The 110,080-nt window shown below is 56.5% G+C and carries 116 protein-coding genes, 2 tRNA genes and 2 pseudogenes (1 of these 120 only partly in view); 59 read left to right on the top strand and 61 right to left on the bottom strand.

The window, feature by feature from the left end; genetic code table 11:
• Positions 1–114: 114 nt before the first annotated feature.
• From RHM56_RS25990 to RHM56_RS18740, 4 genes and pseudogenes are all read left to right on the top strand, one after another.
• Positions 115–930, top strand: a pseudogene (locus RHM56_RS25990) (PAS domain-containing protein); the annotation flags it as partial.
• 108 nt (positions 931–1,038) lie between these two features.
• The gene (locus RHM56_RS25985) at positions 1,039–1,470 is read left to right on the top strand and encodes a methyl-accepting chemotaxis protein (protein ID WP_372242204.1); all 432 of its coding nucleotides are present in this window, start codon (positions 1,039–1,041) and stop codon (positions 1,468–1,470) included.
• Between the two features lie 99 nt (positions 1,471–1,569).
• A complete protein-coding gene (locus RHM56_RS18745; protein ID WP_322234867.1) occupies positions 1,570–2,454 on the top strand; it encodes a Dyp-type peroxidase in 885 nt (294 codons plus the stop codon).
• A 96-nt stretch (positions 2,455–2,550) separates the two neighbouring features.
• The gene (locus RHM56_RS18740) at positions 2,551–3,159 is read left to right on the top strand and encodes a nucleotidyltransferase domain-containing protein (protein WP_322234865.1); all 609 of its coding nucleotides are present in this window, start codon (positions 2,551–2,553) and stop codon (positions 3,157–3,159) included.
• Between the two features lie 180 nt (positions 3,160–3,339).
• Here the strand turns inward: RHM56_RS18740 and RHM56_RS18735 are convergent.
• A tRNA-Met gene (locus RHM56_RS18735) sits at positions 3,340–3,416 on the bottom strand.
• A gap of 170 nt (positions 3,417–3,586) precedes the next feature.
• Between RHM56_RS18735 and RHM56_RS18730 the strand changes: the two genes are divergently transcribed.
• Positions 3,587–4,804, top strand: a complete 1,218-nt coding sequence (locus RHM56_RS18730; protein ID WP_322234863.1) for an MFS transporter — start codon at positions 3,587–3,589, stop codon at positions 4,802–4,804.
• Between the two features lie 85 nt (positions 4,805–4,889).
• Here the strand turns inward: RHM56_RS18730 and RHM56_RS18725 are convergent, their stop codons facing one another.
• From RHM56_RS18725 to RHM56_RS18685, 9 genes are all read right to left on the bottom strand, one after another.
• The gene (locus RHM56_RS18725; protein ID WP_322234861.1) at positions 4,890–5,939 is read right to left on the bottom strand and encodes an FUSC family protein; all 1,050 of its coding nucleotides are present in this window, start codon (positions 5,937–5,939) and stop codon (positions 4,890–4,892) included.
• 169 nt (positions 5,940–6,108) lie between these two features.
• Complete coding sequence (gene ychF / locus RHM56_RS18720; protein WP_322234859.1) at positions 6,109–7,209, bottom strand: redox-regulated ATPase YchF; 1,101 nt, start codon at positions 7,207–7,209, stop codon at positions 6,109–6,111.
• 23 nt (positions 7,210–7,232) lie between these two features.
• On the bottom strand, positions 7,233–7,817 hold the full coding sequence (gene pth / locus RHM56_RS18715) for an aminoacyl-tRNA hydrolase (RefSeq protein WP_003439790.1): 585 nt from the start codon (positions 7,815–7,817) through the stop codon (positions 7,233–7,235).
• A 165-nt stretch (positions 7,818–7,982) separates the two neighbouring features.
• On the bottom strand, positions 7,983–8,567 hold the full coding sequence (locus tag RHM56_RS18710; RefSeq protein WP_322234857.1) for a 50S ribosomal protein L25/general stress protein Ctc: 585 nt from the start codon (positions 8,565–8,567) through the stop codon (positions 7,983–7,985).
• Positions 8,568–8,706: 139 nt separating this feature from the next.
• Complete coding sequence (locus RHM56_RS18705) at positions 8,707–9,648, bottom strand: ribose-phosphate pyrophosphokinase (RefSeq protein ID WP_003208392.1); 942 nt, start codon at positions 9,646–9,648, stop codon at positions 8,707–8,709.
• 45 nt (positions 9,649–9,693) lie between these two features.
• Positions 9,694–9,768 (bottom strand) — tRNA-Gln (locus tag RHM56_RS18700).
• A 10-nt stretch (positions 9,769–9,778) separates the two neighbouring features.
• A complete protein-coding gene (gene ispE, locus RHM56_RS18695; RefSeq protein ID WP_322234855.1) occupies positions 9,779–10,654 on the bottom strand; it encodes a 4-(cytidine 5'-diphospho)-2-C-methyl-D-erythritol kinase in 876 nt (291 codons plus the stop codon).
• Positions 10,655–10,656: 2 nt separating this feature from the next.
• Positions 10,657–11,283 carry a lipoprotein insertase outer membrane protein LolB gene (gene lolB, locus RHM56_RS18690; protein ID WP_322234852.1) on the bottom strand — a complete coding sequence of 209 codons (627 nt, stop codon included), beginning with the start codon at positions 11,281–11,283 and terminating at the stop codon, positions 10,657–10,659.
• 3 nt (positions 11,284–11,286) lie between these two features.
• Positions 11,287–13,011 (bottom strand): tetratricopeptide repeat protein, encoded by a 1,725-nt coding sequence (locus tag RHM56_RS18685; RefSeq protein ID WP_322234851.1) that lies wholly within the window; start codon positions 13,009–13,011, stop codon positions 11,287–11,289.
• A 213-nt stretch (positions 13,012–13,224) separates the two neighbouring features.
• Here RHM56_RS18685 and hemA point away from each other — a divergent pair, with 213 nt between their 5' ends.
• The 6 genes from hemA (at position 13,225) to RHM56_RS18655 (ending at position 18,590) form a co-directional block, all read left to right on the top strand.
• The gene (gene hemA / locus RHM56_RS18680) at positions 13,225–14,511 is read left to right on the top strand and encodes a glutamyl-tRNA reductase (RefSeq protein WP_322234849.1); all 1,287 of its coding nucleotides are present in this window, start codon (positions 13,225–13,227) and stop codon (positions 14,509–14,511) included.
• On the top strand, positions 14,511–15,593 hold the full coding sequence (prfA, locus tag RHM56_RS18675) for a peptide chain release factor 1 (RefSeq protein WP_322234848.1): 1,083 nt from the start codon (positions 14,511–14,513) through the stop codon (positions 15,591–15,593). The genes hemA and prfA overlap by 1 nt, the downstream gene beginning before the upstream one ends.
• The gene (gene prmC, locus RHM56_RS18670; RefSeq protein ID WP_322234845.1) at positions 15,594–16,424 is read left to right on the top strand and encodes a peptide chain release factor N(5)-glutamine methyltransferase; all 831 of its coding nucleotides are present in this window, start codon (positions 15,594–15,596) and stop codon (positions 16,422–16,424) included.
• On the top strand, positions 16,418–17,173 hold the full coding sequence (locus RHM56_RS18665) for a molybdopterin-synthase adenylyltransferase MoeB (protein WP_322234843.1): 756 nt from the start codon (positions 16,418–16,420) through the stop codon (positions 17,171–17,173). The genes prmC and RHM56_RS18665 overlap by 7 nt, the downstream gene beginning before the upstream one ends.
• Entirely contained in the window at positions 17,166–17,957 is a 792-nt protein-coding gene (murI, locus tag RHM56_RS18660; protein WP_322234841.1) for a glutamate racemase, read from the top strand. The genes RHM56_RS18665 and murI overlap by 8 nt, the downstream gene beginning before the upstream one ends.
• Before the next feature lie 114 nt (positions 17,958–18,071).
• A complete protein-coding gene (locus RHM56_RS18655) occupies positions 18,072–18,590 on the top strand; it encodes an acyloxyacyl hydrolase (RefSeq protein ID WP_322234839.1) in 519 nt (172 codons plus the stop codon).
• 47 nt (positions 18,591–18,637) lie between these two features.
• On the opposite strand, the gene RHM56_RS18650 is transcribed toward RHM56_RS18655, so the two are convergent.
• From RHM56_RS18650 to RHM56_RS18600, 11 genes are all read right to left on the bottom strand, one after another.
• Positions 18,638–18,943: a YkgJ family cysteine cluster protein gene (locus tag RHM56_RS18650; protein ID WP_019408880.1), complete on the bottom strand. Its 306-nt coding sequence runs from the start codon at positions 18,941–18,943 to the stop codon at positions 18,638–18,640.
• Positions 18,944–19,063: 120 nt separating this feature from the next.
• Positions 19,064–19,555, bottom strand: a complete 492-nt coding sequence (locus RHM56_RS18645; protein ID WP_322234835.1) for a DUF2878 domain-containing protein — start codon at positions 19,553–19,555, stop codon at positions 19,064–19,066.
• Positions 19,548–20,819, bottom strand: coding sequence for a cyclopropane-fatty-acyl-phospholipid synthase family protein (locus tag RHM56_RS18640; protein ID WP_322234833.1), 1,272 nt, complete (start codon positions 20,817–20,819; stop codon positions 19,548–19,550). Before RHM56_RS18640 ends, RHM56_RS18645 begins: the two co-directional genes overlap by 8 nt.
• The gene (locus RHM56_RS18635) at positions 20,806–21,606 is read right to left on the bottom strand and encodes a DUF1365 domain-containing protein (protein WP_322234831.1); all 801 of its coding nucleotides are present in this window, start codon (positions 21,604–21,606) and stop codon (positions 20,806–20,808) included. Before RHM56_RS18635 ends, RHM56_RS18640 begins: the two co-directional genes overlap by 14 nt.
• Positions 21,603–22,850 carry an NAD(P)/FAD-dependent oxidoreductase gene (locus tag RHM56_RS18630; RefSeq protein WP_322234829.1) on the bottom strand — a complete coding sequence of 416 codons (1,248 nt, stop codon included), beginning with the start codon at positions 22,848–22,850 and terminating at the stop codon, positions 21,603–21,605. Before RHM56_RS18630 ends, RHM56_RS18635 begins: the two co-directional genes overlap by 4 nt.
• The gene (locus RHM56_RS18625; protein ID WP_322234827.1) at positions 22,847–23,617 is read right to left on the bottom strand and encodes an SDR family NAD(P)-dependent oxidoreductase; all 771 of its coding nucleotides are present in this window, start codon (positions 23,615–23,617) and stop codon (positions 22,847–22,849) included. Before RHM56_RS18625 ends, RHM56_RS18630 begins: the two co-directional genes overlap by 4 nt.
• On the bottom strand, positions 23,610–25,055 hold the full coding sequence (gene phrB / locus RHM56_RS18620; protein WP_322234825.1) for a deoxyribodipyrimidine photo-lyase: 1,446 nt from the start codon (positions 25,053–25,055) through the stop codon (positions 23,610–23,612). The genes RHM56_RS18625 and phrB overlap by 8 nt, the downstream gene beginning before the upstream one ends.
• 19 nt (positions 25,056–25,074) lie before the next feature.
• Positions 25,075–26,010 (bottom strand): MerR family transcriptional regulator, encoded by a 936-nt coding sequence (locus RHM56_RS18615; protein WP_322234823.1) that lies wholly within the window; start codon positions 26,008–26,010, stop codon positions 25,075–25,077.
• A 2-nt stretch (positions 26,011–26,012) separates the two neighbouring features.
• On the bottom strand, positions 26,013–26,981 hold the full coding sequence (locus RHM56_RS18610; protein WP_322234821.1) for a DUF523 and DUF1722 domain-containing protein: 969 nt from the start codon (positions 26,979–26,981) through the stop codon (positions 26,013–26,015).
• 155 nt (positions 26,982–27,136) lie between these two features.
• Positions 27,137–27,352 carry a TIGR02450 family Trp-rich protein gene (locus RHM56_RS18605; protein ID WP_322234819.1) on the bottom strand — a complete coding sequence of 72 codons (216 nt, stop codon included), beginning with the start codon at positions 27,350–27,352 and terminating at the stop codon, positions 27,137–27,139.
• Positions 27,349–28,335, bottom strand: a complete 987-nt coding sequence (locus tag RHM56_RS18600) for an NAD(P)/FAD-dependent oxidoreductase (RefSeq protein WP_322234816.1) — start codon at positions 28,333–28,335, stop codon at positions 27,349–27,351. Before RHM56_RS18600 ends, RHM56_RS18605 begins: the two co-directional genes overlap by 4 nt.
• A 192-nt stretch (positions 28,336–28,527) precedes the next feature.
• Between RHM56_RS18600 and RHM56_RS18595 the strand changes: the two genes are divergently transcribed.
• Entirely contained in the window at positions 28,528–29,430 is a 903-nt protein-coding gene (locus tag RHM56_RS18595; protein ID WP_322234814.1) for a TIGR01777 family oxidoreductase, read from the top strand.
• Positions 29,431–29,443: 13 nt separating this feature from the next.
• Positions 29,444–30,469 (top strand): ferrochelatase, encoded by a 1,026-nt coding sequence (hemH, locus tag RHM56_RS18590; protein ID WP_322234812.1) that lies wholly within the window; start codon positions 29,444–29,446, stop codon positions 30,467–30,469.
• Positions 30,470–30,564: 95 nt separating this feature from the next.
• On the opposite strand, the gene RHM56_RS18585 is transcribed toward hemH, so the two are convergent.
• Both RHM56_RS18585 and upp read right to left on the bottom strand, forming a co-directional pair.
• Positions 30,565–31,839: a uracil-xanthine permease family protein gene (locus tag RHM56_RS18585; RefSeq protein ID WP_322234810.1), complete on the bottom strand. Its 1,275-nt coding sequence runs from the start codon at positions 31,837–31,839 to the stop codon at positions 30,565–30,567.
• A 1-nt stretch (position 31,840) separates the two neighbouring features.
• Positions 31,841–32,479, bottom strand: a complete 639-nt coding sequence (gene upp / locus RHM56_RS18580; RefSeq protein ID WP_322234808.1) for a uracil phosphoribosyltransferase — start codon at positions 32,477–32,479, stop codon at positions 31,841–31,843.
• Positions 32,480–32,643: 164 nt separating this feature from the next.
• On the opposite strand from upp, the gene RHM56_RS18575 reads away from it, so the two are divergent.
• Together RHM56_RS18575 and RHM56_RS18570 are read left to right on the top strand one after the other, a co-directional pair.
• A complete protein-coding gene (locus RHM56_RS18575) occupies positions 32,644–33,201 on the top strand; it encodes a hypoxanthine-guanine phosphoribosyltransferase (RefSeq protein ID WP_322234806.1) in 558 nt (185 codons plus the stop codon).
• An 89-nt stretch (positions 33,202–33,290) separates the two neighbouring features.
• Entirely contained in the window at positions 33,291–34,232 is a 942-nt protein-coding gene (locus tag RHM56_RS18570) for an AEC family transporter (RefSeq protein ID WP_322234804.1), read from the top strand.
• Here RHM56_RS18570 and RHM56_RS18565 read toward each other — a convergent pair.
• The 6 genes from RHM56_RS18565 to gatC form a co-directional block, all read right to left on the bottom strand.
• Positions 34,229–34,600: a carboxymuconolactone decarboxylase family protein gene (locus RHM56_RS18565; protein ID WP_322234802.1), complete on the bottom strand. Its 372-nt coding sequence runs from the start codon at positions 34,598–34,600 to the stop codon at positions 34,229–34,231. The genes RHM56_RS18570 and RHM56_RS18565 overlap by 4 nt on opposite strands.
• An 11-nt stretch (positions 34,601–34,611) precedes the next feature.
• Complete coding sequence (locus tag RHM56_RS18560) at positions 34,612–35,652, bottom strand: calcium/sodium antiporter (protein ID WP_322241809.1); 1,041 nt, start codon at positions 35,650–35,652, stop codon at positions 34,612–34,614.
• A 51-nt stretch (positions 35,653–35,703) separates the two neighbouring features.
• Positions 35,704–36,075, bottom strand: coding sequence for a septal ring lytic transglycosylase RlpA family protein (locus RHM56_RS18555; protein ID WP_322234800.1), 372 nt, complete (start codon positions 36,073–36,075; stop codon positions 35,704–35,706).
• A gap of 111 nt (positions 36,076–36,186) precedes the next feature.
• The gene (gene gatB / locus RHM56_RS18550; protein ID WP_322234798.1) at positions 36,187–37,632 is read right to left on the bottom strand and encodes an Asp-tRNA(Asn)/Glu-tRNA(Gln) amidotransferase subunit GatB; all 1,446 of its coding nucleotides are present in this window, start codon (positions 37,630–37,632) and stop codon (positions 36,187–36,189) included.
• A gap of 10 nt (positions 37,633–37,642) precedes the next feature.
• Positions 37,643–39,094 (bottom strand): Asp-tRNA(Asn)/Glu-tRNA(Gln) amidotransferase subunit GatA, encoded by a 1,452-nt coding sequence (gatA, locus tag RHM56_RS18545; protein WP_322234797.1) that lies wholly within the window; start codon positions 39,092–39,094, stop codon positions 37,643–37,645.
• A gap of 16 nt (positions 39,095–39,110) precedes the next feature.
• Positions 39,111–39,398 carry an Asp-tRNA(Asn)/Glu-tRNA(Gln) amidotransferase subunit GatC gene (gene gatC, locus RHM56_RS18540; protein ID WP_019408858.1) on the bottom strand — a complete coding sequence of 96 codons (288 nt, stop codon included), beginning with the start codon at positions 39,396–39,398 and terminating at the stop codon, positions 39,111–39,113.
• Between the two features lie 210 nt (positions 39,399–39,608).
• Here gatC and mreB point away from each other — a divergent pair, with 210 nt between their 5' ends.
• The 8 genes from mreB (at position 39,609) to tldD (ending at position 50,801) form a co-directional block, all read left to right on the top strand.
• Positions 39,609–40,646, top strand: a complete 1,038-nt coding sequence (mreB, locus tag RHM56_RS18535) for a rod shape-determining protein MreB (protein ID WP_019408857.1) — start codon at positions 39,609–39,611, stop codon at positions 40,644–40,646.
• Positions 40,647–40,819: 173 nt separating this feature from the next.
• Positions 40,820–41,860 (top strand): rod shape-determining protein MreC, encoded by a 1,041-nt coding sequence (gene mreC / locus RHM56_RS18530; protein ID WP_416194863.1) that lies wholly within the window; start codon positions 40,820–40,822, stop codon positions 41,858–41,860.
• Positions 41,860–42,348, top strand: a complete 489-nt coding sequence (gene mreD, locus RHM56_RS18525) for a rod shape-determining protein MreD (protein WP_019408855.1) — start codon at positions 41,860–41,862, stop codon at positions 42,346–42,348. The genes mreC and mreD overlap by 1 nt, the downstream gene beginning before the upstream one ends.
• Positions 42,349–42,400: 52 nt before the next feature.
• Positions 42,401–43,006, top strand: coding sequence for a Maf family protein (locus RHM56_RS18520; RefSeq protein ID WP_322234793.1), 606 nt, complete (start codon positions 42,401–42,403; stop codon positions 43,004–43,006).
• Positions 43,007–43,063: 57 nt separating this feature from the next.
• Positions 43,064–44,521: a ribonuclease G gene (gene rng, locus RHM56_RS18515; RefSeq protein WP_322234791.1), complete on the top strand. Its 1,458-nt coding sequence runs from the start codon at positions 43,064–43,066 to the stop codon at positions 44,519–44,521.
• A gap of 78 nt (positions 44,522–44,599) precedes the next feature.
• The gene (locus RHM56_RS18510) at positions 44,600–48,412 is read left to right on the top strand and encodes a YhdP family protein (protein ID WP_322234790.1); all 3,813 of its coding nucleotides are present in this window, start codon (positions 44,600–44,602) and stop codon (positions 48,410–48,412) included.
• A 36-nt stretch (positions 48,413–48,448) separates the two neighbouring features.
• On the top strand, positions 48,449–49,297 hold the full coding sequence (locus RHM56_RS18505; RefSeq protein ID WP_322234788.1) for a carbon-nitrogen hydrolase family protein: 849 nt from the start codon (positions 48,449–48,451) through the stop codon (positions 49,295–49,297).
• 61 nt (positions 49,298–49,358) lie between these two features.
• Positions 49,359–50,801: a metalloprotease TldD gene (gene tldD / locus RHM56_RS18500; RefSeq protein WP_322234786.1), complete on the top strand. Its 1,443-nt coding sequence runs from the start codon at positions 49,359–49,361 to the stop codon at positions 50,799–50,801.
• Positions 50,802–50,845: 44 nt separating this feature from the next.
• On the opposite strand, the gene yjgA is transcribed toward tldD, so the two are convergent.
• A complete protein-coding gene (gene yjgA / locus RHM56_RS18495) occupies positions 50,846–51,367 on the bottom strand; it encodes a ribosome biogenesis factor YjgA (protein WP_019408849.1) in 522 nt (173 codons plus the stop codon).
• A 107-nt stretch (positions 51,368–51,474) separates the two neighbouring features.
• Between yjgA and pmbA the strand changes: the two genes are divergently transcribed.
• The 6 genes from pmbA (at position 51,475) to RHM56_RS18465 (ending at position 56,842) form a co-directional block, all read left to right on the top strand.
• Entirely contained in the window at positions 51,475–52,821 is a 1,347-nt protein-coding gene (pmbA, locus tag RHM56_RS18490; RefSeq protein ID WP_322234784.1) for a metalloprotease PmbA, read from the top strand.
• A gap of 239 nt (positions 52,822–53,060) precedes the next feature.
• Positions 53,061–53,456: a FagA protein gene (locus tag RHM56_RS18485; protein WP_322234782.1), complete on the top strand. Its 396-nt coding sequence runs from the start codon at positions 53,061–53,063 to the stop codon at positions 53,454–53,456.
• Positions 53,449–54,825: a class II fumarate hydratase gene (locus RHM56_RS18480; protein ID WP_322234780.1), complete on the top strand. Its 1,377-nt coding sequence runs from the start codon at positions 53,449–53,451 to the stop codon at positions 54,823–54,825. The genes RHM56_RS18485 and RHM56_RS18480 overlap by 8 nt, the downstream gene beginning before the upstream one ends.
• A 33-nt stretch (positions 54,826–54,858) precedes the next feature.
• A complete protein-coding gene (locus RHM56_RS18475; RefSeq protein WP_322234778.1) occupies positions 54,859–55,308 on the top strand; it encodes a hypothetical protein in 450 nt (149 codons plus the stop codon).
• Position 55,309: 1 nt separating this feature from the next.
• On the top strand, positions 55,310–55,921 hold the full coding sequence (locus RHM56_RS18470; protein ID WP_322234776.1) for a superoxide dismutase: 612 nt from the start codon (positions 55,310–55,312) through the stop codon (positions 55,919–55,921).
• A gap of 27 nt (positions 55,922–55,948) precedes the next feature.
• Entirely contained in the window at positions 55,949–56,842 is an 894-nt protein-coding gene (locus tag RHM56_RS18465) for a ZIP family metal transporter (RefSeq protein WP_322234774.1), read from the top strand.
• 109 nt (positions 56,843–56,951) lie between these two features.
• Here RHM56_RS18465 and RHM56_RS18460 read toward each other — a convergent pair whose 3' ends face one another.
• The 10 genes from RHM56_RS18460 to RHM56_RS18415 form a co-directional block, all read right to left on the bottom strand.
• A complete protein-coding gene (locus tag RHM56_RS18460; protein ID WP_322234772.1) occupies positions 56,952–57,224 on the bottom strand; it encodes an HPr family phosphocarrier protein in 273 nt (90 codons plus the stop codon).
• A 16-nt stretch (positions 57,225–57,240) separates the two neighbouring features.
• Positions 57,241–58,098, bottom strand: coding sequence for an RNase adapter RapZ (rapZ, locus tag RHM56_RS18455; RefSeq protein ID WP_322234770.1), 858 nt, complete (start codon positions 58,096–58,098; stop codon positions 57,241–57,243).
• Between the two features lie 2 nt (positions 58,099–58,100).
• Entirely contained in the window at positions 58,101–58,565 is a 465-nt protein-coding gene (ptsN, locus tag RHM56_RS18450) for a PTS IIA-like nitrogen regulatory protein PtsN (RefSeq protein WP_322234767.1), read from the bottom strand.
• Between the two features lie 12 nt (positions 58,566–58,577).
• Positions 58,578–58,886 (bottom strand): ribosome hibernation-promoting factor, HPF/YfiA family, encoded by a 309-nt coding sequence (gene hpf / locus RHM56_RS18445; RefSeq protein ID WP_322234765.1) that lies wholly within the window; start codon positions 58,884–58,886, stop codon positions 58,578–58,580.
• Positions 58,887–58,962: 76 nt separating this feature from the next.
• Positions 58,963–60,456, bottom strand: coding sequence for an RNA polymerase factor sigma-54 (locus RHM56_RS18440; protein WP_322234763.1), 1,494 nt, complete (start codon positions 60,454–60,456; stop codon positions 58,963–58,965).
• A 224-nt stretch (positions 60,457–60,680) separates the two neighbouring features.
• Positions 60,681–61,406: an LPS export ABC transporter ATP-binding protein gene (gene lptB / locus RHM56_RS18435; RefSeq protein ID WP_322234761.1), complete on the bottom strand. Its 726-nt coding sequence runs from the start codon at positions 61,404–61,406 to the stop codon at positions 60,681–60,683.
• The gene (gene lptA / locus RHM56_RS18430; protein ID WP_322234759.1) at positions 61,406–61,951 is read right to left on the bottom strand and encodes a lipopolysaccharide transport periplasmic protein LptA; all 546 of its coding nucleotides are present in this window, start codon (positions 61,949–61,951) and stop codon (positions 61,406–61,408) included. Before lptA ends, lptB begins: the two co-directional genes overlap by 1 nt.
• The gene (gene lptC / locus RHM56_RS18425) at positions 61,938–62,510 is read right to left on the bottom strand and encodes an LPS export ABC transporter periplasmic protein LptC (protein ID WP_322234756.1); all 573 of its coding nucleotides are present in this window, start codon (positions 62,508–62,510) and stop codon (positions 61,938–61,940) included. The genes lptA and lptC overlap by 14 nt, the downstream gene beginning before the upstream one ends.
• Positions 62,511–62,518: 8 nt before the next feature.
• Positions 62,519–63,043 carry an HAD family hydrolase gene (locus RHM56_RS18420; protein ID WP_322234754.1) on the bottom strand — a complete coding sequence of 175 codons (525 nt, stop codon included), beginning with the start codon at positions 63,041–63,043 and terminating at the stop codon, positions 62,519–62,521.
• Entirely contained in the window at positions 63,043–64,017 is a 975-nt protein-coding gene (locus RHM56_RS18415) for a KpsF/GutQ family sugar-phosphate isomerase (protein WP_322234752.1), read from the bottom strand. Before RHM56_RS18415 ends, RHM56_RS18420 begins: the two co-directional genes overlap by 1 nt.
• 293 nt (positions 64,018–64,310) lie before the next feature.
• On the opposite strand from RHM56_RS18415, the gene RHM56_RS18410 reads away from it, so the two are divergent.
• The 10 genes from RHM56_RS18410 to hisC all read left to right on the top strand — a co-directional run bounded on the left by RHM56_RS18410 (position 64,311) and on the right by hisC (position 72,363).
• Positions 64,311–65,120, top strand: coding sequence for an ATP-binding cassette domain-containing protein (locus RHM56_RS18410; protein WP_019408832.1), 810 nt, complete (start codon positions 64,311–64,313; stop codon positions 65,118–65,120).
• Positions 65,120–65,917: a lipid asymmetry maintenance ABC transporter permease subunit MlaE gene (gene mlaE, locus RHM56_RS18405; RefSeq protein WP_019408831.1), complete on the top strand. Its 798-nt coding sequence runs from the start codon at positions 65,120–65,122 to the stop codon at positions 65,915–65,917. The genes RHM56_RS18410 and mlaE overlap by 1 nt, the downstream gene beginning before the upstream one ends.
• On the top strand, positions 65,917–66,384 hold the full coding sequence (gene mlaD / locus RHM56_RS18400; RefSeq protein WP_019408830.1) for an outer membrane lipid asymmetry maintenance protein MlaD: 468 nt from the start codon (positions 65,917–65,919) through the stop codon (positions 66,382–66,384). The genes mlaE and mlaD overlap by 1 nt, the downstream gene beginning before the upstream one ends.
• Positions 66,385–66,395: 11 nt before the next feature.
• On the top strand, positions 66,396–67,046 hold the full coding sequence (locus RHM56_RS18395) for an ABC transporter substrate-binding protein (protein ID WP_322234747.1): 651 nt from the start codon (positions 66,396–66,398) through the stop codon (positions 67,044–67,046).
• The gene (locus RHM56_RS18390) at positions 67,043–67,348 is read left to right on the top strand and encodes an STAS domain-containing protein (RefSeq protein WP_019408828.1); all 306 of its coding nucleotides are present in this window, start codon (positions 67,043–67,045) and stop codon (positions 67,346–67,348) included. The genes RHM56_RS18395 and RHM56_RS18390 overlap by 4 nt, the downstream gene beginning before the upstream one ends.
• Before the next feature lie 114 nt (positions 67,349–67,462).
• Positions 67,463–67,702, top strand: coding sequence for a BolA family protein (locus RHM56_RS18385; protein WP_019408827.1), 240 nt, complete (start codon positions 67,463–67,465; stop codon positions 67,700–67,702).
• A 31-nt stretch (positions 67,703–67,733) separates the two neighbouring features.
• Positions 67,734–68,999: a UDP-N-acetylglucosamine 1-carboxyvinyltransferase gene (murA, locus tag RHM56_RS18380; protein WP_322234745.1), complete on the top strand. Its 1,266-nt coding sequence runs from the start codon at positions 67,734–67,736 to the stop codon at positions 68,997–68,999.
• A 182-nt stretch (positions 69,000–69,181) separates the two neighbouring features.
• Positions 69,182–69,817, top strand: coding sequence for an ATP phosphoribosyltransferase (gene hisG / locus RHM56_RS18375; RefSeq protein WP_322234742.1), 636 nt, complete (start codon positions 69,182–69,184; stop codon positions 69,815–69,817).
• A gap of 162 nt (positions 69,818–69,979) precedes the next feature.
• Complete coding sequence (gene hisD / locus RHM56_RS18370; RefSeq protein ID WP_322234740.1) at positions 69,980–71,308, top strand: histidinol dehydrogenase; 1,329 nt, start codon at positions 69,980–69,982, stop codon at positions 71,306–71,308.
• Positions 71,309–71,310: 2 nt separating this feature from the next.
• Positions 71,311–72,363: a histidinol-phosphate transaminase gene (gene hisC / locus RHM56_RS18365; protein WP_322234738.1), complete on the top strand. Its 1,053-nt coding sequence runs from the start codon at positions 71,311–71,313 to the stop codon at positions 72,361–72,363.
• 86 nt (positions 72,364–72,449) lie between these two features.
• Here the strand turns inward: hisC and algW are convergent, their stop codons facing one another.
• A complete protein-coding gene (algW, locus tag RHM56_RS18360; RefSeq protein ID WP_322234736.1) occupies positions 72,450–73,607 on the bottom strand; it encodes a Do family serine endopeptidase AlgW in 1,158 nt (385 codons plus the stop codon).
• A 102-nt stretch (positions 73,608–73,709) separates the two neighbouring features.
• Between algW and RHM56_RS18355 the strand changes: the two genes are divergently transcribed.
• From RHM56_RS18355 to cysN, 3 genes are all read left to right on the top strand, one after another.
• Complete coding sequence (locus RHM56_RS18355) at positions 73,710–74,468, top strand: Nif3-like dinuclear metal center hexameric protein (protein WP_322234734.1); 759 nt, start codon at positions 73,710–73,712, stop codon at positions 74,466–74,468.
• A 229-nt stretch (positions 74,469–74,697) separates the two neighbouring features.
• Positions 74,698–75,615, top strand: coding sequence for a sulfate adenylyltransferase subunit CysD (cysD, locus tag RHM56_RS18350; protein WP_019408820.1), 918 nt, complete (start codon positions 74,698–74,700; stop codon positions 75,613–75,615).
• Positions 75,616–75,624: 9 nt separating this feature from the next.
• The gene (gene cysN / locus RHM56_RS18345; RefSeq protein WP_322234732.1) at positions 75,625–77,523 is read left to right on the top strand and encodes a sulfate adenylyltransferase subunit CysN; all 1,899 of its coding nucleotides are present in this window, start codon (positions 75,625–75,627) and stop codon (positions 77,521–77,523) included.
• Between the two features lie 148 nt (positions 77,524–77,671).
• Here cysN and RHM56_RS18340 read toward each other — a convergent pair whose 3' ends face one another.
• From RHM56_RS18340 to RHM56_RS18330, 3 genes are read right to left on the bottom strand one after another with little or no spacing between them, the layout of a single operon-like run.
• Positions 77,672–78,574, bottom strand: a complete 903-nt coding sequence (locus tag RHM56_RS18340; RefSeq protein ID WP_322234730.1) for an acyltransferase — start codon at positions 78,572–78,574, stop codon at positions 77,672–77,674.
• Positions 78,575–80,674: a phosphate acetyltransferase gene (gene pta / locus RHM56_RS18335; protein WP_322234728.1), complete on the bottom strand. Its 2,100-nt coding sequence runs from the start codon at positions 80,672–80,674 to the stop codon at positions 78,575–78,577.
• 60 nt (positions 80,675–80,734) lie between these two features.
• On the bottom strand, positions 80,735–81,073 hold the full coding sequence (locus RHM56_RS18330; RefSeq protein WP_322234726.1) for a DUF3565 domain-containing protein: 339 nt from the start codon (positions 81,071–81,073) through the stop codon (positions 80,735–80,737).
• On the opposite strand from RHM56_RS18330, the gene RHM56_RS18325 reads away from it, so the two are divergent.
• Complete coding sequence (locus RHM56_RS18325) at positions 81,042–81,527, top strand: peptidylprolyl isomerase (protein WP_322234724.1); 486 nt, start codon at positions 81,042–81,044, stop codon at positions 81,525–81,527. The two genes, RHM56_RS18330 and RHM56_RS18325, sit on opposite strands and share 32 nt — an antisense overlap.
• Positions 81,528–81,660: 133 nt before the next feature.
• Positions 81,661–82,143 carry a glutathione peroxidase gene (locus RHM56_RS18320; protein WP_322234722.1) on the top strand — a complete coding sequence of 161 codons (483 nt, stop codon included), beginning with the start codon at positions 81,661–81,663 and terminating at the stop codon, positions 82,141–82,143.
• 168 nt (positions 82,144–82,311) lie between these two features.
• On the opposite strand, the gene RHM56_RS18315 is transcribed toward RHM56_RS18320, so the two are convergent.
• The 3 genes from RHM56_RS18315 to cysZ all read right to left on the bottom strand — a co-directional run bounded on the left by RHM56_RS18315 (position 82,312) and on the right by cysZ (position 84,889).
• Positions 82,312–83,493 carry a glycosyltransferase family 1 protein gene (locus RHM56_RS18315; protein WP_322234720.1) on the bottom strand — a complete coding sequence of 394 codons (1,182 nt, stop codon included), beginning with the start codon at positions 83,491–83,493 and terminating at the stop codon, positions 82,312–82,314.
• Between the two features lie 142 nt (positions 83,494–83,635).
• Positions 83,636–83,968: a hypothetical protein gene (locus RHM56_RS18310; RefSeq protein ID WP_322234718.1), complete on the bottom strand. Its 333-nt coding sequence runs from the start codon at positions 83,966–83,968 to the stop codon at positions 83,636–83,638.
• Between the two features lie 165 nt (positions 83,969–84,133).
• Positions 84,134–84,889, bottom strand: coding sequence for a sulfate transporter CysZ (gene cysZ / locus RHM56_RS18305; protein WP_322234716.1), 756 nt, complete (start codon positions 84,887–84,889; stop codon positions 84,134–84,136).
• Between the two features lie 311 nt (positions 84,890–85,200).
• Here cysZ and trxB point away from each other — a divergent pair, with 311 nt between their 5' ends.
• Positions 85,201–86,166: a thioredoxin-disulfide reductase gene (gene trxB / locus RHM56_RS18300; protein ID WP_322234714.1), complete on the top strand. Its 966-nt coding sequence runs from the start codon at positions 85,201–85,203 to the stop codon at positions 86,164–86,166.
• A 132-nt stretch (positions 86,167–86,298) separates the two neighbouring features.
• On the opposite strand, the gene RHM56_RS18295 is transcribed toward trxB, so the two are convergent.
• The 6 genes from RHM56_RS18295 to RHM56_RS18270 all read right to left on the bottom strand — a co-directional run bounded on the left by RHM56_RS18295 (position 86,299) and on the right by RHM56_RS18270 (position 89,288).
• Entirely contained in the window at positions 86,299–86,640 is a 342-nt protein-coding gene (locus RHM56_RS18295) for a HopJ type III effector protein (RefSeq protein ID WP_322234712.1), read from the bottom strand.
• Positions 86,633–86,929 carry a DUF1244 domain-containing protein gene (locus tag RHM56_RS18290; RefSeq protein ID WP_322234710.1) on the bottom strand — a complete coding sequence of 99 codons (297 nt, stop codon included), beginning with the start codon at positions 86,927–86,929 and terminating at the stop codon, positions 86,633–86,635. Before RHM56_RS18290 ends, RHM56_RS18295 begins: the two co-directional genes overlap by 8 nt.
• 30 nt (positions 86,930–86,959) lie before the next feature.
• On the bottom strand, positions 86,960–87,331 hold the full coding sequence (gene folX / locus RHM56_RS18285) for a dihydroneopterin triphosphate 2'-epimerase (RefSeq protein WP_322234708.1): 372 nt from the start codon (positions 87,329–87,331) through the stop codon (positions 86,960–86,962).
• On the bottom strand, positions 87,331–87,894 hold the full coding sequence (gene folE / locus RHM56_RS18280) for a GTP cyclohydrolase I FolE (RefSeq protein WP_322234706.1): 564 nt from the start codon (positions 87,892–87,894) through the stop codon (positions 87,331–87,333). Before folE ends, folX begins: the two co-directional genes overlap by 1 nt.
• A 23-nt stretch (positions 87,895–87,917) precedes the next feature.
• A complete protein-coding gene (gene folM, locus RHM56_RS18275) occupies positions 87,918–88,628 on the bottom strand; it encodes a dihydromonapterin reductase (protein WP_322234704.1) in 711 nt (236 codons plus the stop codon).
• Positions 88,629–88,721: 93 nt separating this feature from the next.
• The gene (locus RHM56_RS18270) at positions 88,722–89,288 is read right to left on the bottom strand and encodes an antibiotic biosynthesis monooxygenase (protein ID WP_322234702.1); all 567 of its coding nucleotides are present in this window, start codon (positions 89,286–89,288) and stop codon (positions 88,722–88,724) included.
• Positions 89,289–89,565: 277 nt separating this feature from the next.
• On the opposite strand from RHM56_RS18270, the gene RHM56_RS18265 reads away from it, so the two are divergent.
• Positions 89,566–90,513, top strand: coding sequence for a MerR family transcriptional regulator (locus RHM56_RS18265; RefSeq protein ID WP_322234700.1), 948 nt, complete (start codon positions 89,566–89,568; stop codon positions 90,511–90,513).
• A 5-nt stretch (positions 90,514–90,518) separates the two neighbouring features.
• Here the strand turns inward: RHM56_RS18265 and RHM56_RS18260 are convergent, their stop codons facing one another.
• On the bottom strand, positions 90,519–91,124 hold the full coding sequence (locus RHM56_RS18260; RefSeq protein ID WP_322234698.1) for a hypothetical protein: 606 nt from the start codon (positions 91,122–91,124) through the stop codon (positions 90,519–90,521).
• Positions 91,125–91,174: 50 nt separating this feature from the next.
• Positions 91,175–91,648, bottom strand: coding sequence for a PAS domain-containing protein (locus RHM56_RS18255; protein ID WP_322234696.1), 474 nt, complete (start codon positions 91,646–91,648; stop codon positions 91,175–91,177).
• A 134-nt stretch (positions 91,649–91,782) separates the two neighbouring features.
• Here RHM56_RS18255 and RHM56_RS18250 point away from each other — a divergent pair, with 134 nt between their 5' ends.
• On the top strand, positions 91,783–92,238 hold the full coding sequence (locus RHM56_RS18250; protein WP_322234694.1) for a flavodoxin: 456 nt from the start codon (positions 91,783–91,785) through the stop codon (positions 92,236–92,238).
• Here the strand turns inward: RHM56_RS18250 and RHM56_RS18245 are convergent.
• Positions 92,219–93,115, bottom strand: a complete 897-nt coding sequence (locus tag RHM56_RS18245) for a LysR family transcriptional regulator (RefSeq protein ID WP_322234692.1) — start codon at positions 93,113–93,115, stop codon at positions 92,219–92,221. The genes RHM56_RS18250 and RHM56_RS18245 overlap by 20 nt on opposite strands.
• Positions 93,116–93,214: 99 nt before the next feature.
• On the opposite strand from RHM56_RS18245, the gene RHM56_RS18240 reads away from it, so the two are divergent.
• The 3 genes from RHM56_RS18240 to RHM56_RS18230 all read left to right on the top strand — a co-directional run bounded on the left by RHM56_RS18240 (position 93,215) and on the right by RHM56_RS18230 (position 95,074).
• Positions 93,215–93,601 carry a CidA/LrgA family protein gene (locus tag RHM56_RS18240; protein ID WP_322234690.1) on the top strand — a complete coding sequence of 129 codons (387 nt, stop codon included), beginning with the start codon at positions 93,215–93,217 and terminating at the stop codon, positions 93,599–93,601.
• Positions 93,591–94,277: an LrgB family protein gene (locus tag RHM56_RS18235; RefSeq protein ID WP_322234688.1), complete on the top strand. Its 687-nt coding sequence runs from the start codon at positions 93,591–93,593 to the stop codon at positions 94,275–94,277. The genes RHM56_RS18240 and RHM56_RS18235 overlap by 11 nt, the downstream gene beginning before the upstream one ends.
• A gap of 434 nt (positions 94,278–94,711) precedes the next feature.
• Complete coding sequence (locus RHM56_RS18230; RefSeq protein ID WP_322234686.1) at positions 94,712–95,074, top strand: hypothetical protein; 363 nt, start codon at positions 94,712–94,714, stop codon at positions 95,072–95,074.
• A gap of 12 nt (positions 95,075–95,086) precedes the next feature.
• On the opposite strand, the gene RHM56_RS18225 is transcribed toward RHM56_RS18230, so the two are convergent.
• Complete coding sequence (locus tag RHM56_RS18225) at positions 95,087–95,881, bottom strand: IclR family transcriptional regulator (protein WP_322234684.1); 795 nt, start codon at positions 95,879–95,881, stop codon at positions 95,087–95,089.
• 162 nt (positions 95,882–96,043) lie between these two features.
• Here RHM56_RS18225 and hmgA point away from each other — a divergent pair, with 162 nt between their 5' ends.
• The 4 genes from hmgA to RHM56_RS18205 all read left to right on the top strand — a co-directional run bounded on the left by hmgA (position 96,044) and on the right by RHM56_RS18205 (position 100,696).
• Complete coding sequence (hmgA, locus tag RHM56_RS18220) at positions 96,044–97,348, top strand: homogentisate 1,2-dioxygenase (protein WP_322234682.1); 1,305 nt, start codon at positions 96,044–96,046, stop codon at positions 97,346–97,348.
• Positions 97,349–97,351: 3 nt separating this feature from the next.
• Positions 97,352–98,656 (top strand): fumarylacetoacetase, encoded by a 1,305-nt coding sequence (gene fahA / locus RHM56_RS18215; RefSeq protein ID WP_322234680.1) that lies wholly within the window; start codon positions 97,352–97,354, stop codon positions 98,654–98,656.
• A gap of 12 nt (positions 98,657–98,668) precedes the next feature.
• The gene (gene maiA / locus RHM56_RS18210) at positions 98,669–99,298 is read left to right on the top strand and encodes a maleylacetoacetate isomerase (protein ID WP_322234678.1); all 630 of its coding nucleotides are present in this window, start codon (positions 98,669–98,671) and stop codon (positions 99,296–99,298) included.
• A 372-nt stretch (positions 99,299–99,670) separates the two neighbouring features.
• Complete coding sequence (locus RHM56_RS18205; RefSeq protein WP_322234676.1) at positions 99,671–100,696, top strand: Leu/Phe/Val dehydrogenase; 1,026 nt, start codon at positions 99,671–99,673, stop codon at positions 100,694–100,696.
• 189 nt (positions 100,697–100,885) lie between these two features.
• Here RHM56_RS18205 and RHM56_RS18200 read toward each other — a convergent pair whose 3' ends face one another.
• The 3 genes from RHM56_RS18200 to RHM56_RS18190 form a co-directional block, all read right to left on the bottom strand.
• A complete protein-coding gene (locus tag RHM56_RS18200; protein ID WP_322234674.1) occupies positions 100,886–101,275 on the bottom strand; it encodes a MerR family transcriptional regulator in 390 nt (129 codons plus the stop codon).
• Between the two features lie 37 nt (positions 101,276–101,312).
• Entirely contained in the window at positions 101,313–101,888 is a 576-nt protein-coding gene (locus RHM56_RS18195) for an NAD(P)H-dependent oxidoreductase (protein WP_322234672.1), read from the bottom strand.
• A gap of 77 nt (positions 101,889–101,965) precedes the next feature.
• Entirely contained in the window at positions 101,966–102,172 is a 207-nt protein-coding gene (locus tag RHM56_RS18190) for a YebG family protein (RefSeq protein ID WP_198822258.1), read from the bottom strand.
• A 542-nt stretch (positions 102,173–102,714) separates the two neighbouring features.
• Between RHM56_RS18190 and RHM56_RS18185 the strand changes: the two genes are divergently transcribed.
• The 5 genes and pseudogenes from RHM56_RS18185 to RHM56_RS18165 all read left to right on the top strand — a co-directional run bounded on the left by RHM56_RS18185 (position 102,715) and on the right by RHM56_RS18165 (position 109,654).
• Complete coding sequence (locus RHM56_RS18185) at positions 102,715–103,842, top strand: tyrosine-type recombinase/integrase (protein WP_153326392.1); 1,128 nt, start codon at positions 102,715–102,717, stop codon at positions 103,840–103,842.
• Entirely contained in the window at positions 103,829–105,292 is a 1,464-nt protein-coding gene (locus RHM56_RS18180; protein ID WP_017734296.1) for a tyrosine-type recombinase/integrase, read from the top strand. Before RHM56_RS18185 ends, RHM56_RS18180 begins: the two co-directional genes overlap by 14 nt.
• A gap of 1 nt (position 105,293) precedes the next feature.
• A complete protein-coding gene (locus tag RHM56_RS18175; RefSeq protein ID WP_143513909.1) occupies positions 105,294–107,423 on the top strand; it encodes a hypothetical protein in 2,130 nt (709 codons plus the stop codon).
• Positions 107,424–107,438: 15 nt separating this feature from the next.
• Positions 107,439–107,882: a hypothetical protein gene (locus RHM56_RS18170; RefSeq protein WP_153326396.1), complete on the top strand. Its 444-nt coding sequence runs from the start codon at positions 107,439–107,441 to the stop codon at positions 107,880–107,882.
• A 1,440-nt stretch (positions 107,883–109,322) separates the two neighbouring features.
• A pseudogene (locus tag RHM56_RS18165) lies at positions 109,323–109,654 on the top strand (hypothetical protein).
• 327 nt (positions 109,655–109,981) lie between these two features.
• Here RHM56_RS18165 and RHM56_RS18160 read toward each other — a convergent pair.
• On the bottom strand, positions 109,982–110,080 hold the end of the coding sequence (locus RHM56_RS18160) for an AbrB/MazE/SpoVT family DNA-binding domain-containing protein (protein WP_322234669.1). Its footprint extends 339 nt past the window's final position; the window shows 99 of its 438 coding nt (coding positions 340–438); its start codon lies off the right edge, out of view; its stop codon occupies positions 109,982–109,984.

Genomic DNA, 110,080 nt, shown 5'->3' with positions numbered 1-110,080 from the left:
GTAAATCAATCTGCTGAGTTTTCCGATGGTTTATGCGCTACAGGCTCATACCCCGCGTTTTTTTCAGCACATGACCGCTCGTCAGGAAGCCTTTAGAAACGCAGGCGAAAGCCGATGCCTCTATCACGCGCTTCCTATCCCTTGGTATCCCCCATGTTTAACAAACGCTTGAAACAGGAGCTGTCAGCTCTTCGCGAAGAACTGTCCTCAATTCAGCAAATCAAAGACAGCCTGGAGAGCGAAATGCTCTGCATGAGCCTGGACCCGGATGGGCGGGGCGAGTCGGTTAATGGCAACTTCACTCACGACATGAACTACTCGGGCAGCCAGCTCCTGGGGCGGCATATTGATGAGTTGGTGCCGGCTCACTTAAAGCATGACGAGCATCATCTGCGGTTTAAAAATGCCATGAACCGTGGTGAGCATTACAGCGGCACCGTGCGTTTGCTCCGGGGTAATGGGCAGGAAGCCTGGCTGCGCTCAATCATGCAGCCGGTGCGCAACTCCAGCGGTCAGATTTTGCGCATCTCGATTTTTTCCAGCGACCTGACTCGCACCATCGAAGCCTCGCGTGACCACGAAAACCTGATGGACGCGCTGATGCGTTCAACCGCCGTTATCGAGTTCAATCTCAAGGGTGAAGTGCTCACGGCCAACGACCGTTTCCTGCGGGGCATGGGGTACTCGCTGGCGCAGATTCAGGGGCGGCATCACCGTATGTTCTGTACCTCGCAAGAGCAGAGCAGCGCTGAATATGAAGTCTTCTGGAAGCGCTTGAACGCGGGTGAGTTTGTCGCCGATCGTTTTAAGCGCATTGACAGCCAGGGGCGTGAAGTCTGGCTTGAGGCTTCCTACAACCCGGTGCGCGACGCCAATGACAACCTTTATAAAGTGGTGAAATTCGCCACCGTCATCACCGACCAAGTGCAGCAGGAACAAGCCGTGTCCGAGGCGGCGGGGATTGCCTACAGCACCTCGTTGCACACCGACAACAGCGCTCAACGCGGGACTATCGTTGTGACACAAGCGGTCGATGTGATGCGTGAGCTGGCCAAGCACATGCAGCAAGCGGGCGATGGCATCGAAGCACTGAACGATCAGTCACAGGTCATTGGCAGCATCGTCAAAACCATCAGCGCGATTGCCGAGCAAACCAACTTGCTGGCGCTTAACGCCGCGATTGAAGCCGCTCGCGCGGGTGAGCAAGGGCGTGGCTTTGCCGTGGTGGCCGATGAAGTGCGCCAACTGGCTTCGCGCACCAGCAAGGCCACCGAAGAAATCATCTCTGTGGTGCGTAAGAACCAAGACATGGCAAGCCATGCCGTGGCATTGATTGCCGATGGCAAACGGCAAGCCGAAGAGGGCCTGTCTCTGGCCGCGGAAGCCGGCACGGTGATTGTCGAAATTCAGGATGGCGCGAAAAAGGTGGTAGATGTCGTAGGGCGATTTGCTAATCAGCTATCAGCCTAAGACTTGATCTGCGTAGGGCATGGACCAACAAAAATAACCTTTGGTGTCCGAAAAGTCGCTGGCGAGGCGTAAACTCTGGGCTTTCCTGAAGGAGTTTCTATGAGTCTTTACCAGCCTGGCATCCTCGCCAAACCCGTGCCGCCGCAGGCGCGCTATATGTTTTTCGCCCTCAAGTCTGTAGAGGCACTGCCGACTGCACTCGACACGCTGTCGCAGTGGGTAGACGGCAAAAGCGTTGTAGCAGGCTTGGGTTCACCGCTGGTACTGGCCTTGGGTGCAAAAGTGCAGGGCTTGCGCGTGTTCCCGGCACTCAACGCGGTGGTTGAAAACCCATCGACCCAGCACGCCCTGTGGCTGTGGTTGCTGGGTGATGATCGCGGCGAGTTGCTGCACCGCAGCCAGGCCATCGAAGTGGCGCTGGCGCCAGCCTTCAACCTGCTGCAAGTCACCGAAGGCTTTCGCTACAGCACCGATCGTGACCTGACCGGCTATGAAGACGGCACTGAAAACCCGGTGGATGAAGCGGCGATCAACGCCGCAGTCGTTGCTAGCGCCGGGCCCGGCCTGGACGGCGGCGTGTTTGTCGCTGTGCAGCAGTGGCAGCACGACCTGAACGGCTTTGCAGCCCGCCCGCAATCCGAACAGGACAACATGATTGGCCGTCGCAAAAGCGACAACGAAGAACTCGACGACGCGCCGGAATCGGCCCACGTCAAACGCACCGCTCAAGAAAGCTTCTCGCCTGAGGCCTTCACCGTGCGTCGCTCTATGCCTTGGACTGAAAACGGCAAATCGGGGCTGATGTTTGTTTCTTTCAGCCGCGCTCTGAGTGCATTTGAAGTTCAACTGCGTCGCATGAGCGGCATGGAAGACGGCATCGTTGATGCGCTCTACAGCTTTAGTCGCCCGTTGAACGGTGGCTACTACTGGTGCCCACCGCTTAAAGACGGCCGTCTGGATTTGAGCGTTCTGCGCCCGGCATAACGCCAAGCCAAGAGCCCTGGAGCAAAACCCCTTTTTTGCTCCAGTTCACACTGCCAGTGGTTTCAGGAAATGCTCAGACCGACTGGAGATCAGATTATGCCGGACAGGGCTGTCGCGCCGGATCAAGAACTATGGCGTCCATGGACGCCCGCTGAGTTGGCTGCTCGCCTGAAGACCGTCTCGCTTCCATGGTGCGTTGTCGGCGGCTGGGCGCTTGATCTATGGCTCGGTGAAAAGACCAGGGAACATGACGATATAGAGTTCACGATGTTGCGAGATGATTTCCCGGAATTTCGGCACGCGTTTAGCGATCTCGACATGTACACCGTGAGGGATGGAGTGCTCACCTTTCTCCCCGCGGGTCATGTCCCAGGAATGGACATCCAGCAGGTGTGGTGTTTCGATCCAGTTGCTCAAGCTTGGCGGGTGGACATGATGATTGAATCTGGAAGTCCCGAAGAATGGGTTTACAAACGGGATGTGTCTATCCGCTTTCCCCGTACAGAAATGTTGTGTTTGAGCCGTGAAGGCATTCCATATTTAAGGCCTGCGGCGATCCTCTTGTTCAAATCCCTGCGCGTGCGGCCCAAAGATGAAGAAGACTTTCATAAGACCTTGCCGACACTGCCCGATGTGGAAGTGGCGTGGCTGAGACAGCATTTGCTGAAGCTTCATCCGGGGCATCACTGGATAAACCTTTTGTGACCGCTATAGATCAACACTGCCTCAATATGAAGCGTTAGACGTGAGGGCTAATGTTTCTCAATGGTGGGCAGATGCTGTAAGTGGAGCGGCAGGGGAAAATCATCAGGCACAAAAAAGCCCGCACTAGGCGGGCTTTCTCGTTGGTTTCATTTCACCTTGCGATGTTGTGAAACCGGTGTTTGGTGGCTACACAGGGACTTGAACCCCGGACCCCAGCATTATGAATGCTATGCTCTAACCAACTGAGCTATGTAGCCAATGGCGCGCATTATTCCCTCGTATGGGGGATGTGTCAAGCAAATATCTGAAACTTTTCTCTGTTCTATCAAACGCTTAAGGTTTTTCGGCCTTCGGATGGCAATAACTTGTAAAAAAGTGGCACATTGGCGGACCTGCACGTGCATTCATCGGTTGTCCGGAAACCCTTATGGCTCTTAGCAACGCTCAAATAAAAACAACGTCTGACACCCAACTCCCTCAATCTAGCCCACTCGTTATGCGCATTATCGGCGCTGTGGCGCTGGCGCATTTGATCAATGATTTGATCCAGGCGGTACTGCCGTCGATCTATCCGATGCTCAAGGCCAACTATGACCTGACTTTTACGCAGATCGGCCTGATCACCCTCACGTTTCAACTCACCGCCTCTCTGTTGCAGCCGTGGGTTGGCTATTACACGGACCGTCACCCCAATCCGTTGTTATTGCCCGCGGGCATGGTGTGTACGCTGATCGGGATTTTGATGCTGTCCCAGGTGGGCAGTTTTCCTTTGATCCTGCTGGCGGCCGCGCTGGTTGGTGTCGGCTCGTCGACCTTTCACCCCGAAGCGTCCCGGGTGGCGAGGCTGGCGTCGGGCGGGCGTTATGGTTTGGCGCAGTCGACCTTTCAGGTGGGCGGTAATGCAGGTTCGGCGTTTGGACCTTTGTTGGCAGCAGCCATCATCATTCCTTTTGGTCAGGGCAATGTCGCCTGGTTCGGTTTGTTTGCGCTGTTTGCGGTCGGGCTGCTGTACGTCATCAGCCGCTGGTATCGCAACCACCTGAACCTGTTCAAGCTCAAAGCAGGGCAGAAGGCAACTCATGGCTTGTCCAAGCAGCGTGTCATCAGTGCATTGGTGGTGCTCGGCTTGCTGGTGTTTTCCAAGTATTTCTACATGGCCAGTCTGACCAGCTACTACACGTTCTTCCTGATTGAAAAGTTCGACGTGTCGATTGCCAGTTCGCAGATGTACTTGTTCCTGTTTTTGGGCGCGGTGGCAGCGGGCACGTTCTTTGGCGGCCCGATTGGCGACCGCATCGGCCGTAAAGCGGTGATCTGGTTCTCGATTCTGGGGGTGGCGCCGTTTACCTTGCTGCTGCCTTATGCCGACTTGTTCTGGACCAGCGTGCTCAGCGTAGTCATTGGTTTCATCCTGGCGTCGGCATTCTCGGCGATTGTGGTGTACGCCCAAGAGTTGGTGCCGGGCAATGTGGGGATGATTGCCGGTATCTTCTTTGGCCTGATGTTCGGTTTTGGCGGCATTGGCGCGGCGTTACTGGGGCACCTGGCTGACATCCATGGCATCGAGTACGTGTACACCCTGTGTTCATATCTGCCGCTTTTTGGCGTGTTGGCGATCTTTTTGCCGCGAACTAAAAAGGCCTGATCGCTCCGGTGTACGCAAAGCTCGTAGCAGTTGACGAGCTTTGCGAGGCTACGTTCGGCTGCGAAGCAGTCGTAATCCGGGCGCATTATTTCCCATCGCTTTGCGCGCTGGCACTAAAACTCTGCAGCGCGCTTTCGACGGTGCTCAAATGCTGTAGGCAGATTTGCCAAGGCGCCGACACGGCATCGGCCAATTGATTATCGGAAACGGGGATCAATACCGGCTTCTCGCCGTCGCTGGCAATCGCTGCGCAGCCGGAGGCAACGTTTGCCAGCCGCTCATGCAGCGAGGCGGGCGGAGGCCCCTGTTCTTTGCGCAATGCATCCGCAAAGGCCTCAGAGAAGAGCAGGGCGCTGGCGTACAAGCGCACGGCATGCCGTTCGTAACGACTGGCAATGTCTTTGACCTCCCGAGACACAAATCTGCCGCGCAGGGTCCAGCGCGCGGTATTGCGTGCGCTGCTGATACCGTTTTCCAAGGTAATAAGGCTGTCATGAGCGCGGGAAAAAATCAGCACGGCATTTTGCGCGTCTTTTGAGTTGTTCTCTTCGAGCGCCTTGAGGCTTTTACCGAATCCTTTGGCGAGCTTCTCCAGCAAATCCTTGGCGGAGTCATCAATGATGCCGACCGGGTTTGGGGTCAGCAGAATCTGACTGAACATCAAGCCGACCCCGGCGCCCATCACCACATCCAGCATGCGCACCACGCCTGCGTTCTCGGGGCCGACCGCCAACATCAAGATGGCCGATACGCCTGCCTGAATCGGTACTACCGGGCCCAGGCCATACAGGGCAGCAATTGCAATGGCTGAGAACGTGGCAAAACTGATGCGCAGCAACGGGTAGCCGTCGGGCAGCCAGAGCGCCGCTTCACCGATGATGATCCCGGTGGCGACACCGACCATCAACCCTACCGCTTGCTTGCCATGACTGGGCAGGCCGGGCGCAAGGCAGACGACGGCACTGATGGCGGCAAATACCGGGTGCACGTGACCAAAGAAATGCTTGGCCAGAATCCACGCCAGGGCGGCGGCGATGGCTGAGGCCAGGGCGTCGCGCCAGGCCGACGACCAGCGAAAGGTTATGCGTTCGATCAATGGGGCGGTAAAGCGATTGAAGAACACCTTGGCGAGCATTGAGACTCCCGTCATTCAGTCTGAAGTTATGCGACTAACCATAGACCGTTTGCTCGACAGAGTGTTCGTATTCAACGGGTGCGCCTCTCTAGTCGCACCTGAATTGGCTTTATAAAACTTAGACCAAAAAAAACCGCGCCTGAGCGCGGTTTTCTGTACGTGTGGTGTTTTACACGTTGAAGCGGAAGTGCAGGACGTCGCCGTCTTTAACGATGTAGTCCTTGCCTTCCAGACGCCATTTTCCGGCTTCTTTCGCGCCAGCTTCACCCTTGTACTGGATGAAGTCGTCGTAGGCGATAACTTCGGCACGGATAAAGCCTTTTTCGAAGTCGGTGTGGATCACGCCAGCTGCTTGCGGGGCGGTCGCGCCTACTTTTACGGTCCAGGCGCGTACTTCTTGAACGCCGGCGGTGAAGTAGGTTTGCAGGTTGAGCATTTCGTAACCGGCACGGATCACACGGTTCAGGCCAGGCTCTTCAAGGCCCAGGGCTTCAAGGAACATGTCCTTTTCTTCGCCGTCGTCGAGTTCGGCAATCTCGGCTTCGATCTTGTTGCAGACCGGAACCACGATGGCGCCTTCTTCTTCGGCAATGGCCAGCACCACGTCGAGCAACGGGTTGTTCTCAAAACCGTCTTCAGCCACGTTGGCGATGTACATCACCGGCTTGGTGGTCAGAAGGTGGAAGCCCTTGATGATTTGTTTCTCATCGGCGTCCATGTTCTTGATCAGACTGCGTGCTGGCTTGCCCAAGGTGAAGTGAGCAATCAGTTGCTCCAGCAGGGCTTTCTGAGCGACGGCTTCTTTGTCACCGCCTTTGGCGTTGCGCGCGACTTTCTGCAGTTGCTTTTCGCAGCTGTCGAGGTCGGCAAAGATCAGCTCAAGGTCGATGATTTCGATGTCGCGCTTAGGGTCAACGCTGTTGGAAACGTGAATCACGTTTTCGTCTTCAAAGCAGCGGACCACGTGAGCGATGGCATCGGTCTCGCGGATGTTGGCCAGGAACTTGTTGCCCAGGCCTTCACCTTTCGACGCGCCAGCTACCAGGCCCGCGATGTCAACGAATTCCATCGTGGTTGGCAGGATGCGCTGAGGGTTAACGATGGCCGCCAGTGCTGCCAGACGCGGATCCGGCATCGGCACGATACCGGTGTTCGGCTCGATCGTGCAGAAGGGGAAGTTCTCAGCCGCAATACCGGATTTGGTCAGGGCGTTGAACAGGGTGGACTTGCCGACGTTAGGCAGGCCGACGATGCCGCAGTTAAATCCCATGGTGTTTTCCCCGAGGAGTAGAGTCAGGCCTTCTGGCTGTGCAGGTTTTTCATCGCACGGTTCCATTCCCCGGCGAGGATATCCGGCAGCACGCCGAGGGCAAAATCGATGCTGGCGTCCAGTTTTTCCTGCTCGGCGCGTGGCGCACGACCCAGGACAAAGTTGGACACCATGCTCGCGACGCCTGGGTGGCCAATGCCGAGCCGCAGACGGTAGAAATTATTGTTGTTTCCCAGTTGCGCAATGATGTCACGCAAGCCGTTATGACCCCCATGGCCGCCGCCCAGCTTGAGCTTGGCAACACCCGGTGGGAGATCGAGTTCGTCGTGGGCCACCAATATGGATTCCGGCGCAATGCGGTAGAAACCGGCAAGCGCCGCAACGGCCTGGCCGCTTCGGTTCATATAGGTGGTGGGAATCAACAGACGAACATCCTGACCTTGATGGCTGAAACGCCCGGTCAGGCCAAAATATTTGCGATCAGCAACGAGATTGACGCCGTTTGCCGATGCGAGACGCTCAACAAAAAGGGCCCCTGCGTTATGCCGGGTCTGTTCGTATTCGGTGCCTGGATTTCCCAGGCCAACGATCAGTTTTATGGCGGTCACGACAAGGGCCCTTCTGTGGAGTTGTGGATAACATCGCCGCTGACAGTAGCGGCGAAAACGAACAAAAAAGCGGGTTTACGTGAGTAAACTTCGCGATCTTGTCCGCTTTACTCGCTGCGTGTTAGCTCGCGATGTTTCTCAGAACTCCGAAAGCAGAGTAATGAATTACTCGGCTTCTGGTGCTACACGCGGAGCGTGAACGTTGGCTACTGCCAAGTCGTTACCGTGTGCCAGAGCTACGAACTCAACGCCTTTAGGAGCGGTGATGTCCGACAGGTGAATGATCGCGCCGACTTCAGCGTTAGCCAGGTCAACTTCGATGAATTCAGGCAGGTCTTTTGGCAGGCAGGAAACTTCGATTTCCGCGATAACGTGCGAGATCTCGCCGCCTTTCTTGATCGGAGCAGCTTCACCAACAAAGTGAACTGGAACGATTGCAGTCAGCTTTTGACCAGCAACAACGCGCACGAAGTCAGCGTGCATCACGTGGCCTTTAGCCGGGTGACGCTGCAGAGCTTTGATGATTACGTTTTGCTTAACGCCGCCAACGGTCAGTTCGATAACGTGGCTGTAAGCAGCTTCGTTTTCGAGCAGTTTGGCAACTTCTTTAGCCAGCATGCTGATGGATTCAGGGGCTTTGTCGCCACCGTAAACTACAGCTGGAACCAGGCTTGCGAGACGACGCAGGCGGCGGCTCGCACCTTTCCCCAGGTCGGAACGCACTTCAGCATTCAGAGTAAAATCGTTCATGTTGTATCTCCAAAATATCCACATCCGCCCTAGCGTTTGCGACCAGCGCTATGGACGGTATGGGCAAAAAAGCCCCGCCCCAACAGAATGCTGGGGCGAGGCGCTTTTCGTCAGCAGATGTCTGAGAAGGGCAGGGCCCTTAACGGAACATCGCGCTGATCGATTCTTCGTTGCTGATGCGGCGAACCGCTTCAGCCACAACCGGTGCGATATCCAGTTGACGGATACGCGAACAGGCTTGTGCGGCTGCGGACAGCGGAATGGTGTTAGTCACCACCAGCTCGTCCAGCATGGAATTTTCGATATTCTCGATTGCCCGACCCGACAGCACAGGGTGTGTGCAGTAGGCGAACACTTTGGCAGCACCATGCTCTTTCAAGGCTTTAGCCGCGTGGCACAGAGTGCCGGCGGTATCGACCATGTCATCAACCAAAATACAGGTACGCCCTTCGACATCACCAATGATATGCATCACTTCCGAGTGATTGGCTTTCTCACGGCGTTTGTCGATGATCCCCAGATCCACGCCCAAGGATTTGGCAACAGCACGTGCACGCACGACGCCGCCGATATCCGGGGACACAATCATAAGGTTCTCAAAGCGCTGATCTTCGATGTCATCCACCAAAACTGGGGAGCCATAGATGTTATCTACAGGAATATCGAAGAAGCCCTGAATCTGGTCAGCATGCAAATCAACCGTGAGAACACGATCGATGCCGACTACGGTAAGCATGTCAGCAACAACTTTTGCGCTGATAGCCACACGTGCGGAACGCGGACGGCGATCCTGACGGGCATAACCAAAGTAAGGAATAACAGCAGTAATACGAGTCGCTGAGGAGCGGCGGAAGGCATCAGCCATCACGACGAGTTCCATCAGGTTATCGTTGGTCGGAGCACAAGTCGGCTGAATGATGAAAACGTCTTTACCGCGGACATTTTCATTAATCTCAGCGGTAATCTCGCCGTCGGAAAACTTACCGACAGAAATGTCACCGAGTGGGATATGCAGCTGACGTACGACACGCCGAGCCAGATCGGGGTTAGCGTTCCCCGTAAAGACCATCATCTTGGACACGCGCAGTACCTGAAGGCTGAGGGTAACCTGGATGAGTATAAGAAATGGCAGGGGCGGCTGGATTCGAACCAACGCATGGCAGGATCAAAACCTGCTGCCTTACCGCTTGGCGACGCCCCTGTATCTGTTGCTACGAGTACCGTGTACCCGTTTCCTGTGACAGATTCTGTAGCGTGCGATGCAATATCGAAACATTGCTTCCTTTGGCTACAAACCCTGTAAGGGTGTCTGTCAGAAGGTGCAGCACTTTATCAGCACTTGCTTCGTTTGGGAAGGCCCCAAATATACAACTTCCAGTTCCAGTTAATTTTGCTTCGGTATATTTACCTAGCAAATTCAAAGCTTTACGTACATCTGGGTAAAGCTCCGTTACCACTGCTTCGCAGTCGTTTCGGCTGTTTCCCTTGGGAACGGGGCGCACTTTAATGGGCAAAGAGTCACGTGTCAACAAAGGATGTGAAAAAATTTCTGCTGTGCTTACAGAGACTTGCGGCACAAGTACCACGTACCAGGGTTCTTCCGGGTCAACGGGGGTAAGAATCTCGCCAATACCTTCAGCGAAAGCGGCGTGTCCACGAACGAAAACCGGAACGTCAGCGCCGAGGCTCAGGCCCAGTGCGGCCAGTTGGTCTTCATTCCAGTTCAGCTGCCAAAGGTGGTTGAGCCCCAGCAAGGTGGTGGCCGCATTTGAACTGCCGCCGCCGATGCCGCCGCCCATGGGCAATATCTTATTGATCCAGATGTCGATGCCAAGCCGGCAACGGGATTGCTGTTGCAATTTTTTCGCGGCTTTCACGATCAGGTTGTCGTCATGCGCCACGCCGGGGAACTCGGTGTGCAGACAAATAACCCCGTCATCACGCACGGCGAAGCGCATTTCATCGCCGTAATCGAGAAATTGAAACAGGGTTTGCAGTTCGTGATAGCCGTCTTCGCGACGACCCAGAATGTGCAGCATCAAATTCAGTTTTGCCGGAGAGGGCAAAACCAGTGCCTCTTTTTGCATCTTTATTGTCCCAACTGACGTGGCTGCCAATCCTTCACGACCAGCGTGACGTCCAGATCTGTGCCATGCAGTTTGACCCGCTCAGGCAGCCAGAAGCCGTTTTGTTCAACGTAGCTCAAATATTCGATTTGCCAGCCATCTTGTTCCAGGCTCGCCAGGCGGCTATCGGCGTTCAAGGTCACACGGCTTTTGCTGTCAGGTGCGGGCAGACCGCGCACCCACCAGACCAAATGCGACACCGGCAAACTCCAGCCTAATTGCTCGCCCAGCAGTTCTTCCGGGGTTGCGGCTTCGTAGCGACCTTGGCTGGCCACTTCCAGGCTGACATTTCCCGGGCGGCCGGTCAGGCGGGCGGCGCCTCGACCCAGCGGCCCGGAAAGGCGAATGTCGTAATAGTCCTGGCGCTGTAGCCAGAACAGCGTCGCGCTGCCGGAATCTTTAGGGGCGCGAATGCCAACCTTGCCGTTGATTTGCCAGCCGTCGAGTTGGCTCAATTGCTGTTTGTGTTGCGACCACAAGGCAGGGCTGCCGTGGCCTTCAACCGATTCGCGAGCGCCGAAGCCCGCGCAACCGGCGAGCAAGGCGATCAGGCTAAAGGCGATCAGGTGGCGTAAATGACGAAGAAGCATAATTTAAAGAGTCTCGGATCCGGTCAGGCGCAGGACTGTTTTGCGCAGAATAGGGCTGTCAGGATTGTCTTTCAGAAACGTTGCCCAAATTTGTTTGGCTTCACGCTGTTTGCCATTGGCCCACAACACTTCACCCAAATGCGCCGCCACTTCCTGGTCGGGGAAGCGCTCCAGCGCCTGGCGCAGCAAGCGTTCGGCTTCATCCAGATTGCCAAGGCGGAAATTCACCCAGCCCAGGCTGTCGAGCACGGCCGGATCATCCGGGTTCAAGTCGTAGGCTTGCTGGATCAACGCTTTGGCTTCGGCGTAGCGGGTGGTGCGATCCGATAGCGTATAGCCCAGCGCATTCAAGGCCATGGCATTGTCAGGTTCGCGCTGGATGATGGTGCGTAAATCGCGCTCCATCTGTTGCAGGTCGTTTCGCTTTTCGGCCAGCATGGCGCGTGAGTACAGCAGGTTCAGGTCGTCGGGGTATTGCTTGACGGCTTGTTGCAGGACGTTCCAGGCGCGATCTGTCTGATTATTCGCAGACAGGGTTTCGGCTTCAATCAGATACAGCTGAATCGCATAGTCCGGTTGGGCATCGCGGGCCGCCGCCAGTTTTTGCGACGCTTCTGCGCCACGGCCATGGCTGATCAAGATGTCGGCCTGGCGCAATTGCGCGGGCAGGTAGTCGTTGCCGGGACCTACCAAGGCGTATTCGATAAGCGCGCCCTGAGGGTCATTGCGTTCTTCAGCGATGCGGCCCAAGTTCACATGCGCCGAGTCGACGTGGCTGTCCCGGTCGATCAGCTCTTGCAGATAGCCTTCTGCCTCGTCCCACTGTTTGCCTTCAAGGCACACCAGCGCCAAGGAGAAACGCAGTTCATCGTCTTCCGGGTATTGCTGAACCAGGCTGGCGAACTGGATTTTGGCTTCGGGTATGCGGTTTTGCTCGACCAGCGTACGGGCGTAGGTGAGCCCCAGTCGCTTGTCGTCTGGGTATTGGCGAATGGTTTTTTGCAGCAGCGGCAGCGCCTCGTCACCGCGATTGAGGCTTTGCAGCAAACGGGCGCGCAGCAGAATCGGGGCTAATTCACCGTCGTGCGGTGGATTTTTTTCCAGCAGCTTCAAGGCCCCGGCAGCGTCACCGTCCTGTTGCATCAGCAAGGCTTTGCCGAAGATCAGTTGGTCATTGTCCGGGTGCTTGACCAGCAAGCGATCAAAACTGTTTTGCAGGCCTGCACGCGTGTCAGCATCGGTTTCGAGGGCCGACAAGGCTAAAAAGTCGAAGTGCGTATCGCCCTTGGCTTGCAGGACTTTTTCCATGTAGACCATGGAATCGTCATAGCGGCCATTGCGTGCCAACTGAATGGCCGCAGCGCGCTGCGCCTCAAGGTCATCAGGTGCGTTTCGTGCCCAGATCAGCGACGTATCAAGGGCTGCCTGATCGGCGCCCAGGTACTCGGCAATACGAAAAGCGCGCTCGGCAACACCCGGATCTTGTGTATTGATGGCCTGAGTCACGTAGTTATCGAGCGCGATATCCAGGCGATTGCGCTGGCCGGCCAACTCTGCGCTCAGCAAGCTGAACAGCGTTTCTTCGCTGAACGAGCTATAGACCGTGGGCTTTTGCGGGACTGAGGCCGTGTCTTCGGCCACAGATGAATCATCCGGGGACGTGGGAGCCAAGGCTTGGCAGCCACTCAGGAGGACGAGAGCAAGGAGCAACGCGGAGGATCTATTCATATAAGAGAAGGGCGACTTACCTGCGGTCTGGGCATCATGACACATGCGATGACGCAAACCCTAGCGGCTGCGACTATCGTTATAAGGGTCTGATGGTACGAGAGAAGAGGAGTTCAACAGACGTTAACTATAGAGACAATAGTCAGCAATGGTTGTTCTCGATCTGACGAAGTAGGACAATTGCCGGCTTCTCGTCATCATCAGCGATCTTGAATGGCCTTCCTCGCACTCGGTATTAACCACAAGACTGCTTCAGTAGACGTCCGCGAGCGCGTGGCTTTTACTCCAGAGCAGTTGGTTGAAGCCTTGCAGCAGCTCTGCCGCCTCACCGACAGTCGCGAAGCTGCGATCCTCTCCACCTGCAATCGCAGCGAGCTTTACCTCGAACAGGACCAGCTCAGCGCTGATACTGTGCTGCAATGGCTGGCCCAATTTCACAATCTGAGCATCGAAGAGCTGCGTGCGTGCGCTTACATCCATGAGGATGATGCGGCCGTTCGTCACATGATGCGCGTGGCATCCGGTCTCGATTCGCTGGTGTTGGGCGAGCCGCAAATTCTCGGCCAGATGAAATCTGCCTACGCCGTTGCACGTGAGGCTGGTACCGTCGGGCCGCTGTTGGGGCGTCTGTTTCAAGCGACTTTCAATTCGGCCAAGCAAGTGCGCACCGACACCGCCATTGGTGAAAACCCGGTGTCCGTCGCGTTTGCTGCCGTGAGCCTGGCCAAACAGATTTTCAGCGACTTGCAGCGCAGCCAGGCATTGCTGATCGGGGCGGGCGAGACCATCACCCTGGTCGCCCGTCACCTGCATGATCTGGGGGTAAAACGCATCGTGGTGGCTAACCGTACCTTGGAGCGGGCCAGCACGCTGGCCGAACAGTTCGGCGCCCACGCCGTGCTGCTGTCTGATATTCCTCAAGAGTTGGTGCACAGCGACATCGTGATCAGTTCCACGGCCAGCCAATTGCCGATCCTGGGCAAAGGCGCGGTTGAAAGCGCCTTGAAGTTGCGCAAGCACAAACCTATTTTCATGGTCGATATTGCTGTTCCCCGCGATATCGAACCTGAAGTTGGCGAGTTGGACGACGTTTACCTCTATACCGTCGATGACCTGCACGAAGTGGTGGCCGAAAATCTCAAGAGTCGCCAGGGCGCAGCCCAAGCGGCTGAAGAGTTGGTCAGCATTGGCGCCGAAGACTTTATGGTGCGTTTGCGTGAATTGGCGGCCGTTGATGTGCTCAAGGCCTACCGCCAGCAAAGCGAACGCCTGCGCGACGAAGAACTGCAAAAGGCCCAACGGTTGCTCGCCAATGGCAGCAACCCGGAAGATGTGCTGATACAACTGGCGCGTGGCCTGACGAATAAATTGCTTCACGCACCCAGCGTGCAGCTGAAAAAGCTTTCCGCCGAAGGCCGCCTTGATGCGCTGGCCATGGCCCAAGAACTTTTTGCCCTCGGTGAGGGCTCATCGGATAGCTCTGCGGATAAAAAACTGTAATGAAAGCGTCACTGCTTAATAAGCTGGACATCCTCCAGGATCGTTTTGAAGAACTGACCGCCTTGCTTGGCGATGGCGAAGTTATTTCGGACCAAACCAAATTCCGCGCCTATTCCAAGGAATACGCAGAAGTTGAGCCCATTGTTGCCGTCTACGGGCAGTGGCTCAAAGTGCAATCCGACCTTGAAGGCGCCCAGGCGCTGCTCAAGGACAACGACCCTGACATGCGCGAAATGGCCGTTGAAGAGGTTCGCGAGGGCAAAGAACAGCTGAGTGAGCTGGAAAAAGACCTGCAACGCATGCTACTGCCTAAAGACCCGAATGACGGGCGCAACGTCTTCCTCGAAATTCGCGCAGGCACCGGCGGCGATGAAGCGGCTATTTTTGCGGGCGATCTGTTTCGCATGTACTCCCGTTACGCCGAGCGTCGTGGCTGGCGGGTAGAAATTCTGTCTGAAAGCATCGGCGAGCATGGCGGTTATAAAGAAGTCATCGCCCGTGTCGAAGGTGAGAATGTTTACGGCAAGCTGAAGTTCGAGTCGGGTGTACACCGCGTACAGCGAGTGCCTGCGACAGAATCCCAAGGCCGTATCCACACCTCGGCGTGTACCGTTGCCGTATTGCCAGAGCCGGACGAGCAGGAAGCGATCGAGATCAACCCGGCCGATTTGCGTGTCGACACCTACCGTTCTTCGGGGGCGGGCGGTCAGCACGTCAACAAAACCGACTCTGCGATTCGTATCACTCACTTGCCTTCGGGCATTGTGGTGGAGTGCCAGGAAGAGCGTTCCCAGCATAAAAATCGGGCGCGGGCGATGTCCTGGCTTTCAGCTAAATTGAATGACCAGCAAACCAGTGCCGCGGCCAATGCCATTGCCAGCGAGCGCAAATCGCTGGTGGGTTCGGGGGATCGCTCCGAGCGCATCCGCACTTACAATTTTGCGCAAGGCCGGGTAACCGACCATCGTGTGAACTTGACCTTGTACTCGCTGGATGACGTATTGGCAGGCGGTGTTGATGCCGTTATTGAGCCGTTGTTAGCCGAATTTCAGGCTGATCAACTGACAGCCCTGGGTGAATAAATGACCATTATTGCCAGTTTGTTACGTGCCGCTGAACTGCCTGATTCGCCAACGGCCCGTCTGGACGCTGAGCTGTTATTGGCAGCTGCCTTGGGAAAATCTCGCAGCTACCTGCACACCTGGCCCGAGAAAATTGTCAGCAGCGAGGCGGCGTTAACCTTCGCCGAATTTCTGCTGCGACGCCGTGCGGGTGAGCCCGTGGCCTACATTTTGGGCCAGCAAGGCTTCTGGAAACTGGACCTGGAAGTGGCGCCGCACACGCTGATTCCACGCCCTGACACCGAACTGCTGGTTGAAACGGCGCTGGACTTGCTGCCCGAAACCCCGGCCCGCGTGCTGGACCTGGGCACCGGCAGCGGGGCGATTGCCTTGGCACTGGCCAGTGAACGTGCTGCCTGGCACGTCACGGCGGTTGATCGAATCCTCGAAGCCGTGGCGCTTGCCGAGCGCAATCGCCAGCGTCTGCAACTTGAAAACGTCACCGTGCTCACCAGTCATTGGTTCAGCGCGCTGGCCGATCAACGCTTTGATCTGATCATCAGCAACCCGCCGTACATTGCCACGGGCGACGTGCACCTGGCCGAGGGCGACGTGCGCTTCGAGCCAGAAAGCGCCCTGGTGGCTGGAGCCGATGGCCTCGACGACATCCGCGACATTATCGCCGCTGCCCCGCAGCACCTGAATGCGGGAGGCTGGTTGATGCTTGAGCACGGCTACGATCAGGCCACCGCCGTTCGCGCCTTGTTGCAAGGTGCAGGGTTTGAGCACGTTGAAAGCCGCAAAGACCTGGGCACCCACGAGCGCATCACGTTGGGCCGCCTGCCGTGCTGACCGATCAGGAGCTGTTGCGCTATAGCCGACAGATTTTGTTGCAACAAGTCGACATCGATGGCCAGCTCACGCTGAAAAACAGCCGTGCACTGATCGTCGGTCTGGGCGGACTGGGCTCGCCCGTTGCGCTCTACCTGGCGGCGGCGGGTGTTGGTGAATTGCATCTGGCCGATTTCGACAGCGTCGACGTGACCAACCTGCAGCGCCAGATCATCCATGACACCGCTAATGTCGGCGAGAGCAAAGTGGACTCGGCCTCACGCCGCCTGCGCCTGCTCAACCCCGAAATAAACGTCATCGTGCACCGTTCGGCGCTGGATGCAGACTCGCTGGACGAGGCCGTCTCAGCCGTGGACGTGGTGCTTGATTGCTGCGACAACTTTGCCACCCGAGAAGCGGTCAACCGCGCCTGTGTCAGCGCCCGCAAGCCCTTGGTCAGCGGGGCCGCGATTCGCCTTGAAGGGCAGTTGTCGGTATTTGACCCTCGCCAGCCCGCCAGCCCCTGTTACCACTGTTTATACGGGCACGGCAGCGACGATGAATTGACCTGTAGCGAAGCCGGGGTAATAGGCCCGCTGGTTGGGTTGGTCGGCAGCCTGCAAGCCCTCGAGGCGCTTAAAGTGCTGGCCGGTTTTGGTGAACCTCTCGTCGGGCGTCTGTTATTGATTGATGCCTTGAGTACGCGGTTTCGCGAGTTGCGGGTCAAGCGCGACCCGGCTTGCAGCGTATGCGGTACGGCCCATGAGTGACGCGCCGATTGGTGTGTTCGACTCCGGCATCGGCGGCCTGTCGGTGCTGCATGAAATCAGCCAGTTGTTGCCCAATGAATCGCTGCTGTACGTGGCGGATTGCGGGCATATCCCCTATGGCGAGAAAAGCCCGGAATTCATTCGTCAGCGCTGTGCGGTCATCGCTGATTTTTTCCAGCGCCAAGGGGCCAAGGCGTTGGTGCTGGCGTGTAACACCGCGACAGTGGCGGGCGTGGCGGATTTGCGTCAGCGTTACCCGGACTGGCCCATGGTCGGGATGGAGCCCGCAGTCAAACCTGCGGCAGCGGCCACCCGCAGCGGCGTGGTGGGCGTGCTCGCCACCACCGGCACCTTGCAAAGCGCTAAATTCGCCGCCTTGCTTGATCGCTTTGCCAGCACGGTAAATGTCATCACCCAGCCATGCCCAGGCTTGGTGGAACTGATCGAGACCGGCGACCTGCACAGCGAAGACTTGCGTACGCTGCTGCGCGGTTATGTCGAGCCGCTGCTGGCAGCAGGTTGCGACACCATCATCCTCGGATGCACGCATTACCCTTTTCTCAAGCCTCTGCTCAGTCAGATGCTCCCGCCTTCGATCATTCTGATCGACACTGGCGCCGCCGTGGCCCGTCAACTTCAGCGTTTGCTGGATGAACGCGGGTTACTGGCGACAGGTCCTGCGCGTGAAACGCAGCTGTGGACCAGTGCTTCGCCGGACAATCTAAGAAATATCCTACCTGTGCTGTGGAATAAATCTGGTGTTGTGCGAAGCTTCGGTTTGTAAAGAAGCGTTAAAAACGCTCCAGATTTTTGAACGTTCAGAGGGTCGAAAGCTTCATGAACTCGGCCTGATGAGGCACATAACAATCGAGATCGGCTACGGGAATAGGATTTTCTTATGAAGCGTCTTTTGGGCTTGGTGGCACTGGCAACGGCTGCGTTGGGGCATAGCTACACCGCGCAAGCAGCCGGGCTTGAGTTTGGGGTGGGGCACACCAGCGAATCGACAATGACGTATCGTCTGGGCTTGAATGCCAATTGGGACAAAAGCTGGCTGCAAAGCGATGTGGGTCGTTTGACCGGTTACTGGAGCGGGGCTTACACCTACTGGGAAGGTGACAAGTCCTCTTCAAGCAGCAGCCTGTCGTTCTCGCCGGTCTTTGTGTACGAGTTTGCCGGGCAAACCGTTAAACCGTATGTGGAGGCCGGGATTGGCGTTGCGCTGTTTTCCCACACCGAAGTGGAAGGCAATAAACTGGGCACGGCCTTTCAGTTTGAAGACCGCTTGGGTGTTGGTCTGCGCTTTGCGGGTGGGCATGAAGTCGGCATTCGTGCGACTCACTATTCCAATGCTGGTTTGTCCAGCACCAATGACGGCGTAGAAAGCTACTCACTGCATTACACACTGGCGTTGTAAGCCCGCCGCCAAACCCTGTAGCGAGCGTGCTCCTGCAGGGTCGGTTCTTACCGATACGCCGTCGAAATGCCCTGGCGTTCATTCAGGCATTCAACGTCACCCATCTCGAACTCCCGGCAAATCAGCGGGCGCTTCTCATAGATGGTGCACATCATGGTGTTGCGGTCCAGGGCCGCGCACCAGCCATCGTCCAGCCGCAGCATGACCTCGCCGCCCCAATCATCGTTGTCGATAAAACGCTCGGGTACACCGGTGTCGGTGATCAGCATCACTTCCAATTGGCAGCAGCACGCCGCGCACGTCGAACAGGTGACGGCGGGTTCGGTAATTTCAGTCAGGGGGATGTTGGTCATAGGCGCGCAGTGTAAGGCAGAGTGTTGATCAGGTGTAAACGTGCTGACAAAGAGCCCTAACGTCCACCCGTAGGAGCGAGCTTGCATCGCGATCTTTTGATCTTTTGATCTTTTGATCTTTTAATGCTTTTTACCCGTCAACCATTGCAGCGTAGGGAACAACCCCGCCCACACGATGCTCAGCCCGACCAAGGTCGGCCACAGCCCTAACGGAAACTGCACCGCCCCCAAGCGTTGCCCGGCGTAATACGACAATGGCCCGCTGATTGCGCCCAATATGGCAGCTCGCCACAGAGGGTACGCCGTCCACGCCAGGCAATGCCTCAAGGTGATTGCAAAGACAGCCCACAGCACGACCAGCCACAGCGGAATCAACACACCGGGTTGCTCGAATTCAAACACCCCAGCATTGAGCAGCAAGCTGTCGAGCACCGTGCCGAGCAGGCAGACGCAAATGACCACGTGAACCTCGGCCCAGGAGCGACTTATCCACAGCAGATGAATCAGTAACGCTGCGCCGGCCAATAACAACCACGGGCTGTTGCCGCCCAGTACGCAAGCAAACCAGCCGAGTTGAAACAACCCGGCATTGGCCAACTGCTTTTTAAGCATTGAAGCGCCCAAGCAATGGCGGGTTCTGGGCAGCCGGTTTGGCCAGCAGCAATTGCGCGGTGCCGATGCTGCGCTCCAGAAAGCCACCTTCGCAGTAACACAGGTAAAACTCCCACAAGCGCAGAAAGTATTCGTCGTAGCCCATTTCGGTCAAGCGGCCGTGGGCGCGGCGAAAGTTCTCGTGCCACACGCGCAGGGTCTTGGCGTAATGCAGGCCAAAGTCCTCCATGTGCATCAGGTTCATGTCGGTGTCGCGGCCCACGATTTCGAGCATTTTTTGCACGCTGGGCAGGGCGCCGCCGGGGAAGATATAGCGCTGGATAAAGTCCACGCTGTTTTTGGCTTGCTCGTAGCGCTGGTCGCGAATGGTGATGGCTTGCAGCAGCATCAGCCCGTTGCTTTTAAGCAAATGCGAGCACTGTTTGAAATAGCTGGGCAAAAAGTGATGGCCCACGGCTTCGATCATCTCTATCGAGACCAGCTTGTCGTATTGCCCGCTCAGGTCGCGGTAATCCTCCAGCAGCAAAGTGACTTGCGCCTGTAAGCCCAGCGCTTGAACGCGGGCTTGGGTGTAGTCGAATTGTTCTTTGGATAACGTGGTCGTGGTCACTTTGCAGCCGTAATGCTGCGCGGCAAAGATCGCCATGCTGCCCCAGCCGGTGCCGATTTCGAGTAAATGATCTTCGGGCTTGAGGTCGAGCTTCTGACAGATACGTTGCAGCTTATTCAATTGCGCTTGTTCAAGGGTGTCGTCGGCGCTGAGGAACTGCGCGGCGGAATACATCATGGTCGGGTCGAGAAACTGCTCGAACATCTCATTGCCGAGGTCGTAATGCGCGGCAATGTTTTTTTGCGAGCCTTTGCGGGTATTGCGATTAACCCAGTGCAGACCGCGAATGAGCGGGCGGCCCAGGCTGGCAAGCCCGCCTTCTATTGCATCCAGCACTTGCATATTGCTCACCAGCACGCGGATCACTTTGGTCAGATCGGGTGAACTCCAGTAGCCGTGAATGAACGCCTCGCCCGCGCCAATCGAGCCATTGCTGGCGATCATTCCCCACACGCTGGGGTCGTTGATCTGTACTTCACCGATCAGCGTGGCGTGGCGGTCGCCGAACTGATGGCGCTCGTCGTTTTCGACCAGCACCAACAAGCCGTTCTTTAATTGATTGAGTTGGCGCATGACCCCGCGCCGCAGCCACATGCTGGTCAGGTTGTACGTGCTCAGGCGTGAGGTTTTGCTCACCAGGCTAGGGCTTTTCATGGCGTTTATCCTTAGGTTGCAGGGCGGCAATGCGAAAGGCGCCGTCGGCGGCCTGGTGGGAAAAAATCGGTGTGCGTTTGAGAAACAGGCGCAAGGCTTGCCAGTAAATAGCCAGGCAGGTCTTGGCGGTCATCCATGGAAACTGGCGCAAGTAGCGATGCAACCCCGCTCGGTCCAGCGTGCGGCGTTGCAGATTGAGGGTCGCGTCGAACATTTTCAGCTCGCCTTGCCAATCCGCCATGTGCACCCCGAGCCGGTCATCCGGCGGGCTGAAGCTCATGCGGTATTCCAGGTCGCGAGGCAAAAACGGCGACACATGGAATGCCTTGGCCACGGCCACGTGCTGATGGCCATCGCCCTCGGCCGGGAGCACGTAGTGATAGCGCTCGCGCCACGGGGTGTTGGTCACTTCGCACAAGATGGCTGCCAGTTGGCCATTAGCCTCGTAGCAATAAAAGAAACTCACCGGGTTAAATGACAGCCCCCAACTGCGGGCTTGGGTCAGCAAGCAGATAGCGCCCTGGGGCGTGTGCCCGAGGGCCGCTGCAACCTGCTGGCGTACTGCATCGATCAGGCGCAGACCCGTTTGCGTGTAAGTTTTAAGGTAATCGGTTTCGCGAAACGAGAACGGTGCAAAGCGGCTTTTACCGGCCAGCGGTGACAGCCCGAGTACAGCGTCTTGCTCGTCCAGGTCGAGGTAGAGCAAGCCAATGGTGTACCGGAACGCGTGAGTGGTCGGCGCAAAGCGACGATGGGCGATCCAGCCGCTGTACAGGGCGCTGTTCATAGCTGTTGACCGAAGGCTTTGGCCACACGCAGCGCGCTGACCACCCCGTCTTCATGAAAACCATTGGCCCAGTAGGCGCCGCAAAAATAGCTGTGTTGCGCGCCGTGCAGTTCTTGCCAGCGGGCTTGAGCTGCAACCGCCTCTAGACTGTATTGCGGGTGTGCATAGGTGTAACTGGCCAGCACTTTGCGTGGGTCAATGTTGGCCGTTTGGTTAAGGCTGACGCAGAACGTGGTCTCGCTCTGAATCCCTTGCAGGATGTTCATGTCGTAAGTAACGGCAGCCCGCTGGTGTCCTGCATCGCCCAAGCGGTAATTCCAACTGGCCCACGCCAATGTTCGATCGGGCAACAGGCGTGTATCGGTGTGCAATACCACGTCGTTTTCAGCGTAGGGCAGGGCGCCGAGGATGTGCTGTTCGGCGGCTGACGGGTTAGCCAGCAGCTGCAAGGCCTGATCGCTGTGGCAGGCAAAAATAACTTTGTCGAAATGTTCACTGCCAGCGGCACTGCGCACCAACGCGCCATGGTGATTGCGTTCTACCGAGGTGACTGGGCAGTTGAGGCGGATTTTGTCGGCAAAGCCTGCACTCAAGGGCTGTACATAAGCACTTGAACCGCCCTCGATCACACGCCATTGCGGGCGGTTACTGACACTCAGCAGGCCGTGGTTCTTAAAGAAGCGCACAAAGAATTGCAGTGGGAAGTCCAGCATGTCGGCCAGAGACATGGACCAGATTGCCGCGCCCATGGGCACGATGTAGTGCTCGATAAACCGGGTGCCATAGCCGCGCTGCTGGAGGTAGTCGCCCAGCCGGGTGTCGCTGGCAATACGCTGCTCTTGCAGGTCGCGAATGGCTTCGCGGTTGAAACGCAGAATATCGCGCAACATGCCCCAGAATCTGGGCGACAACAGGTTGCTGCGCTGGGCAAACAAACTATTGAGGGTGTTGCCGTTGTATTCGAGGTTGTGGCTGGCGTCGCGCACGGAAAAGCTCATTTCGGTGGCTTTTGAGCGCACGCCCAGTTGTGTCATCAACTGGATGAAGTTGGGGTAGGTCCAGTCGTTGAACACGATAAAGCCGGTATCAATCGCATAGCGCTGACCTTTAACGGTGACATTCACGGTATGGGTGTGACCGCCCACCCAATCACTGGCCTCGAACACGTGGATGTCATGTTCTTTGTGCAGTAAATAGCCACACGTCAGGCCTGAAATGCCGCTGCCAATGATCGCGATTTTCATGCTGAAGTCTCGCCAGACGTGCGTGCCAGGCGTTTGCCAATCGCCACTTGCAGGCGTTTTGGAAGGCTCGCCAAGCCTTTGAGAATGACGATAAACGCAGTGGGGAAGCTGATCTCCAGCGGGCGTTTTTCCAACCGTTGGCAAATGTGCAACGCCGCTTTAGGCGCTGACCAGCGCATCGGCATCGGGAAGTCATTTTTTTCGGTCAGCGGGGTATCAACGAAGCCAGGGCTGACCAGCGTGACGTCGATGCCTTCGTGGGCCAGGTCGATGCGTAGCGATTCGAGCAAATAGCGCAACCCGGCTTTTGACGCGCCATACGCTTGCGCCCGTGGCAGCGGCCAATACGTGACCGAGCTGACGACGCCGACCAGATGCGGTGATCTGCCAGCACGCAGCAATGGCAGCGCACTTTCGATGCAATAACTGCTGCCCAGTAAATTGGTGCTCACCACCCGCTCGATCACTCGGGCGTCAAACTGACGAACGTCGACGTATTCACAGCTCCCGGCATTCAGGATGACGGTGTCCAGCGCGCCCCAGGTTTGCGCGATGGTCATGCCTATTTCACGCACTTGCAGGTGATCGGTCATGTCGCCGGGAACCAGCAGAACCTTGCCGGGAAAGCGCTCGGAGAGTTCGGTCAGTGGCCCCAGCGTGCGGGCGCTCAAGGCTAAAAGGGCGCCGCGTTGCAGCAGCTCTTTGGCCATGTGTGCGCCAATTCCGCTGCTGGCGCCGGTCAACCAGATGCGCCGGCCTTCAATCATGCCGCACCTCAAGCATCTGTCGCGAGGGCAGATTTTTGAAGGCGCTGAGTGCACGTTCGCGGCTTTTTTTCAAATCAACCATTGGCGCCGGATAATCGGCTACACCAAACAGGCCGCCAGCAGACGCAGGGTTATGCACCTCTTTTTTATTGAGTGCCGCGAGTTCAGGTAACCAGTGTTTGATGAAGCAGCCTTCTGGGTCGAAGCGTTCTGACTGACTCAACGGGTTAAAAATTCTGAAATACGGCACGGAGTCTGTGCCGGTCGAGGCGCTCCACTGCCAGCCCCCGTTGTTGGCCGCGAGGTCGCCATCGATCAAATGACGCATGAAAAAGCGTTCGCCTTCGCGCCAGTCGATGAGCAGGTTTTTGGTCAGAAACATTGCGACGACCATCCGCAGACGGTTGTGCATCCAGCCGGTTGCCAGCAGTTGGCGAATGGCCGCGTCGATGATCGGCACACCGGTTTTGCCTTGCTCCCAGGCCGCCAGTTCTTGGGGCGCATTGCGCCAAGGCACAAACTCGGTTTCTGGTTTGAATGCGCGGTGCCGCGAGACACGCGGGTAGCCCACCAGGATGTGTTTATAAAACTCGCGCCAGATCAGTTCACTGATCCAGGTGAACACGCCGGGGCTGCCGCTTTCGAACTCGCCATTATTGCTGCGCAGTGCCGCGTGCAAGCATTGTCGTGGCGAGATGACACCCGCTGCCAGATAGGCTGAAAGCTGGCTGGTGCCGGGTTTGGCGGGTAAGTCGCGCTCGTCCTGGTAGTAGTGGATTTGCTCACTGGCAAAACGCATCAATCGCTTTTGGGCGACATTCTCTCCGGCAGGCCACAGGTCGCGCAGGGTTTGGTCGGGTGTTGTAAACCCGGGTATGGACTCCGGCAGGCAATCGCGTGCAATCAGCAGTGCAGCTTGCGCCTTGGGCGCAGCGACGATCGTCGGCAAGGCCATGTACAAGCGGTTGTAACAGATTTTGCGGAACTGACTGAAGACCTGAAAGTACGACCCGGATTGGGTCAGGATGCTGCCTGGCGCAAACAGCAACTGGTCCAGATAGCTGTGAAAACCAATGCCCTGGGCTTGCAGTGCAACGGTGACCGCCTGATCGCGGCGGGTTTCATGGATACCGTATTCCTGATTGACGTGAACGTCTTGAACGCCAAGGTGCTGGCACACCTCAAGCAGCACGGCAGGTGCCTGCTCCCAGGTCGCCGCGGTGCGCACCAGCAGTGGGATTTTCAGCTGCATCAGGCTGTCGCTCAAGGTTCGCAGGTTGCGTAGCCAGAAATCGACTTTGCACGGCGCATCATCGTGCGCCAGCCATTGCTCGGGGGTGATGAGGTACACGGCCACCGTCGGGCCGCGTTCTGCTGCGGCGCTCAGGGCTGTGTTGTCATGTTGGCGCAAATCGCTGCGTAGCCAGATGAGTTGCATATCAGTTCCTTGGTGCGCGCTAGAAAAGGCGGAGTTGGCTAAGGCGTTGATGGGCTTCTATGGGGTCGTGTGCCAGAGACAATCCTGCGATTTCAGTGGTAGATACGGCTAACTCATCGTGATGGATGCATACCGTTGGTCCGGCAATCAGCAGCGGGCAAGTCATCGCGTTCAGCAGTTTTGGCAGTTGCAGCAGGTTCAGCGGTTTACTGGAATACAGCACTACGGCACGCGCCTTGAGGCGCTCGACGGCGATGGCCAGTTCGCCGCTGGGCACCGGCGCATCAAACACTTCGACCGGGCAATGGCTGTTGCTGACCAGCAGGGCGGTGAGCCACAGGTGTGGCTCGAAGGGCCGATCTGACTGGTTGATCAGCAGCACAGGCGCACCTTTGAGTGAGCGATTGTTGTGGTAAATGCGTGCGCCCAGTTTGCTGCGCAGCCAGGATTCAAAGAACACCCGCTCCAACTGCGCGCCGAATTGGCCGTGCCAGTGTTGCTCAAGCTCGTTTAACAGCGGCATCAACAGGTGCTCGCACAGGGTCTGGGCGGGGTACAGCGACATCACCTGATTGAAGTTGTCGTCGAGCCTGCGTTCCGACAGCTCACTGATCGCCAGCGTCAGAGCCTCGCGCCAGGCTTGCCAATCATTGTCCGCGGGCTCGCGGTAGGCGGGTGGGCTGTCAAGCAGCGGTTTGATCTGGCTGACCGAAACCCCGCGATTGAGCCACGTCAGAATGCGGCGGATACGCAGCACATGTTCGGTTGAAAACAAGCGATGACCCTTGGCCGTGCGGTGGGGCACGATCAGGCCATAACGGCGTTCCCAGGCACGCAAGGTGACGGCATTGACACCGGTCATGCGGGCCACCTCACGTATCGGGATCCAACCTTCGGCTAACGCTTTACTGTAGTCCGCATCGGGAGTATTGGACATGATCAAGTCATCATTCATGGTCAGATTGCGTTTCGCAGGCTGAGATTTTCTGGGTGCGGCTGTAGGTAAACCTGGCGCGAGATGTAGGAATCCGGGTGCTGACGGAAATGGTGTTTCAGTAAGGTCAGCGGCACCACCAACGGCACGATGCCGTGCAGGTACTGCGCAATCAGCTGCTGCATTTCCTGCTTGTCATCCGGGCTGATGGACTGTTTGAGGTAACCGCTGAGGTGTTGCAGCACGTTGGTGTGGGTGCGGCGTGTGGCGCATTTTTTCAGCGCTTGCATCAGCTCACTGAAATACTGCGGGGCGATGTCTCGGGGATCGTTTTTGCCGAGGCTGCCCAACAAATTGCCGAGTGCTTTGTATTGCGCCGGGTGATGAGCCATCAGCAAATATTTGTATCGGGCGTGGTATTCGGTGAGTGCGCGGCGCGTGATGCCGTGTTTGAGCACGTCTTGCCAGGCGCTGTAGGCGTACACCCGGGTCAGGAAGTTTTCGCGCAACACGGGGTCATTCAGGCGGCCGTCTTCTTCTACGGGCAAGTCTGGATGGGCTGCGCAAAACGCTTGTGCATAAATGCCGCGCCCGCTCAGTTCGGCCGGACGGCCTTGGTCCTGATAGACCTTGACCCGATCTAGCCCGCAAGACGGTGACTTTTGCATAAAGATGTAGCCGCAAATATCGCGGTGTGCGGCGGCCATCTCGACGCCGTAATCGTGCAACGGCCGGGTGACGTTCTGCGCACTGTCGACACTCCCGACAGCCTGCGGCTGTGCAGGGTCGCCAATCAGTCGAATCGGCTGGCGCGGAATACCCAGGCCGATGGCAACCTCGGGGCATAGAGGGACAAATTCAAAGTGTTCACTGAGAGCCTGGCTGCACAACCGCGATTCTTTATGGCCGCCATTGAAGCGAACTTCAGCGCCGAGCAAGCAGGCGCTGATGGCAATTTTTGGTTTGTGCTGTGTTGAGACGGAGCTGGCCATGTGACTACCTCAAGGAATAACTTGTACATCTGTAGCTCGATGTACAACTTGAGTTCATCATAGGCTTGGCGTTGTACAAGTCAAATTTCTTGTACAACTATTTGAAGGTCCTGGGGGGAGTCGCTCTCGCAGGTGTTGAGTTGTTCAATGGGCGGCTATACCCAACCCATCTTCCATTCATCTACCGCTTGCAAGCTCTGCCACGCCAAGCGCTGGTTGCGTTGTGTGAGCACGGCTTGTAGCTCGATCTCGAGCACGGTGCCTTCTTCGTCACAGAATAATTGGGTTACCAGAAAGTGCTTTTCGCGATGCTGGGGCTGTGCTGCCGTCCATTTCGACAGCAGCAATTTGCGCGGGTTGATGCGATTCAAGACAAATGCTCGATCAGTCTTCGGGCGGCCTCTTGACCGCTGAGCCAAGCGCCTTCGACCCGACCTGACAGGCACCAGTCGCCACAGGCATACAGGCCCAGTTCAGAGTCTGCCAATGCACCCAATTGATGGGCTGAAGAGGGGCGGGCGTAGAGCCAGCGGTGGGCCAGGGTGAACGTTGGGGCAGGCATGGCGCAGTGCACCAACTCGGCAAAGGCGCCGTGCAACTGCTCGATGACCGCCTCTTTGGGCAGGTCGAGGTTTTGCTTGCTCCAGGCGCTGGTTGCGTGCAACACCCAGGTATCCGGGGTTTTATCGCGGCCGGGTTTGCTGCGGTTGCGGGCTATCCAGTCCAGCGGGCTGCCTTGTACAAAGCAGCCTTCCATGGGCGTGTCGAGCGGTGATTCGAATGCCAGGGCGACAGCCCAGGTCGGGTCCATTTTTACCCCGGTCACGGTGCTTGCCAGCTTGGGTGCGCTGGCGAGCAGTGCCGTTGCCTGGGGCGCTGGCGTGGCAACGATCACGTGGCTAAAAGGGCCATGGGTGCATTCGTCTGAGTCGAGCAAGTGCCAGTGTTTTTCGCCGTGGATCAAATCGGTGATCCGGCACGAGAAGTTCACCGTCAGACGCCCCAGCATCCCGCGAGTAATTGCGCTCATTCGCGGCGTGCCGACCCAGCGGGTTTGTTCGTCGGGCGAGGGCGTGAATTGGCCGTTCTTGTGGTTGTACAAATGCGGCGACCATTCTGCCGCCCAGCCGCTGTCTTGCCATTGCTTGACTTCATCGACAAATCGACGGTCGCGTGCAGTGAAGTACTGTGCGCCCAGATCCAGCGAGCCGACCTCGCTGCGTTTGCTCGACATGCGCCCGCCGCTGCCTCGACTTTTATCGAACAGGTGAACTGCGTAGCCGGCTTTATGCAGTGCGTTGGCGGCTGATAGTCCGGCAATACCGGCCCCGATGATCGCAATAGGTACAGTCATTTTTGGTCTCGTTCCCTGTTTGCACAGACTACGTCTTCTGTAATACCTGTACAAATCTAATTTTTAGTATAGGTTTTAGTGCGCCTGCCGAGTCAGACTGACCTATTCTTTATAAGGCCAATGGCCCATTAATGGGGCTTCTTTTAAAAATAGACCAGTGCTCTGTATAAAACTCCTCGCGAGGTTCAACTCATGCACATATTGCTGACCGGCGGTACAGGCTTGATAGGCCGCCAACTGTGTCGTCACTGGCTGGAGCAAGGTCATCGCTTGAGCGTGTGGAGCCGTCATCCTGAACGTGTGAAGGCGTTGTGTGGTGCGAATGTAAGAGGTATCGCGCACCTGGTAGAGCTGAGTCACGAGCCGGTGGATGTGGTGATTAACCTGGCCGGTGAGCCGATTGCCGGTGGCCGCTGGACGCGCAAGCGCAAGGCGTTGTTATGGAGCAGTCGAGTCACGCTGACGGAAACCCTTTTGGTCTGGCTCGAAAGCCTTGAACAAAAGCCTTCGGTGCTGATTTCGGGGTCGGCAGTGGGCTGGTATGGCGACGGCGGCGAGCGTGAATTGAGCGAAGAGTCGCCGCCCGTTAACGAAGATTTTGCCAGCCACTTGTGCATTGCCTGGGAAGAAACGGCCCAGCGCGCTCAGGCCATGGGAATCCGTGTGGCGCTGGTGCGCACGGGGCTGGTGCTGGCGGCTGAGGGCGGCTTTTTGTCGCGCCTGTTGCTGCCTTTCAAGTTGGGGCTCGGAGGCCCGGTGGGTAATGGCCGGCAATGGATGCCATGGATTCATATCAACGACCAAATTGCCTTGATTGATTTTCTTGTGCATCAGAATGCGGCATCGGGTCCTTATAATGCCTGCGCGCCGCACCCGGTACGCAACGCTGAGTTCGCCAAAATCCTGGGTCGCGTGTTGCATCGTCCCGCTTTTATGCCAGCCCCGGCTTTGGCCTTGCGCGTGGGGCTGGGTGAGATGTCAGCGTTATTGTTGGGCGGCCAGCGGGCAATACCCGCCCGATTACTGGCGGCCGGTTTCACTTTTCAGTTCACCGATTTGCGTGCGGCTCTAGACGATCTGTCCGCCCGCCTCTGAAATAGGATGTTGCATGACTGACCACGCGTTGTTGCTGGTTAACCTGGGCTCGCCCGCGTCTACTTCGGTAGCGGATGTACGCAGCTACTTGAACCAGTTTTTGATGGACCCGTACGTCATCGACCTGCCGTGGCCGGTTCGTCGATTATTGGTGTCGTTGATCCTGATCAAGCGCCCCGAACAGTCGGCGCATGCCTATGCCTCCATCTGGTGGGACGAGGGCTCGCCGCTGGTGGTGTTGAGCCGCCGGTTGCAGCAGGCCATGACCCAAGAGTGGAGCAAAGGCCCGGTCGAGCTGGCGATGCGCTATGGCGAGCCATCTATTGAAACGGTGCTCACGCGTCTGGCGTCTCAAGGCATTCGCAACGTCACGCTGGCGCCGTTGTACCCGCAATTTGCCGACAGCACCGTGACCACGGTGATCGAAGAAGCCAAGCGGGTGGTCAAGGCTAAAAAGCTGTCGATGCAGTTCTCGATTGTGCAGCCGTTTTACGATCAGCCTGAATACCTTGAGGCGTTGGTCGCGAGTGCCAAACCGCACCTGGAGCAGGATTACGACCACCTGCTGCTGAGCTTTCACGGCTTGCCGGAGCGGCACTTGCATAAGCTGGATCCGACCGGTAATCACTGTTTCAAAAATGCAGACTGCTGCCAGAACGCATCGCCAGAGGTATTGGCGAAGTGCTATCGGGCGCAATGTTTGCGCACCGCCGAGGCGTTTGCCGAGCGCATGGGTTTGCCTGAGGGCACGTGGTCGGTCGCGTTTCAATCGCGTCTGGGCCGGGCTAAATGGATCGAGCCTTACACTGAGGCGCGTCTGGATGCGTTGGCTAAAGAGGGTGTGAAGAAAATTCTGGTGATGTGCCCGGCGTTTGTGGCCGATTGCATCGAGACCCTTGAAGAAATCGGTGATCGCGGACGCGAACAGTTTATTGAGGCGGGGGGCGAGGAGTTGGTGCTGGTGCCGTGTCTCAATGACAACCCGGAGTGGGCGGCGGCGTTGAACACCTTGTGTGAAAGAGCACCGTTGGCGCTGTAAAAGCTGCAAAGACTGTAGGAGCGAGCTTATCTCACGATCTTTTAAACGATCAAAAGATCGCGAGGCAAGCTCGCTCCTACAGAGGTCAAGCCGATTTAAAGAATCGGCTCATCACCTTTCTTCTTTTTCCAGCTGTCATTGCCCGGCAGTATCAGGTTGAGTGCGATCGCCACGATGGCGCACAACGCGATGCCTTTGAGACCGAAGTCTTCTGGCCCCATCCCTGTGCCGATCAGCACGCCGCCAATCCCGAAGACCAGCGTTACCGAGACAATCACCAGGTTGCGCGCTTCACTCAGGTCGACCTGATGGCGGATCAGGGTGTTCATCCCGACCGCTGCAATCGAACCGAACAACAGGCACAAGATCCCGCCCATCACCGGCACTGGAATGCTTTGCAGCAGTGCGCCGAACTTGCCGATAAATGCCAGGCTGATGGCGAAGATCGCTGCCCAGGTCATGATTTTCGGGTTGTAGTTCTTGGTCAGCATGACGGCGCCCGTCACTTCGGCGTAGGTGGTGTTGGGCGGGCCGCCCAGTAAGCCAGCCGCCGTGGTCGCAATGCCGTCACCGAACAGGGTGCGGTGCAAGCCAGGCTTTTTCAGGTAGTCGCGACCGGTCACGCTGCCCACGGCAATCACGCCGCCAATGTGTTCAATGGCCGGGGCCAGGGCCACGGGGACGATAAACAGAATCGCCTGCCAGTTGAACTCGGGGGCGGTGAAGTGCGGCAGTGCAAACCACGGCGCTGCGGCGATTTTGGCCGTGTCGACTACGCCGAAATAAAACGCCATCGAAAAACCGACCAGTACGCCAGCAATGATCGGCACCAGGCGGAAGATGCCTTTGCCGAACACGGCCACGATCAAGGTGGTCAGCAAGGCTGGCATCGAGATCATCATGGCGGTTTGGTAGTGGATCAGCTCGGTGCCATCTTCAGCGCGGCCCATGGCCATGTGCGCGGCAATGGGGGCCATCGCCAGACCGATGGAAATAATCACCGGCCCAATCACCACAGGTGGCAACAGCCGATCAATAAAACCGGTGCCTTTAAGCTTTACCGCGAAACCCAGAAAGGTGTACACGAAACCGGCCGCCATCACGCCGCCCATGGTCGCGGCCAGGCCGAATTGCCCTTTGGCGAGAATGATCGGGGTAATGAAAGCGAAACTCGAAGCCAGAAAGACCGGCACCTGGCGCCGGGTCACGATCTGGAACAGCAGAGTCCCGAGACCCGCCGTGAACAGTGCAACGTTAGGGTCGAGGCCAGTAATCAAAGGCATCAACACCAACGCGCCGAAGGCCACGAAGAGCATCTGCGCGCCAGAGACGATCTGGCGCCAGAGCGGGTCGTTGAACTCGTCCTGCATGTTATACGTCCTTTTGCTTGGTGCCGAAGATCTTGTCGCCAGCGTCGCCCAGGCCCGGAATGATGTAGCCGTGTTCGTTCAGGCGTTCATCAATAGAGGCGGTGTAGATGGTCACGTCAGGGTGAGCCGCTTCAACCGCAGCGATACCTTCAGGAGCGGCAACCAGCACCATGGCGCGGATGTCTTTGCAGCCGGCTTTTTTCAGCAGGTCAATGGTCGCAACCATCGAGGAACCGGTGGCCAGCATCGGGTCGATAATCATCGCCAGACGTTCGTTGATTTCTGGAACCAACTTTTCAAGGTAGGTATGGGCCTGCAAGGTTTCTTCGTTGCGGGCAATACCGACGGCGCTGACTTTGGCGCCGGGGATCAGGCTGAGCACGCCCTCAAGCATGCCAATACCGGCGCGCAGGATCGGCACGACAGTGATTTTTTTACCGGCGATCTTTTCAACCTGAACAGTGCCGCACCAGCCCTGAATGTCGTAAGTTTCGAGTTGCAGGTCTTTGGTGGCTTCATAGGTCAGCAGTGCGCCAACTTCCTGAGCAAGCTCTCGGAAGTTCTTCGTGCTAATGTCTGCGCGACGCATAAGGCCGAGTTTGTGACGGATCAGTGGATGACGGATCTCGCGAATAGGCATGTAAAAAGCTCCGGGGGGCAGGCAAAAAAAGCGGCCTAGATTAATCTAATCCGGGGTGATGTCCTACAGACATTAGTGCACGTTAGTCCATAAATGCTTGATCTGAGCCATGCGGATGCGTACCTTTGCCCGCTTTTCTTGTGCAACCCCCCCTGGAGAGCGTCATGTCTGCTGATCTCGAGCATATCCGTCAAGTCATGCGAGAGGCTGACTGCCTGTACACCGAAGCCGAAGTCGAGGCAGCCATTGCCCGCATTGGCGCGCAGATAACGGCCGAAATGGCCGAGACCAATCCAGTGGTATTTTGTGTGATGAACGGCGGCCTGATTTTTGCCGGCAAGCTGCTCACTCACCTCAAATTCCCGCTTGAGTCGTCTTACCTGCACGCGACCCGCTACCGCAATCAAACCAGCGGCGGCGACCTGTTCTGGAAAGCCAAGCCAGAAGTGTCCTTTATGGACCGTCACGTGCTGATCATCGATGACATCCTTGATGAAGGTCACACCCTGAGCGCGATCGTTGATTTCTGCCAGCACGCGGGCGCCCGTCAGGTGCACACGGCGGTGCTGATCGACAAAGACCACGACCGCAAGGCAAGCCCGGACTTGAAAGCCGATTACGCTGGCCTGCCGTGCATTGACCGCTATATTTTCGGCTACGGTATGGATTACAAAGGTTACTGGCGTAATGCTGCTGGCATTTATGCCGTTAAAGGGATGTAAGCAAGGCAGCTGAGGCTTTCTTGCGGGGAAGCTTCACACCTTAAGGCACATGGATTAGCCACTTAACGACCTCACACGAGCGTGCTGACATGCTGGCTATCTTCTTTCAGACACTCTCGATTACTGCCCCCGTGTTTGCCATGTTGTTCATGGGCATCGTGCTCAAGCGCGTGGGGTGGATCAACGATAACTTTATCCACACAGCGTCGGCACTGGTGTTCAACGTCACCATGCCGGCGTTGTTGTTTCTGGGCATTGTGCACGCCGATCTCAGGGCCGCCATGCAGCCCAAGGTGCTGGGTTATTTCACGGCAGCGACGCTGGTCAGCTTTGCGCTGGCGTGGGGCTGGGCGATCTGGCGCTGCCCGCGCGAAGACCGCGGCATTTACACCCAAGGCGCTTTTCGCGGCAATAACGGGGTCGTGGGCTTGGCATTGGCGGCCAGCATGTACGGCGACTACGGCATTTCGCTGGGCGCGGTACTCGCGGGGCTGGTGATTTTGCTGTTCAACACGCTGTCGACCATCGTGCTGGCGGTGTACAGCCCGGTGATCAAATCCGACCCGTGGAGCATCTGCAAAAGCGTGGTCAAAAACCCGCTGATCATCAGCGTGCTGGCGGCGGTCCCGTTTGCAGTGTTCAAAATTGGTCTGCCCGGTTGGTTGCAGGCGTCGGGCGAGTACCTGGCGTCAATGACCCTACCGCTGGCGCTGATTTGCATTGGTGGCACGCTGTCGCTGGTCAGCTTGCGCAAAAGCGGCAAACTGGCGCTGAGCGCGAGCCTGGTCAAAATGATCAGCCTGCCGTTTCTGGCCACACTGGGCGCCTGGCTTTGCGGCTTTCGCGGGCCGGAACTGGGCACTTTGTTTCTCTATTTCGCCAGCCCGACCGCCGCCGCAAGCTATGTCATGGCACGGGCTGCCAATGGCAATCATGAGCTGGCCGCCTCGATTATCGTGATCACTACCTTGATGGCGGCGATCACGACCAATATCGGGATCTTTGTGTTGCAGTGGGGCGGCTGGATTTAGGCCGGGTAAGTGTCGATCACTTCCTGCGCTGCCCGAAAGGCATCAATCGCGGCCGGTACTCCGGCATAGACCGCGCAATGCAGCAGCGCTTCGCGTATTTCCTCGACTGTGCAGCCGTTGTTCAGGGCGCCGCGTACATGGCCTTTTAACTCTTGCGGGCACTTGAGCGCGGTGAGGGTGGCGAGGGTGATCAGGCTGCGGGTTTTCAGCGATAACCCTTCACGGTTCCACACACCGCCCCAGGCGTGCTCGTTGACGAAGTCTTGCAGCGGTTGAGTGAACGCGGTGGCGTTGCCCAGTGCGCGGTCGACAAATGCGTCGCCCATGACCTGACGGCGCATTTCAATGCCGGTTTTCTTAGTGTCCATCGCAAAACTCCTCAGTGTTGTCGACGCCACGCGCGCAGGGTGCTGAACAGCAGAAACACCAGCAGCGCCGGCAAGATGTAAAACAGCATCAGGTGTTCGAGCTTGCTGGCCAGCGGCATGCCGGTGGTGAACGACACCACGTGCAGTGCATACGCCAGGTACAGGCCGAGAAACAGCAGGCCTTCGGCGCGTGTGACGCGGTAGCCGGTGTAGAACACGGGCAGGCACAACACGGCAACGCCCAGCATGACGGGCAAGTCGAAATCCAGGGCGTTGGGCGAAACCGACAGCGGTTCGGGAGCCAATAAGGCAGTAATGCCGAGTACACCGAGCAAATTGAAGACGTTGCTGCCAATCACGTTGCCGACAGCGATTTCGCGCTGGCCGCGAAAGGCCGCAATCAGCGACGTGGCCAGTTCTGGCAAGGAAGTGCTGACAGCAATGATGGTCAGGCCGATGATGCGCTCGGACAGGCCCAGTTCGGTGGCCACTTCGACGGCGGCGCCCAGCAGCAGATGCCCGGCAACGCCCAGCAACACCAAGGCGATGAGCATCAACAGTACGTTGTGTAGCCATGAAGTGCGTGGCAGGTCGTGACTGACATGGTGATGGCCGCTGTGACGCGACTGGCGCAGCAGCAGGCCCAGATAGATCAGCAGGCCGCCGAGCAAGATGGCGCCCGCGAGGCGGTTGAATGGGGTGGTCAATGCCAGGCCGTACACCAGTGCGCTGGCGATGATCATCAACGGGATGTCCAGGCGCACCAGTTGGCGAGACACGCGCAACGGAATAATCAGGGCCGAGAGCCCGAGCGTGACCAGAATGTTGAAGATGTTGCTGCCGATCACGCTGCCGACGGCAATGTCCGGCGTGTCATTGAAGGCGGCTTGCAGGCTGACGGTCATCTGCGGTGCGCTGCTGCCGAGCGCGACCACGGTCAAGCCGACCAGCAAAGGACGAACCTTTAGATTGGCGGCCATGCGCACGGCGCAAAGCACCAGTAATTCGGCGCCGGCAATCAGCATGACGAGGCCGCAGAGTAATTGCAGCAGGTTCCACGGTGATAAAGCGCTCAAGCCCAAAATGGTGACTCACTCAGTCGGTTAATCACTCAAGCCCTGAATCCGGACTTTGGCGGTGCCGTTGCTCAGCATACCCAACTGCTGGGCGGCCTGGCGTGAAAGATCGATCAGGCGACCACGGGTATGCGGGCCGCGATCATTGATACGCACCACTACCGATTTGTCGTTGCTGAGGTTGATGACCCGCACGCGCGTGCCGAATGGAAGGTTGCGATGGGCGGCGGTGAGAGCGTTTTGATCGAAAGGTTCGCCGCTGGCCGTACGTTTGCCGTGATGCCGAGCGCCGTAATAAGAGGCAACGCCGGTTTCGTCATAGCCGCGAGGGTCTATGTCATGGCTGGCGCAGCCGACGAGCAAGCTGAGCAGGGCGCAGGCGCCGAGTAGCTGCTTCATGGGGGGATTCCTTTGTGTGCCCACTCATGCCTGTAGGAGCGAGCTTGTCTCGCGATCTTTTGATCTTTAAAAGATCGCGAGACAAGCTCGCTCCTACAGTGAGTGTGCGATTTAGCCTTCGAGTTTGCTTTTCAGCAGTTCGTTGACTTGTTGCGGGTTGGCTTTGCCTTTGGAGGCTTTCATCGCCTGACCCACGAAGAAGCCAAACATTTTGCCGCGCTTGGCTTCATCAGCCGCGCGGTATTGTTCGACTTGCTCGGCGTTGGCTGCCAACACGTCATCCAGCACCTTTTCAATGGCGCCGCTGTCGGTCACTTGCTTGAGGCCTTGCTTGTCGATGACTTCATCGGCAGTGCCTTCGCCATTGGCCATGGCTTCAAACACGACCTTGGCGATTTTGCCGGAGATGGTGTTGTCCTTGATGCGCAGCAGCATGCCGCCCAGCAATTGGGCGCTGACCGGCGACTGGTCGATGTCCAGGCCTTGTTTGTTGAGCAGGCTGCCCAACTCAACCATGACCCAGTTGGCCGCCAGTTTGGCGTCGCCGCTGATGCTCACGACGTGCTCGAAGTAGTCTGCCTGTTCGCGGCTCGAAGCCAGCACGCTGGCGTCGTAGGCGGACAAACCGAACTGCGACTGGAAGCGCTCGCGTTTTTGCGGTGGCAGTTCCGGTAGGGTGGCACGCACGTCTTCGATGAACGAGTCTTCGATGACCACTGGCAGCAGGTCCGGATCAGGGAAGTAACGGTAGTCGTTGGCTTCCTCTTTGCTGCGCATGGCGCGGGTTTCGTCTTTGTTCGGGTCATACAGGCGGGTTTGCTGAATGACCTTGCCGCCGTCTTCGATCAGCTCGATCTGGCGCTGTACTTCGCTGTTGATCGCCTTCTCGATGAAGCGGAACGAGTTGACGTTCTTGATCTCGCAGCGGGTACCGAACTCGGCCTGGCCGACCGGGCGTACCGACACGTTGCAGTCGCAACGCAGCGAGCCTTCAGCCATGTTGCCGTCGCAGATGCCCAGGTAACGCACCAGCGCGTGCATGGCCTTAACGTAGGCAACCGCCTCTTTGGCGCTGCGCATGTCAGGCTCGGAAACGATTTCAAGCAGCGGCGTGCCCGCACGGTTCAAGTCGATGCCGGTGGAACCGCTGAAGTCTTCGTGCAGGCTTTTGCCCGCATCTTCTTCCAGGTGCGCACGGGTAATGCCGACGCGCTTGACGGTGCCGTCTTCCAGGGTGATGTCCAAATGGCCTTTGCCGACGATCGGCAACTCCATCTGGCTGATCTGGTAGCCCTTTGGCAGGTCCGGGTAGAAGTAGTTTTTGCGCGCAAACACGTTGTGCTGGCCGATTTCGGCGTCAACCGACAGGCCGAACATGACGGCCATGCGCACGGCTTCCTGGTTCAGGACCGGCAGAACGCCCGGCATGCCGAGATCAACCAGGCTGGCCTGGGTGTTCGGCTCCGCGCCGAACGTGGTGGCGCTGCCGGAGAAAATCTTCGATTGGGTGGCGAGCTGGGAGTGAATTTCCAGCCCGATCACAACTTCCCATTGCATATGTTTCTCCTCAGAAGCCAGCGGGTGCGCGGGTGTGCCAGTCAGTGTTCAGTTGGTACTGATGCGCGACATTGAGCAAGCGACCTTCCTGGAAGTAAGGCGCAAGCAACTGCACGCCGACGGGCAGGCCATCGACAAAACCGGCTGGCATCGACAGGCCCGGCAGGCCTGCGAGGTTGGCGGTAATGGTGTACACGTCTTCCAGATAGGCAGAAACCGGGTCGCTGTTTTTCGCGCCGATTTTCCAGGCCGGGTTAGGCGTGGTTGGGCCGAGGATGACGTCGACTTCGTTGAAGGCTGCCATGAAGTCGTTTTTGATCAGGCGACGGATTTTTTGCGCTTGCAGGTAGTAAGCGTCGTAGTAACCCGCCGAGAGGGCGTAGGCACCGACCAGAATCCGGCGTTGTACTTCCGGGCCAAAGCCTTCGGCGCGCGAGCGCTTGTACAGGTCGGTCAGGTCTTTCGGGTCTTCACAGCGATGGCCGAAGCGCACGCCGTCAAAACGCGACAGGTTGGAGGACGCCTCGGCTGGCGCGATCACGTAGTACGCAGGAATCGCGTGCTGCATGTTCGGCAGGCTGATGGTCTTGATCACGGCACCGAGCTTTTCGAGTTCTTTGATGCTGTTGTGCACCAGCTCGGCAATCCGCGGGTCGAGGCCTTCACTGAAGAACTCGCTCGGTACGCCGATACGCAGGCCCTTGAGCGAACCATTGAGGTCGGCGCTGAAGTTCGGGACCGGTTCGTCGATGCTGGTGGAGTCTTGAGGGTCGAAGCCTGCCATGCCTTGTAACAAAATGGCGCAGTCTTCAGCCGTGCGTGCCAACGGACCGCCCTGATCAAGGCTGGAGGCGTAAGCGATCATGCCCCAGCGCGAAACACGACCGTACGTCGGTTTCAGACCGGTCAGGTTGGTCAGCGCGGCCGGTTGGCGAATCGAGCCGCCGGTATCGGTGCCGGTGGCTGCCGGTAACAGACGAGCGGCAACGGCTGCGGCCGATCCGCCCGACGAACCGCCTGGTACGTGCTCAAGGTTCCACGGGTTTTTGACCGCGCCGTAGTAGCTCGATTCGTTGGCCGAGCCCATCGCGAACTCGTCCATGTTGGTCTTGCCCAGGCTGACAGCGCCTGCAGCAGCCAGCTTGGCCACCACGGTGGCGTCGTACGGTGCCTTGAAGTTGTCGAGCATCTTCGAGCCACAACTGGTGCGCACGCCTTGGGTGCAGAACAGGTCTTTGTGCGCGATCGGCGCGCCCAGCAATGCGCCGGTTTCACCGTTGGCGCGACGTGCGTCAGCGGCCTTGGCCTGCGCTAGCGCAAGGTCTTCGGTGAGGGTAATGAAGCTATTGAGCTGAGGATCGAGCTGCGCGATACGCGCCAGCAAGGTCTTGGTCAGCTCTTCGGAAGAAAACTTTTTATCGGCGAGTCCGCGGGCGATCTCGGCCAGAGTCAATTGATGCATGCAGGCTCTTTCCCTTTTACTCGATGACTTTCGGAACCAGATAGAGGCCGTTTTCGACCGCTGGTGCGATGGACTGGTAAGCCTCGCGATGATTGCTTTCAGTCACGACGTCTGCGCGCAGGCGCTGGCTGGCTTCCAGTGGGTGGGCCAGAGGCTCGATGCCATTGGTGTCGACAGCCTGCATCTGATCAATCAGCCCCAGAATGCTATTAAGGGCTTCGGTGGTGCGTGGGATATCGGCATCATTGAGACCCAGACGGGCCAAATGTGCGATTTTTTCCACGTCGGAGCGTTCAAGCGCCATGGGATTCTCCAGTGGAAAACAGGACGGATGCTATCCGTGTGTTAGATTGTCGGAACACTACCGCATTTCTACGGTCATATGGCCGCGATTGTGGGGGTTGGTGCACGGAAAAGCGGTCAATTTAACATATTGGCGCCTTGCCCAAAATCCCTGTCGTTGTTAGAGTTTGCCGCACTTTTTTACCCACGCGTTGCCTAGGGTCCCTTTCCCATGTTCAAGAAACTGCGTGGCATGTTTTCCAGCGATCTTTCCATCGACCTGGGCACTGCCAACACCCTTATTTACGTGCGTGAGCGCGGTATTGTCCTGAATGAGCCATCAGTTGTGGCTATTCGGACGCACGGTAACCAGAAAAGTGTCGTTGCCGTCGGCACAGAGGCCAAGCGCATGCTCGGCCGTACACCGGGCAACATTGCTGCCATTCGTCCGATGAAGGATGGCGTGATTGCCGACTTCAGTGTTTGCGAAAAGATGTTGCAGTACTTCATCAACAAAGTGCACGAAAACAGCTTTCTGCAGCCAAGCCCTCGGGTTTTGATTTGCGTACCGTGCAAATCGACTCAGGTAGAGCGTCGCGCCATTCGTGAATCGGCGCTCGGCGCCGGTGCCCGTGAAGTGTTCCTGATTGAAGAACCCATGGCTGCGGCCATCGGTGCAGGCCTGCCGGTTGAAGAAGCACGCGGCTCGATGGTTGTCGATATCGGTGGTGGTACCACTGAAATCGCGCTGATCTCCCTGAACGGTGTGGTTTACGCTGAATCCGTACGGGTTGGCGGCGACCGTTTCGACGAAGCGATCATCACCTATGTGCGCCGTAACTACGGCAGCCTGATCGGTGAATCGACCGCTGAGCGCATCAAGCAGGAAATCGGCACCGCCTACCCGGGTGGTGAAGTACGTGAAGTCGACGTACGTGGCCGTAACCTGGCTGAAGGCGTTCCACGTGCTTTCACCCTGAACTCCAATGAAGTGCTTGAGGCTCTGCAAGAGTCGCTGGCAACCATCGTTCAGGCCGTGAAAAGCGCACTGGAGCAGTCTCCACCAGAGCTGGCTTCGGACATCGCAGAGCGCGGACTGGTACTGACCGGTGGTGGCGCCTTGTTGCGTGACCTCGACAAGTTGCTGTCTCAGGAAACTGGCCTGCCGGTGATTGTTGCCGAAGACCCGCTGACCTGCGTTGCTCGTGGTGGTGGCCGTGCGCTGGAAATGATGGATAAACACACGATGGACCTGCTTTCCAGCGAATAAGATCGTTGGTGCAGTCCTATGGTTATCACCCGAAGGTAGCACTTTGCAGTGCTGCCTTTTGGCGTTTATCTTCTGTCAATCTTCATCCAGGCCGCTTTGACGCCGTATGAATACATTGAACACTTGCCCCGGAGGAGCGGCCTATTAAACCGCTCTTCTCCAAAGGCCCCTCATTGGGCGTGCGCTTTCTAGTGCTGGTCGTGCTATCGGTCGCGCTGATGGTGGTCGATGCCCGCTTTACGTTGCTCAAGCCAGTACGCAGTCAAATGTCGCTGGTGCTGATGCAGACTTATTGGATTACCGATTTGCCGCAACGCCTGTTTCAGGGGGTTGCCAGCCAATTCGGCAGTCGCACTGAGCTGGTGGCTGAAAACGAGAAACTCAAAACTGAAAACCTTCTGCTTCAAGGCCGCATGCAAAAGCTGGCTGCCTTGACCGAGCAGAACGTTCGCCTGCGCGAGTTGCTGAACTCCTCCGCGTTGGTCAACGAAAAGGTCGAAGTGGCCGAGTTGATCGGTATGGACCCCAATCCCTTTACCCACCGCATCATCATCAACAAGGGTGAGCGCGACGGTGTCGTGCTGGGTCAGCCGGTGCTCGATGCACGCGGTTTGATGGGCCAGGTGGTTGAGCTGATGCCGTACACCTCGCGTGTACTGTTGCTCACCGACACCACCCACAGCATCCCGGTGCAGGTGAATCGCAACGGTCTGCGCGCGATTGCCAGCGGCACCGGTAACCCTGAGCGCCTCGAACTGCGTCACGTGGCTGACACGGCCGACATCAAAGAGGGCGACCTGCTGGTCAGCTCTGGTTTGGGCCAGCGATTCCCGGCCGGTTACCCGGTCGCGACCGTGAAAGAAGTCATTCATGACTCTGGCCAGCCATTCGCCATCGTGCGTGCCGTTCCGACCGCCGCTTTGAATCGCAGCCGTTATTTGCTGCTGGTGTTCAGCGACAGCCGAACCCCGGAAGAGCGCGCCAATGACGCGGCTCAAGCCCAAGAAGCTGAGCAAAAGGGCGAAGCGCCACCGATTGTTCCCGCGACCGTGCCTAAACCTGTCACGCCAGTGCCTGCATCGGCAACTCCGGCTGCCGCCCCAACTGCGGCGCCTGCCCCGGTGGCGGCTGAGCAAAAGGTTGTGAAAAAACCAGCTCCTGCCGCAGCCAAGCCGCCAGCCGCTGCGCCGGCCACTACTCAGGAGAGGCAATAATGGCGGGTAATCATTCGCGCAATGGCTGGATTGTCTGGCTGACATTTGCCATCGGTCTGTTGCTCAGCGTTTCTCCGTTGCCGCAGTTCATGGAAGTCCTGCGTCCATTGTGGCTGGCGTTGTTGCTGGCGTTCTGGGCGTTGGCCTTGCCGCACAAGGTGGGCATGGTCACCGCATGGTGCCTGGGCCTGACAGAAGACGTGTTGTATGGCACTTTGCTAGGGCAGAACGCCTTGATTCTGGCCCTCATCACCTTTTTGGTGTTGTCGCTTCAGCAGCGTCTGCGTACGTTCCCGATGTGGCAGCAAAGCCTGGTCATTCTGGTGATTTTTGGTCTGGCTCAATTGGCTCAGCTCTGGCTCAGCGCCTTGACCGGTAATCGTCAGCCGACTCTGGCGCTGGTATTGCCTGCGTTGGTCAGTGCGTTGCTATGGCCGTGGGTCAGTTATGGACTGCGTGGGTTGCGCCGACGTTTCAAAATCAATTAATGCAATCGCGAGCCATTTCCTGGTTTGTGCACCTCGACAGGGAGATGTCTTGATGACTCCGCTTTTTCTGGCCTCTGGCTCACCGCGTCGACGCGAGTTACTGACTCAAATCGGCGTGTCGTTCAGCGTGGTCAGTGCCTCGATTGACGAAACCCCTCTCCCTGACGAACCCCCTGCGGCCTATGTCGAGCGCCTGGCGCGAGAAAAGGCTCGGGCGGGGCGTGAGCACTTGCTGACATCGACCCCTGACGCTGCCTGTTGCGTCTTGGGCGCCGACACGGCCGTGGTGCTGGACGAACAGATTCTTGGTAAACCGGTCGACGAGGCGGATGCCTTGGCTATGCTCATGGCGTTATCTGGCCGGGAGCATGAAGTATTGACGGCCATTGCCATTATTGAGGCCGAGCGCTGCGAAACCCGAGTGGTGTGCAGCCGGGTCAGTTTTAGAAGCATCAGCCAGCAAGAAGCCGCCCTCTATTGGGCCAGCGGAGAACCGCAGGATAAAGCCGGTGGATACGCCATTCAGGGGTTGGCCGCGGTGTTTGTGGCCAGCCTCAATGGCAGTTATTCCGGTGTTGTGGGGTTGCCCGTCTGCGAAACCGCAGAACTGCTCGGGCAATTTGGCATACCTTGCTGGCAAAACCTTTCCGTGCGCTGAACACCGCGCCCTACGTGACTTGGCACTAATGTGATGACGCCTGAACGAGACCCAGCCATGAGTGAAGAGATCCTGATCAACATCACGCCGATGGAATCGCGCGTGGCGGTGGTAGAGAACGGTGTTCTGCAAGAGGTGCATGTCGAGCGTACCCAGCGCCGTGGCATTGTTGGCAACATTTACAAAGGCAAGGTGGTCAGGGTTTTACCCGGCATGCAGGCCGCCTTTGTCGATATCGGGCTGGACCGTGCAGCCTTTATCCACGCCTCCGAAATTTCCCTGCGTGAAGGCCAGGCCGTTGAGAGCATCAGCGCACTGGTGCACGAAGGCCAAAGTCTGGTGGTGCAAGTCACCAAAGACCCGATTGCCTCAAAAGGTGCGCGTCTGACGACTCAACTGTCGATTCCTTCGCGTTATCTGGTGTACATGCCGCGTACGGCGCATGTCGGTATTTCGCTGAAAATCGAAGATGAAGCCGAACGAGAGCGCCTGAAGCAGGTGGTCAGTGATTGCGTGGCGCAAGAAGGCATCAAGGAAGCGGGCGGTTTTATCCTGCGCACAGCAGCCGAAGGGGCTGGTGCGGATGAAATCCTCATGGACATTCGCTACCTGCGCCGCCTGTGGGATCAGATCGGTTTGCAGATCAAAACCGCTGGCGCCCCGAGTGTGATTTACGAAGATCTGGGCCTGGCGCTGCGCACCTTGCGCGATCTGGTCAGCCCTAAGATCGAGAAAATTCGTATCGATTCGCGTGAAACCTTCCAGAAGACTACTCAGTTTGTGGCTGAGCTGATGCCGGAAATCGCCGACCGCCTTGAGCATTACCCTGGTGAGCGGCCTATTTTTGACCTGTACGGCGTTGAAAGCGAAATCCAGAAAGCGCTGGACCGCAAGGTCCCGCTCAAGTCGGGCGGCTATCTGGTGGTCGATCCGGCAGAAGCCATGACCACCATCGACGTCAATACCGGCGCGTTTGTCGGCCATCGCAACCTCGAAGAAACCATCTTCAAGACCAACCTCGAAGCGGCCACCGCCATTGCCCGGCAACTGCGCCTGCGCAATCTGGGCGGCATCATCATCATCGATTTCATCGACATGGAAGATGAAGAGCACCAGCGTCAGGTGCTGCGGACCCTCGAAAAACAGCTCGAACGCGATCATGCCAAGACCAACATCATCGGGATAACCGAGTTGGGCCTGGTGCAGATGACCCGCAAACGTACCCGTGAAAGCCTGGAGCAGGTGCTGTGCGAACCCTGCGTGTGTTGCCAGGGCCGTGGCAAATTGAAGACCCCTGAAACCATTTGCTACGAAATCTTCCGGGAAATTCTCCGTGAGGCCCGCGCCTATCAAGCTGTTGGCTATCGTGTATTGGCCAGCCAGAGAGTGGTTGATCGCTTGCTGGACGAAGAATCAGGCAACGTTGCAGAACTGGAAGGGTTTATTGGCCGTACGATTCGTTTTCAGGTCGAAACCATGTACTCGCAGGAACAATACGACGTGGTACTGCTCTGAAGTATTTGAAGTCGCATTTGTACGACCGGGAGCTGGGTTTATCAGCCCCTTTGACCATCACTAAAGGGGCCACCTGACATGGAGCGTCTACCACGCTTTTTTGCCGCGCTGACCCGCTGGGGATTCGGTCTATGTGCCATGGTGCTGGTACTTATGGCGCTGTACGTCAGCTTGGGCCGCGAACTGACGCCGCTGATTGCTGAGTACCGCGTAGACGTCCAGAGCAAAGCCCGTGAGGCCTTGGGCATGCCGTTGACCATCGGCAGCCTCGAAGGCAGCTGGAAAGGCATGGCCCCCGTGCTGCTGGCGCATGACGTGATGGTTGGCGAGGGCAACAGCGCCCTGCGTCTGGATGAAGTGCAGGTGGTGCCTGATGTCTGGGCCAGCCTGCTGAACCGCGATATTCGTCTTGCTCATGTGCAACTGGATGGCCTGAATCTGAGCGTGCGTCAGGGTCAGGACGGTCACTGGGCGCTTGAAGGCTTGCCTGTACAGGACGACCAACCGCTGGACCCCGAACAACTGCTCAATCAATTGCAGCGAGTGGCGCGGGTTTCCGTGCTCGACAGTCAAGTCACCCTCGAACCTTACAAGCAAGCGCCGCTGACCCTGACGTATGTCGGGATGACGCTGGACGTCGGCGCGTCTGATCAACGCCTCGACGCACGCTTGACCTTGCCCGATGGGCAGCCCGTTGCGATCAGCCTCAAGACCCAGGTAAACGCCAGCCGCTGGCGCGAGGGTGCGGCCCAGGCCTATGTCAGCCTGCCGCAAAGTGATTGGGCGAAATGGCTGCCGGCCAGCCTGATGCAGCCGTGGAAAGTGTCTGAGCTCAAAGCCGGTGGCGAATTCTGGTTTAACTGGGGCGAGGGCACTGTGCAAAGCGCGGTTGCGCGCTTGAATGCACCCAAGCTGAGCGGTGCCTACGCAGATCGCAAACCCGAAACTATTGAAAACCTCGCCCTGCATGCCTGGGTGCAGCGAGGCAAGCAGGGTTTCAATGTGGTGCTCGACTCCTTGGCGATGAGCCTCGGTGATAAACGCTGGGAAACCCGGATGCAGTTGCAGCAGTTCGCCGCAACGGACGACGAGCAGGAACGCTGGCACTTGCAGGCCGATCATCTGGACCTGACGCCGATCACGCCTTTGATGGACTCGCTGGCGCCGTTGCCGGACGCGGTGGCCAAGGTGATTGATCAACTGAATGTCACCGGCACCTTGCGCAATGTGCTGGCGGACTATCGGCCCAATGCCACAGACGATCAAAAAATCAGCTTTGCCGCTAACTTGCAGCAAGTTGGCTTCAATGCCACCCACGGTGCTCCGGCTGCGCGTAACGTCAGCGGTTTGATCAGCGGTGACTTGGGCAAGGGCGAGCTGCGACTCGACAGCAAAGACTTTTCACTGCACCTGGACCCGATCTTCGCCAAGCCCTGGCAGTACCTGCAAGCCAACGCCTTGCTCAAATGGACGCTGGACAAGAACAGCTTCACCCTGATTGCGCCTTACATCAAAGTGCTGGGTGAAGAGGGCAAGATTGCTGCTGACTTCCTGATCCGTATCCATATGGACCATTCAGCAGAAGACTACATGGACCTGCGCGTCGGTCTGACCGATGGCGATGGCCGATTCACCCCCAAATACTTGCCCGAGGTCTTGAGCCCGGCGCTCGCCGAATGGCTGAGCACGGCGATTATCAAGGGCGCTGTTGAAGAAGGCTTTTTCCAGTATCAGGGCTCGCTCGACCACGATGCAGTCGCCGCAGCGCGCAATATCAGCCTGTTCTTCAAGGTTCACGGCGCCGAGCTGGCTTTTCAGCCGGGCTGGCCGCATGTGCGCAATGTGTCCGGTGACGTCTTTATCGAAGACAGCGGCGTTCGGATCATGGCCAGCAAAGGCCAGTTGCTCGACACCCAGGTGCGCAATGTCGCGGTCAATATTCCCCACGTACCGACCGGCAAGGTCAGCCATCTGTTTTTGGATGGGGATTTCGACGGCGGGTTGGGTGATGGCCTGAAAATTCTGCAGGAAGCGCCGATTGGTACTGAGTCGACGTTTGCCGGATGGCAAGGCGAAGGTTCACTGAAAGGTCGGGTTGACCTCGACATCCCGCTGGAAAAAAGCGTTGAGCCGAAAATCCTGGTGGACTTCGCCACAGATAAAGCCCGCCTGAAAATCAGTGACCCTGAGCTTGAGTTGACCCAGCTCAAGGGTGATTTCCGCTTTGACAGCGCCAAGGGCTTGAGCGGCAAAGGGATCAGCGCGCGCGCCTTCGGTCAGCCGATCACGGCGCAGATTTTTGCAGACGGCAAGCCGGGCAAAATCAGTACCCGAGTGGTGGCGAGCGGCCAGGTTGGGGTTAAAAAGCTGACCGACTGGCTAAAATTCAACCAGCCGATCCCGGTCTCAGGCAACCTGCCTTATCAGTTGCAACTCACCTTGGACGGCGCAGACAGCCAGTTGCGGGTCAGTTCCAGCCTAAAGGGTGCGGTCATTGACTTGCCCGCCCCGTTTGGCCTCGCGACCAATGAAAGCCGCAATACGGTGTTTCGCATGACCTTACAGGGGGCTGAGCGCCGTTACTGGTTTGATTACGGTGATCTGGCCAACCTGACCTTTGCCGCGCCTGGCGGCAAGTTTGAAGAGGGGCGTGGCGAGTTGTTTCTGGGCGATGGCGACCCTGTGCTGCCGACGACCAAAGGTCTGCGTATTCGCGGCGTACTGTCTGAACTGGATGTTGCCCCGTGGCAGGCGCTGGTCGAACGCTATGCGGGAAAAGACCCGGGCGGCAGCGCCAAACAACTGCTCAGCAGTGCTGATTTCAAAGTGGGCAAACTCATCGCCTTCGGCACTCAGCTCGACCAGGTGCAACTGAAGATGACGCGCAGTGCGGCATCTTGGGGGCTACAGATCGACAGCAAGCAGGCCACGGGCGCCGTCACGCTGCCAGATGCGAAGAGCGCGCCGATAAGAGTGACGATGCAGACCATTCGCCTGCCTGCGCCTGACCCCAAAGCGGTCGCGGATGTGAACGCCCCGGACCCTCTGGCGTCGGTCGACCCGCGTAAAATCCCGGCGCTGGACATCATCATTCGTCAGCTTTATCAGGGCGCTGATTTGTTGGGCGCCTGGTCGTTGAACATTCGGCCGACCACTCGCGGGATCAATCTGAACAACCTGAGCCTGGGGCTCAAGGGCTTATTGCTGGAAGGCTCGGGCGGTTGGGAGGGCACCGCGGGTAACAGCAGCAGTTGGTACAAAGGCCGTCTGGGCGGTGGCAACCTGGCTAACGTGCTGAAGGGATGGGGCTTTGCGCCAAGCGTGACCAGTGAGGACTTCCATGTGGACGTCGATGGCAAATGGCCGGGCTCACCGGCCTGGATCGGCCTCAACCGGTTCACCGGCACGCTGGATGCGACGCTGAATAAAGGTCAGTTTGTCGAGGTGGATGGCAGCACCCAAGTCGTGCGTATTTTTGGTTTGCTGAACTTCAACGCCATCGGCCGGCGCCTGCGTCTGGACTTCTCGGATCTGTTTGGCAAAGGCTTGAGCTACGACCGGGTCAAGGGGTTCCTGAATGCCAGCAATGGTGTGTACCGCACCACCACGCCGATCCTCATGACGGGCCCGTCGACTAACCTTGAACTCAATGGCACGTTGAACATGGTCACCGACCAGGTCAACGCCAAGTTGCTGGTGACGCTGCCGGTGACCAACAACCTGCCCTTGGCCGCGCTGTTGGTGGGCGGGCCCGCGGCAGGTGGGGCCATGTTCTTGCTCAACAAGCTGATCGGTGACCAGGTGTCGCGCTTTGCCAGCGTGCAATACAGCATTCAAGGCCCGTGGAACGAGCCGAAAATCACCTTCGACAAGCCATTCGAGAAAAACTAGGAGTAGCATGACGTCAGATATTTCCAGGAGTGCGTCATGTCTTTAGCGGTGATTCAAATGGTCAGCCAGAGCGATGTGCTGGCCAATCTGGCTCAGGCCCGGCGCCTGCTGGCAGAGGCCGCTGAACGTGGCGCGCAGCTCGCCGTTTTGCCTGAAAATTTTGCCGCCATGGGGCGACGCGATATTGCCGATATTGGTCGGGCTGAGGCATTGGGCGAAGGCCCGATTCTGCCATGGTTGAAACAGGCCGCCCGTGACCTCAAGTTATGGATAGTGGCGGGTACATTGCCGCTGCCGCCTGAGGGTCAACCGGACGCCAAGGTTAATGCCTGTTCATTATTGATCAACGCTGACGGCGAGCAGGCCGCGCGTTACGACAAGCTGCACCTGTTCGATGTGGATGTGTCTGACAGCCGTGGCCGCTACCGCGAATCCGATGACTATGCACCCGGGTCGCGTGTGGTGGTGGCCGATACGCCGGTTGGCAAGTTGGGCCTGAGCGTTTGCTATGACCTGCGTTTCCCTGAGCTGTACAGCGAATTGCGGGCAGCCGGGGCTGAGTTGATTACTGCACCTTCGGCTTTTACCGCCGTTACCGGGGCTGCGCACTGGGACATTCTGATTCGGGCGCGGGCCATCGAAACCCAGTGCTATGTACTGGCGGCCGCGCAGGGCGGCGTTCATCCTGGTCCGCGCGAAACATACGGGCATGCCGCCATTGTCGATCCATGGGGCCGTGTGGTGGCAGAGCAGGCGCAGGGCGAGGGCGTAGTGCTGGCTGAGCGAGACAGTGTTGAACAAGCGGCCATCAGGGCACGCATGCCGGTGGTGAATCATCGGCGATTTTTTTCGCAGGGCGCACAGCGACCTGCAACGCAGGACTAATTTTCAGGCCCGTGGGTTCAGCACTCAAAGATGCTGAGGCAGGGGTCAAGACGGAGTAACTATGAGCGAGTTGTTGACCTCAGTCAGCGAACACCTGTTGGCACCGGGCGGTGTCACCATCGAAAGTCTGCAAAGCGTGCTGGGAGACCTGGCTGGGCCTGGGATTGATGCGGCAGATTTGTATTTCCAAGGCCAGATTTCAGAGTCCTGGGCACTGGAAGACGGCATCGTCAAAGAAGGCAGCTTTAACCTCGATCAGGGCGTTGGCGTGCGCGCCCAGTCGGGCGAGAAAACCGGTTTTGCCTACAGCAACGCCATCACGCTAGAAGCCTTGGGTCTGGCGGCGCGAGCGGCCCGCTCCATCTCTCGCGCCGGGCAAAACGGCACCGTGCAAGCCTTTACCACGCAAGACGTGGCTCAGTTATATGCCCCGGACAACCCGCTGGAAGTCATTAGCCGTGCCGAGAAGGTCGAGCTGCTCAAGCGCGTCGATGCGGCCACGCGGGCCCTTGATCCGCGTATTCAGCAAGTGACTGTAAGCATGGCCGGGGTTTGGGAGCGCATTCTGGTGGCCTCCACCGACGGCGGCCTGGCAGCCGATGTGCGCCCGCTGGTGCGTTTCAACGTGAGTGTGATCGTTGAGCAAAATGGCCGTCGCGAGCGCGGCGGGCATGGCGGCGGCGGGCGTACCGACTACCGCTACTTTCTGACCGACGACCGCGCCATGGGCTACGCCCGTGAGGCGTTGCGCCAGGCGCTGGTCAACCTTGAGGCCGTGCCGGCACCTGCGGGCACCATGCCAGTGGTTTTGGGCTCGGGCTGGTCCGGCGTATTGCTGCACGAAGCGGTCGGGCATGGTCTGGAAGGCGACTTCAACCGCAAAGGCAGTTCAGCCTACAGCGGTCGCATGGGCGAAATGGTTGCGTCCAAGCTATGTACCATCGTCGATGACGGCACGTTGGCCGGCCGTCGTGGCTCGTTGAGCGTCGATGACGAAGGCACCCCGACCGAATGCACCACGTTGATTGAAAACGGCGTGCTCAAGGGCTACATGCAAGACAAGCTCAACGCGCGCCTGATGGGCGTTGCGCGTACCGGCAATGGCCGCCGCGAATCGTACGCACACCTGCCGATGCCACGCATGACCAACACTTACATGCTGGGCGGCGAAAGCGATCCGGCCGAAATCATTGCCTCGGTGAAGAAAGGCATCTATTGCGCGAATCTGGGCGGTGGTCAGGTCGACATCACCAGCGGTAAGTTTGTGTTCTCCACCAGCGAGGCTTACTTGATCGAAGACGGCAAAATCACTCGCCCAGTCAAAGGTGCGACCCTGATTGGCAACGGGCCGGAAGCGATGAGCAAAGTGTCGATGGTCGGTAACGATCTGTCGCTGGACAGCGGCGTGGGCACGTGTGGCAAGGATGGGCAGTCGGTGCCGGTCGGCGTTGGGCAGCCAACCTTGAAGATTGACGCGATTACAGTAGGCGGTACGGGCGGTTGATGGGCAGTGGGCGGGTTGCAGGGCAACCCGTCCACGTACGAGAGTTAACGCAGACCGCGTTGTGTCTCGTCCAACCCACGAATGTACTTGAACAATTTGCGGCTTGAGGCCGGTGCCTTGTTATGAGCCAGTTCGTGTTTGGCCTGACGGATGATCGAGCGCATTTGCTGGCGATCAGCCTCAGGAAACTCGGCAACAAACTTTTCCAGTACAGCGTCGTCGCCTTCGATCAGGCGATCACGCCAGCGTTCGAGGTTGTGGAAACGTTCGTTGTATTGGCGAGAAGAGGCATCGACTTGATCGATCAACGCAAGAATTTCGTCAAGCGGTTGATCGCGCATCAGTTTGCCGATGAACATCATATGGCGCTTGCGCGCAATGTGAGCCGTGTGTTTTGGAGCATCTGCCAGAGCCTTCCGCATTGCGTCAGTCAAAGGCATTTTGTTCAGCAAATCAGGCTTGAGAGTCGTGAGACGCTCGCCCAGATCAACCAGAGCATGCAGCTCTTTTTTGACCTGTGTTTTGCTTTTTTCGCCGTCGAAGGCGTCGTCGTAAGAATCAACCATGGTGGCAGTCCGCAAAGAAACGCCGCCATGATAACCAGTCGGGGGCCGCTTGTCCGGCCCGGTCGCTCGGCGGCCCTACCGAAAACAGAATTTGAGTGGAGAAAACCATGAGTGCAGTACAAAGCGTCGGCCCGCAGGCCTTGCCGGCACTGCAACAGCAGGTCGAGCAAATCATCGCCGAAGCCAAGCGCCAGGGTGCCAGCGCCTGCGAAGTCGCCGTGTCGCTGGAGCAGGGCCTGTCGACCTCTGTACGTCAGCGCGAAGTCGAAACCGTTGAGTTCAATCGTGACCAGGGTTTTGGCATCACGCTGTACGTTGGCCAGCGCAAAGGCTCGGCCAGCACTTCGGCCACCGGCCCTGATGCCATTCGCGAAACGGTAGCCGCCGCCTTGGCGATTGCCAAACACACCTCGGAAGACGAAAGCTCGGGCCTGGCTGATGCGAGCCTGATGGCGCGCGATCTCAAAGATTTTGATGTGTTCCACACGTGGGACATCACCCCGGAACAGGCCATCGAAAAAGCGCTGGCGTGTGAAGCCGCCGCTTTTGACGCTGACAGCCGGATCAAAAACGCGGATGGCACCACGCTGAGCACCCATCAAGGTTGCCGCGTGTACGGCAACAGCAACGGTTTTATCGGCGGTTCGGCGTCGACCCGTCACAGCCTGAGCTGCGTGATGATCGCTGAAGGCGACGGCCAAATGCAGCGCGACTATTGGTATGACGTTAACTGCCAGGGCGAACTGCTGATGGACGCGGCCAGCATCGGCCAGCGCGCTGCTGAGCGTGCGGCTCGCCGTCTGGGCTCGCGCCCGGTGCCCACCTGCGAAGTCCCGGTATTGTTTTCGGCGGAACTGGCGGGTGGTTTGTTCGGTAGCTTTCTGGGCGCAATTTCGGGCGGCAATCTGTACCGCAAGTCGTCCTTCCTGCTGGATGCCATGGGCCAGCAAATCTTCCCCGAGTGGCTGACCCTAGATGAACGCCCGCACCTGATGCGCGCCATGGGCAGTTCTTCATTCGACAACGATGGCCTGGCCACCTACGCCAAACCGTTCATCAAAGACGGCGAACTGGTGTCCTACATCCTCAGCACTTACTCGGGCCGCAAATTGGGTCTGCCGAGCACCGCCAACGCGGGCGGCGTGCACAACCTGTTCGTGACCCATGGCGATGAAGACCAGGCCGCATTGATCCGTCGCATGGGCCGAGGCTTGTTCGTGACCGAGTTGATGGGCAGCGGCCTGAACATGGTGACGGGCGATTATTCCCGTGGCGCGGCAGGTTTCTGGGTCGAAAATGGCGAGATCCAGTTCCCGGTTCAAGAAGTCACCATCGCGGGCAACATGCGCGACATGTTCAAACAGATCGTTGCCGTGGGTAATGACCTGGAGCTGCGCAGCAACATCCGCACCGGCTCGGTGCTGATCGAACGCATGATGGTGGCGGGCAGCTAAACCTGCTCCGCGTTATCCCGGGTGTATCACCTTTGCGGGTGATACGCCTTTTTTGTATGTGCGTTTTCTGACTCCAAATGGCGGTCCTGCGGCCCGCATCGCAGCCTCGTCCCTCGTCAACGACTACAACAACATGCCGTGTAGAGCGAGCTTGCCTACGGGAGGTGGGGTTACAGCGGACTTGTTTTGATAATCGATATCGCTTAATAATGAATCTCATTATCGAGCGAGCCTAGGTCATGAGTTCAGCCTTGCATGAAGGCCCCTATCTGGAAAGCTGGCGCTGGATGAGCCGTCAGATCCGTTGCGGGCTTGCGCCAGACGAGCCGCGTCTGATTGAGCATTACCTTGCCGAAGGCCGCTATCTTGCTGGCTGCACGGCGACATCCCCGTGGATGATTGCCGTCACCTCGTTCCGCCTATTGTTGGATACAGCATCCGATACGGCCTTGCCCTGGCACTGGCGCACCCTGTGCCTGGACCATGCGTGGCGCCCGCTGCGCGATATGGAAAATCAAGCCCTGTGCAACTGCCGCCTCAAGCGCTGGCAGAGCTGTGCCTGGCAATTGGCAACCAGCGAACTCGAACCTTCAATTTCTTTAACAGAACTGCTGCAAGGATTTCCTGATGAGTAATACGCGTATCGAACGTGACAGCATGGGTGAATTGCACGTACCTGAGGCGGCGCTGTATGGCGCACAAACTCAACGTGCGGTGGATAACTTCCCGATCAGTCATCAACGTATGCCTGCGCAATTCATTCGCGCACTGATTCTGGCCAAGGCTGCTGCCGCCAAGGCCAACGTTGAACTCAAGCAAATCAGCGAAGCGCAGGGCAATGCCATTGTCGAGGCCACGCAGATCCTGCTGGCGGGCGATTTTATGGAGCACTTCCCGGTGGATATTTTCCAGACCGGTTCGGGCACCAGCTCCAACATGAACGCCAACGAAGTGATCGCCACCCTGGCGACGCGAGTGCTGGGTGAAGTGGTCAACCCTAACGATCACGTCAACTGCGGGCAAAGCAGCAACGACATCATTCCCACCACCATCCATGTCAGCGCCGCCTTGGGTCTGCACGAGGAACTGCTGCCAGCGCTCACGCATCTGGTACAGGTGATCGAGCACAAGGCCGAGCAGGTTCACGTCTACGTTAAAACCGGGCGTACGCACTTGATGGACGCCATGCCAGTGCGCATGAGCCAAGTGCTCAATGGCTGGGCGCAGCAGCTCAAGGCCAATATCGAACACCTGCACAACCTGCAACCGGCGCTGCAATCGCTGGCCCAGGGCGGCACTGCGGTAGGCACGGGCATCAACGCGCATCCACAGTTTGCCGGGCTGTTCAATCAACAGCTCAGCGCGCTGACCCATGTCACATTCACGCCCGGCAAAGACCTGTTTGCCTTGATCGGCTCGCAGGACACGGCGGTTTCTGTGTCGGGTCAACTCAAAGCGACGGCTGTGTCTTTGATGAAAATCGCCAACGACTTGCGCTGGATGAACTCCGGCCCGCTTGCAGGCCTGGGTGAGATTGAACTGCAAGCCTTGCAGCCGGGTTCTTCGATCATGCCGGGCAAGGTCAATCCGGTGATCCCGGAAGCCACGGCGATGGTTGCCGCTCAGGTGATCGGCAATGACACGGTGATCACCATCGCTGGTCAGTCGGGCAACTTTGAGTTGAACGTGATGCTGCCGGTCATTGCACAAAACCTGCTGAGCAGCATTGAACTGCTGGCCAACGCCAGCCGCTTGCTGGCCGACAAGGCCATTGCCAGCTTCAAGGTCAACGAAGCCAAGCTCAAGGAAGCGCTGTCGCGTAATCCCATTCTGGTGACGGCCCTGAACCCGATCATCGGCTATCAGAAAGCCGCCGAGATCGCCAAGACCGCTTACCAACAGGGGCGTCCGGTGATTGACGTCGCCCTTGAATACATCGACCTGCCGCGCAGTCAGCTTGAGGTCTTGCTCGACCCCGAGAAGCTGACGGCTGGCGGCGTTTAACTGATCGACCTAAACACTGCTTTGGAGGTTCACATGGAGCACTGGAAACGCACGATCGAAAGAGCCAATCGCTGTTTCGCTGAGGGCGAGCTGGTCGATGCCCGAGAACACTACTTGCAGGCGCTGGCGCTCGCGCAAGTGTTGTTCGAGCGCTGGAGTGATGCCGACGAAGCAGTGGCGGCCTGTGTCATTTCGCATCACAACCTGGCGGATCTGCACTTGCGCCTTAACCAGCCGGAGGAGAGCGTTGAGTACCTCTGTGCGATTCACCAGCGTTTACTGCAAACCATGCAGAACGCACGCCTGACGCCGGCACTGCGTGAAGCCGCATTGCGTCAGAGCAGCAAAACCTATGTCGAACTTTTGAACTTTATCAGCGAGCACGGCGAATACCCGCGCTCCAACTTATTGCTCAAAAGCACTGTGGCTCAATCCAGCCACGAGTTCTCAACGGTCAGCGGCCATCACTCAGGAGCACATTGATATGACTTACACCTTGCCTGCCTTGCCTTATGCCTACGACGCGCTTGAGCCGCATATCGATGCGCAGACCATGGAAATTCACTACACCAAGCACCATCAGACCTACATCAATAACCTCAATGCAGCAGTCGATGGAACCGAGTGGGCGCAATGGCCGGTCGAGAAACTGGTCGCCAGCGTTCATCAACTGCCTGAGAAACTGCGTGCAGCCGTGATCAACCAGGGCGGCGGGCATGCTAACCATTCGCTGTTTTGGGAAGTCATGAGCCCCACAGGGGGTGGTCAGCCTGACGGTGCATTGGCCAAGGCGATTGATGAGCAACTGGGTGGTCTGGACACCTTCAAGGAAAACTTCACCAAGGCCGCCTTGACCCGTTTTGGCAGTGGCTGGGCTTGGCTCAGTGTGACGCCGGACAAAGAACTGGTTGTTGAGAGCAGTGGTAACCAGGACAGCCCGCTGATGAGCGGCAATACCCCGATTTTGGGATTGGACGTATGGGAGCACGCCTACTACTTGCGTTATCAGAATCGCCGCCCGGAATACATTAATGCGTTTTACAACGTGATTAATTGGCCGGAAGTGGCACAGCGTTACCAAGCTGCGATTGCCTAAGCCTACCGAGAAGGATTCAGGCAGATTATGGGCTCGCAAATTTTAGCGGTCGGTGGCGTGCGAATGTTTCGCTATGCGTTGGGCACGCTCTTGCTGTTGGCGGGCACCGCCCTGCTAGTGGCTAAGGGCCTGGTCTGGCTGGATCTTGAGCCGAGGCTGTTGCGGGCATTGCAAGGCGGTGCGCTGTGCGCGCTGGGTACCGCTTTGGGTGCTGTGCCGGTGTTGGTTATTCGCAAAATGCCAATAGCGGTCAGCGACAGCTTGTTGGGTTTTGGGGCCGGGGTCATGTTGGCGGCTACGGCTTTCTCGCTGATTGTGCCGGGTATTGCAGCGGCTCAAAACCTCGGCCTGTCCCCTTGGGCTTCAAGTGGTCTAGTCAGTGCGGGCATTCTGCTGGGCGCTTTGTGTCTGTTTCTGGTGGATCGAAAGGTCTCTGGAGCTGGGCCGGAAATGTTTGTCAGCCGCCCTGGTGAGCCGGTGATTGCGCCGCGCATCTGGCTGTTTGTGATTGCCATTGTGGCGCACAACATCCCGGAAGGGATGGCGGTCGGGGTCTCGGCCGGTGGCGGCATGCCAGACGCCGATAGCCTGGCGATGGGCATTGCGTTGCAGGATGTGCCCGAAGGGCTGGTGATCGCGTTGGTGCTGGCGGGTGCTGGCATGTCGCGGGTCAAGGCGTTCTTGATTGGCGCTGCATCAGGCTTGGTCGAACCGGTATTTGCGTTGCTCTGTGCCTGGTTGGTCAATTTGGCAGAAGTGCTATTGCCGTTGGGGCTGGCATTGGCGGCAGGGGCGATGTTGCTGGTGGTGACCCAAGAAGTCATCCCCGAGTCGCGGCGCAACGGTCACGAAAAGCTGGCTAGCCTGGGTTTGTGTATCGGCTTCTGCCTGATGATGGTGATGGACACCGCACTGGGCTAACGCCCGCCTTGATGCCCTAAAAACCAGTAGGAGCGAGCTTGCCTCGCGATCTTTTGATCTTAAAAGATCGCGAGGCAAGCTCGCTCCTACCGTTACGCCGGGCTGCTCTTCACTCACCCTCATCGAAGTAGTTGTTGATGAGCTTGACCAGTGCATCCAGTGCTTCCTGTTCTTGCTCGCCTTCAGTCTTCAAATGGATTTTAGTGCCCTTGCCAGCGGCGAGCATCATCATGGCCATGATGCTCTTGCCGTCGACCATAGATTCGGGTGTACGGCCAGCCCTTATCTGACAAGGGAACTGCCCGGCGACGCCGACGAATTTTGCTGATGCCCGAGCGTGCAAACCCAGTTTGTTGATGATTTCGATTTCCAGAGCAGGCATCGCGGGGTTGATCCTTTCAAGTAAGGTCGCGGTGGCGAACCTGGACGTTCTTCAGAGTTTCTTGCAGGCATTTACCGAGGCGTTCGGTCAGGTACACCGAACGGTGATGACCGCCCGTGCAGCCAATGCCGATGGTGACGTATGCGCGGTTGCTGGCAGCAAAGCGGGGTAGCCATTTAAGCAGATAGCTGGAGATGTCCTGGAACATCTCTTCGACATCCGGCTGTGCGGCCAGATAATCGGCGACCGGTTGATCCAGCCCGGATTGCTCACGCAACTCAGGCTTCCAATACGGATTGGGCAGGCAGCGCACATCAAACACCAGATCGGCATCCACCGGCATGCCGCGCTTGAAACCAAACGACTCAACCAGAAAGGCAGTGCCTGGCTCAGGCTTGTTCAGCAGGCGCAACTTAATGGTGTCGCGCAACTGATACAGGTTCAGGTTGGTGGTGTTGATGGTCAGGTCGGCCAGGTCAGCAATCGGCCCGAGCAACTGTGTTTCGTCGCGTATGGCTTCAGCCAGCGAGCGACTTGCACTGCTCAGCGGGTGACGCCGACGGGTTTCCGAGAAGCGCTTGAGCAGGGTTTCTTCGTCTGCATCCAGGAACAGGACATCGCACTGGATATGGCGATTTCGCACTTCTTCAAGCAATTGCGGAAAGCGTGACAAATGACTGGGCAGGTTACGTGCGTCAATAGAAACAGCCACCAGCGGTTGCGCCAATTCTGTATGAATAAGCGCACGTTCTGCCAGTTCAGGCAGTAACCCGGCAGGCAGGTTGTCGATGCAGTAAAAACCGTTGTCTTCAAGGACGGCGAGGGCGGTGCTTTTACCGGAGCCGGAGCGTCCGCTGACAATGACTAAGCGCATGATTAATGACCGTTCTGTACGTCCAGAACAACCTGATACAACAATTCGTTGCTAGGTGCTTCGCGCAGTCTGTCGCGCACTTCTTTACGATCGAGCATGCTGGCAATCTGCCGGAGCAGTTCCAGGTGTGCGTCGGTTGCCGCTTCTGGCACCAGCAAAACGAAGAGCAGGTCGACCGGCGCGCCATCGATGGCGTCGAAATCTATGGGAGCATCCAGGTGCAGCAAGGCGCTAACAGGCGACTTGCAGCCCTTGAGGCGGCAATGGGGGATGGCGATGCCGTTACCAAAACCGGTGGAACCCAGTTTTTCACGGGCGATCAACGCTTCAAAAACATCTTGCTGTTCCAGATCAGGCACTCCGCGGCTGATCAGGTTGGCAATTTGCTCGAGCGCTTTCTTTTTACTGCCGCCCGGCGCGTTCACCAGGGAACGGCCGGGGGTCAGGATATTTTCAAGTTGAATCATGGGTAGGGAGTATTAACGACCCGTTGCGCCCTGAAGCAGGCTTTGGGTCTTTTCCTTATGCTTTTTCAGTTGGCGATCAAGCTTGTCGTAGAGGTTATCGATGGCTGTATACATGTTTTCATGAACAGCATTACCGACAACCTCTCCACCGTGGATATTGAGAGTAGCCTCGATTTTATGTTGAAGTTTTTCAACAGTAAGAATCACCTGCACGTTGGTGATTTTGTCGAAGTGGCGCTCCAGTCGTGCGAATTTGTCATTGATCGAGTCGCGCAGCGCTTGGGTGACGTCCAGATGTTGTCCACTGATGTTGACTTGCATACAGTTTCTCCTTCTGTTGCCATTGCATAAAGTGACAGGCTGAGCAGCCTGCCACTGAAACGCTGTGGCCCGTGGCTTACATCAAACGCTTGCGCTCGCTCGAAGGCGCGATCCCGAGGGATTCGCGGTACTTGGCGACGGTGCGACGGGCCACCTGAATACCTTGTGCCTCCAGTAAACCAGCGATCTTGCTGTCACTCAACGGCTTTTTCTGATTTTCAGCTGCGACCAGTTTTTTGATGATGGCGCGGATCGCTGTGGACGAGCATTCACCGCCTTCAGAGGTGCTGACGTGGCTCGAAAAAAAGTACTTCAATTCATAAATACCGCGCGGGGTATGCATGAATTTTTGGGTGGTGACCCGTGAAATGGTCGATTCGTGCATGCCGACTGCTTCTGCGATGTCATGCAGCACCAGCGGCTTCATGGCCTCGTCGCCATATTCCAGAAAACCACGCTGATGCTCGACGATTTGGGTCGCCACTTTCATCAGTGTTTCATTGCGGCTCTGCAGGCTTTTGATGAACCAGCGTGCTTCTTGCAACTGGTTGCGCATGAACGTGTTGTCGGCGCTGGTGTCAGCGCGGCGCACGAAACCTGCGTATTGCGGGTTGACCCGCAGGCGCGGCACGGACTCCTGGTTCAACTCCACCAGCCAGCGCTCGTTGTCCTTGCGCACGATGACGTCAGGAACGACGTACTCGGCTTCGCTCGACTCGATTTGTGAGCCAGGGCGCGGGTTCAGGCTTTGTACCAGCTCGATGACCTGGCGCAGCTCGTCTTCCTTGAGCTTCATGCGGCGCATCAACTGGCTGTAGTCGCGGGCGCCCAGCAGGTCGATGTAATCGGTCACCAAGCGTTTGGCTTCGTTCAGCCAAGGTGTTTTCGCGGGCAGTTGGCGCAATTGCAGCAGCAGGCACTCGCCCAGATTACGCGCACCAATACCGGCCGGTTCGAATTGCTGAATGCGGTGCAGAACGGCTTCGATCTCGTCGAGTTCGATGTCCAGTTCTGGATCAAAGGCTTCGAGGATCTCTTCGAGGGTTTCGTCGAGGTAGCCCTGATTGTTGATGCAGTCGATGAGTGTTACGCCGATCAGTCGATCGGTGTCAGACATCGGCGCAAGGTTCAATTGCCACAGCAGATGGCTTTGCAGGCTTTCACCAGCAGAGGTGCGGGTCGTGAAGTCCCACTCGTCGTCATCGTTGCTTGGCAGGCTGCTGGCGCTGGTCTGGTAGATGTCTTCCCAGGCAGTGTCTACAGGTAGCTCGTTAGGGATGCGCTCGTTCCACTCGCCTTCTTCCAGGTTATCCACGGTCGGCGCGGATTCTTGGTAAGAGGGTTCCGGAGTGTCGTTGCTGGGTTTTTGCTCAATGTTGTCGGCCATGGGATCGGCATTATCGAAGTCGTCGCCATCTTCCTGGCGTTCGAGCATCGGATTGGATTCCAGGGCCTCCTGGATTTCCTGTTGCAGGTCCAGGGTCGACAATTGGAGCAGACGGATGGCTTGTTGCAGCTGAGGTGTCATTGTCAGCTGCTGGCCCATTCTCAGGACTAGCGATGGTTTCATGGCAGGGGCTTAACACCTTATTCGCCGGCGCACATGGCGCCATCCACTACAAGGGCGCGTGAGCGCCAAACATAAGCAAATTATATGCCTGTAACCGGTGCGTTTGCCTAGGGGGCATTTTTAATAAGTTTGTGCTAAGGCCGATAACGGCGTGAGAGCGGTCCCTGAAAGACATGGCAATGCATGCGATTGCTCAATGCTTCAGGGCCCGCCCCCGCGTGGGTTTAGAGGCGGAACTCGTGACCCAGGTACACTTCGCGCACCAAATCGTTGGCAAGAATCGCTTCAGCATCGCCTTCAGCGATCAGTTGGCCGTCGTTGACGATATAAGCCGTTTCGCAAATATCGAGGGTTTCACGGACGTTGTGATCGGTGATCAACACGCCAATGCCCTTGGCTTTGAGGTGGTGAATAATTTGCTTGATGTCGCCCACGGAGATCGGGTCAACACCTGCAAACGGCTCATCGAGCAGGATGAACTTGGGGTTGGTCGCCAGTGCGCGGGCAATTTCTACCCGGCGGCGCTCACCACCGGACAAGCTCATGCCGAGGTTGTCACGGATGTGGTTGATATGAAATTCCTGCAGCAGGCTTTCCAGTTCTTTGCGACGACCGGCCTTGTCGAGTTCCTGGCGTGTTTCGAGAATCGCCATGATGTTATCGGCCACTGACAGCTTGCGAAAAATCGAGGCTTCTTGTGGCAGGTAGCCGATGCCGGCGCGTGCGCGGCCATGCATAGGCTGGTGGCTGACGTCCAGATCGTCGATCAGTACGCGACCTTGATCAGCCTGAACCAGGCCGACGATCATGTAGAAACAGGTCGTTTTACCTGCGCCGTTTGGGCCGAGCAAGCCAACGATTTGCCCGCTGTCGATTGACAGGCTCACGTCACGTACCACTTGGCGGCTCTTGTAGCTTTTAGCCAAATGCTGGGCTTTCAGAGTTGCCATTACTGGGCCTTCTGCTGGTCGGTTTTCTTCTTCGGCTGAATCACCATGTCAATGCGTGGACGAGGCGCGGTGACATTGGTGCCATTGGCACGGCCAGCATTGGCAACTTGTTTCACGGTGTCGTAGACGATCTTCTCGCCTTCGGTCGTGTTGCCGTCATTGATGACTTTGGCCTTGTCGATCAGCACGATGCGGTTTTGCGGCGCATGATATTGAATCGTCACGGCATACGCCTGAACCGGTTTCGGGTCAGTCGCTTTTTGCAGTTGTTCGAAATAAGCCAGATTACCTACCGATGTCACCACGTCGATTTCGCCCGCTGCATTGCGGGTAATGGTGACGGTGTTACCGGTAATTTTCATGGACCCTTGGGTGATGATCACATCGCCCTTGTAAGTCGCGACGCCTTGCTTGTCATCCAGTTGGGCTTCGTCGGCCTGGATACGGATAGGCTGCTTGTTGTCATTCGGCAGAGCCCAGGCGCTCGCGCTTCCCAGTGCTGCGCTCAGACTGAGCAATAAAGGGAGGGTTTTAACGAGACTCATACTGTCCTCTTACGTTGGACAGCAGGTCCATCCTGCCGTCTTTCAAATATGCTTTCATTCCCTTGCCAGTCGTCACACCACCAGCGCCGTCGATTCTAACGTCTCGGTCGGTCTGCGCATATTGCTTCTGCGGGAATACAGTCATGCGGGTACTGGTAATAATCGTAGTGCGATTTTTTTCGTCTGTACGGGCAACGCGCACAGAATCGATCAGTTCGACCTGGCTGCCGTCCGGATTGACTTCGCCGCGCTCGCTCTGCACGTGCCAAGGGTAGGGCGTGCCGCGATACATTTGCAGGTCAGGCTTGGTCAACAATGTGACTTCAGAAGCCTTCAAATGTTCGACCTTGTCTGATGTCATTTCATATTGCAGCTTGCCGTCCGGCAAATACTGCAGGCTATGCGCATTGGTTGCGTAATAGTCGATAGCGGTTTCGTCGACGGCCGCTGTCGGCTGGTCGAGAAAACGCTCAGGGCTGATATTCCAGTAGCCTACTGCCGCGAAAAGCGCGGCAATGACTGTGAATAACAGAATGTTACGAATTTTTTTACTCAGCATGGAAAGCTCTATAAGTAGGCGGCGTGGGCTGCATCCAGGCAGCCTTGGGCGCGCAGGATGAGCTCGCAAAACTCGCGGGCAGCACCTTCTCCGCCGCGTGCCTGGGTGACGCCATGGGCGTGCTCGCGAACAAAGCTGGCAGCATTGGCAACCGCCATGCCCAGGCCGACCCGGCGAATAACCGGCAAGTCGGGCAGGTCATCGCCCAAATAGGCGACCTGTTCATAGCTTAGGCCGAGTTGGCCGAGAAGCTCGTCCAAAACCACCAATTTATCTTCACGGCCCTGATAAAGGTGCGGGATACCCAGGTTTTGCGCGCGGCGCTCGACCACCGGGGTCTTGCGACCGCTGATGATTGCCGTTTGCACGCCAGCAGCCATCAGCATCTTGATGCCTTGGCCGTCGAGGGTGTTAAAGGTCTTGAATTCGCTGCCGTCTTCGAGGAAGTACAGGCGGCCGTCGGTCAGAACGCCGTCGACGTCGAAGATCGCGAGTTTGATGCCTTTGCCGCGTTTAAGCAGTTCGCTGGTCATTACATTACTCCTGCGCGCAGCAAGTCGTGCATGTTCAAGGCGCCGACCGGACGGTCTTCCTTGTCGACAACCACCAGCGCGCTGATTTTGTGGTCTTCCATGATTTTCAAGGCTTCGGCCGCAAGCATTTCGGCCCGAGCCGTTTTGCCATGCGGTGTCATGACTGAATCAATGGTTGCATTGCGGATGTCAATTTCGCGGTCCAGGGTGCGGCGCAAGTCGCCGTCAGTAAAGATCCCGGCCAGTCGACCGTCTTCTTCGACGATGACCGTCATGCCCAGACTTTTGTGGGTCATTTCCATCAAGGCTTCTTTAAGCGAGGTGCCGCGCACCACTTTCGGCAGTTCATCGCCCGAATGCATGACGTTCTCGACCTTCAGCAGCAGGCGGCGGCCCAGGGCGCCACCTGGGTGCGAGAAGGCAAAGTCTTCAGCGGTAAAGCCGCGAGCGTCCAGCAGCGCCACGGCCAAGGCATCGCCCATGACCAGAGCGGCGGTGGTAGAGGAGGTCGGTGCCAGGTTCAGCGGGCAGGCCTCGTGGTCGACATGAACATTGAGGTTCACTTCGGCGGCTTTTGCCAGTGTCGAGTTCGGGTTGCCGGTGACGCTGATCAGTTTAATACCCAGGCGTTTGATCAGTGGCAGCAGGGTGACGATTTCAGTCGTTGTCCCAGAATTGGACAGGGCGAGGATGATGTCATCGCGAGTGATCATGCCCATGTCACCATGGCTGGCTTCAGCGGGATGAACAAAAAAGGCCGTGGTGCCGGTGCTGGCCAGGGTGGCGGCAATCTTGTTGCCTACATGCCCCGATTTGCCCATGCCGACCACGACTACTCGGCCCTTGCTTGCCAGAATCATCTCGCAAGCGCGTACGAAATCAGCGTCGATATGGGCCAGCAAACCTTCTACGGCTTCCAGTTCGAGGCGGATGGTGCGTTGGGCAGATTGAATCAAGTCGCTGGATTGGCTCATGTTTAAGGTCGGGTAGCCTGAGAAAAGGCAGCGATTATAGCGGTTATGCGCAATTCCCTCACGTTTGATCGTCGTGCTTTGTTGCTTCAGGTAACAAGGTACTGTTGGACTTGTGGATAAATCGACTTTATTTAACGGTCCGTAACCTGAGAGGGCACTCCTTCGGCCTTGGGCGGTCCGTATTAGCAGTGGTATAGTTCGCCGCCAGTTCGGCCCGCCCAGGGAACGCGTGCTTCCTAATCAGAAGCTTGGTGTCCAGGTGAGAGGCAGAAGCTGTATCGCAAGGAGTTTAGATGAGCGCCGATAACGCCTACGCGGTCGAGCTGAAGGGGGTTTCCTTCAAGCGCGGTACGCGCAGCATCTTCAATAATGTCGATATTCGAATTCCGCGTGGCAAAGTCACGGGAATCATGGGCCCGTCCGGCTGCGGCAAGACAACCCTTTTACGCTTGATGGGAATGCAACTGCGTCCCAGCAACGGCGAAGTGTGGGTCAACGGTCAGAATCTGCCGACGTTGTCGCGCAGTGATCTGTTCGATGCTCGCAAGCACATGGGTGTGTTATTTCAGAGCGGAGCCCTGTTCACCGACCTGGACGTGTTCGAAAACGTAGCGTTCCCGCTGCGCGTTCACACTCAACTGCCCGAAGAGATGATTCGCGACATCGTTCTGCTCAAATTGCAGGCGGTGGGGCTGCGTGGGGCAATCAACCTGATGCCCGATGAGCTGTCGGGGGGCATGAAGCGTCGTGTGGCGTTGGCGCGGGCGATTGCCATGGACCCGCAAATCCTGATGTATGACGAGCCCTTTGTAGGGCAAGATCCCATTGCCATGGGGGTGCTGGTGCGGCTGATCCGCCTGCTCAACGACGCGTTGGGCATCACCAGCATCGTGGTTTCCCACGACTTGGCTGAAACAGCGAGTATTTCCGACTATTTATATGTCGTCGGTGATGGTCAGGTGTTGGGGCAGGGCACGCCAGAAGAGCTGATGAATGCCGATAATCCGCGCATACGTCAGTTCATGAACGGCGATCCGGATGGCCCGGTTCCGTTCCATTTTCCGGCGTCAGACTACCGAACCGATCTTCTGGGGAAGCGTTGATGCCCAAAAAATCAATTATTGATCGTGTCGGATTGTTCGGCCGAGCCGGGATCGACATGGTCTCGGTGCTGGGGCGTTCGACGATCTTCCTGTTTCACGCATTGCTGGGGCGTGGCGGCATTGGCGGTGGCTTTGGGCTGCTGCTCAAGCAACTGCATTCTGTCGGTGTCATGTCGCTGGTGATTATCGTCGTGTCAGGGGTGTTCATCGGCATGGTGCTGGCGCTGCAAGGCTTCAGTATCTTGTCCAGCTATGGCTCCGAACAGGCCGTCGGACAAATGGTTGCTCTGACCCTGCTGCGGGAACTGGGGCCGGTTGTGACCGCTCTATTGTTCGCGGGGCGCGCCGGGTCTGCATTGACCGCTGAAATCGGCAACATGAAATCCACCGAACAATTGTCCAGCCTGGAAATGATTGGCGTCGATCCGCTCAAGTACATCATTGCGCCGCGTTTGTGGGCCGGATTCATTTCCCTGCCGCTGCTGGCGATGATTTTCAGTGTGGTCGGCATCTGGGGCGGTTCGTGGGTGGCGGTAGACTGGCTGGGCGTCTACGACGGTTCTTACTGGGCCAATATGCAAAACAGCGTGACCTTCAGTGGTGACGTGATTAACGGGATCATCAAAAGCATCGTGTTTGCCTTTGTAGTGACCTGGATTGCTGTGTTTCAAGGTTATGACTGCGAGCCCACATCAGAGGGGATCAGCCGTGCCACTACCAAGACCGTGGTGTATGCCTCTCTGGCAGTCCTCGGGCTGGACTTTATTTTGACCGCCTTGATGTTTGGAGATTTCTGATGCAAAACCGCACCATGGAAATCGGTGTCGGCCTGTTCCTGCTGGCTGGCATCCTGGCTTTACTGTTACTTGCCCTGCGAGTCAGTGGACTGTCGCCGACGGCCAGTACAGACACCTACAAGCTATATGCCTACTTTGACAACATTGCCGGTCTGACCGTGCGCGCCAAAGTCACAATGGCGGGCGTGACCATTGGCAAGGTCACTGCGATTGATCTGGACCGTGACAACTTCACGGCCCGTGTCACCCTGCAACTGGAAAAGAAAGTGGATAACCTGCCGACCGACTCGACAGCGTCTATTCTCACCGCTGGCCTGTTGGGCGAGAAGTACATCGGTATTAGCGTGGGCGGTGAAGACGCTGTACTCAAGGATGGCGGAACCATTCACGACACTCAGTCGTCGCTGGTCCTTGAAGACCTGATCGGAAAATTCCTGATGAATACCGTTAGCAAAGAAGCCAAATAAGGAGCTTTTAGATGATTTCTCTCTTGCGCCGTGGCCTGCTGATCATGTTGGCGGCAGCGATGCCCCTGATGGCGAGTGCTGCACCGGGGCAGTCTCCCCATGACATCGTTCAAACCACGACCACTCAATTGCTGGCTGACCTGTCCGCCAACAAAGAAAAGTACAAGGCCAATCCAAGCGAATTTTATGACGCTCTGAACAACATTGTCGGGCCGGTAGTCGATGTTGACGGTGTTTCCAAAAGCATCATGACTGTGAAATATTCGCGCAACGCCACGCCTGCGCAGATGCAGCGTTTTCAAGAGAACTTCAAGCGCAGCCTGATCCAGTTCTATGGCAATGCCCTGCTTGAGTTCAAGAACGAAGGCATCAGTGTCGGGGACGCCAGACAGCAATCGGACGGTGGCAACGTTTCTGTTCCCATGACAGTCAAAGGTGCCAACGGCGCGGTTTACCCTGTTTCCTACACCCTTGCCCAAGTGAATGGCGAGTGGAAGGTGCGTAACGTCATCATCAATGGCATCAACATTGGCAAACTGTTCCGTGATCAGTTCGCCGACGCCATGCAGCGCAACGGCAATAACCTCGATAAGACCATCGATGGCTGGGCAGGGGAAGTTGCCAAGGCCAAGGAAAAAACCGACGAGAAATTGAGCCAATGACTGACGCCGCCGTAACCCTGGCTGGCGAAAGCGAGTTGCGCCTCAGCGGCGTGCTCGACTATCAGACTGGCCCTCGCTTGCGCAAGGAAGGCCAGGCCCTGATCAAAAAGGCCTTGGCCAAAGCCCTGGTGGTGGATTGCTCGGCGGTCACCAAATCCAGCAGCGTCGGTTTGTCATTGTTGCTGTGTTACATCCGTGACGCACAAGCCCTGAACAAGCCAATGAGCATTACCGGTTTGCCCGACGACATGCGCGAAATCGCTCAGGTCTCGGGTCTGACCGAGTTGCTGGCACATCATTAATAGCCATTTATAGAAAAGCCCCCCGTCAGAGTCCTGTTATGCGGGGTTCGCAGGCGCGGGGCTTTTTTGTATGATGGCCGACCAGCGCGCGTTAGGCGCCGATTGAGGTTGAGCATGCAGGCCGTAGAAGTGAAGAGCTTTCTTGAGGGAAAGCTGCCTGGAACCCAGGTAGAAGTTGAGGGCGAAGGCTGCAACTTTCAGCTGAACGTGATTAGTGACGAACTGGTGGCTCTGAGCCCGGTCAAGCGTCAACAAAGCATCTATGCCCATTTGAACCCGTGGATTGCTGATGGCAGCATCCATGCGGTCACTATGAAATTCTTCAGCAGCGCGGCCTGGGCCGAGCGCGCCTGAGCCCCCTGAGCCAATAGGCGTCGAGATTGTTATGGATAAATTGATTATTACCGGCGGTGCCCGTCTTGATGGCGAAATCCGTATTTCCGGTGCAAAGAACTCTGCTCTGCCGATTCTGGCTGCGACCTTGCTGTGTAATGGCCCGGTAACGGTAGCCAACCTGCCGCATTTGCATGACATCACCACCATGATCGAGCTGTTCGGTCGTATGGGCATTGAGCCGGTGATTGATGAAAAACTCAGCGTCGAAATCAACCCGAACACCATCAAAACCCTGGTAGCCCCGTACGAACTGGTTAAAACCATGCGTGCGTCGATCCTGGTGCTGGGCCCGATGGTTGCTCGCTTCGGTTACGCTGAAGTCGCGTTGCCAGGTGGGTGCGCCATTGGTTCGCGTCCGGTCGACCTGCACATCCGTGGCCTTGAAGCCATGGGCGCAGTGATTGACGTTGAAGGCGGTTACATCAAGGCCAAGGCGCCAGAAGGCGGCTTGCACGGTGCGAATTTCTTCTTCGACACTGTCAGCGTAACCGGCACTGAAAACATCATGATGGCCGCAGCACTGGCCAATGGCCGCAGCGTGTTGCAGAACTCTGCACGCGAGCCTGAAGTCGTCGACTTGGCCAACTTCCTGAACGCCATGGGCGCCAAGGTGAGCGGCGCGGGCACTGACACCATCACCATTGATGGCGTAAAAGAGCTGCATTCCGCCACTTACCGCGTGATGCCGGACCGTATCGAAACCGGTACGTATCTGGTTGCTGCCGCCGTGACCGGTGGCCGCGTTAAGGTCAAGGATACGGATCCGACCATCCTTGAAGCCGTCCTTGAAAAACTCAAGGAAGCGGGCGCCGAAGTCACCACGGGTGAAGACTGGATCGAGCTGAACATGCACGGCAAGCGCCCTAAAGCGGTGAACGTGCGTACAGCTCCGTATCCGGCGTTCCCGACGGACATGCAAGCTCAGTTCATCTCGCTCAACGCCATTGCTGAAGGCACGGGCGCGGTCATCGAGACCATCTTCGAAAACCGCTTCATGCACGTGTACGAACTGCACCGCATGGGCGCCAAGATCCAGGTCGAAGGCAACACGGCCATCGTCACCGGTACCGAAACGCTGAAAGGCGCGCCCGTCATGGCCACCGACCTGCGTGCGTCGGCCAGCCTGGTGATCTCGGCACTGGTTGCTGAAGGCGACACCCTGATCGACCGCATCTACCACATCGACCGTGGTTACGAGTGCATCGAAGAGAAACTGCAAATGCTGGGTGCCAAAATCCGCCGCGTTCCGGGCTAGTTTTTGGTGTTTGGCCTCATGGGCACATGGATCGTGTCCAGCCGCCAGGTGACGTAAGCGCTCGCAAGCGTTACCTTACCTGGCCTCGAATCGTTCAAGTCGAGCCTGACTATCAGGCTCGATGCATGTCCGGCGCCGATTGCGTCCGGGCATAAGTACCCTGATAAGGACTTACGTTTCCCATGTTGACCATTGCACTGTCCAAGGGCCGTATCCTTGACGACACCCTGCCGCTTCTGGCTGAAGCGGGCATTGTGCCGAGCGAGAATCCGGACAAAAGCCGCAAGCTGATCATCCCGACCTCACAACCCGACGTACGTCTGCTGATCGTACGCGCCACCGACGTGCCGACTTACGTTGAGCATGGCGCGGCAGACCTCGGTGTTGCGGGTAAAGACGTGCTCATGGAATACGGCGGCCAGGGCCTTTACGAGCCTCTGGATCTTCAGATTGCCCAGTGCAAGCTGATGACTGCCGGTGCCATCGGTGCCGTTGAACCCAAAGGCCGCCTGCGTGTTGCCACCAAGTTCGTCAATATCGCCAAGCGTTACTACGCCGAGCAAGGCCGTCAGGTCGACATCATCAAGCTGTACGGCTCGATGGAGCTGGCTCCGTTGATTGGTCTGGCCGACAAGATCATCGACGTGGTCGATACGGGCAACACCTTGCGTGCCAACGGCCTGGAACCTCAGGACTTCATTGCCGCCGTCAGCTCCCGCCTGGTGGTTAATAAAGCGTCGATGAAAATGCAGCACGCCCGCATTCAAGCCCTGATCGATACCCTGCGCAAAGCAGTGGAATCTCGACACCGCGGCTGACACACCTGCGCGATAAGGGGTTGATCCCTGACGTCGCGCCCATCCATCCGTGTAATCGCCAGAAATCTCAGGTACCCACGCGGATGGCTTGGTAGTCTTGTGGTGCCTGAGATCCGCAACCTCATCAATTCCAAGCAATCGCCCATTACCGAGGCCCTCGCTATGACCGCTCCCACCGCAATTCGCCGACTCAACGCTGCTGATCCGGACTTCGCGCAGCATCTGGATCATTTGCTGAGCTGGGAAAGTGTGTCTGACGACTCGGTTAACCAGCGTGTGCTCGACATCATCAAGGCGGTGCGCGAGCGCGGCGATGCGGCACTGGTTGAGTTCACCCAGCGCTTTGACGGGCTGAGCGTTAACTCGATGGCAGATCTGATCCTGCCACGCGAGCGATTGGAGCTGGCCTTGACCCGTATCACCGCGCCGCAGCGTGAAGCGCTGGAAAAAGCCGCCCAACGGGTACGCAGCTACCACGAAAAACAGAAGCAGGACTCCTGGAGCTACACCGAAGCTGACGGCACTGTGCTGGGCCAAAAGGTCACGCCGCTGGACCGCGCCGGTTTGTACGTGCCAGGCGGCAAAGCGTCTTACCCGTCTTCGGTTCTCATGAACGCGATTCCGGCCAAAGTGGCAGGCGTTACCGAAGTGGTCATGGTCGTGCCCACCCCGCGTGGCGAGATCAACGAGTTGGTGCTGGCTGCGGCCTGTATCGCGGGTGTTGACCGGGTGTTCACCATCGGCGGAGCACAAGCCGTCGCCGCGTTGGCCTACGGCACCGAAAGCGTGCCGAAAGTCGACAAAGTGGTAGGCCCCGGCAACATCTATGTGGCAACCGCCAAGCGTCACGTATTTGGCCAAGTGGGGATCGACATGATCGCCGGGCCTTCGGAAATCCTCGTGGTGTGCGATGGCCAGACCGATCCGGACTGGATCGCCATGGACCTGTTCTCCCAGGCCGAGCACGACGAAGACGCGCAAGCCATTCTGGTCAGCCCGGACGCCGAGTTCCTCGACAAAGTCGCCGCCAGCATCGCCAAGTTGCTGCCGACCATGGAGCGTGCTGACATCATCAACACCTCGATCAATGGTCGCGGTGCGTTGATTCTGGTCAATGACATGCAGCAAGCCATCGACGTGGCCAACCGCATTGCCCCGGAACACTTGGAGCTGTCGGTCGCCGACCCTCAAGCCTGGTTGCCGCAGATTCGCCACGCCGGTGCGATCTTCATGGGGCGTCATACATCCGAAGCCTTGGGCGATTACTGCGCAGGCCCTAACCACGTATTGCCGACGTCCGGCACCGCGCGTTTCTCCTCGCCGCTGGGCGTCTATGACTTCCAGAAGCGTTCATCGATCATCTTTTGCTCGGAGCAGGGCGCTTCTGACCTGGGCAAGACGGCTTCGATTCTGGCCCGCGGTGAATCACTGACCGGCCACGCTCGCAGTGCTGAATACCGGATCATCGCCGACACCGAACAGGGGCAATAAGCATGAGTAAATTCTGGAGTTCGTTCGTTAAAGAACTGGTGCCTTACGTGCCGGGTGAGCAGCCAAAACTGACCAAGCTGGTCAAGCTCAACACCAACGAAAACCCGTACGGCCCTTCGCCAAAGGCGCTGGACGCGATGCGGGCAGAGATCAACGACAACCTGCGTCTGTACCCGGACCCAAACAGCGATCTGCTCAAGCAGGCGGTGGCCGAGTACTACGGCGTTCAGCCCCGTCAGGTGTTCCTCGGCAACGGCTCTGACGAAGTGCTGGCCCACATCTTCAACGGCTTGTTGCAGCACGACAAACCGCTGCTGTTTCCGGACATCAGCTACAGCTTCTACCCCGTGTATTGCGGCCTTTACGGCATTGAATTTGACGCCGTGCCGCTGGATGAGCAGTTTCAGATCCAGCCAACGGACTATGCCAAGCCAAACGGCGGCATCATCTTCCCTAACCCCAACGCGCCGACGGGCTGTTTGCTGGCGCTGGACGCTGTTGAGCAAATCCTCAAAGCCAGTCCGGATTCGGTGGTTGTGGTGGATGAGGCCTACATCGACTTTGGCGGCGAGACGGCCATCAGCCTGGTGGACCGCTATCCGAACTTGCTGGTGACCCAGACCCTGTCCAAATCGCGCTCGCTGGCAGGTTTGCGCGTGGGCCTGGCGGTGGGCCATCCTGATCTGATCGAAGCGCTGGAGCGGATCAAAAACAGCTTCAACTCCTACCCGCTGGACCGCGTAGCGATTGCTGGTGCTGCGGCAGCGTTCGCCGACCGCGAGCACTTCGAGCACACCTGCAAGGCCGTGATCGACAGTCGCGAGCAAGTGGTGGGTCAATTACAGGCGCTGGGTTTTGAAGTGTTGCCGTCGGCGGCGAACTTTATCTTCGCGCGTCACCCGGAACACGATGCGGCAGCACTGGCGGCCAAATTGCGCGAGCAGGGCGTGATCGTGCGTCACTTCAAGCAACTGCGTATTGCGCAGTTCCTGCGGATCAGCATCGGCACGCCGGAGCAGAACGCAGCGCTGATTGAAGGGTTATCAGCTATCTAACTAACGCCTTGTAGGAGCGAGCTTGCCTCGCGATCTTTTGATCTTTAAAAGATCGCGAGGCAAGCTCGCTCCTACAGGGGGTGTATTTATTTTTCAGTATGCGCCGGCTGTTCTTGCTGTGGACGCAGGCCCACTTCGGCAAAGAGCTTAAGCTCTTTGCCGTTGCGCAGTACCTGAATCTCGACCTTGTCCGAAGGCTTGATCCGGGCCACCTGGTTCATGGAGCGGCGGCCATCGTTGGCCGGTTCGCCATCAATGCTCAGAATCACATCACCTAACTGCAAGCCGGCTTTTTGCGCTGGGCCGTCACGGAAAATCCCCGCGACCACGATCCCTGGGCGTCCATTCATACCAAAAGACTCCGCCAGATCCGGTGTCAGCGACTGAACCTCAATCCCCAGCCAGCCACGAATAACCTGGCCGTGCTCGATAATCGACTTCATGACTTCCATCGCCAGATTGATCGGGATGGCAAAGCCGATCCCTTGCGAGCCACCCGACTCGGAAAAAATCGCGGTATTGATACCGGTCAGGTTGCCATTGGCATCCACCAGCGCACCGCCCGAGTTGCCGGGGTTGATCGCCGCATCGGTCTGAATAAAGTCTTCGTAGTTGTTCAACCCCAATTGGTTACGCCCCGTGGCACTGATGATGCCCATGGTCGTGGTTTGACCGACGCCAAACGGGTTGCCAATGGCCAGGGCAATGTCGCCGATGCGCAATGTGTCGGAGCGCCCAATGGTGATGGCGGGCAAGTTTTTCAGGTCAATCTTGAGTACGGCCAAATCAGTTTCAGGGTCGCTGCCGATCACCCGTGCCAGTGTTTCGCGACCATCCTTGAGGGCCACTACAATCTGGTCGGCGCCGGTCACCACATGGTTATTGGTCAGCAAGTAGCCTTCCGGGCTCATGATCACGGCCGAACCCAGGCTGGATTCCATGCGCTTTTGCTTAGGCACGTTGTTACCGAAAAAACGTCGGAACTGCGGGTCATCAAACAGCGGGCTGGCATTTTTGTTCACCACTTTGGTGGTGTACAGGTTGGCGACAGCGGGGGCTGCACGCGTCACGGCGTCGGCATACGTGACGGGGCCTTGCTGAACGTAACTGGTTCGCGGGGCTTGTTGCAGATTAACGTCCAGCGTCGGCAAGCCGACCCATTGCGGATAACGTTGAATAATCAGCAAAGCGATAAGCACGCCAGCCAGCAGTGGCCAGCCAAAAAAACGCAAAGCCTTAAACATTGAACTCAGTCCTGAAGGTTGCAGAGCCATCTCGACGGCCCATAATGGCGGCCATTATACGAGGGCACGAGCACCTCTGAACGCTATATTTAGGAGTCTTTTATGGCTGTCGCTCTGAGCACGCTGGTAGAAGAAGCAAATCGTTACCTGAACTGCGCTGCCATCAGCGATTACTGCCCCAACGGATTGCAAGTTGAAGGCCGACCGCAAGTGCTGCGCATCGTCAGCGGCGTGACCGCAAGCCAGGCGCTGCTCGATGCTGCCGTCGAGGCCCAGGCCGATTTGGTACTGGTGCACCACGGCTATTTCTGGAAGGGCGAAGACCCTTGCGTCACCGGCATGAAGCAGCGCCGTCTGAAAACCCTGCTCAAGCACGACATCAGTTTGCTGGCGTATCACTTGCCCCTTGACCTGCACCCTGACGTGGGCAACAACGTGCAATTGGCGCGGCAGTTGGAGATCACCGTTGAGGGCCCGCTGGACCCGAGCAACAGCAAAGTCGTGGGGTTGGTGGGCTCATTGGCTGAACCGATGACTGCACGTGATTTTGCCCGGCGAGTACAAGAAGCCCTGGGACGCGAGCCATTGTTGATTGAAGGCAGTGAAATGATTCGCCGCGTGGGTTGGTGCACGGGCGGCGGCCAGGGCTACATCGACCAGGCGGTATTGGCGGGTGTTGATTTGTACCTGAGTGGCGAAGCCTCTGAGCAAACCTTCCACAGCGCACGCGAAAACGACATCAGCTTTATCGCGGCCGGGCATCACGCCACCGAGCGCTACGGCGTACAAGCGCTGGGCGATTACCTGGCACGACGCTTTGCGCTGGAACATCTGTTTATCGATTGCCCAAATCCGATTTAACGGCACGTCCCTTTGTAGGAGCGAGCTTGCCTCGCGATCTTTTGCTTCTAAAGATCAACAGATCGCGAGGCAAGCTCGCTCCTACAGGGGCGGAATGGCCAAACCCGGCGATCTATTCTTAGATCGTTTCGATCTAGTTGGTGCCCTCAATAGAAGAGGGCGCTGTGCTAGCATTCTCCGCTCGAACACGGCCCGCAGGCCGTTCATAAGATAGTTTTCGTGAGTAGCCATGGTCGACAAACTGACGCACCTGAAACAGCTGGAGGCGGAAAGCATCCACATCATCCGCGAGGTGGCTGCCGAGTTCGATAACCCGGTAATGCTGTACTCGATCGGTAAAGATTCCGCCGTGATGCTTCACCTTGCTCGCAAGGCATTTTTCCCTGGCAAGCTGCCGTTTCCGGTGATGCATGTCGACACTCAGTGGAAATTCCAGGAGATGTACAGCTTTCGCGACAAGATGGTCGCCGAGCTGGGCCTGGACCTGATCACTCACGTCAACCCGGACGGCGTGGCACAAGGGATCAACCCTTTTACCCACGGCAGTGCCAAGCACACCGACATCATGAAAACCGAGGGCCTCAAACAGGCTCTGGACAAATACGGCTTTGATGCTGCCTTCGGTGGCGCGCGCCGCGACGAAGAAAAATCCCGCGCCAAAGAGCGTGTGTACTCTTTCCGCGACAGCAAGCACCGCTGGGACCCGAAAAACCAGCGTCCCGAGTTGTGGAATGTCTACAACGGCAACGTCAACAAGGGCGAATCGATCCGCGTTTTCCCGTTGTCGAACTGGACCGAACTCGACATCTGGCAGTACATCTACCTCGAAGGCATCCCGATTGTGCCGCTGTACTTCGCCGCTGAGCGTGAAGTCATCGAGAAGAACGGCACATTGATCATGATCGACGACGATCGAATCCTTGAGCACCTGTCTGACGAAGACAAGGCGCGCATCGTCAAGAAAAAGGTCCGTTTCCGTACGCTTGGCTGCTACCCGCTGACCGGCGCGGTGGAGTCCGAGGCTGAAACCCTGACCGACATCATCCAGGAAATGCTCCTGACGCGAACTTCCGAGCGCCAGGGCCGGGTCATCGATCACGATGGCGCAGGCTCGATGGAAGATAAAAAACGTCAAGGTTATTTCTAAGGGGTTGTCATGTCGCATGTTTCTGATTTGATCAGCGAGGACATCCTCGCCTACCTGGGCCAGCACGAGCGCAAAGAGATGTTGCGCTTTCTGACCTGCGGCAACGTCGATGACGGCAAGAGCACCCTGATCGGGCGCCTGCTGCACGACTCCAAGATGATCTACGAAGACCATCTGGAAGCTATTACCCGTGACTCGAAAAAGAGCGGCACCACCGGCGATGATATCGACCTGGCATTGCTGGTAGACGGCCTGCAAGCCGAGCGCGAGCAGGGCATTACGATTGACGTGGCCTACCGCTACTTCTCGACGGCCAAGCGCAAGTTCATCATTGCCGATACCCCGGGTCACGAGCAGTACACCCGCAACATGGCCACCGGTGCGTCCACCTGTGACCTGGCGATTATTTTGGTGGATGCCCGCTACGGCGTGCAGACCCAAACCCGTCGCCACAGCTTTATCGCCTCGTTGCTGGGCATCAAGCACATCGTTGTGGCCATCAACAAGATGGACCTCAAGAACTTTGATCAAGGTGTGTTCGAGTCGATCAAGGCCGATTACCTGAAGTTCGCCGAAGGCTTGAAAATGAAGCCTTCGAGCATGCATTTCGTGCCGATGTCTGCCCTTAAAGGCGACAACGTGGTGAACAAGTCCGAGCGTTCGCCGTGGTACACCGGCCAGTCGCTGATGGAAATTCTGGAAACGGTTGAAGTCGCGGCCGATCGCAACCTCACCGACCTGCGCTTCCCGGTGCAGTACGTGAACCGTCCGAACCTGAACTTCCGTGGCTTCGCCGGTACGCTGGCCAGCGGCGTGGTGCACAAGGGTGACGAAATTGTTGTCCTGCCGTCGGGCAAAAGCAGCCGCGTTAAATCCATCGTCACCTTTGAAGGTGAACTGGAGCATGCAGGTCCGGGTCAGGCAGTAACGCTGACCATGGAAGACGAGATCGACATCTCCCGTGGCGACTTGTTGGTGCATGCCGACAACGTGCCGCAGGTGACCGACACCTTCGAAGCCATGCTGGTGTGGATGGCCGAAGAGCCGATGCTGCCGGGCAAGAAGTACGACATCAAGCGTGCGACCAGCTATGTACCGGGGTCGATTGCCAGCATCGTCAACAAAGTCGACGTGAACACGCTGGAAGAAGGCCCGGCGAGCGCGTTGCAGTTGAACGAGATCGGCAAGGTCAAAATCAGCCTCGACGCTCCGATTGCGCTGGATGGTTATGACAGCAACCGCACCACGGGTTCGTTCATCATCATCGATCGCCTGACCAACGGCACGGTGGGTGCAGGCATGATCATTGCGCCGCCGGTGAGCCATGGCAGCGCGACGCATCACGGCGAACTGGCACACGTTGCCACAGAAGAACGCGCCCAGCGTTTTGGCCAGCAACCGGCGACGGTGTTGTTCAGTGGTTTGTCGGGCGCGGGTAAAAGCACCCTGGCTTACGCGGTTGAGCGCAAGTTGTTCGACATGGGCCGTGCGGTGTTCGTGCTGGATGGTCAGAACCTGCGCCATGACCTGAACAAAGGTCTGCCACAGGATCGTGCTGGCCGGACCGAGAACTGGCGTCGTGCTGCTCACGTGGCGCGTCAGTTTAACGAAGCGGGCCTGCTGACACTGGCAGCCTTTGTTGCCCCGGATGCTGAAGGCCGCGAACAGGCCAAGGCGCTGATCGGTGATGATCGTTTGATCACGGTCTATGTACAGGCATCGCCAGCCGTGTGCGCCGAGCGCGACCCGCAAGGGCTGTACGCGGCGGGCGGCGACAACATTCCGGGCGAGTCCTTCCCGTATGACGTGCCATTGAATGCAGACCTTGTGGTCGACACTCAGGCGTTGTCGCTGGAAGACGGCGTCAAGTTGGTACTGGACCTGTTGCGTCAACGCGGCGCGATTTAAGCCGCGATTAAAAAGCCCGCCACCGAGCGATCGGTGGCGGGCTTTTTGTTGGGCAGGGTGGTGCAATTTGTAGGAGCGAGCTTGCTCGCGATCTTTTGATCTTTTAAAAGATCGCGAGCAAGCTCGCTCCTACAGGGGGGGTGTTGTATCAGACTTTGGGGTATTCCCGATGCAACTCGCCCAACAACCGATCCTTGTCTTCCCACAGCTGGTTGATCCAGCCCTGAAATGCCAACTTGTACTCGGCGTCCTGGTCGTAGTTTCGGCCAATAAACTCAACCGGAATTTCCAGTTCTTCAAACACCACCACCACGTCTCGCACATGGCCGCACAGCAAGTCCCAATACCCCGGACGTCCGTCTGGGTAATGAATCGTCACGTTGACGATGGACTTCAACTGTTCGCCCATCGCATCCAGCACAAAGGCAATCCCCCCGGCTTTGGGTTTGAGCAGGTAGCGAAACGGTGATTGCTGGGCGGCGTGTTTGGCCTCGGTAAAGCGCGTGCCTTCGACGAAGTTGAAAATCCCCACCGGTTGATTTTTGAACTTGGCGCAGGTTTTACGCGTGGTCGCCAGGTCAGCGCCTTTCTTTTCCGGGTGTTTCGCCAGGTAGGCCTTGGAGTAGCGCTTCATGAACGGAAAGCCCAGCGCCCACCACGCGAGCCCAATCACCGGCACCCAGATCAGCTCCTGCTTAAGGAAGAACTTCAGCGGGCGGATACGTTTGTTGAGCACGTATTGCAGCACCATGATGTCGACCCAGCTCTGGTGGTTGCTGGTCACCAGGTACGAGTGCTCGTAGTCCAGCCCTTCAAGGCCTTTGATATGCCAGCGGGTTTTGCGCAGTAAATCCATCCAGCGCGAGTTATTGCTCACCCACGCTTCGTGAATACGGCGCATCAACTCGTCCGTCACCCGCTGCGCGGCCGGAAAGGGCAGGCACAGTTTGAAAATGGCGACCACAAACAGCGGCGTGCAGCACACGATGGTGTTGATCGCCAATAACAATGAAGCAATGACGCCGCGTAACGGCGCAGGCAGAGAGTCCATTCACACATCCATAGGTCGGTTGGCGGCTTGAATTGCCGTCAGGGCGATGGTGTAGACGATGTCGTCCACCTGGGCGCCACGGGGCAGGTCGTTTACCGGTTTGCGCAGGCCTTGCAGCATCGGCCCCAGGCTGACGCAATCGGCGCTGCGTTGCACGGCTTTGTGCGTGGTGTTGCCGGTGTTCAGGTCCGGGAACACAAACACCGTCGCTCGGCCTGCCACCTGGCTATTAGGCGCCAGTTGGCGGGCCACGGCTTCGTTGGCAGCGGCGTCGTATTGCAACGGGCCGTCGATCAGCAGTGCGCGCTGGGCTTCATGGGCGAGGAGGGTGGCTTCACGGACTTTTTCGACTTCTTCACCGCTGGCCGAGTCGCCGCTGGAATAACTGATCATGGCCACGCGTGGAGTAATCCCGAACGCAGCCGCCGAGTCGGCGCTTTGCAGGGCGATTTCGGCCAGTTCAGTCGCGGACGGGTGCGGGTTCATCACGCAGTCGCCGTACACCAGGACCTGCTCCGGGAACAACATAAAGAACACCGACGACACCAGCGTGCAGCCCGGCGCAGTTTTAATCAGTTGCAGGGCAGGGCGGATGGTATTGGCAGTGGAGTGAATGACCCCGGAAACCAGGCCGTCGACTTCGTCCAGTGCCAGCATCATGGTGCCGATCACGACCGGGTCTTCCAGTTGCTGTTCGGCCATGGGTGCGTTGATGCTCTTGGTTTTGCGCAGCGCCACCATGGGTTCGACATAACGGCCACGAATCAGGTCTGGATCGAGAATTTCCAGCCCCGGCGGCAGTTCAAAACCATGGGCCTTGGCCACGGCGTGGACTTCTTCAGGTTTGGCCAACAGCACGCAGCGGGCAATGCCACGGGCCTGACAGATGGCTGCTGCCTGCACGGTCAAAGGCTCGCTGCCTTCGGGCAAGACGATCCGCTTGTTGGCCTGCTGGGCGCGCTGGATCAACTGATAGCGGAACACCGCAGGCGTCAGGCGCATTTCCCGTGGCGTGCCGCAGCGCTGATGCAACCAGTGGGCGTCGAGATAGCCAGCCACAAAATCAGTGATGATTTCCGCACGCTCGCGGTCATCAATCGGAATCTCTTTGTTCAGTTGATTGAGCTGATTGGCGGTGTCGTACGAGCCGGTGCTCACCGACAACACCGGCAGCCCGGCTTGCAGCGCGCCTCGGCACAGCTCCATGAGACGCGGGTCGGGCTTGGTGTCGCTGGTCAGCAACAGGCCCGCCAAGGGGACGCCGTTCATCGCGGCCAGGCTGACGGCAAGGATGATGTCATCGCGATCACCGGGAGTGACCACCAATACGCCGGGCTTGAGCAGTTGCAGGGTATTGAGCACGGTGCGGGCGCACAGGATGATCTTCGACATCCGCCGGGTTTCGTAGTCGCCCGCGTTCAGCACCTGCGCCCCGAGCAGCTCGGCCACGTCGCGGGTGCGCGGGGCATTGAGCTCGGGTTGGTAGGGGATGCAGCCCAGCAGCTTGAAATCACCGCTGCGCAGCAACGGCGAATGCTCTTTGAGGCGTGCCGAAAACACTTCCATGCTCTCGTCGGTGCGCACTTTATTGAGGATCACGCCGAGCACTTTCGGGTCTTTCGGGCCGCCAAACAGCTGCGCCTGCAACTCAACCCGGCCTGAAAGCTCGGTCAGCACTTCGTTTTCCGGCGCCGACACCAGAATCACTTCAGCGTCCAGGCTCTTGGCCAAGTGCAGATTGACCCGTGCCGCGTAACTGGCGGTGCGAGTGGGCACCATGCCTTCCACGATCAGCACATCTTTGCCAATGGCCGCTTCTTGGTAAAGGCGGATGATTTCTTCGAGCAGTTCATCCAACTGGCCATCACCGAGCATCCGCTCGACATGTGCCAGGCCCAAAGGCTGTGGCGGTTTGAGGCCGTGAGTGCGGGCCACCAGTTCGGTAGAACGCTCAGGGCCGGTGTCGCCTGGGTGCGGTTGGGCAATCGGCTTGAAAAAACCGACTTTCAGACCTGCACGTTCCAGGGTACGGACCAGGCCGAGACTGATAGATGTCAGGCCCACACCAAAGTCAGTGGGGGCGATAAAGAAAGTTTGCATGCGAGCTTCCTGACGTGGCAGTGCAAGAGCAACACTCGATAAACGAGACATGTGCCTGAATCAATTGCCAAGGTTAACGCTATCGGCCGCTTGAGCACACCAGCCACAGTGAAAGGGCTGGCCTATTTTTTTTGACCGTTGCTCAGGGTCCAGCACCCAGGGGCGCGATTGCCAGGGCGGTTGATGACGCTGGTGCTGGGTATGGCCACACGAGAGCACGACGACCCAGTGCTGCTCTTCATCTTGGCGCCAGCCAATGATTGTTGAAGTTTTCAAAGTGATCCGTTGGTCTTGGTTGTGTTCGCTTTCGTGCGATTGCTTGGTTAAACTTGCGCACTCTTTATTATTTTGCAAAAGGTCTCGCCCCATGACGATCGCCGCCAACAAGGCAGTCTCCATCGAATATACCCTGACCAACGACGCTGGTGAGGTCATCGACAGCTCTGCCGGCGGCGCGCCGCTGGTTTACCTGCAAGGTGCAGGCAACATCATTCCAGGTCTGGAAAAGGCGCTTGTTGGCAAGGCTGTTGGCGACGAGCTGGAAGTTTCCGTTGAACCTGAAGACGCTTACGGCGAATACTCTGCCGAGCTGGTCAGCACCCTGAGCAGCAGCATGTTCGAAGGCGTTGACCAACTGGAAGTGGGCATGCAATTCCACGCTTCCGCGCCGGACGGCCAAATGCAAATCGTGACCATCCGTGATCTGGACGGCGACGACGTAACCGTTGATGGCAACCACCCATTGGCGGGTCAGCGCCTGAACTTCAAGGTCAAGGTTGTTGCTGTACGTGACGCGAGCGAAGAAGAAGTTGCTCACGGCCACGTTCACGGTGAAGGCGGTCATCAGCACTGATAAGTGCTGCTACGCTCAGGTGTGAGCTAGCCACAAAAAGGCGCCTTCGGGCGCCTTTTTGCATGGTTGAGAGTGTGGCAATCGGCATCTTGAGCGATTGTCTGAATCTGCCCCGGGAATTTTGGAGTCCGTCATGAGTGCTTTTCACGACCTTACCTTAGATGCACTGGACGGCAAGCCGTTGTCACTGAAGACCCTGAAGGGGCAGGTGGTACTGGTAGTGAACGTTGCCTCCAAATGCGGTTTGACCCCGCAGTACGCCGCCTTGGAAAACCTGTATCAACAGTACAAAGAGCAAGGCTTCAGCGTACTGGGCCTGCCGTGCAATCAGTTCGCAGGGCAAGAGCCGGGCACTGAAGAAGAGATTCAGACGTTTTGCAGCCTCAACTACGGCGTGTCTTTCCCGTTGAGCAGCAAAGTTGAGGTCAATGGCCCGGACCGTCACCAGCTTTACCGCTTGCTGGCAGGGGAAGGGGCCGAGTTCCCTGGCGACATTACCTGGAATTTCGAGAAGTTTCTGGTCGGCCCGGACGGTAGGGTTCTGGCACGCTTCTCACCTCGCACCGCGCCGGATGACCCCGCTGTGATTCAGTCGATTGAAAAAGCGCTGGCTTAAACGAGCGCTTTTAGGCAGGAACGAGCTTTTGATCTTAAAAGCCCGCACGACAAGCCCAATGCTGTTCACTTAAGAGCAATGTCACTCAAGTGTGGGAGCGGGCAAGCCCGCTCCCACAGGGGCAGAAGTCGCTTAAGTGAACAGCATTGCGCACGACAAGCCCGTTTTTTACCCTTCTGAGGGAGGTGGCAGTGGAAGTGCATCGGTTTTGCTCTGGCAGGCACGCTGCAACTGACCTTCAAACTGTTCGATAATCCCCGGCCAGCCTTGGCGGCATGCATGGTGGCGCGCATTAAGACGTACCGTGCGCAACGTTTCCGGGTCTTCGAGCAGCCAGGCTGCCGCATCAATGAACGCGTATTCATCGCCTGGCATGGCCAGCACACCGTTGTAGCCGTGTCGAATGTGCTGACCGGCAGCTGCGGCGTCATAGGCCACAACCCCCAACCCCGATGCCAGCGCTTCGAGCACGACATTGCCAAAGGTCTCGGTCATGCTGGGAAACAAGAACACGTCGCCGCAGGCATAGTGGCGGGCGAGGTCTTCGCCTGATTGCGCCCCACAAAAGATGGCTTCGGGCAGTGACGCTTCGAGTGCGGCGCGTTTGGGGCCGTCGCCGACCACAATCAGCCTGAACCTGCGCCGTGGATAGCGCTCTTGTAGAGCATCCAGACTGCGTTTGAGCGCCCCCAGATTCTTTTCAGGTGCCAGACGGCCCACATGCAGCAGCGCAATGTCGTTCTCGCCCAGGCCCCAACTTTGGCGCAGGGCGTTCTGTCGTTTTGCCGGGCTGAACAGCCGACTGTCGACCCCGCGCTCAAGCAGTTCCAGTCGATCAAAGTGCCGGCGCTCCAGCTCAAGCCGCTGGCTGGTACTGGGGACCAGGGTTAATGCTGAGCGGTTGTGAAACCAGCGCAGATACTGAGTCAGGAGCCGGCTGAATACGCCCAGGCCATACACACTGGAGTATTGCTGGAAATTGGTATGAAAACCGCTGACCACGGCAATCCCCAAACGGCGGGCAACGCGAAGTGCACACAGGCCTAAAGGACCTTCGGTAGCGATATACACCACATCCGGGCGTTGCAATTGCCAGCGCTTCATCAGTCGACGGGTGGAGGCCATGCCCCATTGCAAGCCGGGGTAACCGGGCATGGACCAGCCACGGCAGAGCATCAACTGATCATTGCTGCGTTGATTGCCATCGCATGTCTGACGTGGGCGCACCAGTTCGACATGGTGGTCGCGAGCACGCAACCCATCAAACAAACGGCCAAGGGTGTTAGCCACACCGTTGATTTCAGGTGGAAAAGTTTCGGTGATCAGAGAAATATGCAGGGCAGTTGTCATGGCACCAGTTTCGACGTGATCTATGTCGACTACGTGTCAGCTTAATGATGAATTTATGGCGAGCCGCAAGCTGGCCGCCAAGTCACAGCTTAAGTGCTGTACGGCTCTCATCGTGTGCATCACAGCGATGAGAGCCTTGGTTTTATTCGTCTATTTTTAAGCAGTCATTCACGCAGGCAGATAGCTTTTCGAGTGTGAGCGAGGTAATACGATGCTCATCTTCGAACGAGTACGCTTTGGAGAAAATACCGGCGTGGGTCAGCCCGCTGTAGTCGACGCCATCCGGGTATTCGTCGCGGTGCAGGCGTTTGTCCAGGGCTTCTTCGGTCAGAGAGAGGGAGTGAGTGACCAGACGTTCTTCGAGGTTATTCACCCCGTTGAAATAAATGCTGTCCGGGTCCAGGCCCAAGGAGGCCAAAGCGCTTTTGAGTTGAGTACGGATACGGTCGCGCAGAATTTCGGTTGCTGTAGTCATGTTGTTAACGTCCTTACTGTACTTCAAGCAGCGAGAGCGTCCTGCTCTGCAATGGGTTTGCTTGAAGAGTTGGTGAGGAGGATTTAAAAACAAGTTGCTGCCGTGATGTAGGTATCTATGTAGTGCAGTTGGGCGCAAACCCGTTTTTGCGCCCAGACAAGTGTTTCAGGATTTTTTGACGGCCAGTGCCTCTTCGCCCCGTTCACGTACCCAGAACAACGTCGCCCCGGCCACGGCTGCGGGCATCATCAGGATGTTGACGACCGGAATCAGCAGCACCAGATACACCACCCCGCCAAAGCTCAGGCTTTGCCAGCGCTTTTGCCGCAGCCAGGCGAGCATTTCGTTCCAGCCCAGTTTGTGGTTGTCCGCCGGGTAGTCGATGTACTGGATGGCCATCATCCAGATCCCGAAAATCAGCCACAAGGGCGCTGCGATCAGGTTGACCACCGGTATAAACGAGAGAATCAGCAACGCAATGGCACGCGGCAGAAAATACCCCAGCTTGCGCATTTCACGCACCAGCGTGCGAGGCACCATGGCGATCAGCTCACTCCAGCTGAAAGGCGGGGAGTTATCGACACCGCGTACCACGGCCTCGACTTTTTCCGAGAGAAAACCGTTAAAGGGCGCGGCAATGATATTGGCCAGCATGGTGAAGGTAAAAAACACCATCAGCGCGACCAATACGACAAACAACGGCCATAACACGTAGTTGAGGAAGCTGAGCCAGCTGGGCAGTGATGGCATCAGCGCATCGACCCAAAGGCTGAACTGATGCCCGGCGAAGTAAATCAGCCCGACGAACAGCACCAGGTTGATCATCAGCGGCAGCAGCACGAATAAACGCAGGCCTGGGCTCAGGACCAGCTTTAGGCCTTCACGCAGGTACTGTGGGCCAGAAAGAACGGGGGCGGGCATAGTGGGCTCCGAGCAATTGAAAACCGGCCGACCTTAACGGCTTTATCTTTACGACGAAAGCCCAGTCTCAAGATCGACAATAACTGTAACAAAGACGTCCAATGATGAATTTGACGAGATAGAGACCTGCTATGAGCTGGATTGTTAATGCGTATTTCCTTACTCTCAGCGGCCTCTATACGCTGCACCTACAATTTTCTGGACCTGCGGTTTTCAGGCTTGGCCTGAGCGGGTGTGCGGTTTCTTTTTATTCCAGCCGGTAAAGCGGCGTTCCGACCCGGTTTTGACACGGGCGGTCATAGGAGTGAGTCATGTCTGAAGTACGTCATTCGCGTGTGATTATTCTGGGTTCTGGCCCTGCCGGTTACAGCGCTGCGGTTTATGCTGCCCGCGCTAACCTCAAACCACTGCTGATCACAGGCATGCAGGCGGGCGGTCAACTGACTACCACCACTGAAGTCGATAACTGGCCAGGTGATGTACACGGTCTGACCGGGCCAGCGTTGATGGAGCGCATGCGCGAACACGCCGAGCGTTTTGAAACCGAGATCGTGTTTGATCACATCAACGCCGTTGATCTGAAAAGCAAGCCATTCACCCTGACTGGCGACAGCGGTACGTTCACCTGCGACGCGCTGATCATCGCGACCGGTGCCAGCGCTCGTTACTTGGGCCTGCCGTCTGAAGAAGCCTTCATGGGCAAAGGTGTTTCGGCCTGTGCGACCTGTGACGGTTTCTTCTACCGCAACAAGCCTGTTGCCGTAGTGGGCGGTGGTAACACCGCGGTTGAAGAGGCACTGTACCTGGCCAACATCGCCAGCAAAGTGACTCTGGTTCACCGTCGCGAGACGTTCCGTGCCGAGAAAATCCTGATCGACAAACTGAATGCCCGTGTGGCTGAAGGCAAGATCGAATTCAAGTTGAACTCGACTCTGGATGAAGTGCTGGGCGACAACATGGGCGTGACAGGTGCTCGTCTGAAAAACAACGACGGCAGCTTTGACGAAATCAAAGTCGACGGCGTGTTCATTGCCATCGGCCACACCCCGAATACCTCGCTGTTTGAAGGCCAACTGGAACTCAAAGACGGCTACATGGTGGTGAAGGGTGGCCGTGAAGGCAACGCGACTGCGACCAGCATCGAGGGCGTATTTGCTGCCGGCGACGTAGCTGACCACGTGTACCGCCAAGCCATCACCTCGGCGGGCGCTGGCTGCATGGCTGCACTGGACGCTGAACGCTACCTGGATGACCTGCAGAACGCAGCGTTCAAGTAATACGCAGCACATGAAAAAACCGGCCTCGGCCGGTTTTTTTGTGCGCAAAGAACGTGTAGGAGCGAGCTTGCCTCGCGATCTTTTAACGATCAAAAGATCGCGAGGCAAGCTCGCTCCTACAGGGCTTTATTTTTAAGCTTTGCGCGTCAGCGGCTGGGCGGTGAGTTTAACCCCGGCCAGGCCGTGCTCGATCAAGGCGCGGATGTTGCTGTGGTCAGTGCCTTCTGGCGTTGCCAGAACCGAACGGTAATGCTCGCCGAACGCCAACAGGGCTTCTTGATCGCTCAGGCCTTCGAGCAGGGCCAGGCCCAAGGTTTTGCACGAGCCTTCGTTTTGCCCGGCTGCGTTTTCGACGCCGCCGTTGTTGAAAGCCTGCGGCTGGTAATCGTAGTGCGCGGCGATAAACGCCAGCGTGTCAGCGAATACGTGTTCGCCGCTGTTGAGGCTGGCGCGCAGGGTGTTCAAATCAGTCATGCTGTTTTCCTTTGGCAAACGTCGCCGTTTGTTCGGCGTTGGCTTCTTTCTGGTACTGGGATTTCCATTCGGTGTACGGCATGCCATACACCACTTCACGCGCGTCATCGAGGCTGATGTCGATCTGACGTTCATCCGCCGCAGCCTTGTACCACTTGGACAGGCAATTGCGGCAAAAACCCGAGAGGTTCATCAGGTCAATGTTCTGCACGTCTTTGCGGCTGTCCAGATGTTCAACAAGGCGGCGAAAGGCAGCGGCTTCAAGTTCAAGGCGTTCTTGGGGCGTCATAAAATTCACCTGGGTTCTGTGGGGTTAAGCTCAGCGGCTAGCCGCTAGCGTAATCGACACCGATTCAGCAAAGCGCAGGGCGTGTGGCTTGTCGACTTCGACTTCGGCGTATCGCACGGCGGGGTTGCTCATCACCAGATCCAGCAGTTCCTGGGTCAGGCGCTCAAGCAGGGCGAAGCGGTTTTCTTCGACGTGCTGAATCACCGCTTTGGTAATGGTTCGGTAGTTCAGGGCGTGGTCGATGTCGTTATCGCGCACCGCTTCTTGCGCGGCATACAGGATGGTGAGGTTGATCAACACATCCTGCTTGTTGAGGATTTCGTCCTCATTGATGCCGATAAATGTGCGCAGGCACAGGTCTTTTACGCGGATACGGGCCATTCCCGGCTGAAGTTGTGGCATTACGACTTGCTCCGTCCAATCAATTGCAGGAACTCCATGCGGGTGCTGCTTGAGTCGCGAAACGCGCCGAGCATGACCGATGTGTTCATGGTTGAATTTTGTTTCTCTATGCCACGCATCATCATGCACATGTGCTTGGCTTCGATCACCACCGCCACGCCAGCCGCCTGGGTGATGTGCTGGATCGCGTCGGCAATTTCCCGGGTGAGGTTTTCCTGGATCTGCAGGCGACGGGCAAACATGTCGACGATGCGGGCGACTTTCGACAGCCCCAGTACTTTGCCGGTCGGGATGTAAGCCACGTGTGCCTTGCCAATAAACGGCAGCAGGTGGTGTTCGCACAGCGAGTAAAGCTCGATGTCTGCGACGATCACCATTTCGTCGCTGTCTGAGGCAAACAACGCGCCGTTGACGATGTCTTCCACGCTCTGGCCATAGCCATGACACAGATACTGCATGGCTTTGGCGGCGCGTTTTGGGGTGTCGAGCAGGCCTTCGCGCTCAGGGTTTTCGCCGAGTCCGACCAGGATCTCGCGGTAATGCTCAGGCAATGATGTGCTCATGAAAATACTTCCTCGCGGACGACTTATTTAAGGTGCCGTCCGCCGTTGACAGTCAGGGTGGTGCCGGTCACGTACGGGTTGTCCAGCAGGTAGCGCAGGCTTTGGTAGATCACCTCGGCGCCGGGTTCGAAGCCCAGTGCTGACTTGGCCAAGGCTTTGGCGCGATACGCCGCGTCGTCGTCGGGGTTAAACATCAGCAAGGCCGGGGCGATGCCGTTGACTTTGATATGGGGCGCCAGTTGCGCGGCAAATGACAACGTCAGGCTGTCGAGCCCGGCCTTGGTGGCGCAATACGCGATGTGTTTGCTGCTGCCTTTGCGCGTGACATCGTCGCTGATGTGAATGATGTCTGCCGGGTTGGAGCGCGCCAGCAATTCGCTGCAATGCAGGTTGATCAGGTACGGGGCGAGCATGTGCACGCTGAACATCTGGGTAAATGCGCTGGTTTCGGTGCCAGACGTTTCAGCCAGCCACTCCGACGCGTTGTGGACGATAGCGCGCAAGGTGTCGGTGTGGGATTTAAGCCGCTCGATAAAATCGAGAATGCCGGCCTCATTGGAAAAGTCGGCATACAGCGCCGTCACACCCAGCTTGCGCAAAGCCTGGACACCAGGCTTTTCGGTTCGATAACTGATAATCACCGTAAAGCCGTCCGCCAGCAGTTGCTTTGCGCAATGCAAACCAACGCGCTGGCCAGCGCCTGTGATCAGAATCGGTGCTGAAGGAGAAGGCATGACGGACTCTGCGTGGGGAAACAGGTAATAGTTTGTAGGAGAAGTCAAACTATACCAGCGTCCGCGACGTAACGGCCAAGCCTGAGTCAGTGATTAGTTGTGATGTGCCGTGATGCTGTTAGCCACAGTTTTGTTGGGTGAACTGTGCAGCCATCCCGCGAGCAAATGCGTCGAAAGCGGAATAAACAGGTAAACCATCAGCGGCGTCAGGGCCAAGGTGCTGACAAACACCCGCGGTAACAAGCTCAATTCGCCCAGCAACGGGCCTAAAGCAAAGTTGAATAACAACGACACCGGAAAGAATGCCAGCCAGATGGCCACAGCTTGCTTCCAGCGTGGCGGACGTTGTGCGCTGGCGAACCAGCCGTCGATACCGCTCACGCGATGCTCTGAAGGGTTGGCGAATAAGTGTCTGCCGCGTTGCAGCCAGGACTTGCGAGAAACAGAGTGTTCCCAGGCGTGCAGGGTGGATTCGTCGGCAAAGCGGAAAATGATCTGAAATTCGTCATCGCCGGGTGGCGGGGCCAGGACGCCGGAACCCAGATAACCTGGGAAGTCAGTGGCTAATTGTTCACCTTCGTGCAGCCAGGCAATTAATTGCTGATAACGGCCTTTGGCGACGCGGCGCGCGACCATCAAGGTGACAGGGGAGGTAGACATTGTGTATCTCCATGAGGCGGGTGCTGCCCGGGTAGGGCAATCACAAAACACAGCGCCGGGGTGGTGGGCTGTGTGCTGAAAGACAAGCAAGGATTGTTCCTGTATTCCCTTGTAGCCGCTGCCGCAGGCTGCGATAAGGGCCGAAGGACCTTCGTTCACGTTGAAAAGCCGGGGCCGCTACGCGCCCCATCGCAGCCTGTGGCAGCGGCTACAGGTTTACGATTGTGGGGGCATGAGGCGTAGAATCCCCCTTCAACCCTTGTACCTGGCCCTCCTGATGCCCGTGATTACCGATATTGAGCCTGTTGCGTTGGCTGCCCAGCGCCCTGAGCCGCAAGGTTTGTATCCGATCAGAGACGTTGCCCGGCTCACGGGAATCAATCCGATTACCCTGCGCGCCTGGGAGCGGCGCTATGGTCTGATACAGCCGATACGCACCGAAAGTGGGCATCGCTTGTACACCATGAGCGATATTGAGGCAGTGCGTCAGGTCATGGGATGGCTTGAGCGCGGGGTCGCGGTCAGTAAGGTCGCCGAATTGCTCGCCCGCGCCACCCCGTCTGGCAGCGCACTGCAAGACGGTACGTCAAACGAATATGCGCAGTTACAAACACGTATCCAGAGCGCGCTCAGTGCCTTCAATGAGTCAGAGTTGGAGCGTTTGTACGCTCAGATTTTCTCCAGTTACCCGCCTGAAGTCGTGTTTCAAGACATCTTCTTGCCGCTCTGGCAGCGACTGTTGAAGGCGCACGATGAGTTTGGCCGCACCAGCGAATGGCTGTTGCTTGACGGCTTTTTGCGCGGGCGCGTGCAACACCGCCTGCACATGCAGCAGGCAGATGCGCCCCAGTGTGTGTTGCTGGTGGCGCTGGCTGAATCATGCCGTGAGCTGGAGCTACTGGTCGCGGGGTTGTTGTTGAGCCGCAACGATCGCGTGGTCAGGGTTTTGGCCGTGGGCCAGCCTCTTGATGAGCTGCTGTTGATTTGCGAGAAGATTCAGCCGCAGGCCGTCGTGTTGTTTGCCCAGCATGTGCTGGGAGCGGTGCAGCATCGACGATTGACGCGATTGGCTCAGAGCCTCAACTGTTCGATAGCGCTGGCGGGTGAGGCTGCGGATGTGGCGCAAGAGGCGCTGCAAAGCTCATCGATTGCGTGTCTGGGCAGCGAAGCCCGGTTGATGAATCAGCGTCTGGACGCAGAACTCAAGAGGACGGCAGGCCGCTGAGAGGCTCAGGCGTGCAGTGCCGGATGGGCCAGGCGATGCTGTTGCAGGATAAATTGACGCAAACGTTCGGTTTCTCCCGTGTCCTTTTGGTTGAGACGGTAGGCATAAAGCCCTGATCGAGTTTGCTGTTCCAGCGTGCCGCGCACGGCAATCCGCTCATACCCCGTTGGGCTGAACCATTGGGCAAATTGGCGAGGCGGGCGGCTGTTGTTACGCACCTCAATCAGCAACCCCTTGAACGACACCTCAGTGACCCACAGGTGTCCGGGGCGCGCCCGAATATTTTCCAGCGCCACCGGCTCTTCTAGCGTGAATCGCCAAGGCCGAATTTTTGGCCCTTCTTCGAAAATGCTCGGGACGCCCAGTTGCAGGTGCTGGGTGTGAAATTCGTCTTCAATCAGACGCAGCGGAAAACTCATTTTCTGGTTGGCAAATTGCGCCTGGAGGGTGACTTGCTCGTGGGCGGCCAAACGTGTCAACAGGTCACGAATTTGCGACACGCCACTCACGGTCAGGCTCGACGAAACCTCCCGCTGATTGAGCAGCGGGTTTTGGTGCATTAACTGGATGAAGTCCAACTCGTCCTGAGTCAGAAGGCCGTCATGCGACATAATCTGGCTCGATCATTTTGCTTAATAAGCAGGGTCTTGAGTCTAGACCTTCAATCTGGCTTTTTGTTAAAGCCATTCGTCGCTTTCAACGCGTCCAGTTCTGCCTTCACTGCGGCCAGTTCTGCTTCCAACTGAATGACTTTCTGCTGAGCCTTGACGTTTTGGGTGACGTCTTTTTGTACGCCAATAAAGTAGGTCAGCTTATCGCTGTCGTTGAAGACAGGCGTGATAGACAGCTCGTTCCAGAAATGTGAGCCGTCCTTGCGATAATTGCGCACTACCTGACGCGTGGGTTCTCCACTGGCAATCGCTTCACGGATCAATTCCAGCCCGATTTGATCGCGGTCCCCGGCCTGCAAAAAGCGGCAATCCTGATACAGGATGTCGTCGCTGCTGTAGCCCGTCAGTGCTTCGAACGCCGAGTTAACGTAGATCAGAATGTTGTCTTCACCTTCCTGTTCGGCGACCACGATGCCGTCTTGGGATGCGTCTACCATGCGTTGCAGCAAACGGGCATTGATCATCGAGTAGCGCTCCAAAAGTCAGGCAAAGTCGCGGCATTTTAAGACATCGCGACAAGCTGTCTACGTGCTATCACCGAAAGCGACCTCCCACCTGTTAATATCCCGGCCTTTTAGTCAGTTACAGGATCAGATTGATGAAAGTCGCCATCCTTTCCGGCTCGGTGTACGGCACCGCAGAAGAAGTCGCCCGCAACGCCAAACAACTGCTGACCGATGCCGGTTTTGAGGTGTTGTTCAACCCGCGCGCCAAGTTGGCCGATATTCAGGCCTTTGCCCCGGATGCTTTTTTAGCGGTGACCTCCACCACCGGCATGGGCGAGCTGCCTGATAACCTGGCCCCGTTGTACAGCGAGATTCGTGACCTGCTGCCCGCTGCCTGGCGCGGTCTGCCGGGCGGCGTTATCGCTTTGGGCGACTCGAGCTACGGCGATACCTACTGCGGCGGTGGCCAATTGCTGACTGAACTGTTTGCCGAACTGGGCTTGCGCGAGGTCCAGCCAATGCTGAGCCTGGATGCCAGCGAAACCGTTAACCCTGAAGGCGACTCCGAGCCGTGGGTAGAAGGCTTCATCAAAGCACTGAGCCAGTAACCGGCCGTTCACGCAGCAGCTCCAGCCAGGCTTGAGCTGCGCGTGACAAATACGCACCTTCGCGCCAGATGAATGCAATGTCCCAACGCAAGTCGTCGGGTGCGATGAGCTTCAAGCGTACGACGCCAGGCCGTATCAGCCCGCGAGCGACCACGCTGGGCAGCAGCACCACGCCTTGCCCGGCGGCCACCAAGGCCACCAAAAAGTCCGATTGGCCGCTGCGCCCGCCTTCCTTGGGCGTGAACCCCATTTGTTGGCAGGCCTGAAGGACCCGATCGTTAAGCACAAAGCTGCGCTGATAGAGCAAAAAGGGCGTTTCTGCCAGTTGCTCCAGACGCACGCTGCCGCTTTCAGCCAGCGGGTGATCAGCCGGGAGCAGGGCATCCAGTGGCTCATCGCAAAAGGGTTGATAGGCAAAGGTGTTGTTCTTCGGCGTGAGGCTGCCGCCCAACTCCAGTTCGCCACTCAAGACCGCCTGTTCGATATTCAAACTGCCGCCTTCTAGCAATTGCACCTGAATGTTCGGATAACGGCGCCGGTACTCGGCAAACAGGCTGGCAAACAGCGCATTACTGCCCAGCAGCGGCAGGCCCAGTTTTAATTCGCCACGGGTCAAGTGGCTCAGGTCGTCAAGCTCACTCAACAACTCATTGTGCAGGCGCAGCATGCCTTCGGCGCGCTGCAAGACCACGTTGCCCGCTGCCGTCAGGCGGACATGCGAGCCCAGTCGGTCAAACAAGGGCGTGCCGAGACTGTGCTCCAGTTGGGCGACCTGTTTGCTCACCGCTGATTGGCTGATGTGCAGGTATTGCGCGGCTTGGGTGAATCCACCGTGGCGAGCCACTTCAACGAACGTACGCAGTTGTTTGAATTCCATGAGCATGATTCCAGTTTGGAATGGCGCTTAGTCTAACAATTCGTTTTCGGTATGGAAGGTGCCTCTTTAAACTGAAGCCCTGTCTAGAGTGGAAACAACATGAAACGCTTTGATGTAAAACGCGCAGGACGGCTGGTCAGTGAAATCGCCGTATTGCTGGCCATTTATTTTCTGGGGTGCCAGATCGCGACAGGTTGGCATTTACCGATACCGGGCGGCGTGATCGGCATGGCGCTGTTGCTGCTGGCGTTCGCCTTGGGCTGGGTCAAGCCTGCAACCTTGCAACTGGGCGCAGGTGTATTGATGGCCGAGATGCTGTTGTTTTTTATCCCCGCCTTGATGAGCCTGCTTGATTACGGGGTGCTGGTGCGCGATGACGGCTGGCGCATCCTGCTGGTCATTGGCATCAGCACCTTGCTAGTGATGGTGGTCACCGCGTTTACCGTCGAAGCCGTCTGCCGCTGGAGGTTGCGCCATGACGTTTGAATGGATGCCTATGTTCTGGCTGCTTCTCACATTGGCGGCTTATGGCTTGAGCCGCTGGTTGTATCGGCGTACCGGACGCTACCTGCTGTCGCCACTGATTCTGGTACCGGCCTTGTTGCTGGCGGTGGCTGTGCCGCTGAACACGGCCTACGCCGAATACTCCAGAGATACCCATTGGCTGATGCTGGTGCTGGGCCCGGTGACCGTGGCCTTCGCCGTGCCCATCTGGCAGCAACGCACATTGCTCGCGCAGCATTGGATGGCCTTGTTATTGGGCATGCTGGCGGGCAGCGTGGCGTCGATTGGCAGTTCGTTCTGGCTGGCCAGGGCGCTGGCGCTCGACACCTCACTGACCTTGTCATTGGTGCCGCGCTCAATCACCACGCCGTTTGCCATGCCGCTGGCGCAAAGCCTGGGCGGAGTGCCGGATCTCACTGCCGTATTTGTGATGTTTACCGGGGTCTTTGGTGCACTGATGGGCGGCATCTTGCTCAAGTGGTTGCCATTGCGCAGCAGCCTGGCGCGCGGGGCGCTGTTTGCTGTCGGCGCCCACGGTGCGGGAGTCAGCCGTGCGCGTGAGGTGGGTAATGAAGAAGGTTCGGTGGCCGGTTTGGTGATGGTGCTGACCGGGGTGCTTAATCTGTTTGCCGCCCCTTTACTGACACTGATGCTTTAACGTTTTTTTAGCCGCTGTGAAACATCAAATCGCGGGTATAAAAAAGGCCGCTGTAAGACAGCGGCCAAAGAAGACGTTCATCAAGGAGCTACAAATCAACGTCAGGGTAAACCGGGGAAGAGCAGAGTCGATGGACTCAATGCCCTGGGCTTGTCTGGACAAGCGCGGCAAGAATAAAGTCTTGGCCGTTAGGGAGTAAGCCCGGTTTACGACAATCTCTTTTACAACTTGGGCAACAGTCTTCCAAGGCTTGTAGCGCTCTAGATCGGGGCTTTTGACGGCCTGCTGTCTTAAAAAATAATGACCGTGCACTAACTATGTAGTGCGTATGCGGGTATTGATCAGCGTTCAATGAGTGCTCATCAGATTGCCTCTTGCAGACTTAATCACAGCACGATGCTGGATAGGCAAGACGCAATAACAGGAGCTATACCATGAGCAATTTGAATGGCGCGTCGCTTGAATCTCGTAATACAAATGCGGAACACAAGCATCGTGTACGAGGCTTTTTAAATGAAAAGCTCGCAAAATTTGGTGTTGATTGCGACAACCTGCATCTGACCATCGTGTACGACGTCATCCATTTTCGGGTGAAGTCCAGTCAGTCGTTGCACCAAGTAGGGCTTGATTGCCTTGATCGTGGCCACGGACTGACTTACGAGGGCGGCACAACAGCCGTGTTCACCGAGTCTTGGACATTTGAAGATCAATATCGCCATCGCAAACTGTCGTTTTACGACGTTGAGAAAATGCTGAGCGAGATGATGGATGAAGCCAAATATCAATGGAGCAAATAACTCAGAACACGATCAATGGGCCTGATAACCCATGCGCCAACTGATGGCGTGGGCCGCAGCCAGCAAGCGTTGTGCTGCTGGCCCATGTTCATCGGCATGAAACAGCGAGGTAGGGCCGACCACGGTCAGCACACCGGCGACTTTTCCGGTGGCCTCAAACACGGGGGCTGACAGGGCATCGACGCCTGGCATCAATAAACCATGCACAAAATGCAAACCTCGGGTGCGGATCTGTTCGCTGATGACGGCATAGGCCTCGGCTGTTTGCAGCGGATGCAATTGATCGGTCTTTAGCTCTTGCTCACGCAACTCGGCAGTTTCGCGGTCGGGCAAAAAGGCGTTGAACACCAACCCGGTCGATGAGCTCAACAGCGGCAGCACCGAACCCAGCTTGGTGACCACTGTGACCGCACGAACGGCGGCTTCAATATGCACCACGGTCGCCCCCTGATTGCCCCACACGGCCAAAAAGCAGGTTTCGTTCAAGTCATCACGCAACTCGGCCAAGGGCAGGGCGGCGACTTTCAGCACATCCATACTATTGAGCGCGGCCAAGCCCACGCGTAAGGCCTCACGGCCCAGAGCGTAATGGTTGGTGGCGGCATTCTGCTCGGCAAACCCACTGGCAATCAGCGCCTGCAAGTAACGATGAACCTTGCTCGCGGGCATTTGCACGTGCTCGGCCAGGCGAGACAAAGAGGTCGATGGCGACAGCTCGGCCAGGGCCTTGAGGATGTCGGTGCCGACTTCTGCGGAGCGCACTTTCTGTTTGCCAGTGCTGTCAGTATTGCTGCGGGGCTTTTCCATGGAGGCGCTGGTTCTCGGGACGAATGGCCGTCTTTATAGCTTGACGCTCAATACCAATCAAATTACGTTATGCGTAATTTGATTACGATAAAAATAACGCAGTGACACGCCGGTGGTTTCAGCGCCGAGTGAGTCCACTGTTTTCTCCATGCTGGAGGCTCCATGAACCTCGACTCGTCTTTGCCTGCCCTCACGTATCAGTCCGGGTTTGGCAATGAATTCAGCAGTGAAGCGCTGCCCGGCGCTTTACCGGTTGGGCAAAACTCCCCGCAAAAAGTCCCCTATGGCCTGTACGCCGAGTTGTTATCCGGCACGGCATTCACCATGGCGCGCAGCGAGTCGCGGCGTACCTGGATGTACCGCATCAAGCCGTCAGCCAATCACCCGGCTTTTAATAAGCTTAAGCGTCAATTGGCCGGTGGCCCGCTGGGTCCGGTGACGCCCAATCGCTTGCGCTGGAACCCGCTGCCGATTCCTGCCGAACCCACCGACTTCATTGACGGTCTGGTCGGCATGGTTGCCAATAGTGGCGCGGAAAAACCGGCGGGCATCAGCATTTACAGCTACCGCGCCAACACGTCGATGCAACGCGTATTTTTTAATGCCGATGGCGAGCTATTGCTGGTGCCGGAACAAGGGCGTTTGCGCATTGCCACGGAACTGGGGCGTTTTGACCTTGAGCCTTTGGAAATTGCGGTGATCCCGCGTGGGCTCAAGTTCCGCGTTGAACTGCTCGACGCGCAAGCGCGTGGCTACATCGCTGAAAACCATGGTGCGCCGCTGCGCCTGCCGGACCTGGGGCCGATTGGCAGCAATGGCCTGGCCAATCCACGTGATTTCTTGACCCCAGCCGCGCACTACGAAGACTCGCAGCAGCCGGTCACCCTGGTACAAAAATTTCTCGGCGAACTGTGGGGCTGCGAGCTGGATCACTCGCCTCTGAACGTAGTCGCATGGCATGGCAACAATGTGCCGTACAAATATGATTTGCGCCGTTTCAACACCCTCGGCACGGTCAGCTTTGACCATCCCGATCCATCGATTTTCACTGTTCTGACCTCGCCCACCAGTGTGCCGGGCTTGGCCAATCTGGATTTCGTGATTTTCCCGCCGCGCTGGATGGTGGCTGAAAAAACGTTCCGTCCGCCGTGGTTCCATCGCAATTTGATGAACGAGTTCATGGGCCTGATCCAGGGCAGCTATGACGCTAAAGCCGAGGGTTTTTTGCCCGGCGGAGCGTCGCTGCACAGTTGCATGAGTGCCCATGGCCCGGATGCCGAAACCTGCACCAAAGCCATCGCCGCCGATCTGCAACCGAGCAAAATCGACAACACTATGGCGTTCATGTTTGAGACCAGCCAAGTGCTGCGTCCGAGCCAGTTCGCCCTCGAATGCCCGCAACTGCAGCCTGATTACGACGCGTGCTGGGCTTCACTGCCCTCGACCTTTACCCCGAATCGGAGATAACCCATGACCCAGTCCGCATTAACCCTGAGCTGGATCGTCTCCGCTAACGGACACCGCGATTTCCCGCTGCAAAACCTGCCGCTGGGCATCTTCAGCCTCAAGGGCTCGGCCCCGCGTAGCGGCGTTGCGATTGGCGAGCACATCTTTGATCTGGAAGCCGCGCTGGCGGCCGGATTGTTTGAAGGGCACGCCAAAGTCGCGGTCGAAGCCTCGTTGGGCGGTTCGTTGAATGCTTTTTTTGCGCTGGGCAAAACGGCCCGCGTGGCGTTGCGTGAGCGCTTGCTGGAACTGCTGAGCGAAGGCAGCACCCTGCGCGGAAAAATCGAAGCCCAAGGCGCAAAACTGCTGCCACTGGCGGCTGATTGCGAACTGCATCTGCCTGCCAAAATCGGTGACTACACCGACTTTTATGTCGGTATCGAACACGCGAAAAATGTCGGCAAACTGTTCCGTCCCGATAATCCTTTGCTGCCGAACTACAAGTACGTGCCGATTGGTTACCACGGCCGTGCGTCGACCATTCGCCCGTCGGGTGTCGATGTGCGCCGCCCCAAAGGTCAAACCTTGCCGGCAGGTCAGACGGAGCCGAGCTTCGGCCCTTGTGCCCGCTTGGACTATGAATTGGAGCTGGGGATCTGGGTCGGTCAGGGCAACGACATGGGCGATGCTATTCCCGTGAGCGAAGCGGGCGAACACATCGCCGGTTTTTGCCTGCTCAATGACTGGTCGGCGCGGGATATTCAAGCGTGGGAATACCAGCCACTGGGGCCGTTTTTGTCCAAAAGCTTCATTACCAGCATTTCGCCATGGGTGGTGACGGCCGAAGCGCTGGCGCCATTCCGCCGCGCGCAACCCGCTCGCCCAGAAGGTGACCCTCAGCCGTTGGCCTACCTGCTGGATCCCCAGGATCAAGCCAGTGGCGCATTGGATATCGAGCTGGAAGTGCTGCTGTTGACCGAGTCGATGCGTGAACAAAACCTGCCTGCGCACCGTTTGGGCCTGAGCAATAGCCTGAACATGTACTGGACCGCCGCGCAGTTGGTGGCTCATCACAGCGTGAACGGTTGCCAGTTGCAGTCGGGCGACCTGTTCGGATCGGGCACTTTGTCGGGGCCTGATCGCTCCCAATTGGGCAGCCTGCTGGAAATCACCGAAGGCGGCAAACACCCGATTGAACTGGCGTCGGGTGAGGTACGTAAATTTCTCGAAGACGGCGACGAAATCATCCTGCGCGCCCGTTGCACGCGTGAAGGCTATGCCTCTATTGGTTTCGGCGAATGCCGGGGCAAGGTCATCGCTGCGCGCTAACGGGAGCGAGCTATGGAACTCTTTGCCTATTACCGCTCAACGTCGTCGTACCGGGTGCGAATTGCGCTGGCGCTCAAAGGCCTGGATTACCAGGCCGTGCCGATCAATCTGCTCACGGGTGAGCACCGTCAGTCGGCGTATCAGGCCATCAACCCGCAAGGCCGTGTACCGGCCTTGCGCATCGACGAAGGCCGCGTATTGATCCAATCCCCGGCGATCATCGAGTACCTCGAAGAGTGCTATCCGGCGGTGCCGTTGTTGTCTCAAACGCTGGATACCCGAGCTCGCGAGCGGGCGGTTGCGGCCCTGGTGGCGTGTGATATTCACCCGTTGCACAACGTCAGCGTGCTTAACCAACTGCGCCAGTTGGGCCAGGACGAAGAGCAGGTGGCGCAGTGGATCGGTCACTGGATCACCCAAGGTCTGGCAGCCATTGAGCAACTGATTGGTGATAACGGTTATTGCTTTGGCCCTGAGCCTGGGTTGGCGGACGTTTACGTGATCCCGCAGTTGTACGCAGCAGAGCGATTCAACGTGTCGCTGGCAGCGTATCCGCGAATTGCACGGGTGGCCGCATTGGCAGAACAGCACCCAGCCTTTATCAAGGCGCATCCGGCGAATCAGCCCGATACACCGGTTTGATCAAAAGATCGCAGCCTGCGGCAGCTCCCACAGATTTATGGCGCGCGCAAATCTCGTAGCAGTTGCCGAGCACCGCGAGGCTACGTCCGGCTGCGCAGCAGTCGTAAAATCAAGCACTGCGGGGTATCAGTTGTACCCTGCACTTAGGGTTTACGATCGCTACGCCATCGGACGTAGCCTCGCGGTGCTCGGCAACTGCTACGAAATCGGCTTGCTATACACCATAGAATCTCTCACAGAGGTGGCTTCTAGATTCTTGCCTGCATATGTCTAGAAGCTCGCAAACCTGTCTAACTTATTCCTGCTCTCTTCAACGACTTTTCTGTCACGGCCTATACTGCCGATTACCTCTCACCGATCGAGGGCTGGTTCATGTTTGCTCTCATGCAAAGCGCTCATGTGGAGTCGCTGCACCTCAGTGTTGACCCTGTTACAGGGCTCAAGGCCGTGATTGCTATTCATAGCAGTCGTCTTGGTCCTGCGCTGGGCGGTTGTCGTTATCTGGCGTATCCCAACGATGAAAGTGCGGTGAACGATGCCATCCGTTTAGCTCAAGACATGAGCTATAAAGCTGCGTTGGCCGGTTTAGCGGTAGGCGGGGCGAAGGCGGTGATCATGCGTGCGCCGCATGTTGAAAGTCGCGCCGCACTGTTTGAAGCGTTCGGTCGTTGTGTCGAACAACTCGACGGGCGCTATATCACGGCAATCGACAGCGGCACCTCGACGGCCGACATGGACTGCATCGCTCAGTACACGCAGCACGTCACCAGCACCACTGCGGCTGGCGACCCTTCGGCGCATACCGCCATGGGCGTGTTCGCCGGTATTCGCAGCACTGCGTCGTCGCGCTTGGGCAGCGATAACCTCGAAGGCCTGCGGGTCGCGATTCAGGGGTTGGGCAAGGTAGGGTTTGCGCTGGCGGAGCAACTGCACGCAGCCGGTGCTGAATTGCTGGTGTGCGATGCAGACCCCGGCAAGGTGCGCCTGGCCATGGAACAGTTGGGCGCTCATCCGGTGGCGTGCGAAGCCTTGCTCAGTACGCCGTGTGACATCTTGTCGCCGTGCGGGTTAGGCGGCGTGTTGAACTGGCACAGCGTCGCGCAACTGCGCTGTTCAGCCGTGGCGGGGTGCGCCAATAACCAGTTGACCAACCTGCAAGTCGCCGACCAGCTTGAGCGTCGGGGCATCTTGTACGCGCCCGATTACGTCATCAATTCGGGTGGTTTGATCTTTATGGCCCTTACCCATCAAGGGGCACAGCCAGAAGCGATCAATCAACTCTTACTGCGCATCAGCGAACGCCTGACCGGCATCTACGCCCATGCCCAAGCGGAAAAACGCTCACCGGCCCGGGTCTCGGATGAATTGGCGAAGCGATTGTTGTATCCCCAGGATTAAAAGGCAGTTCCCACAGATCTATGCGCGCCAATTCGTAGCAGCTGCCGAGCCTGCGAAGCTGCGTCCGCTTGGTGCGGCACCCTGACGTCGCAGTCGTAAAATCAAGCACTGCGGTGTGTTAGTTAAACCCTGCACTTAGGGTTTACGATCGCTTCGCAATCGGACGTAGCCTCGCAGGCTCGGCAACTGCTACGAAATCGGCTTGCAGCACGCCATCGAATGTCCCTCAGGTTCGGGGGCCTGTTTGAAGCGGTTTTCAAATTCAACCAACCCGGCATGCACCTGTTGCAGGGCCTCGATCTGGCTCGCCACAGACTGTTTTTTAGCCTCGATGGCGTTGCTGACCACCTCCCACGGCAATGGCTGCCCGCGGTGGTTTTGCACAATCGCCTGCATTTCCTTGAGCTTGAAACCCAGCTGTTGAGCGCACTTGATAAACATCAGCAACTCAACACATTGCTGCGAGTAGACACGGTAGTTGCCGCGTCGCTGCGGCGCCTGCAACAGGCCTATTTCTTCGTAGTGACGGATGCTTTTGACGGTGGTGCCCGACAACTGGGCGGCTTTGCCGATGTACATGAAAAGTCCTTTTAATGGCCGCGCTTGCAATGAGTATTCACCGGCTGGCGAGCCTCATGGCTTGCTGTAGCCACTTGTCCCGTTGCGTTGTCGTCGAGTTTAAAAGCGGGCCGAAGGTGAGGGTTGCCAATGGCTTTATTCCACAAAACGCCAATGTTGTTTTGCGCATTTGATGCAATCCGGGCATGCGGTAAACCCACTTGTAGTACCACGGCGGGGTGTCCATCGTTACCAGCAGGTGCGCGCTGCGACCTTTCAGGAGCTTGTCGGGGAAGGCCTTGCCTGGTCGGTACTTAAAGGCAAAACCGGGCAGGAAAGTGCGGTCGAGAAAACCTTTCATCAGGGCCGGAATCCCGCCCCACCAAATCGGAAACACAAACACCAGATGCTCAGCCCAGGTTATATCGGCCTGGGCGTTGAGCAAGTCGGGTTCCAATGCCTGGATCTGGTTGTAACCCTCGTGCAGCACCGGATCGAAATGCAATGTGCCCAGTTGCAGCACCTTTACATCATGGCTGGCGCGAGTGGCCGCCTCGACATAGCTGTCCGCCAGGGCGCCACAGAAACTGTCCGCAGAGGGATGACCCAGAATCACCAGTACTCGCTTGCTCATCGTCGCGCCACTCTGAAAAAGGGCCTTTCAAGATAGAGGCTGCCCCAAGGGGGAGAGTCAAGCGAGCACGTGGATGATTACTCGCTGTCGACCAGCAACTCTGACAGGGCGTCTGGTTGGCTCTTGAATGCCTTTGCAAACACATCGCGGTTCTTCGCCATGTAAATGCCGGCTTCTTCGACTTGCTGCTCGCTCAGAGACGGCACAGCTTTTTGCAACACTTCAGCGAGCAACTCGGCCAGCTCCAGCATTTTGTCATGACGGTCAGCTTCGGCTTTATCCATGATTTAGTGGATCGAAAGGTGCCTACTTAATTTTAGGAATATATTAAATTGCGGAGTGGCGAACCTGCTGATAGCGCGCTATCGTCAATTAGGGGCGTCATCGCAACGCCTCGGGACCATAGATAGCGACCGCCTGTCGGAGTCCGCTGACGCGCATCTGTACCCACGAACGTTTACTAAGACGTCGGGGTTGTGCGCATGTGTATTAAAAGATCACACCTTCAATATCAATTTCGAGCCGAATCTCTAATTGGTCTACCGGGCGTTGCCTGGTGGGATGTTAAGCCCATGGGCAAGAAATTCTATGTGTCTGTGATCTTCCGCTCGTTATTGTTCGCTATAGGTAAGAAAAATCTATATCGATGTGCATTGTTTGGCTGCATATGGACGGACGCCTGCGAATCTAAATGGGGGCGTGAACTGTGAAAGTTAATATTCGCATATCGAAGGGTCGAAAAAATCTACGGTATAAACTAGTCAAGTTTCAAGCTGAAGGGGTCGGTAGATGCTTATTTGTCAATTCTAGAACACTGGTTCCGTCTTTGGCTGCATCGCTTTTCGAGGCAGCGTACGCCCGAGGGGAAAGAAAAAACAAAGGTAGCATATTTACCCTGTTTCATCACGTAGCATTTTTATTTACTTGGGCTAGCGAAGGAAAAGTCGATTTAGAATTCTATCTATTGAGTGGATTTGGGCTTCGCTATAAACAAATAAAAAGTTTCTCGGATTGGCTCAGTGAGGTGGTTGACAAAGACTCAAACACTATCAGCGCCTACAATAGGCAGGTAATGCAAAGCTGTAAAACTTTTGTTGTGTGGTTTGTTTTCAACTATGTAAGCTCGAGTGAGCTGATTAAGGCGGATGTGGAGTTAATTGCCCTCGTTAATACGCAGCGTTTTTTTTGGAGTAAGGCGACCATTGGAGGGGAGGGAGGAAAACTCGCTTTGGACTTGAGCGATAGTGAGCTTAATTCAATCGAAAATCTCTTGCTACATGAATTTGAAGAGGCAAAATTTGACAAGGGTATTTGTCATAGAAATTATTTATTATGGCGACTCGTAAAAGCGTTTGGATTAAGAATTGGTGAGGCACTATCGCTTAGGTTGGAAGATTTGAATTTGTCGGGTAGTGATCCGTATGTTGAAATAGTTCATCTGGATAGAAGAAATAGCAATCTAGACTCCAGAGTTCCTTATAATCCAAAAGTTAAAACGCTAGGTCGATATTTGTATATACAGCCTGAGGATGATGATCTAGTTGGATTGCTTGAGCTGTATGTAAAGAAATATAGGGTTATGAAGAAATTTATCAGGGGCAAGATGAGAGTGACTAATTTTTTAGATCATGATTATCTGTTTGTTACGCATGGAAGTTTTGGCGCAGGAAAACCTTTGTCTTGTTCTTCCGCGAGCCGCATCGCAAATGTCATTCAGCGGAAATCTGGAGTAACGTTTAGATGGCATTTGCTTCGCCATTCAAAGTTTAACCGATTATATATTGCAGCTCAGGAATCTCCTGACCGAAACGCTGCAATCGATAGCATCGTATATATGGGGGGGTGGCGAAGTGAAACGTCTTTGCTTCTTTATGCAAACCGGGCAGTGAGAGATTCTACACGTAGAAAAGTTACTGAAAATAATAAGAGGAGGGTTCAGAATGGAAGTCAATGAACAGGGGAAGTATGTAAATAGCGACGGGAATATCTTCATAAAGTGTTACGCTGATCCTTCTTCCTGTTTGTTGATTGATGTGACTGGGCCGAGGATAGAAAGTATCTGGAGGGGCAGAAGATATTGGATTGACTTTTCCATGTACCTGTTTTGCTCTCAGGTAGTTGATGCAGCATACGAATATGTGTGTGATAAACTTCAAGACCATACGCCGGCAATTGTAAATGAAGTGAAGTCAGCATTAAAGATGATGGCTGTTGTATGGAAGGATGAGTGGAAAAATTTTTCGTCGTTGTCATGGCATGAACTTTTTGAGATGTTCGCTACCGCGTCGAAGTCTATAAGGCTTTGTTTTAGAAAATTTTATACATATTGTGCTGATAATGGTTTGGCCCAGGCGGACGAAATTTACGCTGCTGAACTTAATCAAATTGCAGTGGGCTCGCCATCGACAAGAGTTATATCGGATTGGGATAAAAAACGTGGGGCTTTGACTAACGCAGAGCTGGAGTTGGTGCGCCGAGCGATGCTTGAGAGTGGGAACGAGTCATGGGATGAAAATGTTGCAAGACTTTTTGTTTGGATTTCCTTTGAAACGCTCAAGCGACCAATGCAGATTTCAAGTATGGATATTGAGGCTCTCTGGTCGCCGCCAGGTATTTTAGGTGAAAAAGAATTCTTCTTGAGAATTCCGAAAATTAAGTATAACGCGGGACAGCCCAGTGATTTGTGGCCTATTACAGCTGAACTAGCTAATGAAATTTTAGAGTATGGAAAGCGTGAAGGCGTAAGTGAGTGTCAAAAGGCTAAGGGGCGGCTAATTGTAACATCTAAACCTGGCACAAAATCGAATTTCGACGCTATGATAAAAAACTGGTCCAGAAAAAAGAAAATCATTAGCCCTAGAACCAACGAAATCTTGATTTTGACGCCGTATCGTATCCGTCATAGCGGCGCAACACAAATGGCCATGCAGGGATGTACTAGCGAAGAGATAAGGTATGTGTTGGAGCATAAGAGCCTTTTCGCAGTAAACGCATATATTGACTGCCTAGTATCTGATTTTTGTCCACTCTTGGATCGTGTCGGAAGAAAGTTAGGCGGTATCTTTTCCGAGCTCACAGCTGCATTTTTTGCAGGGAAGATAGCGCCGATTTCGCCAGGTAATCCAATACTGATCCCAGTTATAGCTGCCCCCGCAGTAGTGGGGTCCTGTGGAAGTCAAGTTGCTTGTACTAAACACCCATTTTTTAGCTGTTATAACGGATGTCCATTTTTTATCGCTTGGAAAGATGCCGATCACTATCGGTCTTTGAATTACATAGAAGCTATGTTGAATAAGTGGAATGCGGCAATCAACGGATCCGAACGTAGTAAAGTGCTTAAAGAGTTGGAGCGTGTTTATCAATCCATCACAGATGTGATTGTTAAAATCGAAGCAGGTGACTAAATTGGAATTATTAAAGAAATTAAAAGCAATCGGTATGCCAAGTCAACTAATCGATAAGTGCACGCGGTGGATGCAGATTTTGGAAGATGATATCGATTTTTTTTCTGACAAATGGAATGTTTTGCGTTGGAAAAGACGTCCCGGCAATGCGCGATATTCAAATGTTCTTTTTTCGTCCATTAGTAATCTTGGTCTCAGAGCTGTAGCTAAAGCATACATATTAAATAAGCGCTGGAAATCTAATATCTGTGATGCTACCGCCGTTGGAGATATGAGGGCTATCAAAAAACTGGACGAAATTTTAGGGTCAAAAAGTATTATGCAGGTGAATAATGGTGATTTTGAAATTGCCGTGGGGAATAACGTCAATCTTCAAAAAAAGCTATTTAATTTTGGTTCTTGGCTGAGAATAAATCTAGGTCTTAGAATAAGTTATAAGGCGCTCGCAACCAGCACTATAGAGCATGGTCGGGATGGAACTGAGGAAGGGAGACGTAATAAACTCATACCTATTGAGGTGATGAGGGATTTTTTCGGGCTAGCGTCGAACGAAAGTCTTGCTCCGAAAGATCGCTTTTTTATAAATGCAATTGTACTGAATTCTGCAATGGGGGGGCGTGTTGGCGAGCTGGCAAGTTTGCCAGTTGATTGTTTAGTATTTCATGAGGGCGCGTGGGTGCTCAGACTGTTTCCCGAAAAGGTCGAAGGTCAGACGTTGAGATTGTTTCCACAGGATTTGCTGCCGGCAGTTAAAAGTGCAGTCGAGTTTTTGAAGAACCTAACAGTGGGGGGCAGACGTATAGCGCGCAAAAGAAAAGAATCATCGGCTGTCGATTGGTATAAGGTTTGGAAATCGCCGGAAGCTACAGAGTACTATGCGAGGAGATTTTGTCACGAGTGGACCACCAGCTTTAGTATCTTTACGCCTGATGCAGTTTGGGTTGGTAAACGTAATCAATTTATAGATTTTGTTGGAGTCCAGCGGCGCCTGGGTATCAATGGAGGAGCTAAGTATATAGGTGTTAGTGCAAGGCATTTTAAAAGGCAGGTTAACAGGCAAATGGCACTTAAAGAAGGTGTCTATTATTCTTTAGATTCGAATTGGCGCTCGTTTCCTGTGACGCTTGATACTCCTAATTGGAGGGAAGTATTGTTGGTGCATCCTCATTCGGTTTCATTCAATCGCTTCGAGCAGTTTTATCAGATGCGCTTTAGGCATCACAAAACAGCGACTAGTATTGTGAGGAAGATTTTTGATGTGTGTCTTTCGGATCAGTTGTTGAAAAAATCGTTCCCATTTACATATGACGCCAATTTTGAGGGAGAATTTCATAAACAAATTGAGCCAGTTATTCGAGATGGTACTGGTGCAGTGCTTGAGGTTGAGGATGCGCTGATGGTTCTACCCCGTTTCTTTTTTCATACTTCGTTCAATACGGATTTGGCTAATTATACGATGGTATCTCGAGCACAATTTTGTTATTGGCTGGCCGATGCCGCGAAAGGCCTAGATTCAGTTTTTTCTAAATACAATGTTATTGATCCTAGAACTGGTAATGTTGCCACTTTCACATGGCATGATATACGACACTGGTTGAATACTGTTTACAAGCAAGGGGGGCTGACTGATTTGCAAGTTAACGCGCTCTTGTCTAGAAAAAGCTTAGCGCAGGCGCGAGTATATGATCAGACGTTAGCGATCGATAGAAGCAAAGTTGTTCAGGATTTGCTGACAAGCATCCGGCAAGATAAAGCCATTGGGCAAATACAAGAGACTTATAACATTTTGGGCATGACCGATCGCCAAACTGCCGAACAATACCTCAAAGCCGCAGTACGGATTGTCAATCCAATGCCACATGGGGGATGTACATTAGATTTAGCTCTGAAAACGTGCAGGCATAGTCTCTCTTGCTTGTCAGTCAATGAGCGAGGAGACTGCTGTGAAAGTTTGGTGGTGGATGTAGAGAATGAAGGTCAATTTATTGAGCTGAAAAAAATCAATGATGATGCTAATACTATTAGGGAATATATTCAAGCGAACGGTGGGGAAGGTGGTCATCAAGATGTCCATTTCAGCCGCGTGGCAAGAAGTACCGCTCGCCTGTTGGAGGTTCGCCAACTTAAGTAGCGCCGGAGACTCAAAATGCAGCGTAGAGGAAAGCGGTTGAGTGAGTATCTTAATGAGTCGTTGAATGCATTGAATACTGAATATCTAAGTCGTGGGGAACAATATGTATATAGCCAAAAGGAATTAGCCGTTTTTGCGAACGTTTCTAGAGAAACTATCAGGAAGCATCAGGGGGAGCTTGATGAAGCCATATCTACACTTTCTCTTAAAAAATATAGTCTGGATAAGGACTCGCACGCTGCCAATTTAAAAGTGAAAATTTCAAAGCTAGAGAATGACTTGACTCGTACAATCATGAGTTATGAGGCGTTGCGCGTGCAATATTTGCACGTGATCAGCGTTATCGTAAAAGAGTCGTTAGATATTTCTAAGTTTATTAGGCGTGATATGGCAGGTGTGGTTGAATGCCCTATTTGCAATCCAATGCCGGAGGTGCGTCTACTTGCTATGGACCCTTAGCTGCAATTCGTTAGAAATCAATTTTTTATACTTGATTCGAAGTGTGGGCGCGAATTATTAAATCTATTCCAACCTCAGCGATACCCATAGCTAAGGGATATGATCAAATGATTTACTTACCCTCGAAGCTAAGGCGTGCTCATTGAATAAAAATGGCCGTGCATAATTTTATGTGGCTTTTAATATGTAGGCGGCTTCAGTCATTATTAAATTCAGTTTGCTAATTTTGGTGATTGGCATTTCAACTAGACGAGCTTTGTTGAAATTGGTAAATAAGAAGAATCAGCGGATTTTTAATTTTAATATTTTGTGTCGTGAATCCCCTAAGTTGAAGGCGGGCCTACAATAGGTGTAAAAATTTAAGATAACCTGGCCAGGTTGGATTTAAATGCGTTAAAGTACTGGGAAGCGGACGGCATTATCATCTTGAAGATACATTCAGAAAGTATGACAATGAAAGTTCCGGGTTAACGAAAACTCTTCTTCAGAAGCTTGATTCCTCAAAGCCAGAGTCTTGACCACGAATTGCTCAGACTGTATGCACTAAAGCTTGTAAATATGATCAGAAATCCTTACGCGCGTAAAGCGCACCCTCGGAATATTTAGAGAGATAATTGGTGCTGTGTCAGACTTTATGCAGAAAAGCGTTATTCGTGTTCACAAAATTTTGATAATGTGGATATGCTTCTTACTTTCAATAAATATTGTGTTTGTTTTACTGGTTTAAATGTTTTCTGCGCTTTGGGAACGCCTTTTGGTATACCGTTTCAGCCGCAGAACATTTCAGGTCTTCACTCTGATGATGTGGCTGGACCGAAGTTGTCTTAATTGATAATTTTCTTATGACTGACTGTTACCGCTGAATGCTAAGTGCTCCCACACCTATCTGAATATATCCTGGTGACTATAGATTATAGTCAGCAGGATATATTCGGATATTTTCCGCCGGCAGCTATGCATCAGTACGGCAGCGCTACTCTTGCGGTCATTGCCGAAACCAGAATGGTTGAGGTGATGTTTATTCAAGTGTCAGACCGGTTTGCGTTGTGAATCACCATGCTCCAGCGTTTGGTGATACCGTTACCCCAAGACCCCCCTAAAAAAACGATTAGACCTAATGAGATTGACCATGAAAGGCAAACGTAAGGCCGAAACATCCAAGTGGCTCATGAAAGGTCAATTCGAGAGGGAGGCGAGGCTAATACTGCGGAGACGATCCCGTGATGCTTCGAACCATTTCCTTGATGCTGCAGCTATATTTGGAGTCGAGCATGAACCGGTAGGTTTGCTAACGGGTAAATTGCTGTGAGTGATTATATTCTCAAAACTCGCCTCCTAACGTTGTAGAAACCCCACCGATAGTTGATTGCCGGGGGCTTTTAAGGAGATAGGTTGACCGCTACTGATCGACAGTTGTCAGTCACTCTTCTGAGAAATAGTATGAATACGCAATTGATGGAAGATGAGATACGTGGGGCGCTATTCGGTGATTCTGAGCCCTCTACGCCCGCAATTAACTCAGACGTTCAGGACACAGTCACGGATGTCGTGATCGTGCAACCGTGGAAGGCAGCGAGGAAAAAGGCGGTTTCAAAAGGCTTCACATCTAGGTCGAAAGTTACGCTCCGTGTGGGGAGCGAATTCGAGGGTGAGACGCACCAGATGGTGCATGAGGCCGATACGCTGAGCTTCCTAGTTGCAGAACGAGAAGCTACAAAGACGGCCAAAAAAAATTTAGGTTTGTGAAAGTAGTGTCGGTCACATCGATGTAAGTGGGTACTCTCACTTTTCGCCCGCGGGGTATTAAGCCGCCTTCACTTACCGCGGGGTCACCCAACAGGTTCGTGTCGATTGAAGCTTAAAATATTAGGGGCGTCAGTCATATCCCGGACTGGATTTAACACCATCAATCGATCCAACTCTCAATATTTAAGTGGTCGCCAACCCAAGCCACGTATCTAAGGGTGGCGACAGGTAAAAATCGACCAGTTGCAGCGTAGCACGGCAGTTTCTTGTCTAACCCAATAGAATTTTCTTCGCCGTCGATAGCCCCAATTTCTGTGTGCTAACCTGAGATTTAACTCGAGCCCTGAAATGGTTCAGGGGATAGTTTGATCCTTCGACTTAGGAGTTAAAACAATTGCTCCGTCGACCACTTCAATGGTCAATTCATCGCCGATACTGAGTCCCATGCTCAC

The organism is Pseudomonas sp. CCC3.1 (genome assembly GCF_034347405.1).
Lineage (GTDB): Bacteria > Pseudomonadota > Gammaproteobacteria > Pseudomonadales > Pseudomonadaceae > Aquipseudomonas.
Note: the sequence above shows the minus strand (reverse complement) of the source record. Positions and strands in the feature narration are given on the sequence as shown.

What these genes read in the sequence shown, in the direction of transcription:
- hisD (WP_322234740.1), top strand. Translation starts at nt 69,980, where the DNA reads ATGACCGCTCCCACCGCAATTCGCCGACTCAACGCTGCTGATCCGGAC.
- RHM56_RS18310 (WP_322234718.1), bottom strand. Translation starts at nt 83,968, where the DNA reads ATGACTACAGCAACCGAAATTCTGCGCGACCGTATCCGTACTCAACTC.
- RHM56_RS18290 (WP_322234710.1), bottom strand. Translation starts at nt 86,929, where the DNA reads ATGACGCCCCAAGAACGCCTTGAACTTGAAGCCGCTGCCTTTCGCCGC.
- RHM56_RS18585 (WP_322234810.1), bottom strand. Translation starts at nt 31,839, where the DNA reads ATGCAGGACGAGTTCAACGACCCGCTCTGGCGCCAGATCGTCTCTGGC.
- RHM56_RS18475 (WP_322234778.1), top strand. Translation starts at nt 54,859, where the DNA reads ATGGAGCACTGGAAACGCACGATCGAAAGAGCCAATCGCTGTTTCGCT.
- hpf (WP_322234765.1), bottom strand. Translation starts at nt 58,886, where the DNA reads ATGCAAGTCAACATCAGTGGACAACATCTGGACGTCACCCAAGCGCTG.
- RHM56_RS18415 (WP_322234752.1), bottom strand. Translation starts at nt 64,017, where the DNA reads ATGAGCCAATCCAGCGACTTGATTCAATCTGCCCAACGCACCATCCGC.
- RHM56_RS18330 (WP_322234726.1), bottom strand. Translation starts at nt 81,073, where the DNA reads ATGGAGACTGCCTTGTTGGCGGCGATCGTCATGGGGCGAGACCTTTTG.
- hisG (WP_322234742.1), top strand. Translation starts at nt 69,182, where the DNA reads ATGTTGACCATTGCACTGTCCAAGGGCCGTATCCTTGACGACACCCTG.
- RHM56_RS18655 (WP_322234839.1), top strand. Translation starts at nt 18,072, where the DNA reads ATGAAGCGTCTTTTGGGCTTGGTGGCACTGGCAACGGCTGCGTTGGGG.
- pmbA (WP_322234784.1), top strand. Translation starts at nt 51,475, where the DNA reads ATGAGTGCAGTACAAAGCGTCGGCCCGCAGGCCTTGCCGGCACTGCAA.
- pta (WP_322234728.1), bottom strand. Translation starts at nt 80,674, where the DNA reads ATGCAAACTTTCTTTATCGCCCCCACTGACTTTGGTGTGGGCCTGACA.
- RHM56_RS18650 (WP_019408880.1), bottom strand. Translation starts at nt 18,943, where the DNA reads ATGACCAACATCCCCCTGACTGAAATTACCGAACCCGCCGTCACCTGT.
- RHM56_RS18740 (WP_322234865.1), top strand. Translation starts at nt 2,551, where the DNA reads ATGCCGGACAGGGCTGTCGCGCCGGATCAAGAACTATGGCGTCCATGG.
- trxB (WP_322234714.1), top strand. Translation starts at nt 85,201, where the DNA reads ATGTCTGAAGTACGTCATTCGCGTGTGATTATTCTGGGTTCTGGCCCT.
- murI (WP_322234841.1), top strand. Translation starts at nt 17,166, where the DNA reads ATGAGTGACGCGCCGATTGGTGTGTTCGACTCCGGCATCGGCGGCCTG.
- RHM56_RS18600 (WP_322234816.1), bottom strand. Translation starts at nt 28,335, where the DNA reads ATGACTGTACCTATTGCGATCATCGGGGCCGGTATTGCCGGACTATCA.
- maiA (WP_322234678.1), top strand. Translation starts at nt 98,669, where the DNA reads ATGGAACTCTTTGCCTATTACCGCTCAACGTCGTCGTACCGGGTGCGA.
- RHM56_RS18645 (WP_322234835.1), bottom strand. Translation starts at nt 19,555, where the DNA reads ATGCTTAAAAAGCAGTTGGCCAATGCCGGGTTGTTTCAACTCGGCTGG.
- RHM56_RS18205 (WP_322234676.1), top strand. Translation starts at nt 99,671, where the DNA reads ATGTTTGCTCTCATGCAAAGCGCTCATGTGGAGTCGCTGCACCTCAGT.
- gatC (WP_019408858.1), bottom strand. Translation starts at nt 39,398, where the DNA reads ATGGCGCTTGAACGCTCCGACGTGGAAAAAATCGCACATTTGGCCCGT.
- RHM56_RS18240 (WP_322234690.1), top strand. Translation starts at nt 93,215, where the DNA reads ATGAAACGCTTTGATGTAAAACGCGCAGGACGGCTGGTCAGTGAAATC.
- RHM56_RS18270 (WP_322234702.1), bottom strand. Translation starts at nt 89,288, where the DNA reads ATGTCTACCTCCCCTGTCACCTTGATGGTCGCGCGCCGCGTCGCCAAA.
- RHM56_RS18615 (WP_322234823.1), bottom strand. Translation starts at nt 26,010, where the DNA reads ATGAATGATGACTTGATCATGTCCAATACTCCCGATGCGGACTACAGT.
- RHM56_RS18235 (WP_322234688.1), top strand. Translation starts at nt 93,591, where the DNA reads ATGACGTTTGAATGGATGCCTATGTTCTGGCTGCTTCTCACATTGGCG.
- RHM56_RS18250 (WP_322234694.1), top strand. Translation starts at nt 91,783, where the DNA reads ATGAAAGTCGCCATCCTTTCCGGCTCGGTGTACGGCACCGCAGAAGAA.
- cysZ (WP_322234716.1), bottom strand. Translation starts at nt 84,889, where the DNA reads ATGCCCGCCCCCGTTCTTTCTGGCCCACAGTACCTGCGTGAAGGCCTA.
- folE (WP_322234706.1), bottom strand. Translation starts at nt 87,894, where the DNA reads ATGAGCACATCATTGCCTGAGCATTACCGCGAGATCCTGGTCGGACTC.
- RHM56_RS18575 (WP_322234806.1), top strand. Translation starts at nt 32,644, where the DNA reads ATGTCTGCTGATCTCGAGCATATCCGTCAAGTCATGCGAGAGGCTGAC.
- RHM56_RS18505 (WP_322234788.1), top strand. Translation starts at nt 48,449, where the DNA reads ATGTCTTTAGCGGTGATTCAAATGGTCAGCCAGAGCGATGTGCTGGCC.
- mreB (WP_019408857.1), top strand. Translation starts at nt 39,609, where the DNA reads ATGTTCAAGAAACTGCGTGGCATGTTTTCCAGCGATCTTTCCATCGAC.
- rng (WP_322234791.1), top strand. Translation starts at nt 43,064, where the DNA reads ATGAGTGAAGAGATCCTGATCAACATCACGCCGATGGAATCGCGCGTG.
- cysD (WP_019408820.1), top strand. Translation starts at nt 74,698, where the DNA reads ATGGTCGACAAACTGACGCACCTGAAACAGCTGGAGGCGGAAAGCATC.
- RHM56_RS18440 (WP_322234763.1), bottom strand. Translation starts at nt 60,456, where the DNA reads ATGAAACCATCGCTAGTCCTGAGAATGGGCCAGCAGCTGACAATGACA.
- RHM56_RS18325 (WP_322234724.1), top strand. Translation starts at nt 81,042, where the DNA reads ATGACGATCGCCGCCAACAAGGCAGTCTCCATCGAATATACCCTGACC.
- RHM56_RS18230 (WP_322234686.1), top strand. Translation starts at nt 94,712, where the DNA reads ATGAGCAATTTGAATGGCGCGTCGCTTGAATCTCGTAATACAAATGCG.
- RHM56_RS18565 (WP_322234802.1), bottom strand. Translation starts at nt 34,600, where the DNA reads ATGGACACTAAGAAAACCGGCATTGAAATGCGCCGTCAGGTCATGGGC.
- RHM56_RS18420 (WP_322234754.1), bottom strand. Translation starts at nt 63,043, where the DNA reads ATGACCAGCGAACTGCTTAAACGCGGCAAAGGCATCAAACTCGCGATC.
- RHM56_RS18635 (WP_322234831.1), bottom strand. Translation starts at nt 21,606, where the DNA reads ATGAACAGCGCCCTGTACAGCGGCTGGATCGCCCATCGTCGCTTTGCG.
- RHM56_RS18340 (WP_322234730.1), bottom strand. Translation starts at nt 78,574, where the DNA reads ATGGACTCTCTGCCTGCGCCGTTACGCGGCGTCATTGCTTCATTGTTA.
- RHM56_RS18410 (WP_019408832.1), top strand. Translation starts at nt 64,311, where the DNA reads ATGAGCGCCGATAACGCCTACGCGGTCGAGCTGAAGGGGGTTTCCTTC.
- RHM56_RS18385 (WP_019408827.1), top strand. Translation starts at nt 67,463, where the DNA reads ATGCAGGCCGTAGAAGTGAAGAGCTTTCTTGAGGGAAAGCTGCCTGGA.
- RHM56_RS18255 (WP_322234696.1), bottom strand. Translation starts at nt 91,648, where the DNA reads ATGATCAATGCCCGTTTGCTGCAACGCATGGTAGACGCATCCCAAGAC.
- RHM56_RS18320 (WP_322234722.1), top strand. Translation starts at nt 81,661, where the DNA reads ATGAGTGCTTTTCACGACCTTACCTTAGATGCACTGGACGGCAAGCCG.
- RHM56_RS18245 (WP_322234692.1), bottom strand. Translation starts at nt 93,115, where the DNA reads ATGGAATTCAAACAACTGCGTACGTTCGTTGAAGTGGCTCGCCACGGT.
- RHM56_RS18465 (WP_322234774.1), top strand. Translation starts at nt 55,949, where the DNA reads ATGGGCTCGCAAATTTTAGCGGTCGGTGGCGTGCGAATGTTTCGCTAT.
- RHM56_RS18685 (WP_322234851.1), bottom strand. Translation starts at nt 13,011, where the DNA reads ATGAATAGATCCTCCGCGTTGCTCCTTGCTCTCGTCCTCCTGAGTGGC.
- RHM56_RS18260 (WP_322234698.1), bottom strand. Translation starts at nt 91,124, where the DNA reads ATGTCGCATGACGGCCTTCTGACTCAGGACGAGTTGGACTTCATCCAG.
- RHM56_RS18480 (WP_322234780.1), top strand. Translation starts at nt 53,449, where the DNA reads ATGAGTAATACGCGTATCGAACGTGACAGCATGGGTGAATTGCACGTA.
- RHM56_RS18195 (WP_322234672.1), bottom strand. Translation starts at nt 101,888, where the DNA reads ATGAGCAAGCGAGTACTGGTGATTCTGGGTCATCCCTCTGCGGACAGT.
- upp (WP_322234808.1), bottom strand. Translation starts at nt 32,479, where the DNA reads ATGCCTATTCGCGAGATCCGTCATCCACTGATCCGTCACAAACTCGGC.
- cysN (WP_322234732.1), top strand. Translation starts at nt 75,625, where the DNA reads ATGTCGCATGTTTCTGATTTGATCAGCGAGGACATCCTCGCCTACCTG.
- RHM56_RS18355 (WP_322234734.1), top strand. Translation starts at nt 73,710, where the DNA reads ATGGCTGTCGCTCTGAGCACGCTGGTAGAAGAAGCAAATCGTTACCTG.
- RHM56_RS18570 (WP_322234804.1), top strand. Translation starts at nt 33,291, where the DNA reads ATGCTGGCTATCTTCTTTCAGACACTCTCGATTACTGCCCCCGTGTTT.
- RHM56_RS18710 (WP_322234857.1), bottom strand. Translation starts at nt 8,567, where the DNA reads ATGAACGATTTTACTCTGAATGCTGAAGTGCGTTCCGACCTGGGGAAA.
- RHM56_RS18510 (WP_322234790.1), top strand. Translation starts at nt 44,600, where the DNA reads ATGGAGCGTCTACCACGCTTTTTTGCCGCGCTGACCCGCTGGGGATTC.
- RHM56_RS18190 (WP_198822258.1), bottom strand. Translation starts at nt 102,172, where the DNA reads ATGGATAAAGCCGAAGCTGACCGTCATGACAAAATGCTGGAGCTGGCC.
- RHM56_RS18470 (WP_322234776.1), top strand. Translation starts at nt 55,310, where the DNA reads ATGACTTACACCTTGCCTGCCTTGCCTTATGCCTACGACGCGCTTGAG.
- lptB (WP_322234761.1), bottom strand. Translation starts at nt 61,406, where the DNA reads ATGGCAACTCTGAAAGCCCAGCATTTGGCTAAAAGCTACAAGAGCCGC.
- RHM56_RS18315 (WP_322234720.1), bottom strand. Translation starts at nt 83,493, where the DNA reads ATGACAACTGCCCTGCATATTTCTCTGATCACCGAAACTTTTCCACCT.
- RHM56_RS18395 (WP_322234747.1), top strand. Translation starts at nt 66,396, where the DNA reads ATGATTTCTCTCTTGCGCCGTGGCCTGCTGATCATGTTGGCGGCAGCG.
- gatB (WP_322234798.1), bottom strand. Translation starts at nt 37,632, where the DNA reads ATGCAATGGGAAGTTGTGATCGGGCTGGAAATTCACTCCCAGCTCGCC.
- ispE (WP_322234855.1), bottom strand. Translation starts at nt 10,654, where the DNA reads ATGCAAAAAGAGGCACTGGTTTTGCCCTCTCCGGCAAAACTGAATTTG.
- RHM56_RS18460 (WP_322234772.1), bottom strand. Translation starts at nt 57,224, where the DNA reads ATGCCTGCTCTGGAAATCGAAATCATCAACAAACTGGGTTTGCACGCT.
- ychF (WP_322234859.1), bottom strand. Translation starts at nt 7,209, where the DNA reads ATGGGATTTAACTGCGGCATCGTCGGCCTGCCTAACGTCGGCAAGTCC.
- tldD (WP_322234786.1), top strand. Translation starts at nt 49,359, where the DNA reads ATGAGCGAGTTGTTGACCTCAGTCAGCGAACACCTGTTGGCACCGGGC.
- folM (WP_322234704.1), bottom strand. Translation starts at nt 88,628, where the DNA reads ATGCCTTCTCCTTCAGCACCGATTCTGATCACAGGCGCTGGCCAGCGC.
- gatA (WP_322234797.1), bottom strand. Translation starts at nt 39,094, where the DNA reads ATGCATCAATTGACTCTGGCCGAGATCGCCCGCGGACTCGCCGATAAA.
- RHM56_RS18170 (WP_153326396.1), top strand. Translation starts at nt 107,439, where the DNA reads ATGCAGCGTAGAGGAAAGCGGTTGAGTGAGTATCTTAATGAGTCGTTG.
- RHM56_RS18555 (WP_322234800.1), bottom strand. Translation starts at nt 36,075, where the DNA reads ATGAAGCAGCTACTCGGCGCCTGCGCCCTGCTCAGCTTGCTCGTCGGC.
- hmgA (WP_322234682.1), top strand. Translation starts at nt 96,044, where the DNA reads ATGAACCTCGACTCGTCTTTGCCTGCCCTCACGTATCAGTCCGGGTTT.
- RHM56_RS18595 (WP_322234814.1), top strand. Translation starts at nt 28,528, where the DNA reads ATGCACATATTGCTGACCGGCGGTACAGGCTTGATAGGCCGCCAACTG.
- algW (WP_322234736.1), bottom strand. Translation starts at nt 73,607, where the DNA reads ATGTTTAAGGCTTTGCGTTTTTTTGGCTGGCCACTGCTGGCTGGCGTG.
- RHM56_RS18180 (WP_017734296.1), top strand. Translation starts at nt 103,829, where the DNA reads ATGGAAGTCAATGAACAGGGGAAGTATGTAAATAGCGACGGGAATATC.
- rapZ (WP_322234770.1), bottom strand. Translation starts at nt 58,098, where the DNA reads ATGCGCTTAGTCATTGTCAGCGGACGCTCCGGCTCCGGTAAAAGCACC.
- lptA (WP_322234759.1), bottom strand. Translation starts at nt 61,951, where the DNA reads ATGAGTCTCGTTAAAACCCTCCCTTTATTGCTCAGTCTGAGCGCAGCA.
- hemH (WP_322234812.1), top strand. Translation starts at nt 29,444, where the DNA reads ATGACTGACCACGCGTTGTTGCTGGTTAACCTGGGCTCGCCCGCGTCT.
- fahA (WP_322234680.1), top strand. Translation starts at nt 97,352, where the DNA reads ATGACCCAGTCCGCATTAACCCTGAGCTGGATCGTCTCCGCTAACGGA.
- RHM56_RS18730 (WP_322234863.1), top strand. Translation starts at nt 3,587, where the DNA reads ATGGCTCTTAGCAACGCTCAAATAAAAACAACGTCTGACACCCAACTC.
- mlaD (WP_019408830.1), top strand. Translation starts at nt 65,917, where the DNA reads ATGCAAAACCGCACCATGGAAATCGGTGTCGGCCTGTTCCTGCTGGCT.
- ptsN (WP_322234767.1), bottom strand. Translation starts at nt 58,565, where the DNA reads ATGATTCAACTTGAAAATATCCTGACCCCCGGCCGTTCCCTGGTGAAC.
- lolB (WP_322234852.1), bottom strand. Translation starts at nt 11,283, where the DNA reads ATGCTTCTTCGTCATTTACGCCACCTGATCGCCTTTAGCCTGATCGCC.
- murA (WP_322234745.1), top strand. Translation starts at nt 67,734, where the DNA reads ATGGATAAATTGATTATTACCGGCGGTGCCCGTCTTGATGGCGAAATC.
- lptC (WP_322234756.1), bottom strand. Translation starts at nt 62,510, where the DNA reads ATGCTGAGTAAAAAAATTCGTAACATTCTGTTATTCACAGTCATTGCC.
- RHM56_RS18295 (WP_322234712.1), bottom strand. Translation starts at nt 86,640, where the DNA reads ATGACTGATTTGAACACCCTGCGCGCCAGCCTCAACAGCGGCGAACAC.
- RHM56_RS18485 (WP_322234782.1), top strand. Translation starts at nt 53,061, where the DNA reads ATGAGTTCAGCCTTGCATGAAGGCCCCTATCTGGAAAGCTGGCGCTGG.
- RHM56_RS18745 (WP_322234867.1), top strand. Translation starts at nt 1,570, where the DNA reads ATGAGTCTTTACCAGCCTGGCATCCTCGCCAAACCCGTGCCGCCGCAG.
- prfA (WP_322234848.1), top strand. Translation starts at nt 14,511, where the DNA reads ATGAAAGCGTCACTGCTTAATAAGCTGGACATCCTCCAGGATCGTTTT.
- mlaE (WP_019408831.1), top strand. Translation starts at nt 65,120, where the DNA reads ATGCCCAAAAAATCAATTATTGATCGTGTCGGATTGTTCGGCCGAGCC.
- RHM56_RS18630 (WP_322234829.1), bottom strand. Translation starts at nt 22,850, where the DNA reads ATGAAAATCGCGATCATTGGCAGCGGCATTTCAGGCCTGACGTGTGGC.
- mreD (WP_019408855.1), top strand. Translation starts at nt 41,860, where the DNA reads ATGGCGGGTAATCATTCGCGCAATGGCTGGATTGTCTGGCTGACATTT.
- RHM56_RS18520 (WP_322234793.1), top strand. Translation starts at nt 42,401, where the DNA reads ATGACTCCGCTTTTTCTGGCCTCTGGCTCACCGCGTCGACGCGAGTTA.
- RHM56_RS25985 (WP_372242204.1), top strand. Translation starts at nt 1,039, where the DNA reads ATGCGTGAGCTGGCCAAGCACATGCAGCAAGCGGGCGATGGCATCGAA.
- RHM56_RS18265 (WP_322234700.1), top strand. Translation starts at nt 89,566, where the DNA reads ATGCCCGTGATTACCGATATTGAGCCTGTTGCGTTGGCTGCCCAGCGC.
- prmC (WP_322234845.1), top strand. Translation starts at nt 15,594, where the DNA reads ATGACCATTATTGCCAGTTTGTTACGTGCCGCTGAACTGCCTGATTCG.
- folX (WP_322234708.1), bottom strand. Translation starts at nt 87,331, where the DNA reads ATGCCACAACTTCAGCCGGGAATGGCCCGTATCCGCGTAAAAGACCTG.
- hisC (WP_322234738.1), top strand. Translation starts at nt 71,311, where the DNA reads ATGAGTAAATTCTGGAGTTCGTTCGTTAAAGAACTGGTGCCTTACGTG.
- RHM56_RS18390 (WP_019408828.1), top strand. Translation starts at nt 67,043, where the DNA reads ATGACTGACGCCGCCGTAACCCTGGCTGGCGAAAGCGAGTTGCGCCTC.
- phrB (WP_322234825.1), bottom strand. Translation starts at nt 25,055, where the DNA reads ATGCAACTCATCTGGCTACGCAGCGATTTGCGCCAACATGACAACACA.
- yjgA (WP_019408849.1), bottom strand. Translation starts at nt 51,367, where the DNA reads ATGGTTGATTCTTACGACGACGCCTTCGACGGCGAAAAAAGCAAAACA.
- RHM56_RS18625 (WP_322234827.1), bottom strand. Translation starts at nt 23,617, where the DNA reads ATGATTGAAGGCCGGCGCATCTGGTTGACCGGCGCCAGCAGCGGAATT.
- RHM56_RS18640 (WP_322234833.1), bottom strand. Translation starts at nt 20,819, where the DNA reads ATGAAAAGCCCTAGCCTGGTGAGCAAAACCTCACGCCTGAGCACGTAC.
- RHM56_RS18725 (WP_322234861.1), bottom strand. Translation starts at nt 5,939, where the DNA reads ATGCTCGCCAAGGTGTTCTTCAATCGCTTTACCGCCCCATTGATCGAA.
- RHM56_RS18610 (WP_322234821.1), bottom strand. Translation starts at nt 26,981, where the DNA reads ATGGCCAGCTCCGTCTCAACACAGCACAAACCAAAAATTGCCATCAGC.
- RHM56_RS18200 (WP_322234674.1), bottom strand. Translation starts at nt 101,275, where the DNA reads ATGTACATCGGCAAAGCCGCCCAGTTGTCGGGCACCACCGTCAAAAGC.
- hemA (WP_322234849.1), top strand. Translation starts at nt 13,225, where the DNA reads ATGGCCTTCCTCGCACTCGGTATTAACCACAAGACTGCTTCAGTAGAC.
- RHM56_RS18225 (WP_322234684.1), bottom strand. Translation starts at nt 95,881, where the DNA reads ATGGAAAAGCCCCGCAGCAATACTGACAGCACTGGCAAACAGAAAGTG.